The 114,954-nt window shown below is 70.7% G+C and carries 95 protein-coding genes, 1 tRNA gene and 2 pseudogenes (2 of these 98 cut by a window edge); 58 read left to right on the forward strand and 40 right to left on the reverse strand.

Annotation, left to right across the window (positions count from 1 at the left end):
• Together C8E87_RS30185 and C8E87_RS30190 are read right to left on the reverse strand one after the other, a co-directional pair.
• A protein-coding gene (locus tag C8E87_RS30185) for a thymidylate synthase (protein WP_133876222.1) crosses the window boundary here: on the reverse strand, positions 1–24 show its start. It extends 981 nt beyond the left edge of the window; 24 of the gene's 1,005 nt are visible here — the first part of the coding sequence; the start codon lies at positions 22–24; its stop codon lies beyond the left edge, outside the window.
• The gene (locus tag C8E87_RS30190; RefSeq protein ID WP_133876223.1) at positions 21–1,118 is read right to left on the reverse strand and encodes a hypothetical protein; all 1,098 of its coding nucleotides are present in this window, start codon (positions 1,116–1,118) and stop codon (positions 21–23) included. Before C8E87_RS30190 ends, C8E87_RS30185 begins: the two co-directional genes overlap by 4 nt.
• 184 nt (positions 1,119–1,302) lie before the next feature.
• On the opposite strand from C8E87_RS30190, the gene C8E87_RS30195 reads away from it, so the two are divergent.
• Entirely contained in the window at positions 1,303–1,794 is a 492-nt protein-coding gene (locus C8E87_RS30195) for a hypothetical protein (protein ID WP_239080292.1), read from the forward strand.
• Here the strand turns inward: C8E87_RS30195 and C8E87_RS30200 are convergent.
• Entirely contained in the window at positions 1,730–2,263 is a 534-nt protein-coding gene (locus C8E87_RS30200) for an HAD domain-containing protein (RefSeq protein WP_133876224.1), read from the reverse strand. The genes C8E87_RS30195 and C8E87_RS30200 overlap by 65 nt on opposite strands.
• A gap of 111 nt (positions 2,264–2,374) precedes the next feature.
• Here C8E87_RS30200 and C8E87_RS30205 point away from each other — a divergent pair, with 111 nt between their 5' ends.
• A complete protein-coding gene (locus C8E87_RS30205) occupies positions 2,375–2,761 on the forward strand; it encodes an immunity protein TriTu family protein (RefSeq protein ID WP_133876225.1) in 387 nt (128 codons plus the stop codon).
• Between the two features lie 90 nt (positions 2,762–2,851).
• Positions 2,852–3,598: a hypothetical protein gene (locus C8E87_RS30210; protein ID WP_133876226.1), complete on the forward strand. Its 747-nt coding sequence runs from the start codon at positions 2,852–2,854 to the stop codon at positions 3,596–3,598.
• 326 nt (positions 3,599–3,924) lie between these two features.
• On the opposite strand, the gene C8E87_RS30215 is transcribed toward C8E87_RS30210, so the two are convergent.
• Complete coding sequence (locus tag C8E87_RS30215) at positions 3,925–4,977, reverse strand: hypothetical protein (protein ID WP_133876227.1); 1,053 nt, start codon at positions 4,975–4,977, stop codon at positions 3,925–3,927.
• Between the two features lie 528 nt (positions 4,978–5,505).
• Between C8E87_RS30215 and C8E87_RS30220 the strand changes: the two genes are divergently transcribed.
• From C8E87_RS30220 to C8E87_RS30230, 3 genes are all read left to right on the forward strand, one after another.
• Positions 5,506–6,162: a DUF2637 domain-containing protein gene (locus C8E87_RS30220; protein WP_239080294.1), complete on the forward strand. Its 657-nt coding sequence runs from the start codon at positions 5,506–5,508 to the stop codon at positions 6,160–6,162.
• 530 nt (positions 6,163–6,692) lie between these two features.
• Positions 6,693–7,574 carry a replication-relaxation family protein gene (locus C8E87_RS30225; protein WP_133876228.1) on the forward strand — a complete coding sequence of 294 codons (882 nt, stop codon included), beginning with the start codon at positions 6,693–6,695 and terminating at the stop codon, positions 7,572–7,574.
• A gap of 77 nt (positions 7,575–7,651) precedes the next feature.
• Positions 7,652–8,980 carry a TIGR04013 family B12-binding domain/radical SAM domain-containing protein gene (locus C8E87_RS30230; RefSeq protein ID WP_133876229.1) on the forward strand — a complete coding sequence of 443 codons (1,329 nt, stop codon included), beginning with the start codon at positions 7,652–7,654 and terminating at the stop codon, positions 8,978–8,980.
• A 305-nt stretch (positions 8,981–9,285) separates the two neighbouring features.
• Here C8E87_RS30230 and C8E87_RS30235 read toward each other — a convergent pair whose 3' ends face one another.
• On the reverse strand, positions 9,286–10,704 hold the full coding sequence (locus tag C8E87_RS30235; RefSeq protein ID WP_133876230.1) for a recombinase family protein: 1,419 nt from the start codon (positions 10,702–10,704) through the stop codon (positions 9,286–9,288).
• Between the two features lie 7 nt (positions 10,705–10,711).
• Between C8E87_RS30235 and C8E87_RS30240 the strand changes: the two genes are divergently transcribed.
• A complete protein-coding gene (locus tag C8E87_RS30240; RefSeq protein WP_275409084.1) occupies positions 10,712–11,494 on the forward strand; it encodes a TIGR04013 family B12-binding domain/radical SAM domain-containing protein in 783 nt (260 codons plus the stop codon).
• A gap of 227 nt (positions 11,495–11,721) precedes the next feature.
• Here the strand turns inward: C8E87_RS30240 and C8E87_RS30245 are convergent, their stop codons facing one another.
• Both C8E87_RS30245 and C8E87_RS30250 read right to left on the reverse strand, forming a co-directional pair.
• Complete coding sequence (locus C8E87_RS30245; protein ID WP_239080296.1) at positions 11,722–11,973, reverse strand: hypothetical protein; 252 nt, start codon at positions 11,971–11,973, stop codon at positions 11,722–11,724.
• Positions 11,974–12,363: 390 nt separating this feature from the next.
• Positions 12,364–13,896 carry a hypothetical protein gene (locus tag C8E87_RS30250; RefSeq protein ID WP_133876231.1) on the reverse strand — a complete coding sequence of 511 codons (1,533 nt, stop codon included), beginning with the start codon at positions 13,894–13,896 and terminating at the stop codon, positions 12,364–12,366.
• Between the two features lie 170 nt (positions 13,897–14,066).
• On the opposite strand from C8E87_RS30250, the gene fdh reads away from it, so the two are divergent.
• From fdh to nrfD, 3 genes are read left to right on the forward strand one after another with little or no spacing between them, the layout of a single operon-like run.
• Positions 14,067–17,330, forward strand: a complete 3,264-nt coding sequence (gene fdh, locus C8E87_RS30260; protein WP_275409083.1) for a formate dehydrogenase — start codon at positions 14,067–14,069, stop codon at positions 17,328–17,330.
• On the forward strand, positions 17,317–18,369 hold the full coding sequence (locus tag C8E87_RS30265) for a 4Fe-4S dicluster domain-containing protein (protein ID WP_133876234.1): 1,053 nt from the start codon (positions 17,317–17,319) through the stop codon (positions 18,367–18,369). The genes fdh and C8E87_RS30265 overlap by 14 nt, the downstream gene beginning before the upstream one ends.
• Positions 18,366–19,334, forward strand: coding sequence for an NrfD/PsrC family molybdoenzyme membrane anchor subunit (nrfD, locus tag C8E87_RS30270; RefSeq protein WP_239080297.1), 969 nt, complete (start codon positions 18,366–18,368; stop codon positions 19,332–19,334). The genes C8E87_RS30265 and nrfD overlap by 4 nt, the downstream gene beginning before the upstream one ends.
• Here the strand turns inward: nrfD and C8E87_RS30275 are convergent.
• Together C8E87_RS30275 and selD are read right to left on the reverse strand one after the other, a co-directional pair.
• Complete coding sequence (locus C8E87_RS30275) at positions 19,279–19,665, reverse strand: MerR family transcriptional regulator (RefSeq protein WP_203720705.1); 387 nt, start codon at positions 19,663–19,665, stop codon at positions 19,279–19,281. The genes nrfD and C8E87_RS30275 overlap by 56 nt on opposite strands.
• 166 nt (positions 19,666–19,831) lie before the next feature.
• Positions 19,832–20,842, reverse strand: coding sequence for a selenide, water dikinase SelD (selD, locus tag C8E87_RS30280; RefSeq protein WP_133876237.1), 1,011 nt, complete (start codon positions 20,840–20,842; stop codon positions 19,832–19,834).
• A gap of 58 nt (positions 20,843–20,900) precedes the next feature.
• On the opposite strand from selD, the gene C8E87_RS30285 reads away from it, so the two are divergent.
• Positions 20,901–20,996: transfer RNA gene (locus tag C8E87_RS30285), tRNA-Sec, on the forward strand.
• A 400-nt stretch (positions 20,997–21,396) separates the two neighbouring features.
• Entirely contained in the window at positions 21,397–21,846 is a 450-nt protein-coding gene (locus C8E87_RS30290; RefSeq protein ID WP_166661289.1) for a hypothetical protein, read from the forward strand.
• Between the two features lie 7 nt (positions 21,847–21,853).
• Here the strand turns inward: C8E87_RS30290 and C8E87_RS30295 are convergent, their stop codons facing one another.
• On the reverse strand, positions 21,854–22,756 hold the full coding sequence (locus tag C8E87_RS30295) for a LysR family transcriptional regulator (protein ID WP_133876239.1): 903 nt from the start codon (positions 22,754–22,756) through the stop codon (positions 21,854–21,856).
• A 72-nt stretch (positions 22,757–22,828) separates the two neighbouring features.
• Between C8E87_RS30295 and C8E87_RS30300 the strand changes: the two genes are divergently transcribed.
• Positions 22,829–23,248, forward strand: coding sequence for a RidA family protein (locus tag C8E87_RS30300; protein WP_133876240.1), 420 nt, complete (start codon positions 22,829–22,831; stop codon positions 23,246–23,248).
• 249 nt (positions 23,249–23,497) lie between these two features.
• Here the strand turns inward: C8E87_RS30300 and selB are convergent, their stop codons facing one another.
• Positions 23,498–25,375 (reverse strand): selenocysteine-specific translation elongation factor, encoded by a 1,878-nt coding sequence (gene selB, locus C8E87_RS30305; protein WP_133876241.1) that lies wholly within the window; start codon positions 25,373–25,375, stop codon positions 23,498–23,500.
• 289 nt (positions 25,376–25,664) lie between these two features.
• A pseudogene (gene selA, locus C8E87_RS30310) lies at positions 25,665–26,942 on the reverse strand (L-seryl-tRNA(Sec) selenium transferase); the annotation flags it as partial.
• Positions 26,943–27,118: 176 nt separating this feature from the next.
• Between selA and C8E87_RS30315 the strand changes: the two are divergent.
• Both C8E87_RS30315 and C8E87_RS30320 read left to right on the forward strand, forming a co-directional pair.
• Positions 27,119–27,757, forward strand: coding sequence for a phosphoribosyltransferase (locus tag C8E87_RS30315; protein WP_239080300.1), 639 nt, complete (start codon positions 27,119–27,121; stop codon positions 27,755–27,757).
• 45 nt (positions 27,758–27,802) lie between these two features.
• Positions 27,803–29,002, forward strand: a complete 1,200-nt coding sequence (locus tag C8E87_RS30320) for an MFS transporter (RefSeq protein WP_133876243.1) — start codon at positions 27,803–27,805, stop codon at positions 29,000–29,002.
• Between the two features lie 181 nt (positions 29,003–29,183).
• Here the strand turns inward: C8E87_RS30320 and C8E87_RS30325 are convergent, their stop codons facing one another.
• From C8E87_RS30325 to C8E87_RS45825, 4 genes are all read right to left on the reverse strand, one after another.
• On the reverse strand, positions 29,184–30,266 hold the full coding sequence (locus C8E87_RS30325) for a sensor histidine kinase (protein ID WP_275409085.1): 1,083 nt from the start codon (positions 30,264–30,266) through the stop codon (positions 29,184–29,186).
• Complete coding sequence (locus C8E87_RS30330; RefSeq protein ID WP_133876244.1) at positions 30,263–30,934, reverse strand: response regulator transcription factor; 672 nt, start codon at positions 30,932–30,934, stop codon at positions 30,263–30,265. Before C8E87_RS30330 ends, C8E87_RS30325 begins: the two co-directional genes overlap by 4 nt.
• Positions 30,934–31,791: a VanZ family protein gene (locus tag C8E87_RS30335; RefSeq protein ID WP_133876245.1), complete on the reverse strand. Its 858-nt coding sequence runs from the start codon at positions 31,789–31,791 to the stop codon at positions 30,934–30,936. Before C8E87_RS30335 ends, C8E87_RS30330 begins: the two co-directional genes overlap by 1 nt.
• 68 nt (positions 31,792–31,859) lie before the next feature.
• A complete protein-coding gene (locus tag C8E87_RS45825; protein WP_166661290.1) occupies positions 31,860–34,262 on the reverse strand; it encodes a D-alanyl-D-alanine carboxypeptidase family protein in 2,403 nt (800 codons plus the stop codon).
• Positions 34,263–35,404: 1,142 nt separating this feature from the next.
• On the opposite strand from C8E87_RS45825, the gene C8E87_RS30345 reads away from it, so the two are divergent.
• The 4 genes from C8E87_RS30345 to C8E87_RS30360 all read left to right on the forward strand — a co-directional run bounded on the left by C8E87_RS30345 (position 35,405) and on the right by C8E87_RS30360 (position 40,904).
• Entirely contained in the window at positions 35,405–36,748 is a 1,344-nt protein-coding gene (locus tag C8E87_RS30345) for a ferredoxin reductase family protein (RefSeq protein ID WP_133876246.1), read from the forward strand.
• A 1,493-nt stretch (positions 36,749–38,241) separates the two neighbouring features.
• On the forward strand, positions 38,242–39,696 hold the full coding sequence (locus C8E87_RS30350; protein WP_239080301.1) for an ArnT family glycosyltransferase: 1,455 nt from the start codon (positions 38,242–38,244) through the stop codon (positions 39,694–39,696).
• Positions 39,697–39,702: 6 nt separating this feature from the next.
• Entirely contained in the window at positions 39,703–40,119 is a 417-nt protein-coding gene (locus C8E87_RS30355) for an SRPBCC family protein (RefSeq protein WP_239080302.1), read from the forward strand.
• A gap of 467 nt (positions 40,120–40,586) precedes the next feature.
• The gene (locus C8E87_RS30360; RefSeq protein WP_133876247.1) at positions 40,587–40,904 is read left to right on the forward strand and encodes a hypothetical protein; all 318 of its coding nucleotides are present in this window, start codon (positions 40,587–40,589) and stop codon (positions 40,902–40,904) included.
• On the opposite strand, the gene C8E87_RS30365 is transcribed toward C8E87_RS30360, so the two are convergent.
• Entirely contained in the window at positions 40,905–42,962 is a 2,058-nt protein-coding gene (locus tag C8E87_RS30365) for a glycoside hydrolase family 15 protein (RefSeq protein WP_133876248.1), read from the reverse strand.
• A 417-nt stretch (positions 42,963–43,379) separates the two neighbouring features.
• Complete coding sequence (locus C8E87_RS30370) at positions 43,380–44,780, reverse strand: IS701 family transposase (protein ID WP_438866167.1); 1,401 nt, start codon at positions 44,778–44,780, stop codon at positions 43,380–43,382.
• A 29-nt stretch (positions 44,781–44,809) separates the two neighbouring features.
• Between C8E87_RS30370 and C8E87_RS30375 the strand changes: the two genes are divergently transcribed.
• Complete coding sequence (locus tag C8E87_RS30375; RefSeq protein ID WP_133876250.1) at positions 44,810–45,613, forward strand: DUF6082 family protein; 804 nt, start codon at positions 44,810–44,812, stop codon at positions 45,611–45,613.
• Here C8E87_RS30375 and C8E87_RS30380 read toward each other — a convergent pair whose 3' ends face one another.
• Positions 45,614–46,234 (reverse strand): DUF6082 family protein, encoded by a 621-nt coding sequence (locus tag C8E87_RS30380; RefSeq protein ID WP_133876251.1) that lies wholly within the window; start codon positions 46,232–46,234, stop codon positions 45,614–45,616. It lies immediately after the preceding gene.
• Between the two features lie 152 nt (positions 46,235–46,386).
• Between C8E87_RS30380 and C8E87_RS30385 the strand changes: the two genes are divergently transcribed.
• The gene (locus tag C8E87_RS30385) at positions 46,387–47,442 is read left to right on the forward strand and encodes an aldo/keto reductase (RefSeq protein WP_239080303.1); all 1,056 of its coding nucleotides are present in this window, start codon (positions 46,387–46,389) and stop codon (positions 47,440–47,442) included.
• Positions 47,443–47,617: 175 nt separating this feature from the next.
• Here the strand turns inward: C8E87_RS30385 and ald are convergent, their stop codons facing one another.
• Positions 47,618–48,730, reverse strand: a complete 1,113-nt coding sequence (ald, locus tag C8E87_RS30390; protein ID WP_133876252.1) for an alanine dehydrogenase — start codon at positions 48,728–48,730, stop codon at positions 47,618–47,620.
• 120 nt (positions 48,731–48,850) lie between these two features.
• Here ald and C8E87_RS30395 point away from each other — a divergent pair, with 120 nt between their 5' ends.
• From C8E87_RS30395 to C8E87_RS30415, 5 genes are all read left to right on the forward strand, one after another.
• A complete protein-coding gene (locus C8E87_RS30395) occupies positions 48,851–49,327 on the forward strand; it encodes an Lrp/AsnC family transcriptional regulator (RefSeq protein WP_133876253.1) in 477 nt (158 codons plus the stop codon).
• A gap of 32 nt (positions 49,328–49,359) precedes the next feature.
• On the forward strand, positions 49,360–49,824 hold the full coding sequence (locus C8E87_RS30400; RefSeq protein WP_239080304.1) for a MarR family transcriptional regulator: 465 nt from the start codon (positions 49,360–49,362) through the stop codon (positions 49,822–49,824).
• Positions 49,812–51,038 carry an MFS transporter gene (locus tag C8E87_RS30405; RefSeq protein WP_133876254.1) on the forward strand — a complete coding sequence of 409 codons (1,227 nt, stop codon included), beginning with the start codon at positions 49,812–49,814 and terminating at the stop codon, positions 51,036–51,038. Before C8E87_RS30400 ends, C8E87_RS30405 begins: the two co-directional genes overlap by 13 nt.
• 68 nt (positions 51,039–51,106) lie before the next feature.
• Positions 51,107–51,565, forward strand: a complete 459-nt coding sequence (locus C8E87_RS30410; protein ID WP_133876255.1) for a hypothetical protein — start codon at positions 51,107–51,109, stop codon at positions 51,563–51,565.
• Between the two features lie 116 nt (positions 51,566–51,681).
• Positions 51,682–52,692, forward strand: a complete 1,011-nt coding sequence (locus C8E87_RS30415) for a LacI family DNA-binding transcriptional regulator (protein ID WP_133876256.1) — start codon at positions 51,682–51,684, stop codon at positions 52,690–52,692.
• Between the two features lie 10 nt (positions 52,693–52,702).
• On the opposite strand, the gene C8E87_RS30420 is transcribed toward C8E87_RS30415, so the two are convergent.
• Together C8E87_RS30420 and C8E87_RS30425 are read right to left on the reverse strand one after the other, a co-directional pair.
• On the reverse strand, positions 52,703–54,238 hold the full coding sequence (locus tag C8E87_RS30420; protein WP_166661291.1) for a serine/threonine-protein kinase: 1,536 nt from the start codon (positions 54,236–54,238) through the stop codon (positions 52,703–52,705).
• A 52-nt stretch (positions 54,239–54,290) separates the two neighbouring features.
• The gene (locus C8E87_RS30425; protein ID WP_133876258.1) at positions 54,291–55,010 is read right to left on the reverse strand and encodes a laminin G domain-containing protein; all 720 of its coding nucleotides are present in this window, start codon (positions 55,008–55,010) and stop codon (positions 54,291–54,293) included.
• Between the two features lie 137 nt (positions 55,011–55,147).
• On the opposite strand from C8E87_RS30425, the gene C8E87_RS30430 reads away from it, so the two are divergent.
• Positions 55,148–55,525, forward strand: a complete 378-nt coding sequence (locus C8E87_RS30430) for an STAS domain-containing protein (RefSeq protein WP_239080305.1) — start codon at positions 55,148–55,150, stop codon at positions 55,523–55,525.
• The gene (locus C8E87_RS30435; RefSeq protein ID WP_133876259.1) at positions 55,522–55,905 is read left to right on the forward strand and encodes an ATP-binding protein; all 384 of its coding nucleotides are present in this window, start codon (positions 55,522–55,524) and stop codon (positions 55,903–55,905) included. Before C8E87_RS30430 ends, C8E87_RS30435 begins: the two co-directional genes overlap by 4 nt.
• A gap of 101 nt (positions 55,906–56,006) precedes the next feature.
• On the opposite strand, the gene C8E87_RS30440 is transcribed toward C8E87_RS30435, so the two are convergent.
• On the reverse strand, positions 56,007–57,503 hold the full coding sequence (locus C8E87_RS30440; RefSeq protein WP_133876260.1) for a PP2C family protein-serine/threonine phosphatase: 1,497 nt from the start codon (positions 57,501–57,503) through the stop codon (positions 56,007–56,009).
• A 150-nt stretch (positions 57,504–57,653) separates the two neighbouring features.
• Between C8E87_RS30440 and C8E87_RS30445 the strand changes: the two genes are divergently transcribed.
• Both C8E87_RS30445 and C8E87_RS30450 read left to right on the forward strand, forming a co-directional pair.
• Entirely contained in the window at positions 57,654–58,466 is an 813-nt protein-coding gene (locus C8E87_RS30445) for a hypothetical protein (protein WP_239080306.1), read from the forward strand.
• Positions 58,467–58,571: 105 nt separating this feature from the next.
• Positions 58,572–59,825, forward strand: coding sequence for an AAA family ATPase (locus C8E87_RS30450; protein WP_133876261.1), 1,254 nt, complete (start codon positions 58,572–58,574; stop codon positions 59,823–59,825).
• A gap of 6 nt (positions 59,826–59,831) precedes the next feature.
• Here the strand turns inward: C8E87_RS30450 and C8E87_RS30455 are convergent, their stop codons facing one another.
• Complete coding sequence (locus tag C8E87_RS30455; protein WP_133876262.1) at positions 59,832–61,757, reverse strand: PAS domain-containing hybrid sensor histidine kinase/response regulator; 1,926 nt, start codon at positions 61,755–61,757, stop codon at positions 59,832–59,834.
• A gap of 60 nt (positions 61,758–61,817) precedes the next feature.
• Between C8E87_RS30455 and C8E87_RS30460 the strand changes: the two genes are divergently transcribed.
• The 6 genes from C8E87_RS30460 to C8E87_RS30485 all read left to right on the forward strand — a co-directional run bounded on the left by C8E87_RS30460 (position 61,818) and on the right by C8E87_RS30485 (position 69,030).
• Positions 61,818–62,633, forward strand: coding sequence for an SAM-dependent methyltransferase (locus C8E87_RS30460; protein WP_133876263.1), 816 nt, complete (start codon positions 61,818–61,820; stop codon positions 62,631–62,633).
• Positions 62,634–62,705: 72 nt separating this feature from the next.
• A complete protein-coding gene (locus tag C8E87_RS30465; protein ID WP_133876264.1) occupies positions 62,706–63,128 on the forward strand; it encodes a response regulator in 423 nt (140 codons plus the stop codon).
• A gap of 87 nt (positions 63,129–63,215) precedes the next feature.
• Positions 63,216–65,246, forward strand: a complete 2,031-nt coding sequence (locus C8E87_RS30470) for a PAS domain-containing sensor histidine kinase (protein WP_133876265.1) — start codon at positions 63,216–63,218, stop codon at positions 65,244–65,246.
• Positions 65,247–65,402: 156 nt separating this feature from the next.
• Positions 65,403–67,688, forward strand: coding sequence for a putative bifunctional diguanylate cyclase/phosphodiesterase (locus tag C8E87_RS30475; RefSeq protein WP_133876266.1), 2,286 nt, complete (start codon positions 65,403–65,405; stop codon positions 67,686–67,688).
• An 18-nt stretch (positions 67,689–67,706) separates the two neighbouring features.
• Positions 67,707–68,222 carry a hypothetical protein gene (locus C8E87_RS30480; RefSeq protein WP_133876267.1) on the forward strand — a complete coding sequence of 172 codons (516 nt, stop codon included), beginning with the start codon at positions 67,707–67,709 and terminating at the stop codon, positions 68,220–68,222.
• Positions 68,223–68,241: 19 nt separating this feature from the next.
• Positions 68,242–69,030 carry a hypothetical protein gene (locus C8E87_RS30485; protein WP_133876268.1) on the forward strand — a complete coding sequence of 263 codons (789 nt, stop codon included), beginning with the start codon at positions 68,242–68,244 and terminating at the stop codon, positions 69,028–69,030.
• 37 nt (positions 69,031–69,067) lie between these two features.
• Here the strand turns inward: C8E87_RS30485 and C8E87_RS30490 are convergent, their stop codons facing one another.
• The 7 genes from C8E87_RS30490 to C8E87_RS30520 all read right to left on the reverse strand — a co-directional run bounded on the left by C8E87_RS30490 (position 69,068) and on the right by C8E87_RS30520 (position 76,056).
• Positions 69,068–70,213, reverse strand: coding sequence for an ABC transporter substrate-binding protein (locus tag C8E87_RS30490; RefSeq protein WP_133876269.1), 1,146 nt, complete (start codon positions 70,211–70,213; stop codon positions 69,068–69,070).
• A gap of 183 nt (positions 70,214–70,396) precedes the next feature.
• Positions 70,397–71,161 carry an ABC transporter permease gene (locus C8E87_RS30495; RefSeq protein WP_133876270.1) on the reverse strand — a complete coding sequence of 255 codons (765 nt, stop codon included), beginning with the start codon at positions 71,159–71,161 and terminating at the stop codon, positions 70,397–70,399.
• Positions 71,158–71,982, reverse strand: a complete 825-nt coding sequence (locus C8E87_RS30500; RefSeq protein ID WP_133876271.1) for an ABC transporter ATP-binding protein — start codon at positions 71,980–71,982, stop codon at positions 71,158–71,160. The genes C8E87_RS30495 and C8E87_RS30500 overlap by 4 nt, the downstream gene beginning before the upstream one ends.
• A complete protein-coding gene (locus C8E87_RS30505; protein ID WP_133876272.1) occupies positions 71,979–72,818 on the reverse strand; it encodes an ABC transporter permease in 840 nt (279 codons plus the stop codon). Before C8E87_RS30505 ends, C8E87_RS30500 begins: the two co-directional genes overlap by 4 nt.
• A complete protein-coding gene (locus tag C8E87_RS30510; RefSeq protein WP_133876273.1) occupies positions 72,815–73,810 on the reverse strand; it encodes a TIGR03842 family LLM class F420-dependent oxidoreductase in 996 nt (331 codons plus the stop codon). The genes C8E87_RS30505 and C8E87_RS30510 overlap by 4 nt, the downstream gene beginning before the upstream one ends.
• 9 nt (positions 73,811–73,819) lie before the next feature.
• The gene (hydA, locus tag C8E87_RS30515) at positions 73,820–75,220 is read right to left on the reverse strand and encodes a dihydropyrimidinase (RefSeq protein ID WP_133876274.1); all 1,401 of its coding nucleotides are present in this window, start codon (positions 75,218–75,220) and stop codon (positions 73,820–73,822) included.
• Entirely contained in the window at positions 75,217–76,056 is an 840-nt protein-coding gene (locus C8E87_RS30520) for a nitrilase-related carbon-nitrogen hydrolase (RefSeq protein ID WP_133876275.1), read from the reverse strand. The genes hydA and C8E87_RS30520 overlap by 4 nt, the downstream gene beginning before the upstream one ends.
• Positions 76,057–76,248: 192 nt before the next feature.
• Here C8E87_RS30520 and C8E87_RS30525 point away from each other — a divergent pair, with 192 nt between their 5' ends.
• Positions 76,249–77,643: an aminotransferase-like domain-containing protein gene (locus C8E87_RS30525; protein ID WP_239080307.1), complete on the forward strand. Its 1,395-nt coding sequence runs from the start codon at positions 76,249–76,251 to the stop codon at positions 77,641–77,643.
• Positions 77,644–77,660: 17 nt separating this feature from the next.
• Positions 77,661–78,962: an aspartate aminotransferase family protein gene (locus tag C8E87_RS30530; RefSeq protein ID WP_133876276.1), complete on the forward strand. Its 1,302-nt coding sequence runs from the start codon at positions 77,661–77,663 to the stop codon at positions 78,960–78,962.
• Positions 78,963–79,046: 84 nt separating this feature from the next.
• On the opposite strand, the gene C8E87_RS30535 is transcribed toward C8E87_RS30530, so the two are convergent.
• Positions 79,047–79,925, reverse strand: a complete 879-nt coding sequence (locus C8E87_RS30535; RefSeq protein WP_133876277.1) for a phytanoyl-CoA dioxygenase family protein — start codon at positions 79,923–79,925, stop codon at positions 79,047–79,049.
• Positions 79,926–80,175: 250 nt separating this feature from the next.
• Between C8E87_RS30535 and C8E87_RS30540 the strand changes: the two genes are divergently transcribed.
• The 5 genes from C8E87_RS30540 to C8E87_RS30560 all read left to right on the forward strand — a co-directional run bounded on the left by C8E87_RS30540 (position 80,176) and on the right by C8E87_RS30560 (position 85,289).
• Positions 80,176–81,084, forward strand: a complete 909-nt coding sequence (locus C8E87_RS30540) for a sugar phosphate isomerase/epimerase family protein (RefSeq protein ID WP_133876278.1) — start codon at positions 80,176–80,178, stop codon at positions 81,082–81,084.
• Positions 81,084–83,162, forward strand: a complete 2,079-nt coding sequence (locus C8E87_RS30545; protein ID WP_133876279.1) for a PQQ-dependent sugar dehydrogenase — start codon at positions 81,084–81,086, stop codon at positions 83,160–83,162. Before C8E87_RS30540 ends, C8E87_RS30545 begins: the two co-directional genes overlap by 1 nt.
• Positions 83,163–83,249: 87 nt before the next feature.
• Positions 83,250–83,567, forward strand: a complete 318-nt coding sequence (locus tag C8E87_RS30550; RefSeq protein WP_133876280.1) for a DUF3349 domain-containing protein — start codon at positions 83,250–83,252, stop codon at positions 83,565–83,567.
• Between the two features lie 202 nt (positions 83,568–83,769).
• Complete coding sequence (locus tag C8E87_RS30555; RefSeq protein WP_133876281.1) at positions 83,770–85,017, forward strand: inorganic phosphate transporter; 1,248 nt, start codon at positions 83,770–83,772, stop codon at positions 85,015–85,017.
• Positions 85,014–85,289 carry a hypothetical protein gene (locus tag C8E87_RS30560; protein WP_133876282.1) on the forward strand — a complete coding sequence of 92 codons (276 nt, stop codon included), beginning with the start codon at positions 85,014–85,016 and terminating at the stop codon, positions 85,287–85,289. Before C8E87_RS30555 ends, C8E87_RS30560 begins: the two co-directional genes overlap by 4 nt.
• A gap of 157 nt (positions 85,290–85,446) precedes the next feature.
• Here the strand turns inward: C8E87_RS30560 and C8E87_RS30565 are convergent, their stop codons facing one another.
• From C8E87_RS30565 to C8E87_RS46485, 3 genes and pseudogenes are all read right to left on the reverse strand, one after another.
• Positions 85,447–86,055 (reverse strand): TRP family putative cation channel, encoded by a 609-nt coding sequence (locus C8E87_RS30565; protein ID WP_243755164.1) that lies wholly within the window; start codon positions 86,053–86,055, stop codon positions 85,447–85,449.
• Between the two features lie 171 nt (positions 86,056–86,226).
• Complete coding sequence (locus tag C8E87_RS46480; RefSeq protein ID WP_279536899.1) at positions 86,227–86,679, reverse strand: glycerophosphodiester phosphodiesterase family protein; 453 nt, start codon at positions 86,677–86,679, stop codon at positions 86,227–86,229.
• A pseudogene (locus tag C8E87_RS46485) lies at positions 86,643–87,281 on the reverse strand (glycerophosphodiester phosphodiesterase family protein); the annotation flags it as partial. The pseudogene C8E87_RS46485 and the gene C8E87_RS46480, both read right to left, overlap by 37 nt.
• A 242-nt stretch (positions 87,282–87,523) precedes the next feature.
• On the opposite strand from C8E87_RS46485, the gene C8E87_RS30575 reads away from it, so the two are divergent.
• A complete protein-coding gene (locus C8E87_RS30575) occupies positions 87,524–88,219 on the forward strand; it encodes a DUF2306 domain-containing protein (RefSeq protein WP_133876284.1) in 696 nt (231 codons plus the stop codon).
• Between the two features lie 116 nt (positions 88,220–88,335).
• Positions 88,336–91,566, forward strand: a complete 3,231-nt coding sequence (locus tag C8E87_RS46710) for an nSTAND1 domain-containing NTPase (RefSeq protein ID WP_341771762.1) — start codon at positions 88,336–88,338, stop codon at positions 91,564–91,566.
• On the opposite strand, the gene C8E87_RS30580 is transcribed toward C8E87_RS46710, so the two are convergent.
• Positions 91,511–94,450 carry a glycine--tRNA ligase gene (locus C8E87_RS30580; RefSeq protein WP_133876285.1) on the reverse strand — a complete coding sequence of 980 codons (2,940 nt, stop codon included), beginning with the start codon at positions 94,448–94,450 and terminating at the stop codon, positions 91,511–91,513. The genes C8E87_RS46710 and C8E87_RS30580 overlap by 56 nt on opposite strands.
• Before the next feature lie 124 nt (positions 94,451–94,574).
• Here C8E87_RS30580 and C8E87_RS30585 point away from each other — a divergent pair, with 124 nt between their 5' ends.
• Entirely contained in the window at positions 94,575–96,710 is a 2,136-nt protein-coding gene (locus tag C8E87_RS30585; RefSeq protein WP_133876286.1) for an FUSC family protein, read from the forward strand.
• 185 nt (positions 96,711–96,895) lie between these two features.
• Positions 96,896–97,501, forward strand: coding sequence for a hypothetical protein (locus C8E87_RS30590; RefSeq protein ID WP_133876287.1), 606 nt, complete (start codon positions 96,896–96,898; stop codon positions 97,499–97,501).
• On the opposite strand, the gene C8E87_RS30595 is transcribed toward C8E87_RS30590, so the two are convergent.
• Positions 97,448–98,995 carry a sensor domain-containing diguanylate cyclase gene (locus tag C8E87_RS30595; RefSeq protein ID WP_133876288.1) on the reverse strand — a complete coding sequence of 516 codons (1,548 nt, stop codon included), beginning with the start codon at positions 98,993–98,995 and terminating at the stop codon, positions 97,448–97,450. The two genes, C8E87_RS30590 and C8E87_RS30595, sit on opposite strands and share 54 nt — an antisense overlap.
• Positions 98,996–99,172: 177 nt before the next feature.
• Here C8E87_RS30595 and C8E87_RS46490 point away from each other — a divergent pair, with 177 nt between their 5' ends.
• Both C8E87_RS46490 and C8E87_RS30600 read left to right on the forward strand, forming a co-directional pair.
• Positions 99,173–99,715 (forward strand): sugar-binding domain-containing protein, encoded by a 543-nt coding sequence (locus C8E87_RS46490; protein ID WP_275409088.1) that lies wholly within the window; start codon positions 99,173–99,175, stop codon positions 99,713–99,715.
• 62 nt (positions 99,716–99,777) lie between these two features.
• Positions 99,778–101,346, forward strand: coding sequence for a LamG domain-containing protein (locus C8E87_RS30600; protein WP_239080324.1), 1,569 nt, complete (start codon positions 99,778–99,780; stop codon positions 101,344–101,346).
• Positions 101,347–101,620: 274 nt separating this feature from the next.
• On the opposite strand, the gene C8E87_RS30605 is transcribed toward C8E87_RS30600, so the two are convergent.
• Entirely contained in the window at positions 101,621–102,262 is a 642-nt protein-coding gene (locus tag C8E87_RS30605; RefSeq protein WP_239080309.1) for a hypothetical protein, read from the reverse strand.
• A gap of 157 nt (positions 102,263–102,419) precedes the next feature.
• Here C8E87_RS30605 and C8E87_RS30610 point away from each other — a divergent pair, with 157 nt between their 5' ends.
• Positions 102,420–104,189 (forward strand): glycoside hydrolase family 6 protein, encoded by a 1,770-nt coding sequence (locus tag C8E87_RS30610; RefSeq protein WP_133876289.1) that lies wholly within the window; start codon positions 102,420–102,422, stop codon positions 104,187–104,189.
• A 52-nt stretch (positions 104,190–104,241) separates the two neighbouring features.
• Entirely contained in the window at positions 104,242–105,006 is a 765-nt protein-coding gene (locus tag C8E87_RS30615) for a PP2C family protein-serine/threonine phosphatase (RefSeq protein ID WP_239080310.1), read from the forward strand.
• Between the two features lie 212 nt (positions 105,007–105,218).
• On the opposite strand, the gene C8E87_RS30620 is transcribed toward C8E87_RS30615, so the two are convergent.
• On the reverse strand, positions 105,219–106,046 hold the full coding sequence (locus C8E87_RS30620; protein ID WP_133876290.1) for a hypothetical protein: 828 nt from the start codon (positions 106,044–106,046) through the stop codon (positions 105,219–105,221).
• A gap of 355 nt (positions 106,047–106,401) precedes the next feature.
• Here C8E87_RS30620 and C8E87_RS30625 point away from each other — a divergent pair, with 355 nt between their 5' ends.
• Genes C8E87_RS30625 through C8E87_RS30640 form a run of 4 tightly spaced genes read left to right on the forward strand, consistent with a single transcriptional unit; the run spans position 106,402 to position 111,239 of the window.
• Positions 106,402–108,297 carry a translation initiation factor III gene (locus C8E87_RS30625; RefSeq protein WP_133876291.1) on the forward strand — a complete coding sequence of 632 codons (1,896 nt, stop codon included), beginning with the start codon at positions 106,402–106,404 and terminating at the stop codon, positions 108,295–108,297.
• Complete coding sequence (locus C8E87_RS30630) at positions 108,294–109,766, forward strand: NADH-quinone oxidoreductase subunit NuoF family protein (RefSeq protein ID WP_133876292.1); 1,473 nt, start codon at positions 108,294–108,296, stop codon at positions 109,764–109,766. Before C8E87_RS30625 ends, C8E87_RS30630 begins: the two co-directional genes overlap by 4 nt.
• Entirely contained in the window at positions 109,763–110,365 is a 603-nt protein-coding gene (locus C8E87_RS30635; RefSeq protein WP_239080311.1) for a TlpA family protein disulfide reductase, read from the forward strand. Before C8E87_RS30630 ends, C8E87_RS30635 begins: the two co-directional genes overlap by 4 nt.
• 1 nt (position 110,366) lies before the next feature.
• Positions 110,367–111,239 (forward strand): cytochrome c biogenesis CcdA family protein, encoded by an 873-nt coding sequence (locus C8E87_RS30640; protein WP_239080312.1) that lies wholly within the window; start codon positions 110,367–110,369, stop codon positions 111,237–111,239.
• Here the strand turns inward: C8E87_RS30640 and C8E87_RS30645 are convergent.
• Positions 111,214–111,459 carry a PspC domain-containing protein gene (locus C8E87_RS30645; protein WP_133876293.1) on the reverse strand — a complete coding sequence of 82 codons (246 nt, stop codon included), beginning with the start codon at positions 111,457–111,459 and terminating at the stop codon, positions 111,214–111,216. The genes C8E87_RS30640 and C8E87_RS30645 overlap by 26 nt on opposite strands.
• Positions 111,460–111,616: 157 nt before the next feature.
• On the opposite strand from C8E87_RS30645, the gene C8E87_RS30650 reads away from it, so the two are divergent.
• The 3 genes from C8E87_RS30650 to C8E87_RS30660 form a co-directional block, all read left to right on the forward strand.
• Positions 111,617–112,186: a winged helix-turn-helix domain-containing protein gene (locus C8E87_RS30650; RefSeq protein WP_133876294.1), complete on the forward strand. Its 570-nt coding sequence runs from the start codon at positions 111,617–111,619 to the stop codon at positions 112,184–112,186.
• Entirely contained in the window at positions 112,183–113,460 is a 1,278-nt protein-coding gene (locus C8E87_RS30655; protein ID WP_133876295.1) for an MFS transporter, read from the forward strand. The genes C8E87_RS30650 and C8E87_RS30655 overlap by 4 nt, the downstream gene beginning before the upstream one ends.
• Positions 113,461–114,271: 811 nt before the next feature.
• Positions 114,272–114,954, forward strand: the 5' end (the start) of a protein-coding gene (locus C8E87_RS30660) for a DNA polymerase IV (protein ID WP_275409090.1). The gene runs 757 nt beyond the window's last position; only the first 683 of its 1,440 coding nucleotides appear in the window; its start codon is at positions 114,272–114,274; its stop codon lies beyond the right edge, outside the window.

Consider the following 114,954-nt stretch of genomic DNA (forward strand, 5'->3'; position numbering starts at 1 on the left):
GAACGTCGCCGGGGTGAGCGTCATCGTGATCTCCTTACCGGCGCGCCGAGTGCGTGCAAGGTGTCGAGCAGGACCGCGATCTGGGTGCTGAGCCGGTACGGCTCCAACAGGCGCAGGCACGCGCGGATCAGATCCTGGTGAGCCGGCGTCCCGGCGATCGACTGCAGCCAGTGCAGCTTCTCGACGACCTCGCCGCCGTCGCGGACGTGCAGCTCCGGTGGTGTGAACCGGTCGGCGGCCACCGTGTCGGCCGGGGTCAACGGCAGGCAACCCTGGGTCACGGCCTCGAACAGCCGTGACGTCTGATGCCCGACCGTGCGATAGCGCTCCGGCAGCAGCAACACCGTCGCCAGCGCGCCGCGGTGGATGTCAGCGACCTCGTTGAAACGGCAGCGGCCGGTGAAGTTCACGTGCGGCCACGGCCCGGTGTCGGTCCACTTCCCGGCCACTCGGTGGGTCACCTGTGCGGCAGCAGGCGCGAAGAACCGGTCGAACGCGTCGTCGCGGCCGTACTGGTTCCCGACGTACACCAGTGGGATCGGCCGCTGCGCTGCGGCGAGCCGATACGGGTCGGCATGATCGAGCAGCGTGTCCGGAACAGGGCAGGCCAGCGTGATCGCACCCGGCGTCGGGCGCAACGCGTATTCCCCGACGCGCACGTTTGCCCGCGCCCGCAGCGGGTCATCGGCTGGCAGCCGCCGGTCCATGTCCCAGATCACCGTCGGCGTGGCCAGGCCCGTCGTGTAGTGCTCGATCAGCTCTTGCTGCCGGTGCAGGTCGCAGGTGTGACCTGGAGTTCCGCAGTCGATGGTGTTGCGGCCCGGCAGCGGCCACCGCCACTCGAACACCACCGCATCCAGCTCCGGCAACCCGGCGGCGAATCGGTATCGGTCGTCCAGGTCGACGTCTGCCTCCCACCGGTCCCGGTCGGCCTGCAGCAGCACGATCTCGTTCCCGGCGTCTTGGAGAGCGTCGATCACCGCACGGCGATAGGCGCGCGCCCCGTCCGGAGTGTCCAGGACTCCAGCGGTCAGAAAACCCCATGCGCTGTAGCCGATCTGCCTTCTGACGGAAGGCGACGCCGTTCGTCGGTGGATCGTGGAAGAGGAGATGGTCATCGGCGCCTCCTGCCGGCACGAGTACGTAGCCCGACAATCACGCGCTGCTCACCTCGGCCGAAAGAACCCCGCTGAGACCTCAGCTCGTACCTCACCGTGGGTGCGTCCAGCCGATCACCGCCTCCAGCAGCGAGTTTCGAGCTGCCGGGAGAAACTGTCATAGCCAGCCCCTGCCCTGCGAGGCATGATCATGAGACCCACCGTGGGCTGGAAGAGCAAGGTCGCCGAGCAGGAGGCAGCCGTCACCGCCGGCACCTTGGCACCGGCCGACGCGTATGCGATTCACCTGTGGCCCCCGGCGTTCACCGCCGCGGTCGACACCGTCCTGGCCGCCTACGAGCGGGACGTCGCCGCCCTCGACACGGCCTCGGACGAGGCGATCTGGACCGCGGTCGAGACGGTCGTGGTCGGGCTCAACACCGCTGACGAGCCGTTCGGCGCGATCGAGACCGGCGAACGCGAGCAACTCGCCGAGTACGTCGACGCGGTCCTGACGGACGCCGGCGTGGACGTGGCGGCGCTGACCGCCCGCCGCGACCGTCACCGCAGCGAGCTCACCCGATGCGTGGCGCGACTGGTGACCGGTCGCGGGCGACGGCGTGCGGACTACCTCACGACGCGGCGACCGCTGCTGACGTCTCGGCCAGCCATCGGCGGATCACCTCGAAGTCGTTAGGAGTGACGCCGACGGCCGGATCAGCCCGGTGCAACAGCGCTCGCCCCTCATAGTGGGCATGAACCCATCGCCGGTCAGTGTCGGTGATCTCGTCGTCGAGCCAGACGAATGTTCGCCCGGCCGCCCACCGTATGAGGAACGGCGTCTTCCAGTGCAGTCCGTGTTCGGGCTCGTCGTCATCATCGGGGAAGTCGACGACGGGTAGTTCCGGCAGCCCGAGCCGCGGCGCGACCTGTTCGTTCGCGTCCGACATCCAGGTGGTCGCCCACACCAGCCGGCACCCCAGCGACCGAAGCCGGTGCCCGTCCTCCGGGTCGAGCCGCCCCAGCAGCGGATTGCCTTCGTCATCGTCGGCTGGCGGGGCTGCGTATCGCTCAGCCGAGGTGGGCTCGGTCGGCCGGGCGCGGAACGGGATCAGCACGCCGTCGACGTCCAGGAACATGATCGGACAGTCTGCGGTAGCGGCCATGATCGACGGAAACTATCAGAGCGGTGATGTCCCTGTTCGTGAAGTGCTACTCGGGCCAGTGATGGCATGTAGCTGGCACCGTCGCACGGCGAGTATGCGACAGTCGCCGTCGTGACCCTTCCCTTGCAGATGCTCGCATCAGCCTTGGACGAGCGCGCCGAGATCTGGTCCGGGCTGGCCATGTCCTGGCGAGCGTTCCCCGCCCAGCCGAATCACGGCAAGCCCGTCGTCCGCGCCGAGCTGGAGTCCGCTGGGTGGCTGGTTCAGATCATGATCTGGAGCACCGGTGAGGCGGAGCTGGAAACCGTGCGCCTACGCGACGACAGGATCGTCAACAAGCACTTCGACCTGACCAGCCGAAGCGAACTCGACGATCTCCTCGATCAACTCGTCCGGCTCCTCGTCCACAACGAGGTGCCCGAGGAGGCCATAGTCCAGCCCGAGCAGCAGCATGCAGACGGGCCGCCCGGCGCACATCGCGGATCGACGGCAGGCTGACCCGGAGCGTGAGCCTCGGGACAGCCCCGTACCCGCTGGCTGTGCGATTGGTGTGGACAGTCCGGAAATGGTGATGCCGTCCAGCACAGGGTGATCCACGATGAGGGGGTGCAACGCGATACCGCTCTCGTCCGGATGCAGGAGGCCGTCGCGCTGTGGAGCGTCGGCCAGGCCACCGCAGCCGAACTCGTCAGCCTCGGCTGCGAACTGCTGGTCGCCGGCTTCGACGGGATGAACCTTGCCATGCTCGCCGGTGTGCACGCGCGCAACGCGGACGAAGACGTTCCCGACCTGCTGGAGGCCGCTCTGGACGACGTGGGGCTCAGGCACTATCCGGCGGGCAGCGATGCCGGGCTTGAGGCCACCGTCAGCATCATGGCCTCACGTGTGCTGGCCGGCCGGATGTCACCGATGGACCTCGCCACCTGGGCGCACTCCACCATCGGCCACGACCGGCTACCCATCGCCGAACGCCTCGTGGACCTCGATGACATGTACGACACTCTCGAGTACATCGACATGACTGAACAGGACCTCGACAACGAGATCCTCGCAGAGGCCCGACGGATCACTGCAATTTGCCGGAGACAGCGGCAGCTCCACCCACCCGTTCCCGACTTCCTGATGCCGCCACGAGCCAGCCGTCTATGCATTCTCGTCGATCTCGTCATCCTGCTGCGGGATCTGATCGGCGCTGTGCCCAACCGTTCCTGCCAAGCCTTTTCGGGAGGCACGCCACGGGCGAATCGCCGGCCGACCAGCAACATCACAGGTGGTGGCCCTTTTCGGGCCGGAGTCCGACCGCTATCCACTTCGGGCGAATGCTGGCAGGCTTGACCAGGTGAGCACCATGCCTACCAACTCCGGCACCGGGCCCCGCGATGCCCGCGGTACTGCACCGCTCGCCGCTACGGGCACGGCGAACGACCGCGAGGGTACGGCGGCAGCGTTGGCCGCGGAGCTGCGGGATCTCCCGGCATCGGTGTGGCCGGTTCGGTCGCGGGGTGCGGCATCGTCGTATGTGGTGTTCATGGAGGACGAGGTCGCACTCGCGGATCTTGTGGTGGTGTTGTGGGACATCGCGCGGTCGGGTCCGTTTCCGCCTGGGGTGACGGTCCAATCCGGTGTCGCGGGTGTGGTGGTGCTGGTAAACGGCCCGGATTTCAGTGTGGCGGGTCGTTCGGGTGGTCCGGTGCTGGTGGTTTCGGATCGGATCCGTGGGGTGTTGCGGATCGATCGTGATCCGAGCTGGCATCAGGAACTGTCGACCCTGATCGGCGAGTTGATCGCGGTGGGTCAGGGTGCGGAGCCGTTCGACGAGTCGGTGGTGCCGCCTCCTCCGCGGATGCCGTGGCACCGGGACCGGTAACCGACTTCTCGCGGACGTCATCGGCAGGTTTCTCGTCGGGTTCCCGTTCGCGGGCGACGAGGTACTTCACGAAACGGGCCTTGGCGCGCTGGCGTTGCTTGTAGGCGGTTTCCAGGCTCATGCCCAACTGGTCGGCGGCATCCTTCATGTTGACGTGGTCGAAGCCGGTGATGGTGAGCAGCTTGACGTCTCGTTCGGCCATCGGCCGTCCATCGGCGGCGAGCGCGGCCAGAAATTCGTGGAAGATGCCGCTGAGGTCCTCGTCGAGCGTGCCGTCAGCCACCGGTTCGGCTATGGCTGCTGGCGGCCGGCGTTTCCGGGAGGTCCGGGCTCGTTTAGGTGGCCGGGCCTGTTGGCCCTTGGCGTGGGTGATGCCGCTCTCGATCAGTTTCATGCCGTGGTTCGTGGCGCGGATGTCGATGGTCTTCAGTCGTTTCAGGAAGCCATGGATGAGGTCGTGGTCGATGTCGTCGGTGTCGTCACGGTGGGCCAGGATGACGCGCTTGCGGGAGCGGCGCAGGCCGCGGGCTGCGAGGCTGATCGCGAGGAGCCGGTAGGGCTCGGCAGTCTCGGGCCGGCGGGAGCCTGTGATGACGGCGGCCCAGATCTTGTCGCGCTGGGGGGTAGTCGGCGTCTTCGAGCAGGAATCGTAGGAGCGTGCGGGGTCGCATGTCCTTGGGCGGCAGGCCGGGAGCGAGATGATCGGCCGGGATGGTCCAGTTGAGCATCGCGAAGCGGTCCTCGAACCAGTCGAACAGCGGCCCGTGCCGAGCTTCTGTGCCGTGCCGGTTGCCCGGCAGCACGAGCGGAGTGAGATCGCGTAGGCCCAGCTCAGCGCCGCGTGCAAGTGGTGTTGTTCTGTTCGGCTGCACCACCAACCCCCGTCGCCGGTGTGATCGCTCGAAAAAATCTTGTCGGTCTGGTGTCCAGAACGGCGTCGAGCCGCCCCTTTCTCCTGTAGCAAGCCCGCGCTCTCTGCTCGGCTTGCCTGCCGCCGTCGCCGCCCTCGGGCTGCGGCGGCTGCTTCGTTCGTTCCTGCTCCGCTGCCGCGGGACAGGTTCGTCGTCTCCTGTGGAGAGTGAAGCCATGATTATCGATCACTGTCACGCTGTTTGGGGAGAGCAGGATACGCGCCGGATCTGTCACCAGCGCCGACCTGCGCCCGTTCGCGACCTGTCATGGTCTGTCACCGCGAACGGAATCTCTCGCACCGCCCGGCACGGCCGGGCATCACCACCCGTGTGGGGCCGCCGGTGAGCGAACCCCGTACACCACTCCCGACACGGGCGGACCGTGCCGCCCGGGTCGAGGGTGTCGTCCAGGTCGTCATCATGCTGGCGATCGGGCAGCCGCGGCGGCGGCCTCGTTCACGCACGTGCACGACGTCGCCGAGGCGCACGGCCAGCCAGGGTGGCTGGCGTGGGCCGACGCGATAGTGCTGGAGTTGATGTCCGTGGCCGGCGGCCTGGAACTCCGGCGCCGTAAACGCCTCGGTGCTCACCTCTGGTTCCCGGCCGTGGTTCTGATCGTCGCTGTGGTGCTGTCGCTGGGCGCGCAGGTCGTGGAGGCCGAGCCGTCGGTCATCGGCTGGCTCGCAGCGGCGCTACCCGCGGTCGGGTTCCTGGCCATGGTGAAGATCGCACTCGGCCGCGCCGACCACGGTCCGGTCGCCACGGTCCCGGCCTCAGCGGCCGTCCCGGACGGTCCCGGACGTCCGCAACAACCCCCAACCGTCGCGGACGACGGTCCGTCACCCACGACGGTCGACGACGAGATGGGTGAACTACTCCCCGTCGCCCGCAAAGCCGCGGGCGACCTGGCCCGCGAGGGTCGTCCGCTGTCCCGCGAAGCCCTGGCCGAGGTGCTCCGCAGGCAGGGCCACGCGATGTCGAATGCACGGGCGTCCGCACTGGTCAAGCTGATCCGCGACCAACCCACCCGCCCGAAGCACCCAACCGGAGATGGCGACGCACCCCTGGCGACGGCGAAACCCAACCCGGCGGCTACCGCTGTCACCGGCTCGCCGTCGTGATGGCGGGGCGTCGGCGGTGCTGCGGCAAGCGGTCTGTAGTCCTACCAAAGAGAAGGAGTTTCCATGAACCGCCCGTTCTCCCACCTACCCCAACGGCAGGACCGCGGAAAGTACCTCCGCACTCCTGCCGAAGTCCATACCCACAGCCCGCGGTCGAGCTGTCAGAACCTGTCGCGCTCGTGGCCACGGACCTGCCGCGGTCGCTGTTCGCCTTGCCGTGCACCCAACTGGCGCCCAACACCGATGACAGGCCCGGACTGCCGATCACAGCGCCACCAGGTCAACCGGCCGAACGCATCTCGTCCTCGGACCGGGGCCGCCGCGCTTCTCGGCGCAGATTGGCTGGCTGGGTGTGGTCGGGGTGTCGGTGCCAGGGTGCGTCCGGGCGTCGGTGTGGGGGTCGGTCTTGACACCGACCCCCACACCGACCCCGTCGTCTGGCTGTCAGTGCAGGTCAGCCGCTATCTGGCGGTGGTCGTCGTGTGCTGCGACAGACCCTCGTCTGGGGTCTCCCCTGGGGGTGATGCGTAATCCGTACCAGCACTGAACAGCGCCTGCTGCGGGCGCAATCGGCTCTCACCGGCCGTGATCTGCGGCTACTCGGCTGGCTCTACGACCACGGCGTCCTGACCACCGACCAGATCAACACCGCCTTGTTCGGCTCGCTGACGTTCTGTCAGCGGCGGCTGCTCAAGCTCCTCGCGTTGGGCGTGGTGGCCCGGTTCCGGCCGCAACGCTGGGAGGGCGGCTCGTATCCGTACCACTACCTGCTCGACCAACTCGGCACCGAGATCGTCGCCGCCCAACGCCGCGACCCACTCCCACGTCGCGACCAGGCGAGGCAGCGCCGCCAGCACCTCACCTCCCGGGCGAACCTGCCGCACCTGCTGGCCACCAACCAGTTCTTCGTCGACCTGGCCGGCCACGAACGCACCCACCCCGGCAGCCGCCTCATCCAATGGCGGTCCGCCTCCGCACTGCAAGAGAGAGGAGCCTTCTTCCGCACCGGCGACGACCCCAGCCTGATGCTGCTCAAGAACCTGCCCCGCCCGGACGCCCACGGCGTCTGGGCCGAACACGACCTTCAGGTGCCGTTCCTGCTCGAGATGGATCTCGGCACCGAAAGCCTGACCATCCTCGCCAACAAGATCATCAACTACGTACGGCTCGCGGACATGACCCGCTGGCGGTGGCCGGTGCTGTTCTGGCTGCCCTCGACCCGCCGCGAACTCAACCTCCACCAAATCCTGACCGACACCGACGTCCCCGACCTGGTGGCAACCGCCTCCGGCGACCATGCCACCACCACCGGGCAGTCGCCCGCCGAGAACGTGTGGTGGCTGCACGGCCGCCAAAGTCCCCGGCTACGCCTGTCCGAACTTCCTCATCACGATCCTGCCGAACCCATCTGACGAGTGGAACCGTCCGCGAAGGTCGATCCCCGGCTGCCGCAGTCGGGGGTCGGTCCACGAACTGGCAAAATCGCCGCATGGGTGGTCCTGAACTGGTCCTGGTGCTGCGTTACCGCAAAGCGGTGACGTACGGCTTCCACGTGCTGCTCGGTGCCTTGGGGCAGCACGAGACGGCCACTCGATACGAGGTGCGCTTCGGCGACACCCCCGAATCAACCGCCGAACACATCCGGGCGGCGCTCGCGACCGGCGCCAAGGTGCTCGTCCTCTGGTCGTTCTACTCACCCGACGCCGCGGCACTCGCGGAGGAGTTGAAAAAGATCCGGGAGCTGGCCGACGGCCCGACCGTCACGCACCTGGCCGGGGGAGTGCACGCCACCGCCGAGCCGGCGCAGACTCTCGACGCCGGCTGGGACATGGCCGCGATCGGCGAGGGCGAGTCGACCCTGCTCAGCCTGGTCGACGCCAAGGGCGACCCGACCGGCATCACCGGCCTGGCCTACCGCGACGCCACCGGCGCCGTAAAGAAGACCGGCAAGGCGAAGCAGCGCGACCTCAACGACTTCCCCGGCTTCGCCCTCAAGTGGGACAAGTTCAACGCCCTCGAAATCACGAGGGGATGTGTTTTTTCATGCAGATTTTGCCAAACACCCTTTATGTTCTCCGCGCGTTTCCGGCACCGGAGTATCGAGAACGTGCGTTGGCACGTCGACCAGATGCGCGCCCGCGGGCTGCGTGACGTCCGCTTCATCACGCCGACCGCGTTGAGCTACGGCAGCCAAACGGAGGAACCGAACCTCGACGCCGTCGAAGAGTTGCTCGCCAGCTGCCGCGAGGGCATCGGGCCGAACGGTCGGGTCTTCTTCGGCAGCTTCCCCAGCGAGATCCGCCCGGAGCACGTGTCCCGGGAGGCTCTCCGCCTGGTCAAGAAGTACTGCGACAACAACAACATCATCGTGGGCGCCCAGTCCGGCTCCGACCGCGTCCTCGATGCCGCCAAGCGGGGCCACGGCGTCGAGGAGGTCAAGCGAGCGGCGCGGCTCGGCATCGAGGAGGGCTTCCGGATCAACGTCGACATGATCTTCGGGATGCCCGGCGAGGACCAGCAGGACGTCACCGACTCCCTCGACCTGGCTCGCGAGCTGGCCGATCTCGGTGCCCGGATCCACGCGCACACGTTCATGCCGCTGCCCGGCACCCCGTGGCGGGACGCCCCGCCGGGTGACGTCGATCCGGAGACGATCCGGGAGGTGGACCGCCTGTCCCGGCGCGGCGCCCTCTACGGCCACTGGCAGAAGCAGCGGGATCACGCCGCCCGCTTGGCCGCTGCCGCCGAGGCGTATCCCCGTCCGGGACGAAGCCGGACGATCCTGCCGCAGGTATCCAGGACCGAGCCCGCGAAATAGCATTCCCGTTCCGCGCCCGAGGCGATCGCCTCGGGCGCTTCTGTTTGCCCACCCAGCCGAAAACCGGAAGGAGCGATCGCGCCCATGAACACGACCCGCCGACATGTTCGACCGCGCAGCCTCATAGGAGGAAAGTGGTACGACGCCGTGATGACACGGACCTGAGGTCGGGAGACGCCCTCGCGGAGAAGATCGCCGAGTACGCCCGCCGGGTAGCCGACGAAGCCCCGCCGCTCACCGAGGAACAACGTGCCGTTCTGCGCGAGCTCCTGCGCCCGAGCAAGCGCCAGAACGCTGCATGATCCTTACCGCTTCCGATGCCACCCGAAGCCGACGGTCTCCGGATCGAACGTCCGTCGTCCGACCGGTGGTGGCAGGAGGCGGACCACGCCGAGGGCCTTGATGATCGCTTGCTCGCGATCGATGATGCCCTCCAACTTCCGCCACTCCGCGGGAGGATCCTCAGCGCCGACGATCGGCACGAGTACGTTCTCCCGCCCGGCATCGGCAAGCTTCACCTGAATCTCGGCGAGTTGGTCCGCGATCTCCTGTTTGACGGTCTCCAGCTCCTGATCGTCGAGCACCCCGCGGGCCCACATCTTCACGGCCGACGCTCGCCGCTGGCGCAGGGCCAAGGCCTCGTCCTGCAACCCCTCGACATCTTCGGCCTGGTCACCGGCGTCGACCGTCAGCAGATCGGCGACGTCGTCCCGGCCGAGTCTCTCCTCCACGATCCGGCGCACCGTCATGTCCACTGGATCGGCCAACCGTGACAGATAGCAGGCCGGGCACCGATAGACCCGCCGCGGCCTGCCGTCCGCGTACTTCGCGCGGTACGTGCACACCATCAACCCGTCGCAGCCAGGCCGCCCGCACCGGTACAGCCGGGTACCAAGCCACTTGCGGGCGGCCCCGACGTTGTTGGTCCGCCGTGACGACTCCGAAAGCTTCACGACGGCGGCGCGGAACGTCGTCTCCGGCACGATCGCCGGCCACAGCCCCTTGCCGATCTCCTTGCCGTTGTGCGTCCGGATGCCGGCGTTCCGTGGGTTGATCAGCAATACGCGGACGGAGTTGTGCAGCCACGGGCCATCCGCCGTCGTCCGGAAGCCACCCGCGTTCAGGTCGGCGGCAATGCCGGACAGGGTCCTTCCGGCGAGAAATGACGTGTACGCCTGGCGGACGGCGTCCGCCTCCGGGGACGAGCCGTCCTCGTCCGTCCGCAACGCCGTCCCGTCGGCCGAATAGCCGAAGGCCCGCCGTCCGCCGTTCGGCCGTCCGCTCTGGGCGCGCTGGAGCGCCTTCCGTCGCTGCCGTTCAGACTTGACCTCGACCTCCATCGTGTCGAACTCGCCGATCATCCCGGCCATGCCGCGGCCGTACGCGGTGGTCATGTCCAGCTCCGGCCCCTTGACCGGAACGACGCTGACCCGCGCCTCTTTCAGGATCTCGATGCCCTCGGCACGCTCCCGGCGGTTGCGCCAGAGCCGCGAGGTGTGGAACACGATGATGCAGTCGATCTCCCCGGCCTTGGCCGCTGCCATGAGCGCGGCATAGCCCGGCCGGAACTTGCCGTGCGTCGCGGAGATGTCGTTGTCCGAGAACTCCCGCGTCGCCCAGCCGCGCCGCGCGGCGAGCGCCAGACCGTCCTCACGTTGGCGCTCGATGCCCAGACCCTCACCGGCCCGATCGAGCGAGATGCGGAAATAGACGCCAGCAACCATAGGTAGTATTCTATGTCAAAACTGGTGCCGGTTCTGTCAGACGCCGTTCATGTTCTCCGCCAGGTTCCGGCATCGCAGTGTCGAGAACGTGCGGTGGCATGTGGACCAGATGCGGGCTCGGGGACTGCGGGACGTTCGCTTCATCACGCCGACCGCCTTGTCGTACGGGAGTCAGGACGAGTCGCCGAACCTGGCGGCTGTCGAGGAGCTGCTGGCGTCGTGCAAGGAGGGGATCGGGCCGGACGGGCGCGTGTTCTTCGGGTCGTTCCCGAGCGAGATCCGGCCCGAGCACGTGACGCGGGAGACGCTGCGGCTGGTACGCCGGTTCTGCGCCAACAAGAACATCATCGTGGGCGCGCAGTCGGGGTCGGACAGGGTGCTGGGCGCGGCCAAGCGCGGCCACGGCGTCGAGGAGGTCCGGCGGGCGGTGCGTCTCGGCGTCGAGGAGGGTTTCCAGATCAACGTCGACATGATCTTCGGGATGCCCGGGGAGGACCGTGCCGATGTGGACGCCTCGCTGGGGCTGGCCCGGGAGCTGGCCGACCTGGGGGCGCGGATCCACGCGCACACGTTCATGCCGCTGCCCGGCACGCCGTGGCGTGACGCCCCACCCGGCGACGTCGACCCGGCCACGATCAGCGAGGTCGACCGGCTGTCACAGCGCGGCGCCCTCTACGGCCACTGGCAGAAGCAGCGAGCCCACGCCCAACGCCTGGCCGCGGCGGCGGAGGCGTACCCGCGTCCGGGTCGCAGCCGGACGATCCTGCCCACGTTGGGCGACAGCTGCTGACCCGGACGACGCGGGCCGGGGGTCAGTCGCGGCGAGTGGTCATGCGCAGCGGTGTGGCGAGACGGTACTCCTGGCCCGGGGCCAGTTCGGTTCCGGACCGGCAGGCGAACCGGGCGCGGCCTGAGCGGCGGCCCCGGGGGAGAGCTCGGGAGGAAGCCGTGGACCTGCGCATCGTGGTCTCTTTCTCCGGCCGGTCGAGTCAGGCGGATGCAGGAAAAATGAACCGTTCAGAACTTGTTCGGCGGGTATATCCGGGTATCGCCTGGCCTGTCCCCACCGTCACATTCGTCCTCTGGTTCCACGTCGGCCAGCAGGTCGAGAAGGTCGGGGCCCTCATGCCCGACGTCGACCGCCCGCCCGGTGAGCCCGAGCTGGGCGGCGCAGTCGCGGCCGAAGCCCTTGACCATGCGATCGGCCCGCGTGAGGTGGCCGCAGCGGGGGCACCGCCGCATCTCCGCATGACCTCCCGGGTTGGTCATCAGGCCCAGTATCGCGGCCGTACGCCCGTCCGTCAGGCCCTGTGGACAGACTCACGGCACTTCCGCGGCGCCCGGCTCCACATGTGGACAAGTCGGCCGATCCGCTTGACAGGGTCGTAGGGTGACACCCCGTCCCACCGTGGGCGGGGGAGGGGGTGGCCGAACGCAAGGACGCGCGCGACGGGGAGCCACAGGGCTGAGCGTGCAGCGTCGGCCTGAAACTCGGCCACGGGCGGCATCACAGCCTGAGGGCTCCGCATGATCGTGGCGTGGACCCCCGGCAGTGCCCTGGGTGCCCTCGCCGCGGGCCGAGCTCTGGGCCTGCAGGCGGAGGAGCGCCGAGCTCGAGGGGCCTTTCAGCCGGGTACGGGGGACCGCAGTCCCGCAGGCTCAGCGACGGCGGGCGGCGAGGCGGGTGGCGGCGCCGACGACGAGTAGGGCCAAGCCGATCAGGGCCACCGCGGCGGTGTTGCCCCCGGTGATGGGGAGGCCGCCGCCACCACCCTGAGCCGGGGCTGTCGGGGATGGGGCGGGGGCTCCGGCGGCGTTCACCAGGATGGGCTGTTGCTGGATGACGGAGGGCGCCCCGATCGGCACGAGCTCAGTGCGGATCAGCCCGCGGAGGGTGCCGGGCTTGTTGATGCGCAGCGTGAAGTCGAAGGTGACCGTCTCGCCGGGGAAGTAGGGGAGGCCCTGGAACATGCCTGTCCAGCAGTAGTAGTTGCCGTCGTTGAAGTCGGCTCCGTCGGGCCATGGCAGGCCGGGGGTGGGGGCATTGACGTTGAACGGCTGGCACAGCTCGGAGTGGGCCACGACGGTGGTGCCGGCGGGCGGGGTCACGGTGACCGTCAGGTAGGGCGCGCTGGCGTTGCCCCAGCTCTCGAGGCGCGCTGGGCCGTTGTTGCGCACGCTGGTGCGTACGGTGACCGTCTTGCCGACCTGACCGGTGACCTTGTCACCCCGTACGGTGAAGGTTGAATGGTTGCGGCCGGTGACCGTGAGCTCCCACTCGTCGATGTTGTTGTCGGGGTTGCTGTTGGGGTCGATCTCGATCTGGGGCACCGTCTCGGTCACCTCGCCCGGCGCGGGGGTGAGTGCGAGCTCGGTGCCGCTGCCGCCGCCGGGGAGGGCGAAGCCCTGGTCGATCCAGTTCTGGGCGGTGTACCAGGTGAACGACGACCACCACTGGGACGGGGCCCACACGGCATCCGTCGCGGTGAGCGGCCACGGCGTGGCCAGGCGGTATTCCTGGCCGGGCGCCAGCGAACCCTCGAACAAGCAGGCGGCTCCGGAGGTCGGCAGGACGGCGCCTCGGCCCTGGATGGGGGTGCAGTTGCTGAAGGCGGGGGTGCGCATGCCGACAGCCGTCTGCAGTCGCAGCACGACGCCGGTGACGGGGCGTTCGCCGGAGTTGCGCAGGCCGGCGGCCAGGTTCGCCGTCGTGCCGGTCGGGATCGAGACGTCGTCCTGCGCCTGCACGGGCGTCAGCGAGACCTCCTCGGCCACCGTGACTGTGCCGGACGCGGCGGCCACGGTCTTGCCGCCGGCGACGATACGGGTCGGCAGGGCCACTGTCGCGCCGATCGGTGCGTCCGGCTCGGCGGTCACCCGCAGCGCCCCCGAGAAGCCGCGGTCGTTCTGTGCGCAGGTGACCGTCGTGGCCGTGGTGGTGCAGGCCGGCGAGAAGGGGAACTGCAGGGTGAGCAACCCCTGGGCGGCCGTGATGTCGAAGATCAGCTCGTACGGGGTGAGGGCCGAGGCGGGTGGGTCGACGCTCAGCCGCAGAGCGGAAGTGGTGGTGCCGGGCACGACGCCGGTGCGGCCGATCGTCAGCTTCCACGGGGTGGCCGCGGCGCGGGCCGGCATGGGGACGATGAGCACAGCCAGGAGGGCGATCAGGGCGGTGCTGGCGAGCTTGCGCATGCGCGATTCCCTCGTCCGGTCCAGCGGAAGAGCAGCAGGATATCGCCGGTCGAGAATGCATTCTGCCCCCTTGTGTGCACCATGAGCACGGTGGTGAGGGGCAGCGCGCGGCGGTGGAACAGGCTCGGCGTGGCGTGCGGGCGCCCCGCCGAGGGGTTAGGGTCCAGATCATGGGCGTGAAGACGTGGATCGAAGGCTGGCCGGTTTATCGGCAGCTGACGGGCACGGATCCGCTCGGGCGCGGCGCCGCCGCCCAGTCCAAGAAGTCGAAGCAGCTCCAGCCCCGCACCGAGACCGCCGACCGGGTCGCCAAGTCGGTGTGCCCGTACTGCGCGGTCGGCTGCGGGCAGCGGATCTTCGTGAAGGACGAGAAGGTCGTCCAGATCGAGGGCGACCCGGACAGCCCGATCTCGCGGGGGCGGCTGTGTCCCAAGGGCTCGGCCAGCCTCAGCCTCGTCACCAGCGATCGCCGGCAGCAGAAGGTTCTCTACCGTCGCCCGTACGGCAAGGACTGGGAGGAACTCGATCTCTCCACGGCGATGGAGATGATCGCCGATCGGGTGCTCGCCGCGCGGGACGCCACCTGGGAGGACACCGACGCCGACGGCAAGCCCCTGAACCGTACGCTGGGAATTTCCAGCCTGGGCGGGGCGACGCTCGACAACGAAGAGAACTACCTGATCAAGAAGCTCTTCACCGCGATGGGCGCCATCCAGATCGAGAATCAGGCGCGGATTTGACACTCCGCCACGGTTCCCGGTCTGGGAACCTCCTTCGGCCGTGGCGGGGCCACCGGATTCCTCCAGGATCTGGCTAACGCCGACTGCATCGTCATCCAGGGCTCGAACATGGCCGAGGCGCATCCGGTGGGCTTCCAGTGGGTGGTCGAGGCCAAGAACCGGGGCGCGAAGGTCATCCACGTCGACCCCCGGTTCACCCGTACGAGCGCGCTCGCGCACACCTATCTGCCGGTGCGCGCCGGCGCCGACATCGCGTTCCTGGGCGGCGTGGTCAACTACATCCTGAGCAACGAGAAGGACTTCCGGGAGTACGTGCTGGCGTACACCAATGCCTCCATGCTCGTCAGCGAGGACTTCCAGGACACCGAGGACCTCGACGGCCTGTTCTCCGGCTACGACCCCGAGACCAACACGTACGACCAGACCAGCTGGCAGTACGCGGGGCAGCGGGACGAGGGCCAGGAGGAGGACGAGACGCACGTCGACCGCGAGACCGCCTCGGGGCTGGAACAGGAGTCGCACGGACCGCCGATCCCGGCCGACGTGCCCCGCGACCCGACCCTGCAGGATCCGCGCTGCGTGTATCAGGTGCTCAAGCGGCACTACGCGCGCTACACGCCCGAGGTTGTCGAGCGGCTGTGCGGCGTGCCGCAGGAAAAGTTTCTCGAGGTCTGCGAGGCCTGGACGGCGAACTCGGGCCGGGAGCGCACGACCGCGCTGGTCTACTCGGTGGGCTGGACGCAGCACAGCGTGGGCGTGCAGTACATCCGTACCGGCGCGATCATCCAGCTGCTGCTGGGCAACATGGGCCGCCCCGGCGGTGGCGTGATGGCGCTGCGCGGGCACGCCAGCATCCAGGGCTCGACCGACATCCCGACCCTGTTCAACCTGCTGCCGGGTTACCTGCCGATGCCGCATTTCCAGCAGCACGAGACGTTCGACCAGTGGATCGACGCGATCCGCCATCCCGAGCAGAAGGGTTTCTGGGCCAACGCCAAGTCGTACGCGGTGAGCATGCTCAAGTCGTACTGGGGTGACGCGGCGACCGAGGAGAACGACTACGGGTACGGCTGGATGCCCCGGCTCACCGGCGACCACGGCACCTACCAGCAGGTGCTCAACATGATCGACGGCAAGGTCAAGGGCTACTTCCTGCTCGGGCAGAACCCGGCCGTCGGCTCCGCGCACGGGCGCGCGCAACGGCTGGGCATGGCCAACCTCGACTGGCTGGTGGTCCGCGACCTCTACATGATCGAGAGCGCGACGTTCTGGAAGAACAGCCCCGAGGTGGCCACCGGCGAGATCGTGCCCGAGGAGTGCAGGACCGAGGTGTTCTTCATGCCGGCCGCCTCGCACGCCGAGAAGGAGGGCACGTTCACGCAGACCCAGCGCATGCTGCAGTGGCGCGAGAAGGCCGTCGAGCCGCCGGGCGACGCGCGCAGCGAGCTGTGGTTCTTCTACCACCTCGGCAAGATCATCCGGGAACGGCTCGCGGGCTCCACCCGTACGCGGGACCAGGGTCTTCTGAATTTGACCTGGGAATACGGTGACGACGAGCCGGACGGGGAGGCGGTCCTCAAAGAGATCAACGGGTACGACCTGACGACCGGCAAGCTGCTCAGCAGTTTCACCGAGATGAAGCCGGACGGTACGACGTCGGGTGGCTGCTGGATCTACACCGGCGTGTTCTCCGACGGGGTGAACCAGGCCAACCGCCGCAAACCCGGCAGTGAGCAGAGCTACGTCGCGCCCGAGTGGGGCTGGGTGTGGCCGGCCAACCGCCGGACGCTCTACAACCGCGCCTCGGCCGACCCCGACGGCAACCCGTGGTCGGAACGCAAGAAGTACGTGTGGTGGGACGCCGAGAAGGGCGAGTGGACCGGCGACGACGTGCCCGACTTCGAGAGGACGAAGCCGCCGTCCTACCGTCCGCCCGAGGGCGCGACCGGTGTCGAGGCGATCGCGGGCGACGACCCGTTCATCATGCAGGGCGACGGGAAGGGCTGGCTGTACGCGCCGAGCGGGCTGATCGACGGCCCGATGCCGACGCACTACGAGCCGGCCGAGTCGATGGTGCGCAACCCGCTCTACGGCCAGCAGGCCAACCCGACCCGCAAGGTGTACCAGCGCTCCGACAACCCGACCAATCCGAGCCCGCCCGAGAGGCACTCCGAGGTTTTCCCGTACGTGTTCAGCACGAGCCGCTTGACCGAGCACCACACGGCCGGCGGGATGAGCCGGCAGCTGGCCTACCTGTCGGAGCTGCAGCCGGAGATGTTCGTCGAGGTGTCGCCCGAACTGGCAGCCGAGCGCGGCCTGGAGCACATGGGCTGGGCGCACATCGTCACCGCGCGCGCCGCCATCGAGGCCAAGGTCATGGTCACCGACCGGCTGGCCCCGCTGCGCATCGAGGGCCGGGTGGTGCACCAGCTCTGGATGCCGTACCACTGGGGCAGCGAGGGGTTGGTCACCGGCGACTCGGCCAACGACCTGATCGGCATCACGCTCGACCCGAACGTGCTCATCCAGGAGAGCAAGGTCGGCACCTGCGACATTCAACCGGGGCGCCGCCCCACCGGGCCCGAGCTGCTGCGGTTCGTGCAGGATTATCGGGACCGGGCCGGCCTGACCGCCGGCCACCACACCCCGATCATGACGGTGGGGGAGGAGAACGCCGACGATGGGCAGCAATAGCCTGTACGGCCCGGTCGACCCGGCCGAGGACGCGGGATACACCGAGCCGCCACCACGGATGGGGTTCTTCACCGACACGTCGGTCTGCATCGGGTGCAAGGCGTGCGAGGTGGCCTGCAAGACCTGGAACGACGTGCCGGACGACGGCTTCAACCTGCTCGGGCACTCGTACGACAACACGGGCGGGCTGACGGCGAACTCCTGGCGGCACGTGGCGTTCATCGAGCAGCCCGCTCGCGGGTCGAGCGCCTTCCTCGGGTTGCCGACGGGGCCGTCCTCGATTCCGGCCACCAATGTGGTCGCGGCTCAGCGCGGGGCGCCGACCGGCACCGAACCGGGGATCGAGCCGGCCGTCGACGCGCTGGCGGCGGCCGCGACCGCCGGGACCGCCGGGACCGCCGGGACCGGCGCCCAGTTCCTCGGCATGCCGACGTCTGATCTGCCGGGTAAGTCGGCTCCGGCGCCACGCAGCGACTTCCGCTGGCTGATGATGTCGGACGTCTGCAAGCACTGCACCCACGCCGGCTGCCTCGACGTCTGCCCGACCGGCGCGCTGTTCCGCACCGAGTTCGGCACGGTCGTCGTGCAGGACGACATCTGCAACGGTTGCGGATACTGCATCTCCGGATGCCCGTACGGGGTCATCGACCGCCGGGAGGACGACGGCCGCGCCTGGAAGTGCACGCTCTGCTACGACCGCCTCGGCGACGGCCAGACCCCCGCCTGCGCCAAGGCCTGCCCGACCGAGTCGATCCAGTTCGGCGAGCTCGACGAGCTGCGCGAAAGGGCGGCGAAACGGGTCGAGCAGCTGCACGAGGCCGGCGTGCCCGAGGCCCGGCTCTACGGCGAGAGCCCCGGCGACGGCGTGGGCGGCGACGGCGCGTTCTTCCTGCTGCTCGACGAGCCCGAGGTGTACGGCCTGCCGCCCGACCCGCACGTGCCGACCCGGGACCTGCCCGCGATGTGGAAGAGGGCCGGATGGGCCGCGCTGACCATGGCCGCGACCGCCGTCGTGGCGTTCGCCGGGAGGAAACGATGAGCCGGGACCGTTCCCTGGTGCCCCGCGCGGAGTTCCAGTCCTATTACGGGCGCCCGATCGTGCGGCCGCCGGTGTGGACCCACGACATCGCGATCTACCTGTTCACCGGCGGTCTCGCCGCGGGTTCGGCGCTGCTCGCGGCGGGCGCCCAGGCCACCGGCGACGTGACGCTGCGCCGCGTCGGCCGGGCCGCCACCATGGGCGCGCTCGGGGCCAGCGCGTTCTTCCTGATCAAGGACCTGGGGCGGCCGGAACGCTTCCACCACATGCTGCGGGTGGCCAAGCCGACGTCGCCGATGTCGATGGGCACATGGCTGCTGAGCTTGTTCGGCGGCGCGGCCGGAGTGGCGGCGGCGGCCGAACTGGCGCCCCTGCTGCCGGATCGTGGCGTGTTCAAGCTCGTCCCGCCGGTGGGTTCGGCGGCCGGGTACGGCGCTGCCGCGCTCGCGCCGGGTCTGGCCACATACACGGCTGTGCTCCTCGCCGACACCGCGGTGCCCAGCTGGAACGCCGTGCACCCCGACCTGCCGTTCATGTTCGCCGGGAGCGCCCTGGCGAGCGGGGCCGGAGTGGGCCTGATCGCGTCACCCGGCCGTCCCGCGCGGCGGATGGCGGTGGCCGGGGCGGCGCTCGAGCTGGCCGCCGGGCATCGGGTCGAGACGGCGTACGGGCTGCTCAGCGAGCCCTACCGTACGGGCCGGCCCGGCAAGCTGCTGCGGGTGGCGCGGGCGCTGACGGTGGCCGGTGCTGTCGCGGCTGTGGCCGGGCGCCGCAGCCGGGTGGTGTCCGCGCTGGCCGGGGCGTCGCTGCTCGCGGGCTCGGTGCTGACCCGTTTCGGGGTGTTCGAGGCCGGGGTCGAGTCGGCAAGGGACCCGCGTTACACGGTGGTGCCGCAGCGGGAGAGGCTGGCTAGACAGCAGCTTGCTGATGAGCGCGAGCCATCTCCCCGTACACCGAAATCTTGAGGTCGAGCATCGTGAGGTCCTGCTGCAACTCCGCGATGCGCGCCAGGACGCGCTCGCGATGCTCGAGGAAAAGCTGCAGGCGATCGTTCAGCGACGAGTCCCCGGCCCGCACCATCTCGGCATAACGGCGCATTTCCCGTACGGGCATGCCGGTGGTCCGCAGCCGGATGAGCAGCCGCAACCAGCCGATGTCGTCGTCGCAGTACCGGCGGCGCCCGGCCGAGTCACGTTCGACCGGCTCGACCAGGCCCTCCTGCTCGTACCAGCGCAACGTGTGCGCGGTGAGCCCGACCATCTCGGCCGCCTCCCCGACGGTGTATCCCTTCACCACCGTGCCAGCCCCCCCACCTCTCCGTTGGCGCCGGCTTCTCATCTCTTCGCCGGCCTCGCACCTCTTCGTTGGGGCCGGCTTCTCATCTCTTCGCCGGCCTCGCACCTCTTCGTTGGGGCCGGCTTCTCATCTCTTCGCCAGCCTCCCACTTCGAGTGCGCTCGAGGTCAAGCCCGTACTTCCAGCGTGACCCCGTCCGCGCGTCCCGGGATGAGCTCGCCGATCACCGGGTAGCCCGGCACCTCGCCGGCCACGAGCAGCCCGCCCGACGTCTGCGCGTCGGCCAGCAGCAACAGCTCGTCCTCGCCGACGCCGGCCTCGAGGTGCGGCCGGACCCAGTCCAGGTTGCGCCGCGTGCCGCCGCTCACGTACCCGCCTTGGAGGGCTTGCCGGGCTCCGCCGAGGTAGGGGACCCTGCTCGCCTCGACCCGCGCCGTGACGCCGCTCGCCCGGGCCAGTTTGTGCAGGTGGCCGAGCAACCCGAACCCGGTCACGTCGGTCGCGCAGACCGCCCCGGCCTTGAGCGCCGCGATCGAAGCTCCGAGGTTGAGCGTGGTCATGGCCGCGACCGCCTCGTCGAACACCTCGCCGGTGCCCTTGTGCCGGCTGTTCAGCACCCCGATGCCCAGCGGTTTCGTCAACGTCAGCGGCACCCCGGCCACGCCCGCGTCGTTCCGCATCAGCCGATCCGGGTCGGCGATGCCGGTGACCGCCATGCCGTACTTGGGCTCCGGGTCGTCCACGCTGTGCCCGCCCGCGAGGTGGCACCCGGCCTCCCGCGCGACCGCCAGCCCACCCGCGAGCACCTCACCGGCCAGCTCCATCGGCAGCAGATCCCGCGGCCAGGCCAGCAGGTTCACCGCCACCACCGGCGTGCCGCCCATCGCATAGACATCCGACAGCGCGTTGGCCGCGGCGATCCGCCCCCAGTCGTACGCGTCGTCGACCACCGGCGTGAAAAAGTCGGCCGTGGCCACCACCGCTGTGCCGTTGGCCAAACTGACCACGGCGGCGTCGTCCCCGTCGTCGAGCCCCACCAGCAGCTCACCCGGCCCCTTGGGCGCACCGGTGCCGACCAGGCCCGCCACCACCGACTCGAGTTCCCCCGGCGGAATCTTGCAGGCGCAGCCGCCGCCGTGCGCGTACTGGGTCAACCTGGGTGCATCGGTAGTGGTCACCGCCCCACTGTGGCACGCCCGTGATCCCGCCGCCCAGCGGCCCGCTATGGTTTCCCACGGAGGCGTTCAGGTGGCTGGTGCCCCTCCCGGTCTTCAAAACCGGTGCAACTCGGCACCCGAGTTGGGCGGGTTCGATTCCCGTCCGCCTCCGCCAAAGTCTTTCTCAGCTTGCTCTCGCTGCTCTCGGCCGCCTTGCCCTCTGAGCCTGCTCGGCGCTGCTCTGCCCTCTGCGCCTGCTCGGGGCCGCTCCGCCCTCTCCACCTGTTCCAGGCCGCGCCGTCCTCTCCGTCTGCTCCAGGCCGTCCCGCCCCTTCCCGGCCGCTCGCATTCTTCCGCCGTGCGGGGAGGCTGGCGGCGCGTCGCTTCTCTCGCCGTGCGGGGAGGCCGGCCGCGCGTCGCTTCTCTCGCCGTGCGGGGAGGCTGGCGGCGCGTCGCTTCTCTCGCCGTGCGGGGAAGCCGGCCGCGCGTCGTCTCTTCCGCCGTGCGGGGAAACCGGGCGTTGTGGAGCGCCGGTAGGCTCGGGGTGTTGCGAGCCGGCGAGCCGGGGAGGCGCGGTGCGGACGGTGGGGCCTCGGCTGATCGCGGTCTTGAGCGTGCTGTGTTCCGTGGCCGTGGGCATCCTGACGAACGTGATCACCGAGCGTTGGAGCGTGACCGTCGCCGTCGCGCTGGGGGTCGTCGTACTGGTGGCGGCCGGGCTGGCCTGGTGGGACCGGAGAGTGGTCAACAGCAGCGGGCGGGCCACTGTGGAAGTGACGGCCCGGCGCGGGTCGACGATCGCGGACAGCGCGGTGGTGGCCGTCGGGGACTCCACGGTGAGGGCAGAAGCCGACCGGGGGCGCATCGAGCGTGCGCGGCTCGATGCCGAGCGCGGCGATATCCACGTACGGGCTGATCGGTCGACGGTGAACAACGTGGACCTGCGGTCATCGGGCACACGCGCGGTCGACGCCGAATCCGAGGACCGGCCACCGGGTCCGGGTGGGGCCGGTGGCGGAGGCTGAGGGGTGGTCATCGGGTCCAGGAGGGGTCGACGGCGGATTTGAGGATCGGTAGGAAACGGTCGACCGCGGCGGGTCTGGCTCGGCCGGCTGCTGTTGCGGCGTAGATCCGGCGGGTCGGCTCGTCGTCGCGGTGCAGGCGTAGCAGGGCCACGTCGGCTGGTTTGCCGCGCATGGCCAGGGCCGGTACCAGCGCCACGCCCAGGCCGGCGGCCACGCAGCCCAGCTTGCCGGTCCACTCGGCGGCCACGATGTCGATGCGTGGGCTGAAACCGGTGGGCAGGGCCGCGCGCAGCAGGGTCGGCTCGGCTTCGGCGGAACCGGCGATGAACGGGTCGTCGGCCAGTTCGGCGAGATTCACCGTGCGACGCCGGGCCAGGCGGTGGTCGCGGGCCACGGCCACCAGCAGCCGTTCGTCGAGCACATGGTGCAGGTCGAAACGCGTGGTGTCGATCGGGCCGGCCGGCGATTCGCTCACGATGGCGATGTCGGCCTCGCCCGCGGCCAGCCGTTCCAGCAGCGCCGGGGTCAGGCCCTCGACAAGACTCAAGGCGATTTCCCCGTACGCGTCCCGAAAGCGCGACAGCGCCCGGGGAACAAGCGCCGCGACGGCCGTCGGGAAGGCGCCCACTCGCAGCCGGCCGGTGCCAACCGTACGCACGTCGTCCACCGCGCGCCGGGCGGCGCCGAGCCGGTCGAGGATCGCGTCGGCGTGCGGGAGAAGCGCACGACCCTCCTCGGTCAGCGTGACCCCGCGGGGCAGACGGTCGAAGACAGCCGCCCCGATCTCGGACTCCAGCGCCGCGATCTGCCGGGACACGGCCGACTGCGTGTACCGCAATCGCCGCGCGGCCGCCGTGATCGAGCCCGAGTGGGCAACGGTGCGGAACACGTCCAGCAGCGCGGTATCCATGACGCGGCAGCATCGCACACATGCGCGACATTCGCTGGTGGCATGGCAGCCGACGGCCTTAACGTCATCCGCATGAAAGTGACGCTCGACAATCCCGCCGGGGTGGCCGCTCCGTTCGGCGACCGCTTCGCCCATGTCGCCCGCGTCGACCTGCCCACCGGCGCGCTGCTGATGCTGGCCGGCCAGGTCGCGGTCGACGACAACGGCGACGTGGTGGCCCCCGGAGACGCGGGCAAGCAAGCCGAACGCATCTTCGAGATCGTCGAGGGGTTGCTGACGGCCCACGGCGCTTCGCCGGCCGACGTGCTCCACATCCGCACGTTCATGACCAGTCTGGACGATCTGGCCGCGTACGGAGCCGTACGTCGTCGGCTGTTCCCGAAGCCGCCCGCGAGCACCACTGTCGAGGTGAGCCGACTGTTCCTGCCCGGCGCGGTGCTCGAAGTGGAGCTGACCGCAGTCGCCCAGCCCAACATCACCCGGCCCGCATAGCCCGCCTGCACGCACCGCCCGCCTGCACGCACCGCCCGCCCGCACGCACCGCCCGCCCGCACGCACAGCCCGCCCTCCCTGGGGGCCACCGCCACCTGCGATTTTACCGGGATCCGCCGCCGTCCGCGGGGTGGCCTGTGGACAACCCTGGAATGTGGATAACTCAAACGATCACCCGAACGGGCCGATAATGGCGTTGCTCGGCTGCACGAGGCGCCGGCGGAATCAGGAAGGGCAGACCAATGAAGGTCAGCGGAGACGACGGCGGTCGTCGGGGAGGCGTTCCGTCAGGTTGCGGCGGTCCAGGAGTTCGAGGAGCGGCACGGCCACCCGGCGGGTGGTATCGAGGGCGCGCCGGGCCTCGCTCAGGGTGAACGGCTGCGGCAGGGCGGCCAGGGCTTCGCCGGCGGCCTCGACCGAGCCGGCGGCCAGCACGACCTGGGGCGCCAGCTGGATGACGAGTCCGTTGCGGGCGGCGGCGGCCAGCTGGCGCGGGCCTAGGCCGAGGGCGGTCAGGTTGTTGGCCTCGGGGGCGGCGAAGGGACCCAGGCCGTCGAAAGCCTTGGCTACCAACGCGACCAACTCCTCGGGCGGCCCGGACGGGCCCGCGGCGACCCGGCCGGCGAGGATGGTGAGCGGGGGCCGGACGAGGGCGGTCACGAGGGCGCGGTCGGGCAGGCCGAGGCGGTGCCTGAGGGCCTCGATCGGCATTCCTGGTTCCAGGGGATGCTCGCGTTGATAGGTGGCGACCTCGTCGGGCAGACGGTCACCGAGTGACGCCCAGTGGGCGGGGTTGGCATACCAGTCGCCGGCCACCGGAGTGGCGGGCGCCTCGCCGGTGATCGGAGCGGTGGGTGCTTCGTCGGTGATCGGAGCGGTGGACGCTTCGTCGGCCATCGGGACGGTGGGCGCTTCGCCGGGCATCGGGACGGTGGGCGCTTCGCCGGGCACGGGAGCAGTGGGCGCGGGGAGGGGGACGCCCATGGCGGCCAGGTCGGGGGCTCGGATCAGGAGGCGGCGGGTCAGTTCACTGTCGAGGGAAGGACGGCCGTCGAGTGTGGTCAGCACGACGGCTCGGGCGGCGGCCGCGCCGCGGCGTTTGAGGCCGGGTGGGGCCACGTCGAGGACGGTCACACCGCCGGCCACGTGGTGGCGGCCGGGATCGCGAAGCAGCAGGCGGTCGCCGATGCGCAGGGGGAGGGGGCGGGGCAGGCGGAGCCGGGCGGTGTCGGGGCCGAGCGGGCGGACCCGTACGGGAACGGCGGCCGAGCCGGCGTGCAGCGTCACCGTGGCCGGCAAGGCGGCCACCGGGTCGCCGTGCAGGCGGACGTCGATCAGGTCGGTGGGGCGGAAACGGCCGGGGGTGAGCAGGGCGTCGCCGCGGCCCACTTCGTCGCGGGCCGTGCCGCGCAGGTTGACGGCGACGCGCGCGACGGCGTTGACCGAGTCGACGGTCTTTCCCAGGGACTGCAGACCCCGTACGCGGACCATGCCGTCGCCGAGGGTCAGCTCGTCGCCGGTGCGCAGCGTTCCCGCGCCCAGCGTGCCGGTCACCACCGTGCCCGCGCCCTTGACCGTGAAGGCGCGGTCGATCCACAAACGCACCGGCGCCGAAACGTCCGGCGCGGGTAGCGAGGCGATCAAAGAGGCGAGCGCGGCCCGCAGATCGTCGAGGCCCGCACCGGTCACGCCGCTGACGGCCACGGTGGGTACGGCTCCGAGCGGCGACGAAGCGATTTCGGCTCGGGCGGCTTCCAGGGCGGGACCGGGGTCGGCCAGGTCGCTTCGGGTCACGACGAGCAGGCCGTGCCGGACGTCGAGGGCCGTCAGCGCCGCCAGGTGCTCGGCCGATTGGGGCATCCAGCCCTCGTCGGCGGCCACCACGATCATCGCCGCGGGGACGGGGCCGATGCCGGCCAGCATGTTGGGGACGAAACGCTCGTGGCCGGGGACGTCGACGAAAGCCACGGTCTCGCCCGAGCCGAGTGTCGTCCACGCGAAGCCGAGGTCGATGGTCATGCCGCGGCGGCGTTCCTCGGCCCAGCGGTCGGGTTCCATGCCGGTGAGCGCCCGCACCAGCGTCGACTTGCCGTGGTCGACGTGCCCGGCGGTGGCGACGACGTGCACGTCAGGCCCCCTGGCCGGCGGCAAGGACAGGCCCGGTGGGGGCAGGGCCAGTGGGAGCGGCAGGGCCGGTGGGGGCAGGGCTGGTGGCGGCGGGGTTTGCGGGAGCGGCGGGGCCTATGGCGGCGGGGCCAATGGGAGCGGCGGGGCCGATGGCGGCGGGGCCAATGGGAGCGGCAGGGCCTATGGCGGCGGGGCCAATGGGAGCGGCAGGGCTGGTGGGGGCGGGGTCTGCGGGAGCGGCAGGGCCTGCGGGAAGGGCAGGGCCGGTGTATGGGGCTGCCTGGCCGGCGACGGCGATCACCATGTCGGCGAGTACCGGGTCGGACTCCGGTGGGACGCAGCGCAGGTCGAGGAGGAGACGGCCACGGTCGATGCGGCCGAGTACTGGTGTGGGGGCGGTGCGCAGCGGGGCCGCGTACGGGGAAGGCAGGGAGAGCGACCACGACGGGAGGGTGACCTCGGGGGCGCCGCCGCCACCCACTACCGCGGACGATTCGACCAGCTCGACCGGGACGTGGGCGGCGGTCAGGAGGGCCACGACGCGGGCGGTGCGTTGGCGCAGAGCCGTGGGGGAGATCCGCAGCGCGTCCCAAGTCGGGGTGGAGGGGGCGGTCAGGGTGGCCTGCAGGGCGGCGAGGGTCAGCTTGTCGACGCGCAGGGCGCGGGCCAGGGGGTGGCGGCGCAACTGGTTGACCAGCGGCGCCGAGCCGAGCAGCAGGCCGGCTTGCGGCCCGCCGAGCAGCTTGTCGCCGCTGGCGATCACCAGGGCGGCGCCGGAGGTGAGGGTGGTGGCGGCGTCGGGTTCGCCGGGCAGCAGCGGGTCGGGGGCGAGCAGGCCCGAGCCGATGTCGGCGATGACCGGTGTGCCCAGAGCGGCCAGCTCGGGAACGGACGCGGCGCTGGTGAAGCCCCGTACGACGAAATTGGAGGGATGCACCTTGAGGATGAACCCGGTCGACGGGCCGATCGCACGCTCGTAATCCTGGGCGGAGGTGCGGTTGGTCGTGCCCACCTCGCGCAGGCGGGCGCCGGTCGACTCGAGCAGGTCGGGCAGCCGGAAACCGTCGCCGATCTCCACCATCTCGCCGCGGCTGACGATGATCTCGCGTCCGCCGCCGGCCAGCGCTGTGGCGGCGAGGACCAGGGCGGCGGCGCCGTTGTTGACGACGTGCACGTCCTCGGCGGCGGGCACGGCGCGTTGCAGGGCGGCCAGTGCCGTACGTCCCCGTTTGGCGCGGCGGCCGGTGGCGAGGTCGAGTTCCACGTCGGTGTGCCCGGCCGCTTCGACCACGGCGGCGCGCGCGGCGGGGGAGAGCGCGGCGCGGCCCAGGTTGGTGTGCAGGACGACCCCGGTCGCGTTCAGCACCGGGCGCAGACCGCCGGGCAGGGCGGCCAGGACGGCGCCGACCACCTCGTCCGGTTTCAGGGAACCATCCCGTACGCGTTGAAGCGTCGCCACCACCGCGGCCTTGACCGCGGCCCGGCCCTCGGTCTCCGTCGCGGCCACGAGCCGGGGATCGGCCAGCACCGCGTCGGTCCGCGGAACGTGCCGCCGGGGATCCACCATGCAGCAGAAGTTACTCGCCCCGGCCGCGCGTACGGGTTGGGGACGCAGGGCGGGCCGGCCGAGGCCGGGTTCCGCGACCCGGTCGTGGCCGCCGACACCGGGCTCAACCTGGTGCTTGCCGCCGGCAAATGATGGTCGGACGTATAGGGCGTGCCCTTCGGGGTACGCCCTCCGCCATGCCGATGATGTTCGCGAACCGGGACGAGGCCGGGCGCCTGCTGGCCGAGGCGGTCGCCGACCAGGTGCGCAAACACCCCGGGCCCGCCCCGTTGGTGCTCGCGCTGCCGCGTGGCGGCGTGCCGGTCGCCGTCCGGGTCGCAGCCCGGGTCGGCGGCGAGCTCGACATGGTGATCGCCCGCAAGATCGCCGCGCCGCACCGGCCCGAGTTCGGGGTGGGCGCGATCGCCGAGGACGGGCCGCCGGTCTTCGATGATTGCGTGGACCCGGACGCCCTCGCCGGGGTGGTCGCCGCGGAGCGCGTCGAGCTGGCCCGCCGCGTCCGTGCCTACCGTGGTGATCGGCCGCCGCCCGACCCGACCGGCCGTGAGGTGGTCGTGGTCGACGACGGGCTCGCTACCGGCGTCACCGCGCGCGCAGCCCTGCAGTGGCTCGGCGAGTCGCACCCGAGCCGGCTGATCTTCGCCGCGCCGGTGTGCTCACCGCAGGCCCGGGACAAGCTGGCCGCCGAGGCGGACGCGGTGATCTGCCTGAGCGCTCCGCCTGAGTTCCGCGCGGTCGGGCAGTGGTACGTGGACTTCGACCAGCTCACCGACGCCGACGTCGAGCAGGCGATGCGAGGCTTCGCTCACACCTGACCGGCGCTATGTACGGTCGTACACATCGTATGTACGCTCGTACGCATGAGAAAGGCGCGCGCCGCTGTTGCGGCCCTGTTCCTCACCAACGGCGCGGTGTTCTTCAACATCGTGCCGCGCTTCCCGCAGATCAAAGCCGACCTCGGAGTCAGCAACGTCGTCTTCGGCACGGCCCTGGCCGCCATGCCCGTCGGCGCCCTGCTCGCGGGCCTGCTGGCCGGCGCCGCCATCCGGTGGCTCGGCTCGGCCAAGGTCGCCTCGTTCGGCATCGTCCTGCTCACCGCGGCCACGCTCGCGATCCCGTTCGCGCCGCACTGGCTCGTCTTCGCCGCCGCGATGTTCCTGATCGGCGCGCTCGACTCCATCGTCGACGTCGCGCAGAACGCCCACGGCCTGCGGGTCCAGCGCCTCTACGGCCGCTCGATCCTCAACTCGCTGCACGGCGTCTGGAGCATCGGCGCCGTGCTCGGCGGCCTCATGGGCTCCGCCGCCGCCGGGCTCAAGCTGCCCCTCAGCGTGCACCTCACCATCTCGGCCGTCCTGTTCAGCGCCGTCGCCCTGATCGCGTTCCGCTACCTGCTGCCCGGCCCCGAGGACGCCGAACGCTCGGAGACGCCGGCGAGCTCGCCCGGGGCTCGCTTCACCGGCACCGCCATCCGCATGCTGGCCGCCCTCGGCGTGCTGGCCGCCGCCGGCGCGCTGGTCGAGGACGCCGGCTCGTCATGGGGTGCGTTGTTCTTCACCGAGGACCTGCGCACCGGGGCCGCCACCGCCGGCCTGGCCGTCGTCGCCCTGCAGACCGCCATGACCGTCGGCCGCCTCCTGGGCGACCGCGTGGTCGACCGCTTCGGCCAGCGCACAGTCGTCCGCGCCGGTGGAGCCGTCGCCGCCGTCGGGATGGGCCTGGCGCTCGCGTTCCCGTCCGTGCCGTCCGCGCTCGCCGGTTTCGCCCTGGCCGGCCTCGGCGTCGCCACCCTCGTGCCCGCGGCCATGCACACCGCCGACGAACTGCCCGGCCTGCCACCCGGCACCGGTTTGACCATCGTCAGCTGGCTGCTGCGCGGTGGGTTCCTGCTCTCCCCGCCGTTGGTGGGTTACGTGGCCGACCTGTCCAGCCTGCGTGTGGGTCTGCTCAGCGTCGTCGCGGCCGGGCTGATCACGCTGACGCTGGGCCGGGTGCTGGTCAACCGCCCAACCACAACCACACCCCAGCCGTACGCCGAGTCGACCCTCCAACCGCACTAGGCCGAACCCGCTGTGCCTCGCGAGCGCCGTGCGGGGCCGGGGCCGTAGCGCGTGACCGGGATGTTCCCGGTGGCCCGCGAGCGTCGTGCGGGGCCGGGGCCGTAGCGCGTGACCGGGATGTTCCCGGTGGCCCGCGAGCGTCGTGCGGGGCCAGGGCGGTAGCGCGTGACCGGAATGGCGGTCATCCGGAAGGCAGCCGGACCGTCACGGTCAACCCTCCCGCGGGCCTGGCGGTGAGGTCGAGCGTTCCCTCGTGGGCCCGTACGATGCTGTGCACGATGGCCAGGCCCAGGCCGGCCCCGGCGTGCTCGTCGGTGCGGACCCGTTCGGCCCCCCGGCGGAACGGCTCTGTCAGCCCCGGGATCTGCTCCTGCGGCAGCCTCGGGCCGGTGTTCGAGACCCGCAGCACGCTCGTTTCGTCGCCGGCCTCGGTGTGGATGGTCACCGTGCCGTCGGCCGGCAGGTTGTGGACGATCGCGTTCTGGACGAGGTTGGTCACCATCCGCGTCAGCAGTTCGGCCGAACCGGCGACAGGAGCCACGCCGCCGGTGACCTCCAGGGTGGTTCGGCGCTGCTCGGCCAGCGGCAGGAGCGTCTCGGTGACCTCCTCGGCCACCAGCGACAGGTCGACGGCCTCGCGGGCGAAGCTGCCCCGCTCGCCCCGGCCGAGCACCAGCAGCGCCTCGGTCAGCTGGATCGCCCGAGTGTTGGCGGCGTGCAGGCGTTCGAGGAGTTCGTCCCGGTCGCGTGTGGGGTCCTTGAGGGCGACGTCGAGCAGGGTCCGCGAGATCGCCAGTGGTGTGCGCAGCTCGTGTGAGGCGTTCGCGGAGAACCGTTTCTGCTCGGCGACGTGGGCTTCGAGCCGATCGAGCATCGAGTCGAACGCGTCGGCCAGCTCCCGGAACTCGTCCCGCCGGCCCCGCAGGCGGATCCGGTGGGACAGCGAACCCGTCCCGGCCTGACGGGCAGCGCCGGTGATGCGGGTCAGGGGCGCGAGCATCCGGCCCGCCAGGAACCAGCCGCCGACCAGCCCGAACGCGAGCAGGAAGGCGATCGCCGCGGCGGCCTTGGGGGCGAACGCGCGCAGCAGCTCGGACCGTACCGGGAAGACCCCGCCGACCGGGACGTGCGGGCCGGCCGGACGCAGAAGCGCCTGGTCGGGGACGTAACGCAGCAGGAACACCCAGACGGTCGCCAGCAGCAGGCCGCCGGCCAGCATGAGGAAACCGGCGTAGCTGAGAGTGAGCCGGAACCGTGTGCTCAACCCGGGTTCCCCTCCTCGATGCGGTAGCCGACGCCCGGCACGGTGGCGATGATCCACGGTTCGCCGAGCCGTTTGCGCAGCGCCGACACGGTGATGCGGACGGCGTTGGTCAGCGGGTCGGCGTTCTCGTCCCAGGCCCGCTCGAGCAGGGTCTCGGCGCTCACCACCCCACCCTCGGCCGCCACCAGCACCTCCAGTACGGCGAACTGCTTGCGGGTCAGCGCCACGTAACGCCCGTCCCGGAACACCTCCCGCCGGAACGGGTCGACCCGCAAACCCCCGATTTCCCGTACGGGGGGACGGGCGTACGCACGACGACGGTCGAGCGCCCGCAGCCGCAGCACCAGTTCACGCAGCTCGAACGGCTTGGTCAGGTAGTCGTCGGCGCCCAGCTCGAACCCGGACGCCTTGTCGTCGATCCGGTCGGCCGCGGTCAGCATGAGGATCGGCATGCCGCTGCCCGAGGCCACGATGCGGCGCGCGACCTCGTCACCGGACGGGCCGGGGATGTCCCGGTCGAGCACGGCCAGGTCGTACGAGTTGACGGCGAGCAGTTCGAGCGCGGTGTCACCGTCCCCGGCGACGTCGGCCGCGATCGCCTCCAGGCGCAACCCGTCCCGTACGGCCTCGGCCAGGTGGGGTTCGTCCTCCACGATCAGCACGCGCACTACGGCAGCCTATGTGCCGAAGTCGACCCGCCACCCGTAGCGGCCCCGCCATCCGCAGCGGCCCCGCCACCCACAGTGATCCCGCCGCGCGCAGCCGCGCTACCCGCGAGTGACCCGCCGTCCGCGACCGTCCCGCCCCGCGGCTTCCACCAGCGGCGGGACGCCAGTCCGAACAACGTCGCCCCGACCGCGTTGACCAGCACGTCGTCGACCGACGAGACACGGTCGAGGCGCAACACGTACTGGCTGGTCTCGATCAGGACCGAGGCGGCGGCCCCGAGGGCGAGCAACCGCGGCGCCGACGCCACCGCGGCGAACCGGATCGGGGCGAAGAACCCCAGCGCCGCCAGCACGACGAGGTTCCCCGCGACGCCGAGCGGCCCCATCGTCACCAGGTCAGCCAGCGGTATCAGGCTCACCCGCCCGGGAACGACACCGGCACCCGGCCCCGGCATCATGGTCAGCCACAGCATCGGCACCGTCCCGTAAACCAGCCCCACCTCGGCGAACGCGTCCCGCCGGCACCCGCGTACGGCCGCCAGGGCGCACGCCACCAGGACGGCCGGCGGCAATCCGGCCAGCGTCATCAGCACGACCCCGTTGTCGGTGTCGTAACAGCCGTGCCAGTGCCCCGCGAAGCAGCTCGGCGCCGCCATCAGCAGCATCCGCCGCCCGGCACAGAGCACGCCGACCAGGCCCAGAACCGCCAAACCGGCAGCCCACCACGGCTTGGCGCGCGCCCGCGTGCCCGGCCCGCTCCCGGCCGCCTCAGCAGTTGCGGTGGTCAGCAGCGGGCCGGCGCCGGCGGCCGGCCCCGTCCAGGCGAGCAGCCGCCTCCGACCGGTGCGTCGAGTCATGCCGGCAGTCAAGTCCGGCGGCCGTTGCGGGGGCGTATCCGCTTTTCGATACACCCGCGATACACCCCTCAGCCCGTACGGGTGAGCCTCCACCACACCGAGGGGCCGGTGGTCGCCTCGTCGGCTCGCAGGTCGACCCGTACGCCGGAAGCCTCCACCGACCCGACCGCCTGACCGGCCGTGACCGTCGCGCCCGGCGCCGTCGTGTCGGCCTTGAGCGGAACCGTCATGCCGGGCCACCCGACCACCCGCAGCGGCGTGGACGGCCGGACTGTGCTGGTGGAACCCCACGCCGTACGGACCTCACCGACCGGCTCGGCGGGCAGCAACGTGTGCTGCTTGACCGTCTGCCGCACGGCCTTCAGGAGCGCGCGGACCTCCCGGTTGACGTTGGCCAGCTGCTCCGGCGTGTGCAGGCCGGGCTGGTTGAAGACCGCGCCGACAATCGTGAGTTTGCGCCCGCCCACGGTCAGGCCGGCCGAGAAGAGCAGGTTGCCGCCGGCCTCGTCGGTCGACCCGGTCTTGATGCCCGACACACCCTCGACGCCGAGCAGGTCGTTGTAGTTCCGGATCTTGCCGGTGACCGGGATGCGGGCGCTCTCGAGCGCGACGATCTCGGCGAAGACCTCCATCCTGAGCGCCGCCCGGCCCAGTTTGACCTGGTCGGAGGCGGTGCTGACGGTGGTCGGCAGGTAGCCGCTGGGATCGGTGTACGTGGTGTCGGCCATGCCCAGCTCGGCCGCCGCGGCGTTCATCTTGCCGACGAACGCGGCCTCCGACCCGGCATCCCAGATCGCCAGCTGATGCGCGATGTTGTTGGCCGAGGGCAGCATGAGCGCCTCGATCGCGTCCCGCTCGGTCAGTTTCTGACCCACCCGTACGGGCACCAGCGACTGATTGCTGGCGATCCGGGCCTTGTAGTCGGCCACGTCGGCCGCGGTCACGGTGAGCGACGGCCCTTCCTCGTCCCCTTGCAGCGGGTGATTCTTGAGGATCACGTACGCGGTCATCACCTTGGCCACGCTGCCGATCGGCGCCACTGTGTCGCTGCTGGAACCACCGAGCCGGCCCAGCCCTTCGATCATGAGCTCGGCCGAGCCGCTGTCGGGCCAGGGCAGTCGCGGCGCCGCCCCGGGGATCTTCATGGTCGCGGCCACAGTGGTGGCGAGGGTGGCCGCGGGCAGGTCGCGGGTGAGCTGAACCGCCGATCCCCCGCCCAGAAGCACCACGAGCAGCGCCACAGCGACCAGAACGGCGACGAGCCGCCCCCGCCCCCGGCCCGGCGTCTTCCCGTACGTGTCGGGCACGGCGCCCGGTGACCGGCTCCCGTACGTCGCGGCCGTGGCCTTGGCCGGGTTGGGCGGTGCGGTGGTTCCGTACGTTGCCGGCGCCGGCGTGGAAGTGCCGTATGTCGCCGGGTCGGCGGTTCCGTAACCCGCCGGCGCGGGCTTGCGGGGCGCGGCCGTCCCGTATGTCGACGACGCCGGCTTGGTGGGTGCCTCGGCTGGTGGGCTGCCGTACGTTCGTGCTGGTGCTGACGGTGTGGCGGTTCCTGCCGTGGCCGAAGCCGGCTTGGTGGGTGCCTCGGCTGGTGGACTGCCGTACGTTCGTGCCGGTGCTGACGGTGTGGCGGTTCCCGCCGTGGCCGAAGCCGGAGTCCCGCCCGAGGACGGCTTCCCGTAGGTGCCGGGCTGTGAACGTGGCACCGAGGTGCCGGGCGTGGTCGCGGGAGCTGAGGTTTGGGCTGCCCCGCCGTAGACCTTTCCGGCCCCGGGCCGGGTCTCGGCCGCACCTGGGACGGCCCCGGGCCGGGTGTCGGCCGTGCTTGGGGTGGGTCTGGGTGGGGTGTCGGCCGTACTGGGGGTGGGCCTGGGCGCGGGAACCGGTACGCGTCCGGGAACGCTCGCGCTGGCACCGGTCTCAGGCTTGGGGCGCGCGGCGGGCACGGCGGCCCCCGGCGTGGCCTCGCCGCGAGGTGCCTGCTCGGGCTTGTTCTGCCCGGCCACCACAGGCACGGAGGACGGTCCTGTGCCGCCGTGCTGTGCTGTGTTGCTGAGCCGTTGCGGGTTGTTCTGCTGGGCCGCTGTGGGTCGTTCCGCATCATTCTGCCGAACGGTGCTGGGCTGTTGAGCCGTGCTGGGCCGCTCCGGGTCGGGCTGCCGGGCCGTGCTTGTGGGCCGTGCCGGGTCGCTCTGCCCGGCCTTGGTCGGCCGTCGCACGTCGCTCTGTTCCGCCGGGCCGGGCTGCGAGGAAGCGGGGCCTGAAACGCGGCTGGGCACCGGTCCTGCAACGGCGGGACGAGCGTCGGCCGTCGTGGGGGAGGGCCCGTTCGCCGAGCCGCTGTTCGTCGAGCCCTGGTCGGCGGCGCTCTTGTTCGCCGTGTTCTTGTTCGCTGCGTCCTTGTTCGTCGCGTCCTTGTTCGCCGAGATCGGAGTGAGCGGCGCCGTGGCATCGGGATCGTTCGACGGCATGGGTCCGGCCGTAGCGGGCGACGTGGACGACGTGAGAGCGGGCTCGGCCGGGGTAGCCGGTGTGCTTCCGGCCGCCCGGGACTCACCAGGCGGCGTGGCGGCCGACTTGGCCGTGGCGGATCGGCTGGCTTCGGCGGACGACGTGGCGTTCCCGGTCGACTGCGGGGATGAAGGCGGTGCCGGGTGCGGCCGTGTGGTCGTGGCATCCCAAGGTGGTGTGGTGTGTCCGCGTGGTGTGGCATTCCCAGGCGGTGCGGCATCCCCAGGTGGTGTGGTGTTCCCGCGTGGTGTGGCATCCCCAGGTGGTGTGGTGTTCCCACGGGGTGTGGCATTGCCATGTGGTGTGGCTTTCCCAGGCGGAGTGGTCTCAGCCGGCGGCGTGGCACTGGCCTGGACGGCTTTGGCGGGCAGCGCGCCCGCATCAGGCCGCGAACCGACGGGCCCAGCAGACCCGGGCGTGGGAGCTGACGGCTCGCGGGACGCTTGGCGTTTGGCCGCGGCCCGCATCCTGATCGTCGCGTCGGCTTCTTCCAGCGTCTGCGGTTTCCGCGGCCCTGTCGACGGCTTCCCAGGGCTGTCGGACGACGCAGGCGTCGCTGACCCGCCGGCCGCTGACCCGCCGGCCGCTGATCTGTCGGCCGTTGATCCGCCGGTGGCTGACTTGTCGGCCGCTGACCCGCCCGCTGGTGACGTGCTGGCGGCGGCTGGAGACGACGCTGGAGCCGCCGACCCGTGGGTAGCCGAGCTGCCGGCCACGGCTGCGCCGGAATTCCCCGTACGGCTGTCAGTGGTTTTTGACACAACCGGCAGCATCGCTGTCCGATCGGCATCGTCCGGCGACGGTGATCGCTGGGCGGGCACCGCCACCGAGGAGGCAGCCCCGGGCGCCGCCGGGACACCGATGGCCTCCGTGCGTTCATCGGCCTGCGAGGCGGGGATCGGCTGGGTCTCGTCGGTCGGCTTGGCCGGCTGCGTCACTACTCGCTCCTTACAGCCCGTCGGCCCGGGCACAGGGGGCAAGTATCTCCGGGCCGCGCCACCCGGTCACGGCGGGCTGAACCACTCCGGTCCGCCTGTCGTGTGGGTGATTGCGCGATCACGCGGTCGCCCGCTAAAAAGGTTCACACCCCCGGGAGGGCCGGATGATCACCGCAACCCCACAGCGCGTCAGCCGCACCGGTCAGGCCGGGGCCGCGTACGTGATGCTCTGGGCCTTTCTGGTTCTCAACCTGGCCATCGTCGAGCTGATGCTGGCCAATCCGAGCAGGCCCGCCTACAACACGCTGGTCCAGATCGGGCGCGTCTTCGGCATGCATCTCGCCTTCGCGCTCGCGCTGCAGTTGCTGCTCATCGCCCGGCTGCCGTTCCTCGACCGCCGCATCGGCATGGACAAGCTCACCACCTGGCACCGCTGGACAGGTTTCACCATCTTCTGGCTCGTGCTGCTGCATCCGACATTCGTGATGCTCGGGTACGCACGCCTCGAGAACGCCTCGTTCCTGAGCCGGATCCCCGCCCTGGGCAAGCAGATGCCCGTGCTCCTCGGCATGATCGCCGCCGGGCTGATCGGCGTCATCGCGGTGACCTCGATCCGGGCGGCGCGCAGGCGATTTTCGTACGAGGTCTGGCACACGATCCACCTGCTGGTCTACACCGTGATCGTCCTCGGTGTGATCCACCAGGTCTACGAGGGCAGCGCCTTCAAGACCAACAACTTCACCCAGGCGTACTGGTGGGGCTTGTGGATTTTCGCCATCGGCGCCCTGATCACGGGTCGTCTGCTGCTCCCGCTCGTCCGTAATCTACGCCACCGCCTGCGGGTTGCCGCCGTGGTCTCCGAGGCCGACGACGTGGTCTCCGTGCACGTCACCGGGCGTAACCTGCACAAGCTGCACGCGCGGGCCGGGCAGTTCTTCCTGTGGCGCTTCCCCGGCCACAACCGCTGGTGGCAGGTCAACCCGTGGTCCCTGTCGGCCGCCCCCGACGGTCACTCGCTGCGACTCACGGCGAAGGCCATCGGCCGTACGAGCGCGGGCCTGCGACAGTTGCCGGTCGGCACACGCGTCTTTGCCGAGGGCCCGTACGGGGCTTTCACCGCCGCCGCCCGCACCCGCCAGGACACAGTGCTGATCGCCGGCGGCATCGGCATCACGCCGATCCGGGCGCTCTTCGAAGACGAAACCCTCTCCGGCGACATCGTGGTGCTCTACCGCGTGCGCACCCCCGCCGACGCCGTCCTGCTGGGCGAGTTGCGCAACCTGGCCGCGCTGCGCCACGCCCGCCTGCACGTGCTGACCGGTCGCACAGGCCCGGACAACCAGCCGTTCAGCCCTGCGGGCCTGCTCGCCCTGGTCCCCGACATCACCGAACGCGACGTCTTCGTCTGCGGCCCCGGGCCCATGACGAACGAGGTGTTGCGCAGCCTCAAAGCCCTGAAGGTCCCCGCCCGCCAACGCCACGCCGAACAGTTCCGCCTGGCCGCCTGACCTCCTTGTGGACGCCGGGCTCGATCGACCCCCGGATCGAGGTGCCCGGATGTCCTGGGGTGCGCGGCCGCCGCATATGGACGGGATGCTTCTACGAGTTTGCGGTGGCCGTTCACGACCGGGACGCCTCCGCCGGCTGTGGTGTGGTTGGTTGCTTGTGGCTGTGACGCTTCTGCCGTCCGTGGGTGGGGGTGGTTGCTTGCGGCCGTAACGCTTCTGCTAGCCGTGGTTGCCGGGTGGTTGTTCGCGGCGTGACGTTTCCGCTGGTTGTGGTTGGGCGGTCGCCGTTTGCGGCGGGAGGCTTGCACCTGCTGTGCACGCGTGATCGTCGCCAACCGTCAGGATGCTTCCCTCGGGAGTGGGCGTGATCGTCGCCTTACCGTCGGGATGCTTCCCTCGGGAGTGGGCGTGATCGTCGCCTTACGGTCAGGATGCTTCCCTCGGGAGTGGGCGTGATCGTCGCCTTACGGTCAGGATGCTTCCCTCGGGAGTGGGCGTGGCCACCGCCTGTGGTCGGGACGCCTCCGTTGGCCGCGGGCGCGCGGTTACTCGTACAGCCGTAACGGCTCCGCCGGCGGTGGGTGTTACGGGGCACGCCGCCGCCGTTGGCCGTGGGCGTGCGGTCACGGTGTACGGCCGCAACGCCTGCACAGATGGCAGACGTTGCCCGGCTCGCCGCCGTCGGGCGATGTTCCGCCGGCCACGGTGTCTCGCACTTCCCCACGGGCGCTTCGGCTGAGCGCGGGCGTTCGCTCCCCGTCGAAGTGCTTCTCTCACCCCGGCAGGAGTGCTCCAGCTGTTCCGGCCCCTTCCACCATTCTATCGGTTTCGCAACCAATCGATCGTGAGTTATCCACAGGCCCCCACCGAGCATCGCCGATTGTGGACAATGCTTCTCGGCAGGGCACAGGGCTGTAGCGTCGGGCCACGCCCCGGGTGGGTGGGGGTATGTGGCGGCTGCTCCGGTGATCAACTGCGGTGGTGATCAACTACCCATGGCCGACGTGCGAGCATCGACCGTTCCGCCGATCAACGGGTTGGGTGATCATCCTCGGCGGGGCAGCGGGGCAGCGGGGCAGCGGGGCAGCGGGGCAGCGGGGCAGCAGCGGGCAGCGGGGCAGCGGGGCAGCGGGGCAGCGGGGCAGCGGGGCAGCGGGGCAGCGGGGCAGCGGGGCAGCGGGGCAGCGGGGCAGCGGGGCAGCGGGGCAGCGGGGCAGCGGGGCAGCGGGGCAGCGGGGCAGCGGGGCAGCGGGGCAGCGGGGCAGCGGGGCAGCGGGGCAGCGGGGCAGCGGGGCAGCGGGGCAGCGGGGCAGCGGGGCAGCGGGGCAGCGGGGCAGCGGGGCAGCGGGGCAGCGGGGCAGCGGGGCAGCGGGGCAGCGGGGCAGCGGGGCAGCGGGGCAGCGGGGCAGCGGGGCAGCGGGGCAGCGGGGCAGCGGGGCAGCGGGGCAGCGGGGCAGCGGAGCAGCGGAGCAGCGGAGCAGCGGGGAGGCAGGATGGTCGGGACGAACGGGACGAACGGGCGGCCCGCGATGGCTTGGCTGCCGGTCGGGCTGGTGGCCGGCGGCGTGGTCGCGTTGCTGCTGGCGACGTCGGGGCGCTACGACTACCACCGCGACGAGCTCTATTTCCGGCTTCTGGCGGAGCATCCGCGGTGGGGGTATGTCGATCAGCCGCCGTTCACGCCGATGCTGGTGAGGCTGAGCATCGAGTTGTTCGGCGACAGCGTCTGGGCCATCCGAATATTTCCGGCGCTGCTCGCGGGCGTTGCGGCCCTGCTGGCGGCGGCCATCGCGCGGGAGGCCGGTGGGCGGAAGGCGGCGCAGACGCTGGCGGCGGTGGGTGCGGCGGGGACACTGCCGTTGGCCTCGGCGCACGTCGGGTCGACCGCCGCGACGGATACGGTGGTCTGGCTGGGCGTGATCCTCTGCGTGATCAAGGCGATCGTTCACGGGCAGAAACGGGCCTGGCTGGTGGCCGGCGTGATCGCGGGGCTGGGGCTCTACAACAAGCACCTCGTGGTTCTGCTTCTGATCTGCCTGGCCGGCGGGCTGCTGATCGCGGGACCCCGCCGTGAGTTCGCGAACAAGTGGCTCTGGATCGGGGCGGGGCTGGCGCTGCTCATCGGGCTGCCCAACCTCATCTACCAGATCGCGAACGGCTTCCCGCAGGCGGAAATGGCCGCTGCCATCGCGGAGGACAAGGGCGGCGAATCGCGGGTCATGCTGCTGCCACTTCAGCTCGTGATTGTCGGGCTGCCGCTGTTGCCGGTGCTCGTGGCCGGCATCGTCACCGCTTACCGGGACACGTTGTTGCGGGCGCTCGTGGTGGCGTACGGGCTCATGCTGGTTTTGACTTTTGCGACCGGTGGGCAGCCCTATTACACGACGGGACTCGTCCTGGCTCTGTTCGCCGTCGGGGCCGTTTCCGCCGCGCGATGGCGGCACCGCAAGCTGCTTGTCGGGGCAGTGGCGCTGAACGTGCTGCTCGCCGCCGTGTTCGCGTTGCCGGTGCTGCCCGCGAACAGGCTCGGGCCGATCGCGGACATCAACGTCGCGGCGGCCGATCAGGTCGGCTGGCCCGAATACGTCGACCAGGTCAAACAGGCCTTCGCCACGCTCAGGCCGGACGAGCAACGGCGTGCGGTCATTTTCACCGGCAATTACGGGGAGGCGGGCGCCCTTGACCGGTACGGGGTGGCGAATGTCTACAGCGGCCACAACGAGCTCGCCGATTTCGGTCCGCCGCCGGACGACAAGACGATCGCTGTGGTGTTGTCCCAGGCGCCGAGCCACCAGGTCAATGCCCGGTTCAGCGGCTGTGACCTGCTCGGGAACCTCGACAACGAGGCCGACGTCAGCAATGAGGAGACCGAAGCCCGCCTGTACGTGTGTCGCCGGCTTCCCGCCCCGTGGAGTCAGATGTGGCCGGGGCTGCGGCATTTCAGCTGAGAAGCCATGATCGGGGGCATGACGACTGATACGGCACACCTGGCCGAGCGCATCGACCGCCCGGCCAACGACGTTTACGCGTACGTCTCCGACCCGGCGAACGTGACGACCTGGGCGCCCGGGCTGGGCAGTTCGGTCGAACAGGTCGACGGCTCCTGGTATGTCATGTCGGAGGGCATGGGCCGGGTGCGTGTCGAGTTCGCGCCGAAGAACGGGTTCGGCGTGCTCGACCACGTCGTCACGCTGGAATCGGGGGAGCGGTTCCTCAATCCGTTGCGCGTGGTCCCGTACGGGGAAGGGTCGGAAATCGTTTTTTCGGTACGTCGGCTGCCGGGCACCTCGGACGAGGAATTCGCGCGCGATACCGGGCTTGTGGCGGCGGATCTGGCGCGGCTCAAAGGAATTCTCGAGAGCGGGAACTGACCGCGCTTCCGTGGTGTCATTCCGGCATGAGGGTGTTAGCGGCGGCGGTTGCTTGCGCGGTGCTGATGACAGGCTGCAGTGAACCACTAAATGGCGATAAATCAGGCGCAAAAGGGTTGGATGGCGAGTCGTCGAACGTCCGCGGCCCAGCGAGTGGCAGCGCGGGCGAGGGCGGCCTACCAGGCAGCGGCTCAGAGGAGAGCGCCACAACGGGCAGCCCAACTGGTAGCGGCTCGGGGAAGGACGCCGCAACGGGCGGCCCAGCGGGAAGCGGCTCGGGGAAGAGCACTACAGCAGGCGGCCCAGCGGGAAGCGGCTCGGGGAAGGGTGCCACTGCGGGCGCGACAGCGGGTAGCGGCTCGGAGGAGAGCGCCGCGGCGGGCGGCCCAGCGGCCACCGTTGACTGTGGGCATGACATCGGCGGGCACCCACCCGACGCCCGCGCCCGGCTGGTTCTCGACGCTGTCGTGCTCCCCACCGCCCGGCTCCAGGTCGCCGAATCCGGTGAACCGGGCCGCCTGTTCGCCAAGGCGGGCCTGCTCGTCCGGGCCGGCACACCGGTAGAGCTCACGGTCGACCCGTCCGCGAGGGGCGTCACGATCGGCTGGGGCAGCCCCGGCCCCGAGGTCACCACGATCAGCGTCCCCGCCTGCCCGGACGCCAAGGGCTGGCTGGCCTTCGCGGGCGGATACCACGTGCCCGAGCCGATGTGCGTCCCGCTGATCGTCCGGGCGAACGGCCGGGAAGCACGGGCCCGGGTGCGGGTCGGCGCCGACTGCGGGTGATCAGCCGAGGTAACGCTCGGCGACGACGGCCGGCTGCTCTGTCACCCTCCGTTCGTCGAGGTTGCGGGCCAGCCGCAGGTACTGAGCGTGTGACCAGGTCAGCGGGGTTGCCGAGAACGTCGGGGTGCCCGGCCGCCCCGGGCCGGCGAGGTCCCACACCTGCTCGGGCAGCATGCCTCCGGGGCCGGCCGACCGGGTCATCGCGTCCAGCCGGGTCGCCGCCGCCCGCAGGTCACCGGCCGCGATCTCGTACTCGCCGCGCTCGCCGCTCAGCAACGGCCACGCCCGGCCGCGGGACAGCAGCGAGCCGTCGGGCTGGTCGTACTCCCACTGGCTGCCGTCGAGCCGCTCGCCGAAACCGTCGAACGACGCGCGATGCCAGAAGAACCCGTTGGGCGTCCGCACGCCGAGCTGCTTGTCGACGACCCGCAACGAGTTCCGCACGTCCGGGTCGGAGGCCTTGAACACCCCCAGCCGTACGAGGTCCAGGAACCCCGGATCGACCACGCGCCGCTGATCCACGTCGACCGGACCGCTGTCACCTATGTCGTACGTCGTACCGGCGTCGGGTTTTCCGTCCTTGGTCAGCCGCAGGAAGTAGGGATTGCTCGAGTACGGCCCCGTCTTCGTCACCGTCCACGCTTTGACCTTCGCGCGCCACTGGTCCGCCGTGGCCAGGTAGCGCCCGGCCGAGGCGGCGTCCCCGTTCTCCGACGCGATCGACGCCGCGCACACCAGGCCGGCGATGGCCGTGGCGATCGTGTTGGGGGAGTACCCGGACTGGTTCTCCCAGCGTTCCTGCGGTGTGAACGGAGCATCCGGGTACGCGAGCAGGAAGTCGGCCGCCTTCTTGACGCCGGCCCAGTGCCCGCCGCCGAGCTGGTACGCGAGCACGATCGGCAGCGCCACCTCGTCGAGTTGCAGCCCGCCCCACACCGGCGTCCCGTCGAGCTGCGAGTTCTGCGGGAACGACCCGTCCGGCTTCTGCTGCGTGCCGAACAGGAACCCGAGCGCCCGTTCCGCCCCCGCGCGATCGCCGGCGGCCAGCAACCCGGTCGCGATCTGATAGAGGTCACGCGACCACACCAGGTGGTACGGCCCCGACGGGTCGTCCGAGCCGAACGCCCACGGCGAGGCAGGCGCGGCCACGTACGCGCCGGGGTGGGTCTTGTCCTCGGCCGCCGCCAGCACCAGCGCCGACGACGTCCAGAGCCGCCGCTGCTCCCGGTTCTTCAAGACCCGCGGCGGCTCGCTGAGCCCGGCCAGATAACCCTTCCACCCGTACGCGTAATCGCGCGCGACCTTCCCGAAACCGGCCCTCAGCGACGCCCGTCCCGCGGTCAGCGCCTCCTCAGCCGACCCGCCGAACGCCAGCGCCAGGGTGCTGTGCCCGCCCCGCAGTTGCGCGGTCTGCACCAGGCTCCCGGCCGCCGCCGACGTGTACCGCCAGTCCATCCGCCCGTCGCGCAGGTCGGTGTGCCCGTCGCTGACCCCCGCGAACCCGCTCGACGTGGCCGTGAAGTCCCCGACCAGCGCGCTGGACACCCCGCCGTCGGTGGCCACGAGCCCGCCGTCCACGCTGCGCCCCGCGTCACCTCCCCGCGAGTTGCCCAGCGCGGGGTCGTACACCGCGTAGAGCCCGTGCTTGCGTCCCCCGGAGAACCGCAGGTCGACCAGCACCGACGAGCGCGCCGGGTCGGTCGTGTAATCGGCCGTCAGCCGCCACCCCCACCCGTCGAACGTCTGCCGGAACCTGAGCCCGTCGAGCTGTGTCGTGCGTACGCGGGAACTCTCCACCCGTCCCGGCGACGTCACCACGAAAGCGAGCGCCCGCGCGCTGGGTCCGCCGATCGTGGGGTAGAAAACCTCGCCGAGCCCACCCTGCCGCTGCACGGTCGCCCACACCTTGCTGGCCGCCGTCCGCGACGTGAGCAGCCCCGACTTCGACGCCGGCAGATACTGCTGATCCACCCCGGGCGCCCCCGGCGCGGCCCCGCCCGACGGCAGAGGAGTCAATCCCAGCGCGGCCACGAGCACAACAGGCAGAACGGCAGTCACATCGACCTCCTCGACGACGACCCCACTGGTCTACCGCCCCGCCGTCTTGATCGCATCCGGCGTCGGCGAGCCGGACGATGACATGCTGAAGCGTTTCGCTGTTGGCCGATTGCCGACTGACATCACTGTTGTCATTTAGCTGAATGCCATGTGGCGGAATGAAAACTGCCGGACGTGGAGCGGTATTCATTCATCCCGCGACCCTTGACGGGTCGTCGTTCCGGTCCGTCACAATCCTCTTACAGCCGTGAATATGGTATCGCCTTGTCCGTGATCATAGCGGTGGGGAGAATGACGCGGCCCGGTTCTGCCAGGGGAGGGGTCCGGACATGAGGGGCGGCGATAAGTCCTCAGGTGAGAGATCACCTACATTTATGCGGTCGACGCTTTGGATTCTAGTACGGCAGCAGCCATTTGCTAGCTGGCCAGGGAATACTCTCGGCTGAGCCGGGTGCGTTGGTGGAGCCAGCGTGCTCGGGCTTGGTGGCGGCGTCGCCAGTTGCGCCAGTGGGTGTCGTGGTCGGCGGGTTTCGGCTGGTGCCGGATGGTGGCGAGCAGGCGTGCGGTTTCGGGGATGGTCAGCGGGATCATGCCGGGTTCGGTCGGTGGCCGCTGGTCGGGTGTGTGCGGTGGTGGGGCTTGGGTGTCGGTGCGGGTTTTGAGGCGGGCGGCGGCGATGGCGCAGACCGCGAGGGCGGTCATGACCAGCACGGTGTGCCGGGTGATCGCGGTGTGGAGCCGGGCTTGGCATTGGTCGAGGCCGAAGGTGTCCTTGCTGAATTCGAATGTTTCCTCGACTGGCCAGCGCAGCCCGGCGGCCCGCACGAGCCTGGCCAGGGTCAAGGGCTGGCCCGGCGGCACGTAGCAGTAGTGAAAGGCCAGCTCATCACTTTTGAGGTGGCGGCGGATCAGCACGTAGTGCCGGGGTGAGGTGGTCGCGATCCACGCCCACGCGTACCAGCGTTGTCCCTTCGAACCGGTACCGGCCGAACGAACCTGCCACCGGCGTTTGTCGGTGGCGAGCAAGGCGACGGCCTGCGCGCAGGTCATCCGGGTCTGCGGGTTGAGGGTGAGCATGAAGTTCGAGGCGACGCGCAGCACGTAGGCCTGCTCATGCTGTTCGAGGAACTCCCGCAGCGGGGTGCAGTTGCCGTAGACCTCGTCACCGCAGACGAAGTCGAAGGCGACGCCGTCGGCGTAGGCGTCGGTGCACAGGTCGATGGCCAGCTGCCCTTTGGTCCGGAACACGTGTCCGTCCGCGATACCCATCCGAGCCGCGGTGTCCGGGTCGGTGAGGTGCTCGGCCGGGATCCATTGCCGGGCGGCGATCAGCGCGTGCCCGACACGTTCGCGCACGTAGGCCAGGTGCACCGTGTTGATCCCGTTCGCGAGCCGGCCGGCGCAGCCCATGTACTGGCGTTTCACCCCGCACGTCGCCGTGCCGGCCTTCTGCTGGCCGGTCTCGTCCAAAGCGGCGATCCGTAACCCTCGCCGCGTGCGGCGCCCGGCCACGGCGTCCAGGCCGCCAACGACGAACCGGCGCACCTGACTGACCGCTGCCAGCCCGTCCCACACCGCCCGATTCAACAGCCTTTGGGTGCGATCCGGCGTGCGATCACCGGCCTGCTGCGCGATCGTCCACCCGTTGCGCTTCGGGATCTCACTGACCAGCGCCGACACGTACCGGCCCGCGTGCTGCCACGTCTGCGTGCGCACGAAACACGACCGCAGCCGCTCCAGCAACTCACCCGCCGTCGAGGCCGTCCGCGCAGCCTCTATCCTGGCAGCAGCAGCCGCCTTCGATCTTGTAGTTCTCACAAACACATGATCAACAGGCGGCTGCGTCCATGTTGGACACCGCCCCCACCGCATCCCAGCAGGTCAGACCGCTAATGGCGGCTGCCGTACTAGGCCTTGTTCTCGTGCTGGCGTCTGTTGTGGTGGTTGGTGGATTCGCGCTCGTTGTCGTGCTTGGTCGTCGCGGCGACGACCTCACGTGGAGCCGTTGGAGCAGCGCCGGCGAGGCGTTCGGCGTGGTCAACTCGCTGATCTCGGTTCTCGCCGTCGTGGCGGTCCTCGTCACCTGGTCGACCCAATATCGCCTGCTACGCGAGCAGAGGGCCGAGCTTGCCCAGCAGCGAGAGATTCAAGAGGACCGTGCGGACCTGGATCTGCGCAAGATGCATGTGGACTTGATCCGTCTGGCCCTCGAGAATCCTCATCTGGCCGCCGTGTGGCCCCGCATTGCCGGGGCGGATCCGGTGATCGAATCGCAGCACATGTACGCAAATTTGATCCTGCAACACATATGGACCGATTATTCCGCGGGCCGGTCGAGCCGGGAGCAAATGATCAACACACTGCGGTATCTGTTCGCGAGTCCAGCCGTACGGGATTTCTGGCGAGCGACGGAGAGCAGTCGGCGCAGCATCTATGTCGATCAATCCGAGCAGTTGAATTTCGTCTCGGTCGTGGACGAGATCTGGCAACAATGCGAGACGATACTGGCCTGTTCCAACGAGCCGGTCGAGAAGGCCGGTGGTGTCAACCGGCGCTGGGCTGGCGGCGACCTGGACGGTACCGGTCGAACGCGTCAGGTTGACGTGCATGAAGGCCGAACAGGGCGGCCTGCTGGGCCCGCGATCCATTAGCTAATTGGTCTCGCTGGCTTCCCCGGGGGCGGGTGAGGCGCTTTCGTGGCAGTCCCACGCGATGTGCATGAACCGTTGATGCCGTCGGGTGTCTCGTGCTCCCCAGGTGCTTCCCCGCTCAAGCCACCACTCGCGAGCGACCTCATCGTGGAACAGCTCGGTGAAGGCGCTCCGCAAAAAACTCTCGTCCGCGTCGCCGATGTCCCAGAGAAGCAGCCAGTGAGCCACCCACAGATTGATGATGACTTTCTTCTTGTAGAGCTCCGGCGGATCGTCGTGGATCTGATAGCTCAGGCCGGGATATTCCAGGCCGAGCTTCACCAGCTCGAAGTGCCGTTCTCGCGCGCTGATGGCTTGAGCGAGCCTGGTCTGTTTCGCTTGGAGGGCGAGTGATGCCGCGATGCCGCAGAAGCCCAGCCCGGCGACGATCGCGGACACCCCGCCGTAGGCTTGGCCGACATCCGACAGCGCTTTCCAGTCGTGGTCGCTGCCGAACACGCCCTGCGTCGCTATGGGGAAGGCGACGATCGCGCCAAGGAAAAGCGCGCAGAGGGCGCCGATGGCAAGCCAGCTCGCCGACCAGGGCGGCACGGGCCGACGACGGGAGCGGGAGTCGGTCATGTAGTCGACGGTGACATCAAGTGGCAACCCTGTTTCGTAGAGTCAACTGCTGTCTCGGCTGTAGATCACAGTCAGCCGGGGCTGTTCCGGTGGACAGGGGCCGTCGGGAGGGTAAGGCTGGGCGGAGCGCAACCGTTGAGGTGAAAGAGGGAATGACGATGCAGTACCGGCAGCTCGGCCGCACCGGCCTGAGGGTTTCGACGTTCACCCTGGGCACGATGGGGTTCGGGGGCACCGGGTGGGCCTCCCCGGTCGGCAAGATCGATGTGGCGGGGGCGAAGGAGCAGATCGCGATCGCGCGGGATGCCGGGGTCAACCTGATCGACACCGCCGATGTGTACTCGGCCGGCCTCAGTGAGGAGATCCTGGGTGAGGCGCTGGGCGACAAGCGTGAGGACGTGCTGATCGCGACGAAGGTGCGGATGCCGATGGGCGACGGGCCGAACGACGCGGGGCTGTCGCGGCACCACATCATCCGCGGCGCCGAGGCGAGCCTGCGCCGGCTGAACACCGACTACATCGACCTGTTCCAGGTGCACGAGTGGGACGGGCAGACCCCGCTCGAAGAGACCCTGACCGCGCTGGACGACCTCGTGCGCAGCGGCAAGGTGCGCTACATCGGTTGCTCGAACTACGCGGCCTGGCAGATGGTCAAGGCGCTGGGCATCTCGGACGCCCGCGGGTTGGAGCGGTTCGCCAGCACGCAGGTCTTCTATTCGCTGGTGAGCCGCGACATCGAGACCGAGATCGTGCCGGCCGCGGTCGACCAGGGCGTCGGCATCCTGGTCTGGAGCCCCCTGGCGGGCGGTCTGACCTCGGGCAAGTACCGCCGCGGCGTGCAGGCCCCGGAGGGCAGCCGGCACCTTTCGGAGTGGAGCGAGCCGCCGATCCACGACGAGGACAAGCTGTACGACACCATCGAGGTCGCCGTGAAGATCGGGGAGTCGCACGGGGTGTCGGCGGCTCAGGTGTCGCTGGCCTATATCGCGCAGAAGCCGGGGGTGACCTCGCTGATCGTCGGCGCGCGCACCCCCGAGCAGCTGCGCGACAACCTGGCCGCGGCCGGCTTGGAGCTGACCGCTGACGAGATCAAGGCCCTGGACGACGTGAGCGGCGAGCCGCTGCGTTACCCGTTCTGGCACCAGCGCAACACCAGCTCCGACCGCCTCAGCGCGGCCGACCTGACCCAGATCCAGCGGCACCTGTAGGGCTCAGCGGGCCGCCCCCACAGAAGGGGTGGCCCGCTGAATCAGGCAAAGATCTGAGAAATCAGAAAAGTCCGTAAATTGTGGTGGGTAGAGGCTGCGTGTCCAAGAAGTCGTTGCGGCGCAGGGCACCCGTCCGGAAGCCCTGACGGGGGTGGGGCGACCTGTCCGTAAACCCCTACAGGACCGAAGCGACCTCGATCGACGGCAGTCCCAGCGCTGCGCCGACGGAAGCGTTCGTCAGCACACCGTCGTGCACGTTGAGGCCCAGCGCCAGCGCCGGGTCAGCGCGCAGCGCGTCCTTCCAGCCCAGGTCGGCCAGCTTCAACGCGTACGGAAGTGTCGCGTTGGTCAGGGCGTACGTGGAGGTGTTGGGAACGGCCCCGGGCATGTTGGCGACGCAGTAGAACACCGACTCGTGCACCTTGTAGACCGGGTTCTCGTGCGTGGTGGGCCGCGAGTCGGAGAAGCAGCCGCCCTGGTCGATCGCGATGTCGACCAGCACCGAGCCGGGCTTCATCCGCTTGACGAGGTCGTTGCTGACCAGCTTCGGCGCCTTGGCCCCGGGCACGAGCACCGCGCCGATCACCATGTCGGCCTCGATCACCGACTGCTCGAGCGTGTACGCCGACGACACCAGCGTCTTGACCCGGCCGCCGAACTGCGCGTCGATCTGGCGCAGCCGCGAGATGTTCAGGTCGAGCACGGTCACGTCAGCGCCCATGCCGAGCGCGATGGTCGCCGCGTTCACGCCGGAGACGCCGCCGCCGATGACGGTTACCTTGGCCGGGCTGACCCCGGGGACGCCGCCGGGGAGCACGCCCCGTCCACCCGAGTTCCGCATCAGGCTGTACGCGCCCACCTGCGGGGCGAGCCGCCCGGCGACCTCGCTCATCGGGGCCAGCAGCGGCAGCGACCCGTCGGCGAGCTGCACCGTCTCGTACGCGATGGCCGTGGTGCCGCTGGACAGCAGCGCCTTGGTGCCCTCGCCGTCCGCCGCGAGGTGCAGGTACGTGAACACGACCTGACCCGCGCGCAGGCGGTGGTACTCGGCGGCGATGGGCTCCTTGACCTTGAGCAGCAGGTCGGCGCGACGCCACACGGTGTCGGGGTCCGGCACGATCTCGGCGCCGGCGGTGACGAAGTCCTGATCGGTGATGGCCGAGCCCGTCCCGGCGCCCGCCTCGATGAGCACCTGATGCCCCCGGCGGACGAATTCGGCGACCCCGGCGGGGGTGATCGCGACGCGGTACTCGTGGTTCTTGATCTCGGCAGGCACCCCGATGTGCATGGCTTCATCCTCTCCTCTTTTCCGAGAGCGTGAAACCATGTGCTGTTTCGCCGCAACACAGCCGCATAATATTCTGCTCAGGCCGTACGATATGAAGATGATGCACCGGGTTCGGGCAAAATGACCGACGTACCGAAGGATCTTCGAGGCCTCGACGACATCGATCGTGACCTGCTGGCGTTGCTGCAGGTCGACGGGCGCATGCCCAACAACGCCCTGGCCGAGCGGGTCGGCATCGCCCCGAGCACCTGCCTGACCCGCATCCGGCGGCTGCGTGAGATCGGCGCTGTCCGGGGCTTCCACGCCGACGTCGACCCGGCGTGGATCGGGCGGCCGATCCAGGCCATGATCGCCGTACGGATCCGGTCGGAGTCGCGCGACGCCATCGGCCGGTTCGCCGAGTCGCTGGCCGGCATTCCCGCCGTACGCGACGTCTACTTCATCTCCGGCTCGCACGACTTCCTGCTGCACGTCGCGGCGGCCGACGTCGACGACCTGCGCGAGGTGATCACCGAGCGGCTCAGCGGCACCCGGCTGATCGCCGGCACGGAGACGTACCTGATCTTCGAGCATCGGCGGGGCGCCGGAAATATCTAGGCGAAGTATGTAAGCGCTGTTACATTGCCGCGGTGGACCTTCTCGACAGCAACCACTGGAGCGACCTGCACGCACTGCTGGCCGAGCTCGACCAGACCATCGCCGCGCTCTACACCGACACCGGGATCGAGGGCATGCGCACCCGGTTCGTCGGGCCGCTGATCACCCTGCACCGGTTCGGGCCGATGACCATCCGGCAGCTCGCCGAACGCCGTGGGGTGTCGCACTCGGCCATGAGCCAGACCGCCGCCGCCATGGCCAAGGCCGGGTTCACCGCGAGCGTCGTCGGCGCCGACGCGCGTACGAGGGAAATCGGGTTGTCGCCCCGGGCCCGCGAGATCATGCCGTTCCTGGTCGCCGAGTGGAGGGCGACCGAGACGGCGGTGCGGCAGCTCGACGCGGAACTGCCCTACTCGCTCACCCGGGTGACCGCCGACCTGCGCGCGCTGCTGGAAGCCCGCCCGTTCGCCGAGCGGCTGCGCGCATGCCTGTCCTGACCGACCTGCGCCCGCTCCGCGAGAACCGTACGTTCCGCCGCCTCTGGCTCGGCACGACCGCGTCCGGCTTCGGCGGCCAGTTCGGGGCGTTCGCCGTCGTCTTCTACGTCTGGGACCGTACGCACAGCGCCGCCGCCGTCGGCCTGGTCGGGCTCGCCATCGGTGTGCCGCTGATCCTGCTCGCGCTGGCCGGGAGCGCCTTCACCGACCACGTCGACCGGCGGCGGCTCGCCCTGCGCTGCACCTGCGCCCAGATCGTGATCACCGCCGCGATGACGGTTGTGGCGTTCACCGACCTCGGCGGCGTCCCGGCCATGCTCGCGCTCACGGCGGTGCAGTCCGCGCTCGGCGGGCTGGTCGGCCCGGCCCGGCAGACGTTCGTGCCCGCGCTGCTCACCGGCGAACGCCTGGCCGCGGGGCTGGCCCTCAACCACCTGTCGTTCCAGCTCGCGATGCTGCTCGGCCCGGCCGCCGCGGGCGGGCTCACCGCCGTGGCGGGCGTCGGCTGGTGCCTGGCGTTCGACACCTTCACCTTCACGGCGGCGCTGGTCGGCCTGGCCGGTCTGCCCTCCGGCGTCCCACCGTCCACCGGCGCTCCCGGTTTCGCGGCGGTCAAGGCCGGTTTCTCGTACGCGGTCAGGACGCCCCCGGTCCGCGGCGCGCTGATGGCCGACCTGGCCGCCACCCTGTTCGCCATGCCGGTGGCCCTGTTCCCGGTGATCAACGAGGAGCGGTTCGGCGGCCGCCCCGAGATCCTGGGCCTGTTCACCACGGCGGTCGCGGTCGGCGGGGTGGCCGCCTCGATCCTCTCCGGCCTGGCCACCCACCAGCCCCGCCCCGGCCGCCTCCTGCTGATCTGCGGGGCTGTCTGGGCCGCCGCCCTGGGCCTCACCGGCGTCGCCACGAGCCTGCCGCTGACTCTGTCGTTGCTGGCGCTGGCCGGCGCGGCCGACACCTGGGCGGTGGTCTCGCGCGGCACAGTCATCCAGACCGAGACCCCGCCCGCCTACCGGGGCCGCATCTCCTCCCTCGAACACATCGCCGGAGCGGCCGGCCCCCAACTCGGCAACCTGCGCGCGGGCCTGGTCGCCGCGGCCACCTCGGGCGGCACCGCCCTCCTGCTGGGCGGCGCGACGGCTCTCGCCGCCACGGGCCTGATCGCTCTGTCCACTCCGGCGCTGCGGGCCTTTCGGACAGTTCCGTCCGCGGATTGACCCCGCCAACTACCCGCATGAGATGGCGAATCCCGATCGGGAGCTCTCTGACCGTCCTCATCGGCGCCGTGGTGACTCTGCTGGAGGCTGCCCATGAGGATGGCAACCAACGGCGGGTCCTGCTCGGCGTTCATCCGTCAGCGAGGACCTGTCTCGAGCAGTTCCCGACGATCGGTCAGGTACGCCTTCGATTGCAGCGGGTGCAGCGGGAGCGGCGCATTCTCAACACTTCCGTGGACGACAACATCAAGGCAATGCTGAATCACATCTTGCTGGTCGCCGAGGAATACCGCGACAACAACCGCCTGAGCCTGCGGGACGCCGCGCGGGAGGAGGCGGCCCTCGACAAGGTGCGGGCGGGCGTCGCCGAGGACCTCGAGCTGAGCGAACTGGACCCGGGGCAGTTCCCGAGGCTTATGCCTTCCTCGACGACAAGTCCTGTGCGGCGGGCGACTTCCAGCGGTCGTACAGCGCGGCCAAGAGACAGTTGCAGCAGTGGCTGCTCGACTCGTCGTCGCGCAGGGTAATGCCCGAAAGGGCGGCTGCGCGGGCAACGGTGTCGGCCTGATCATGTCCTGAAGTGCGCCGGACAGGTACCTTGTGTCGGGCGCGAGTTCGGATCGCGCCCGGGAGGTGGCATGCGATGACGACGGAGCGGAACCGGGCCAGTGGCCGTCCGACCCTGGAAGAGGTCGCGGTGCGCGCCGGCGTCGGCCGCGGCACCGTGTCCCGGGTGGTCAACGGGTCGGCGCAGGTCAGCCCACGGGCGCGGCAGGCCGTCGAGGACGCCATCCAGGAGCTGGGCTATGTGCCCAACCGGGCCGCCCGCACCCTGGTCACGCAGCGGACCGACTCGATCGCGCTGGTGATCTTCGAGTCGGGGGAGCGGTTCTTCGCCGAGCCGTTCTTCGGGCGGATCGTGCAGTCGATCTCGTCGGTGCTGGTGGCGCGCAACCTGCAGATGGTCCTCATGATCGCGCAGGCGCCCGAGGAGCGCCGCCGGTTGGAGGGCTACCTGACCCGCCAGCACGTCGACGGCGCGCTGCTGCTCTCGCTGCACGGCGACGATCCGTTGCCCGCGGTGCTCGAGGAGCGAGGCGTCGCCACCGTCCGGGCCGGGCGTCCCACGTACGCGGAAAGGGGCACCTACGTCGACGCGGACAACCGGGTCGGCGCGCGCGAGGCTGTCTCTTACCTGTGGTCGCGGGGCCGGCGCCGGATCGCCGCGATCACCGGGCCGCTCGACATGGCCGCCGGTATAGCCCGTCTCGAGGGCTACCGTGACGTGGTGGGCGACGGTCCGGTGGCGTTCGGCGACTTCAGTGAGGAGTCCGGCGCGGCCGCCATGTGGCGCCTGCTCGAGCAGCACCCCGACCTCGACGCGGTTTTCGCCGCCTCCGACATGATGGCCGCCGGGGCGATGCAGGTGCTGCGGCAGCACGGGCGGCGAGTGCCCGACGACGTGGCGGTCGTCGGCTTCGACGACTCGGTGATCGCACGGCACACCGATCCGCCGCTGACCAGCGTCGACCAGCCGATCGCCGAGATGGGCCGCGAGATGGTGCGCCTGCTGCTCGCCAAGATCGACGGCGACGAGGTGGGCGAGACCGAGATCGTCCTCCCGACCAACCTGGTGATCCGCGGCTCGGCCTGAGCCCGTGAAGTCACATCCCGGCGGCGCGGTTCAGGTCGGCCAGGCGGGAACGCAGCAGTGACGCCTGCGCCGGCGACAGGGTCCCCTCCGCGGCCCGGTCGTTGACCTTGCGGCGCAGCGCGTCGATCCGCCCGTCGAGGTTGTCGTCGTCGGCGTCGGCCAGCGGCTGCAGCAGGTTGAACAGGTCGAGCTGCACGTCGGACCGGATGTCCGCGTCCTCGACCGCGCTGCGGAAGCGGCTCACCGCGTCCTCGAAACTCAGCGTCGGTTTCGGTTTCACGGTGGGGGAGGACGGCGGCGTGCTCGCCCGGATGCTCGCCGGGGTGCGCAGCGGCGCCGCCGAAGTCGTGGCCACCGCGGGCGGCGTCGGCACGGGTGCGGCGGCCTCCTGGTTCTTCCGCGGCCAGTTGATCGCGACCACGGCGCCGCCGGCCGCGGCGAGCAGGGCCACCACCGTGACGCCGAGCACCCAGCGGCGGGTCGGCGACGGGGTCAGCGCCACGGTGGCGGGGGCGGCCCGGCCGGGCCGGTAGGACTGTTCGCCACCGCGGAGTGGCAGATCGGCTGCGGTGGCGCGGGGGACGGCCCCGCCGCGAGCGCCGACGTTGGCCTCGACGCGGACGGGAGGCGTACGGGAACGACTGCCCGGACCGTGAGTGCCGCGCCCGCCGGCGGCCGGTCGTGCGCCGCCGGGGCCGCTGGAGGGGCGACCGGCGGCGGCCACGTGCCCCGGCGACTCGGGCTTGAGCCAGAGCGCGGTCAGGTCGAACCGGATCTCGTCGGCGCCGGGCCTGTCCCCGGGCAGCTCCGCCAGGCAGCGCCCGACGATGTCGCGGAACGCGGCGGGCAGGTCGGCGGGCAGTTCGCGTGGTCCCTCGGCTCGGGCGGCGGCCAGTTCCTCCCAGGTGTCCACGGGATAGGGCGGGTCGCCGGTCACCATCTCGAACAGCAGCACACCCAGCCCGTAGACGTCCGTCGCGGGCTCGGCCGGCATGCCGTCGAGACGCTCGGGCGCCACGTACGCCGGGGTGCCGAACGTCGAGCCGGTGTCGTCGTCGTCGGGCTCGCCCGTGGTCGCGCTGATGCCGAAGTCGAGGATCTTGATGCCGTTGGGGGTGAGCATGACGTTGCCGGGCTTGATGTCGCGGTGCACGACGCCGTTGGCGTGGGCCGCCGCGAGGGCGTCGGCCACCGCGGCCCCGATCCGCGCGGCCTCGGGCAGCTCGATCGGCTCCCGTTCGAGCCGGGCGGCGACACTCTCGCCGGCCAGCAGCTCCATCACCACGAACGGCACGATTGTCCCGTCGGGACGGACCGCCTCGCGATAGTCGTGGACCGCCGCGATGTTGGGGTGCTGCAGCTTGGCCGCCATCCGCGCCTCGCGCCAGACGACCTGAGCGCCCAGCGGCAGCTTGACCGCGACCGGGCGGGCCAGCAACTCGTCGTCGGCGCGCCAGATCGTCGACATCCCGCCGGTCTCGAGCAGGGTGACCAGGCGGTAACGCGCCGCCAGCAGGGTTCCCGCAATCGGCCACTCATCGCTCACCCGCAGAACATTCGCCCGGATCGGGACGGGTGTCAACACCTGAGGTGCGCTGTTACCAGCGGGACCGGGCCACATCGACGGCGACGTAGTCGATGTCGCCGGCGAAGTAGTCGCAGCCCACGTCGATCTGGTCGCAGGTGGTCTTCCCGCCGATCGCGAGCGGCCAGGAGTTGGCGATCCTGCCGGTCCAGCCGGGGCGCGAGGCGACCGGACGCCGGTCGATGAACAGCGTCACGCCCTCGCGGGTCCGTTCACACCGTACGGTGTGCCACTGCCCGTCGTTGATCGGCTTGGGCGCCGTGACCAGCAGCGATGTGCGGGAACCGCGGAACCAGCACTGCACCCGTCCGTTGGGGATCTGCAGCTTGAAGCTTCCGCCGGGCACCGTCGCCTGTCCCTTCTGGACGATGTTGCCGAAGTGGTCGCGGGTGCGCAGCCGCATGCCGATCGCGTAGTCACGGTCGCCCGGGTCGAGCCGGTCGTCGTCGGGCACGGTCACCACATGGCCCGGCCGGGCCGGCGGGGTGTCGGGCTCCAGTCTCTCGAAGCCGTACGCGATGTGGTCGCCGGACCGCAGGCCCACCGCGACCTCGCGTCCGATGGCGCCGTCGAAGCCGTGCCCGGTGGCGTCGCGCATCGTGCGGGCGCCCGGGGCCTCGTTCATGGGCCAGTACGCCAGCTCGTAGTCGGTTGCGGCACTCGCGGTGCCGCCGCTGAGGAGGAGCAGGCCCGTGGTGGCGGCAGAGACAATCCACAACCGTCGGTTCTTCATGGCTCATCCCCTATGACGCCGTATAGTCGGATTTGGCGGTTTGATCCTACGCAGGCCGAATCGTGCGTGTACAGGGATGGCCGGGATTAGCCCGCACGCCGGACCCCGTTGGGAACCGTTGCCGTTGATGTCATGATGTGACCGACCATGCGGGCGAAAGGGCCGGGCAGACGGTGGGCTTCGAGGCACGAACGGATGAGCAGGCGGGGTGCGTGCGGGTGACCCTGGCCGGCGAGTGCGATCTTGCCGTTCGCGACCAGCTGCGCACGATCCTGGAGGGCGCGGTCCACGCGTCGCCGCTCGTGATCGTCGATCTGGCGGCGGTCGACTTCCTCGACTCGAGCGGCGTGCACGGCCTGATCGTCGCCCACCACGAGGCCCGCGCCCGCGGCGGCCGCGTCACCGTGGTCAACCCGACCGGCGCCGTCGCCTCGGTTCTGGACATCACGGGCGTCGCCGAGCTGCTCGGCCCTCAGGTGGCCGCATCCGGCGACCAGGCGCGGGCCGACGGATGAGCGGGGACGCCCTCGAGATCTCGTACGCGCAACCGGGCGACCTGGCGAAGGTGCGCGAGTTCGTGCGCAGCAACGCGACCGGGCTGGGCCTGACCGAGGAACGCGCCGAGCTGCTGACGCTGGCCGTGAGCGAGCTGGCCACCAACACGCTGCAGCACACCGCGGGCGGTGGCTCGGTGCGCCTGTGGTCGGTGAACGGGCGGGTGTTCTGCGACGTGGTCGACGGCGGCCCGATCCGGAGGCTGGGTCGTGCCATGCCGGCCGCCAACGCGACGCGAGGCCGGGGCCTGGCCATCGTCGAGCGCGTCTGCGATGAGGTCGGCGTCGAGACCGCGGGCGACAGCACCCGGGTCCGGCTGGCCCTCGACCTGCGGCCGTGACCTGACCGGGTTCGTTCATCCGGCCCCGCCTGAGCGGGTTCGTTCATCCGGCCGTGACCTGACCGGGCTGGTCAGCGGGCCGCTGCCTGATCCGGGTCTGGTCAGCCGACCGTGACCAGCAGGGTGCAGGTGTCGTCGTCGGGGCTCGGGGTGGTGAGGCCGGCGAGCAGGGCGGGGTGCGCCTCGGGCGTCGCCGACGCGGCGGCCAGCAGGTCGAGGACGCGCGGCCGCAACGACGGGCCGCCCCGGCGCTCGACGAGGCCGTCGGTGAACAGCAGCAGCAGGTCGCCGGGGGACAGCCGCGGGCACAGCGTCTCGTACGTGGCTTCCGGGTCGGCGCCCAGCAGCATGCCGTGCGGCAGCGGCAGCGGCTCGGCCTTTCCCTCGCGGGCCAGCAGCGGCGCCGCGTGACCGGCCCGGCCCCAGGACAGCGTGCGTGACCCCGGGTCGAAGACACACAGCACCGCCGAGCCGGTCAGGCGCAGCCGGGCGCTCAGCTGGTTGAGGTGGCCGAGCAGGGCCGCCGGGTCGTGGATGCCGATCGACAGCCAGGCGATCAGCGCGAACCGCAGATGGGCCATGCCGCTGGCCGCCCCCAGCCCGTGCCCGGCCACGTCGCCCACGGCCAGCACCACCCTGCCGTCGTCGAGCCGCTCGGCGTGATACCAGTCGCCGCCGACCTGGATCGAGCTGCCCGCCGGCAGGTAGTTGACCAGCACGCTCAGGCCGGGCAGGGGCAGCGGCTCGCGCGGAACGGGCTGGATCATGTGCTGGAGCTGGGCGGCCAGGCGGTGCTCGGCCAGGGCGGTCATCTCGCGCCGGCGCAACTGGTCACGCAGACGGTCGATGGCCGTACGGGAGTCCTCCCTGGCCGTCACGTCCTGCACCACGCCGTTGATCTTCAGTGGCCGGCCGGTGGCGTCGGTGACCAGGTCGGAGAGGATGCGCAGGTGCTTGACGGCCGGGCCGACGTGGAACCGGACCGTCACGTCGGAGGGCGCGCCGCTGTCCAGGGTCTGCCAGGCGGCCTCGGCCAGGCCGCGGTCGTCCTCGAGCATCCTCGCCGCCAGCTGGGTGCGCGACAGCGGGCCCAGGGCCGGGTCGCGGTCGAAGAGCCGGTACACGCCCGCCGACCACGACGTCTCGCCGGTGATCAGGTCGTACTCCGACCAGCCGAGGCTGCCGAGCAGCTCGGTCTGCTGCATGCGGCGGCGGTCCTCGTCGAGCCGCTGCCACCAGACCAGCAGCCCGTCGAGCACCCGGTGGACGGTCACGTCGAAGAGTGAAAGCGCGACGACGCGGGCCTGGTTCTCGGCGTACCGGAAATCGTTCAGCTCGGCCGGCTCACCGGTGCGCAGGACGTCGAGATAGAGCTGCCAGAGCTCGCCGCCCACGATGACCGGATAGAGCTCGCTGAGAAGACGGCCGATCCGGCTCGTGCCGCGGTGGTAGATGTCGTTGCCCCGGCCGCTGGCTGCCGCGACGCGGAAGTCGCGCACTGTCCCGTCGTCGCCGGTCACGGGCACGAGCCAGGAACAGCCCGCCGGGATGACGGACAACATCTCCCGTACGACGCGGGCGACGTCCTCGTCGGCCATCCGCTCAGCGTAGTGGTCGTCGATGCGGCGTTGTGGTGACGCACCGCAGCCCCTCGCTAATCCGCTGTTGAGCTTGATAGCATCCCGCGGATCACGCCACCCCGTGCGAGTGGGCGTATCCGCGGGCTCGCAACAACGGAGGTCTATCAAGTGTCCGACAACCGTATGAAGGATCGTGTCAAAGTGCTGCTCAATGGGACGTCAGCGGACAGCCAGACCTCGGAACACGCCCTCGTCGCGCCGCAGCCCGGCCAGCAGGCCCAGCCGCAGAACGGCGGTCAGCAGGCCGGGGCCGCACCAGCTCAGCCCGGTCAGCCCGGCCAGAACCAGGCGTTGCAGGTTCTGACCTTGGCCCAGCGCACGGCCGAGGAACACGTCGCGCGGGCCCACCACCAGGCCGACAAGATCCGGACGGACGCGCTGGCCGCCGCCGAGCAGGTCGCCCGGGACGCGCAGGTGCACGCCCACAACGTGCGCCGCGAGGCCGAGAAGACCCTGGCCGACGCCCGCGCCGCCGCAGAGCAGATCGCGCGCGACTCGCACGCCCGCACCGAGGAAGCACGCCGCACCGCCGAGAAGATCGTCAACGACGCCCGCGCGCAGGCCGAGACCATCGCCGACGACGCCCAGGCCAACGCCGACCACCTCAACCTGCAGGCCCGGCAGCGCTACGACGACGTCGTGGGCAGCCTCGGGGCCAAGCGGGAAGCGCTGCAGCAGCAGATCGAGGCGCTCGAGCAGTTCGACCGGGAGTACCGCGCCCGCCTGACCAACTTCATGCAGGGCCAGCTGCGCGCCCTCTGGGTCGACCAGCCGCAGGTGCAGGGCGACGTCGAGGAGGACGGCGGCGACAAGCCGGCTCCTCGCCACGGCGCCGGCGAGGCCGAGGACGCCGTTCCCGCGCAGCGCCACAGCGAGGAAGACTCCGTGGAATCCGAGGACGAGGAGCACGCCGAGCGCTGATTCCGTGGAAAAGTTGCACGCTGGGTTATGGACTCACGTGCATCGGGGTCTTACCGTCGGTTGAGTGCGCGGTTCGCCCGGGCCGCGCTCCGACGGGAGGCCGTCGTGACCGAGTTCGTGGGACGCCTGGCCGAGCTGCGTGAGCTGCTCGGCAGCGCCTGCCGTCCCGGGTTCGTGGTGCACGGGGCGTCCGGCGCGGGCAAGAGCCGCCTGGTCGCCGAGCTGCTGCGCCGCCTCGACGAACAGGCCCCGGGTGGCCTCACCGTCCGAGTGCCGGGCGCGGCCACCGTCGACGACGTGGTGATCGCCCTCGGCGAGCCCCGCGTGATCACGGAAGCGGTGACCCTGGTCATCGACGACCTCGCGACGGTGCCCCGGGCCGGCGGGAGCGGGCGGGCCGAGCCGGTCGACGCCGCGCTGGCCGGTTTCCTGACCGCCTGGGTTCGTGAGCCCCGGCCGCGCCGCCTGGTCATCACCAGCCGCTATCCGATCGCCCTGCCCGGCGGCGGCCACCGTCGCCTCGCCGAGCTCCGGCTCGGGCCGCTCACCAGCGACGAAGCCTGCCAGCTGATGGCCCGGCTGCCCGCTCTGGCGGCCCTGGAACCCGGCTCGCGGGTCCGGGCCTGGGCGGTCTGCGGCGGTCACCCCCGCGCGCTGGAATACCTGGACACGCTGCTGTGTCACGGGCCGGGCGACTTCACCGAGGTCGCCGAGCGCCTCGAGAGCGTGCTGGCCGACAACGGCGTCGGCGACCCGGCCGAGTGGATCGGGCGGGGCGGCTCGCTGGCCGAGGCGCTGACCACCACCGTCGAGGACGTGTTGGTGCAGGATCTGCTTGAGGTGCGTTATCAGGCGTATCGGGCGGGTGACATGGCTCACCGCCTGGGCGACGCCGACGAGGCCTCCGGGCATCACCGCCGGGCGCTGGCCATCGACGAACGGCTCGGGCAACGGGCCGGGCTGGCCGGCTGGCAGCGCCTCGGACTCCCGGCCGGCGAAGGCGCCGGCGCCGACCCGGCCGAACTCGAGCGACAGCTCCGGCACGCCCTCGCCGTCGACGCCCAGCTCGGCAACCGGGCCGGGATGGCGTCCGGCCTGCACCGGCTGGGCCTGGTCTGCACGCTGACCGGGCGGCTGCCGGCTGCCGTCGCGCTGCACTGCAGAGCCTTCGCCACCGAGCTGGCACTGGGCTCGCCGGGCGTGCCGATCGAGCTGGCCGAGCTGAGCCGGCTGCGGGCGGCCCTGGGCGACGCGGCGTTCCGGCGCGCGGCTGCCGAGGTGCTGCCCGAGACCTCGATGAACGGGCTGGCCCGCATGCTCGACGACTTCGTGACCGCGAGCGAGCACCGCTGGAACTGAGCGGCCTCAGGCCTCGAGGACCTGTTGGATGGCGGTGAGCAGCTGGGCCTTGCTGAACGGCTTCTCGACGAGGGTGACGCCGGGCGCGAGCGTGCCCTGCGAGGCGAGCACCGGGCGGGCGTAACCGGACATGAACAGCACCTTGCTCGCGGGCCGCACCGCGGCGAAGCGCTCGGCCAGGTCACGACCGAGCATGTGCGGCATGACGACGTCGGTGAGCAGCAGGTCGATCGTGCCGTCGTGCGCCTCGGCCAAGGCGAGCGCGGCCTGGCCGTCCTCGGCGATCAGCACCTCGTGGCCGGCGCCGAGCAGGATGCGGTTGAGCACGCCCCGCAGGGCAGGCTCGTCCTCGACTGCCAGAATGGTGGCCTTGCGGCCATCGACGGCTTCGCTCTCCTGCCCGTCGCGGGTGAGGGCAGCCGGCTCGGCGTCGGTGGTCGGGAGCAGGATGGTGAACGTCGTGCCGATGCCCGGCTCGGAGTAGACGTTGAGGTCGCCCCCGGCCGCGGTCACGATTCCGTACACCGTGGCGAGACCCAGTCCGGTGCCCTGCCCGGCCGGTTTGGTCGTGTAGAAGGGCTCGAACGCCCGCTCGATCACCTCGGCCGGCATGCCGGTGCCGGTGTCGCTGACCCGCAGGCGGACGTAGCGGCCGGGGCCGAGGTGCGGCCGGCCCGCGGCGTAATCGCGGTCGACCTGCAGCTCCTCGGTCTCGATGGTCAGTTCGCCCCCGCGTGGCATGGCGTCCCGCGCGTTGACCGCCAGGTTGACCAGCACCTGATCGATCTGTCCGGGATCGGCGGTCACGGCGGGCAGTTCGGGCGACAGCCGTACGGTGAGAGTGATGTGCTCGCCGATCGAGCGGCGCAGCATCTGCTCGATGTCGTTGACGACGTCGTTGATGTCGAGTGGCCGCGGGCGCACGACCTCGCGCCGGGCGAAGGCGAGCAGCTGGTGGGTGAGGTCGGCGCCGCGCTGGGCGGCCCGGGAGATCTGAGCCGCGTCTCCCGCGATCTCGTCGAGCCCGGCTTCCGTGGCCGACTCGGCGATGAACGTCGCGTAGTTGGAGATCACCGCGATCAGGTTGTTGAAGTCGTGCGCCACCCCGCCGGCCAGCTGGCCCAGGCCCTCCAGCCGCTGGGTGCGCTGCAGCTGTGCCTCCACGCGGGCCCGCTCGGCCTCGGCCTGCAACTGCCGCAGACCCTCCTGGGCCCGGACGCGCTCGGTGATGTCCCTGATCACCGCGCAGCGCAACCGGCCCTCGTCGGTCGGCAGCAGGCTGGTCGACACCTCGACCGGGACCGTGGCGCCGTCCATCCGGTGGGCCAGGGTCGGTGCCGCCTCGGGGCCGGGCAGGGGCAGGGGCGTGTCCGGCAGCGAGGGGGTGAGCAGCTCGTCGATCGGGCGGTTGAGCAGCCCCTCCCGGGTCAGTCCGAACAGCTGCTCGGCCTGGGTGTTGGCCAGCACGATCCGGCCGTCGTCGCCGATCCCGACGAACGCGTCCGGTGCCGCCTCGAGCAGCGCCTGCAGGCTGGACTCGAGGCGTTCGCGGTGGCCGACGGCACGGGCGATCACGGTGAAGCCGAGGAACCGGTCGTCGTCGATCAGCGGCGACATCGCCAGCGTGACCAGGATCCACCGGCCGTCGCGGTGGCGCCGCTGGGACCGGAAACGCTCGATCCGGGCGCCCGCGGCCAGCAGCGTCAGCATCTCGCGCTGGTCGCCGCGCCGGTCGGGCGGCACGAGCAGGTCGGCGCTGCGCCCGACGATCTCGCCGGCCGGCCACCCGAGCAGCTGTTCGCTCGCCGGGTTCCACGAGAGCACCGAGAAGTCGGGGCCGACTGTCCAGATCGCGTCGTGGGCCGAGCGCACGACCGCGTCCAGCAGCTGTGCCGGCTCGGCCTGCCGCGTCGACCCGTACGTTTCGCCCATATCAGGATCACGTTAGCGATTTCGGGGGGCCGGTTGGACCGATTTGCCTAGGCTGACCCCGTGAACGTGCTGGGGGAGCAGGCCGCGAGCCTGCCGGAGGTCGATCCTCAGCGTCCGAGCATGTCCCGCATCTACAACTTCCTGCTCGGCGACCGCCACAACTTCGCCGTCGACCGGCAGGCCGCCGCGGCCGCGCTATCGGTGATGCCCGAGCTTCCCGAGATCCTCCGGCTCAACCGTCAGTTCCTGCGCGAGGCGGTGCGCCGCGCCGACGAGGCGGGCATCGACCAGTACCTCGACCTGGGGTGCGGCATCTCGTCGTCCGGCGACGCCTACAACCTCGTCCGCGAGTTGCGGTCCGGCAGCCGGGTGATCGGCGTGGACCTCGAGCCGGTCGCCTTCGTGCACGGGCGTCTTCAGCTCGCCACCGATCCGGCGGCCGACGTCCTCTACGCCGACCTGCTCGACGCTCGCGAGGTGCTGAGCTCCCCGCCCGTACGGCATCTGCTGGATCTTGATCGTCCGGTCTGTCTGCTGCTGGTGTCCGTCGCCCATTTCATCCCCGACACCGACCGCCTGATCGAGGCGCTCGCGATCTATCGTGACGCCGTGCCGCGGGGCAGCCTGCTCGCGCTCACCCATGCCTGCCGCAAAAGGATCTCGCCGGCGGTCGAACAGGTGCGCCGGATCCACAACAACACCACGGCTCCGCAGGCGCCCCGCGACGCCGCCGAGACGGCCGTGCTCTTCGGCGACTGGCCGCTGCTCGAACCGGGCCTGTGCACGTTCGGCGAGTGGTGTTCGGCGCCCGGCCGGCAGTGTGTGGGCAACGAGGCCGAAGCGGCGTTCCTGGTGGGTGTTGCTCGTAAGCCATAACGCGAAATCGGCACATCCCGGACAGGTTTGCGCGCATGCTGAGGGGAGGTGCCCCCGACCAGCGGAGCGAAGATGCCGGTAGTTCTGATCGCCGAGGACGACGAAGACATCGCCCTGATCCTCACCCGGCTCCTCAAACGGGCCGGATACACGGTCCTGCACGCGCCGGACGGGCAGCGGGCTTTCGAGCTGGCGGTGGCCAACCGGCCCGACGTGCTGCTGACCGATCTGGGAATGCCGCGGATGGACGGCCTCGAGCTGACCCGGGCCATCCGGGAACACGCCGAGCTGGGGGACATGCCGATCGTCATGCTCAGCGGGCACCTGCATCCGGGCGACGGCGAGCCGACCTCGGCCGGCGTCTGCGTGGTGCTGCTCAAACCCTGCCCGAACGACAAGCTCCGCGAGGTCGTCAACGAGCTGACCGAGCTGGGCCCGCACGGGCATCAGGGTGCGGACAGCGCCTGCCCGGCGCGGTGGCCGGTGTCGGCATGATTGTCACGCGGCATCTAAATGCGGACCTAGGGTATAAATAGCCCAAGCCCGCGGCCGCGGGCGGGTCGCGCGGGGGATGGGCAACCCATGGTCATCGACGACGCTGTCCTGGCCGACCCGGACCGACTGGGGGCGGTCCGCACGGCCAAGCACGCGCTCGCGGCGTTGCCGCTCGCTCCCGATGCCTTGGCCGCCCTGGCCGCCCGTCTGCTGCAGACGCCCCGGGCCCAGCTCACCCTGGTCGAGCGGGAAGCCGTTCTGCTGGCCGGCGGTCATGGGCCGCCCGATGCCGACGTCGCCCGTTGGACGGTCTCGGCCGGCCGGTCCGTGCACTGCGAGACGCCCTGCGCGTTCCTGTCCGTGCCTGTGCGCGACGCGGCCGGGCGGCCGGTGGGTGCGCTCGCCGTCCTCGACGCCACCGAGCGCCGCTGGAGCGACGACGACGCGCGCATCCTGATGGAGCTCACCGCGCTGGCCCGCCCCGGCGTGAACTCCTCGTACCTGTCCTGCCTGGTCGACAGCCTGCCGGTGGGGGTCATCGCCTGCGACGCCGACGGCGACGTGGTCGTGGTCAACCGGCCCGTCCGCGAACTGATCGGCCTGCCCTCCGACAGCGCACCCCGGCTGTATTCCATGCGGGCGTCCGGCGCCCTGTTCGACGCCGAGGGCCGGGCCGTGCCGTGGCGCGACTCGCCGATCCAGCGAGCCGCGCGGGGCGAGCGGGTCGACACCGACCTGCTCATGCGCGTGGCCGGACGGCGGGAACGGATCCTGGCCGCGACCGCTCAGCCGATCGTCGACGAGGACGGCCGCCACCTCGGGGCCGTCGCCGTCGCCCGCGAGGTCACCGCCCTGCGCCGGGCCGAGCGGTTCCGCGACTGCCACCGGGCCGTCGAGGAGGCCCTGAGAGTGGCCGAGTCCCCGGCCGAGGCCGCGCCCGGCGTGCTGGCCGCGCTCGCCACCACGCTGGGCTGGCCCGCGGCCGAGCTGTGGCTGGCCGACGAGGACTCGGGTGACCTGACCGTCGGCGGCCGCTGGTGCGCGCCGGGCCGTGGCCTCGAGGAGGTGCTGACGTTCGCCCCCGTCAAGGGGGTCGGCGTCACCGGCCGGGTCTGGGCCACCGGCACCTCGCTCTGGGTGCCCGACATCGCCGACTCGTCGGTGCTGCGCACCCCGCTGGAACGTCAGCGCGCGGCGGCGTGCCTGCGTGGGGGCCTGCGGACCGTACTGGCGGTCCCGGTGCGCGACGCCGACACCGTGCTCGGCGTGCTCACCTGTTACGGCGACGCCCCCGAGCCGCATGAGGACCTGCTCGCCCTGCTGCTCGACGGGGTCGCGGCCCGGATCGGCGTGTACGTCGCGCTGCGCCGGGCCGAGGCGCTGGCCCGGCAGCTCTCGCGGGCCAAGGACGACTTCATCGCGCTGGTCAGCCACGAGATGCGGACGCCGCTCACCTCGATCGTGGCCAGCGCGTCGATGCTCGGCGACGAGAAGTCCGGGCTCGACGAGGACAGCCGGGCCATGGTCGATGCCGTGCACCGCAACGCCAGCAGCCTGAGCGCGGTGGTCGACACGTTGCTCGACCTGGCCGGCCTCGACTCGGGGCACGTCGCGCTGCGTGCCGAGCCGGTCGACCTGGCCGCCGTCGTACGGGACGCGCTGGCCGCCGCCGGACCGCTCGCCGAGCTCAACGATGTGCACCTGCGGTACGAGCGGGACGTGCCGCTGCCGATGCGGGGCGACGCGCACCGGCTGCGCCAGGTCGTCGACGACCTGCTGGCCAATGCGATCAAGTACAGCCCGTACGGCGGCGACGTCGACGTGGTGCTGGTCGAGCGGGCCGGCACGGCCGAGCTGACCGTGACCGACCACGGCATCGGCACCCCGGCCGAGGAACGCGACCGCGTCTTCGACCGCTTCTTCCGCGCCAGCAACGTCCGTCACCAGGGCATCGTCGGCAAGGGGCTGGGCCTCAGCCTCGCCCGCACCATCGTCAACCTGCACGGCGGCACCATCCGCCTCGGCGGCCACCCGCCGCACGGCACGACGGTTCTCATCCGCCTGCCGACCTCTCCCGACGGGCGAAACGCTCAGCGGTCTTCGCCGGACGGCCGATGAGACCGATACGGGGGACGACCGTCTGAGGGTTCGGTGACGGGTCCAGGCGTCCCCTCGGCCGGGGTACGAACACCCGAACGGAGACTCTCTGTGAGCGTGGCGTGGCTCTCGGTTAATTGTCCTACGTCGCCGCGCGGTGCTGCCGATTCATCCTGGGTGGCCATCAAGCAGCACGCACCCCTGCGGTACGTCCTGGCCGTCACCGCCGTACTGGTGACAGGCGCGCTGTGGTTCCTGACCCGGATCGGGCCGGACGCCGTCGCGTACCTGTTCATGCCGATCGGCGGTGCGGCCGGTGTCTGGTCGGTCGTCGCGCTGCTGCGCCGCGCCCGGCTCGATCCGGCGGCGCGCCGGTTCTGGCGCCTGCTGTTGATCGCGCTGGCCTTGTTCTCCGCCGGATACGCCTGGCTGGCCGTCGACGCGTTCCGCATCTCCCCGGTGCTGCCCTCCGTCGCGCTGGGCACCCTCGTACCGGCCGGGTTGGGTCTGCTCCTCGCCATGTGGGCCGTGGGCCGGGTGCCGCTGGGCATCACCGGTCAGGCCGACCGCCGCAAGCAGCTGATCGACCGGGCCATCGCGTTCGTGGGCGGCGGCGCGCTGATGTGGAGCTTCGGCCTGGCGCCGTTGATCACCACCCAGCACAGCTTCGGCGACCAGGCGCTCGTGCTGATCGGCCTGACGTTCCTGCTCGGCCTGGGCGGGATCGTCAAGGTCTCCTACATCAACGGCGGCCCGGTCGACCGGGTGGCGCTGCGGCTGATCGCCGGGGCCGCAAGCGTCGCCGCAGGCGTGTCAGTGCTCGCCTTCTACGGCGACGAGGGCGCTCTGCTTGCCCAGTCGGTGGTCATGCCCGCCGCCTTCGTGTTCTCCACCGGCGCCGTGTACATGCAGTGGAAGTCGGCCGGCTCCCGCCCGCGTCGCGCCAACGTGTGGCTGCCCTACCTCTCGGTGCTCGCCATCGACCTGGCCATGCTGAGCGTGCTCCGCGGCGACATGTCGTGGCCCGACCAGATCGTCATCGTCGCCGTCGTGGTGCTCACCGCCCTGATCGCGGTGCGTCAGCTGATGGCCACCCGCGAGAACCGCATGCTCATGCGTGACAAGCGCATCACCGAGGACCGCCTGCGCCACGAGGTCACCCACGACGGCCTCACCGGCCTGGCCAACCGCGGCCTGTTCCGCGAGCGGCTGGCCGAGGCGATCGCGTCCGGCCAGGCCACTGTGCTGCTGGTCGACCTCGACGACTTCAAGACCGTGAACGATTCGCTCGGCCACGACGTCGGCGACGAACTGCTGATCGCCGTGGCCGGGGTGCTCAACGCCGCGGCCCGGCCGGACGGTCTGGTGGCCCGGCTCGGCGGCGACGAGTTCGCCGTCCTGCTGACCGGCGACGAGGTCACCGGCGAGACGGTCGCCGACCGCCTGATCGACGCGCTGTCCGAGCCCGTCGGCCCGCACCGCCTGCTCACCCACTGCAGCGTCGGCATCGCCGGGCACGCCCCCGGCGTCGGGCTCGACGAGCTGCTGCGCCACGCCGACATCGCGATGTACGCGGCCAAGCAGCGCGGCAAGGCGAACCGGGTGCGCTACCACGACGGCATGGAACAGCCCGTGCTGGCCCACGCCCGCCTCGGCGGCGAGTTGCGCCAGGCCTTGGACGACGGCGAGTTCCGCCTGTACTACCAGCCCATCGTCGAGCTCTGCTCGGGCCGCATCGTCGGCGTCGAGCCGCTCATCCGCTGGGAGCACCCCACCCGCGGGCTGGTCACGCCGGGCGAGTTCCTCCCGGCAGCCGAGGCGACCGGCCTGATCGTGCCGATGGGCCGGTTCGTGCTGCGCGAGGCCTGCCGGCAGGCAGCCCGGTGGCTGGCCGAGTTCGGTCCGGAATCGATGCAGAAGATCGGGCCCAACGTGTCGGTGCGGCAGCTGCACGACCCGGACTTCATCGACGACGTGCGCACGATCCTGGCCGAGACCAGCCTGCCCGCCGACCGGCTGGTGCTCGAGCTGACCGAGTCGACGTCGCTGCGCGGCACGCAGGTGTCACGCACCCTGCACCAGTTGCACGCGATGGGCGTACGGCTGGCCCTGGACGACTTCGGGACGGGGGAGTCCTCGCTGAGCCTGCTGCGGTCGTTCCCCGCCTCGATCATCAAGCTCGACCGGTCGTTCGTCGAGGGCATCGAGCTCGACGAACCCGGCACCTCGGCCGCCGACGCCCGCCAAGCGGTGGCCCACGCCGTCGTCCAGCTGGCCGGCGCGCTCGGCCTCGTGACCGTGGCCGAGGGCATCGAGAGCCAGGAGCAAGCCGACCTGCTGCTGCGTCTCGGGTACAGCCTGGGCCAGGGATACCACATGGCCCGGCCGATGCCGTCCGAGCGGATGACCGAGTTGTTCGCCGCGAACCAGGCGCTGGTCGCGGTCGGCGGTGATGCCCGATGAAGGGCATAGGGTTTGGCGATGGAAACCGCGGACGACGGCACCCGGACGGCGCATTCCCTGGCCGGCGCGCTGGCGGCGGTGCACTTCGCCGAGCTGAGCAACGACCGGGCGACCGCGCGGATCATCGACGCCATCGTGGCCTGGGCCGAGGGCCAGGGCTGGCGGGTCTATCGCCGGGCCCCGAGCGTCTTCCCGTTACCACCGCCACTTCGGGGGCACTCAGTGCTCGACGTTGCGTGTGCCCGGCCGGACGGCCCGCCGATCGCGATCGAGGTCGACCGGCTCGACCGGCCCCGCACGGTCGACAAGCTGCTGGCCGAGGCCGCAGCCGGTCGCCTGGCGATCTGGGTCCGCTGGGGCGCGGGCCCGTTCACTGCGCCGCCGCTGCCCGTGCACATGGTCACCCGCCCCGCCGCCCGCAAGGCTGGCGCCTGGCACACGGTGGCCGACCGTCCGCCGCCACGGCACTCGGACGCTCCGATCGAAACCGCCTCCCCGCAGGAACTGCCCTGGGGGCCGGCACGAAACGACTGACGAAAGGCTGGACCAGCACATGAGCACCGGTGTGGTGAACGCCCAAGCCGGGCACTCGGCATCCTGGTGGGGCAAGTTCCTCGACGTGTCCGACCGGTTCGACGCGGCCTCGGTTGCCGAGCACCTCGGCGACGAGATCATCATGAAGATCCCGTCGCGGCTGCTGCGCCGCGAGGCCGAAATCGCCGCCGAGGTCGTCGTGCGGCACCTCAACAAGCCGGCGAGCAGCGAGCTCGCCGAGCGGGCGAACCGGGCGATCGAGCGCCTGGAGGCGACCGTCCAGCGCCTCGACGAGCGGGCCGCCGGCAGCTCCGGCCTGGCCGAGACGTTCGCGCTGTGCCACGTCCTGCGGGGCCGCTTCGCCGAGGGCGCCGCCGAGGCCGAGCGGTTCGTGGGCACGGCGCCGATCCTGGAGGCGTTCATGGAGGCGCTGCGTCTGGAACGGTTCGACAGCCGGCTGGCGCTGCGCCTGATGCGGGCCGGTCAGAGCCCGGAGGTCGCGGTGCGGTCGGGGCTGGCCGTCGGCAAGTACGCCTGGTGGCCGGACTGGCTGCTCACGATCGTGACCGAGAAGGCCGTGGCGGGCACCCTCGACGAGGAGACGATCCAGGCGCTCGACCAGTGCGCGTACGCCGACCTGACCCCGACCCAGGCCCGCGTGGCCCGGCAGCTCCTGCGCGGCGACGAGCAACTGCTGGAGGCGACGGCGCAACGGCTGGAGAGCCTGGGCGCGTACGGGGCGGCGGGCAAACTGCGCGACGGCGACCTGATGGCGGTCGCCCTGGCCGCGCGGATGGTCCCCCTGTGACCGGGGGGGCCATCCGCCGGATCTCAGGCCCCTTGTCTCAGGCGCCGCCCTCGTTCAGGGTGACCTCGGTCGGCTGGAACGACGTGCCGTTGACGTCGATTCCGGCGGCCTTGGCGGCCGTGATCGCCTGGTTGATGTAGTCGTTGGTGAAGGCCAGGCCCTCCGGGGCCTTGGTCAGCACGGTGTCGCCGGTCTGGTTCTTGGTCGTCATCGAGATGTCCACGGTCTGCTTCCAGGCCGCCTCGTCGATCACGCCGATGCCGCCGGGGGCCGGCCAGATCAGCTTGTTGGTCTCGTTGGTCTGCCACAGCTGGTGGCTCTTGCCGAGCTTGGAGCCCTTGGCCACCACCAGGTCGCGGCACTTCTCGGCGTTGTCGCGGCAGAACGCCCAGCCCTTGATCGTGGCGGTCAGGAACTTGACGGTCTGCTGCTGGTACGCGGGGTCGTTGAGCTTCTCGGTGTTGGCCCAGACCGCGTCCTGCAGCATCGAGGAGCCCTCGGTCTTCCAATCGATGATCGAGAAGTCGTCGGGGGTGTAGAGCTTGCCGGTGGCCGGGTTCTTGGCCTCGAGCAGCTGGGCGTACTCGTTGTAGCTCATCGCCTGGGCGGCGTCGATCTCCTTCTTCAGCAGCGCCTGCATGTCGAACTGCTGCTGCACGAGGGTGACGTCCTTGCCGGGGTCGAGGCCCGCCTTGGTCATGCCGGCGAACAGCTCGTACTCGTTGCCGAAGCCCCAGTTGCCCACCTTCTTGCCCTTGAGGTCGGCGGCCTTGGTGATGCCGCTGTCCTTCCAGGCCACCTGGTAGGTGCCGGAACGGCCGAAGATCTGCGCGACGTCGGTGATGCCCGCGCCCTGCTCACGGGAGGCGAGCGCCTTGGGCACCCAGGCGACGGCGTAGTCGGCCTTGCCCTGCGCCAGGACGGTCTGCGGGACGATGTCGACGCCGCCCTCGAGCAGCTGCACGTCGAGGCCCTGCTCTTTGTAGTACCCCTCGTCGACGGCGGCGATGTAGCCGGCGAACTGGGACTGGAAGAACCACTGGAGCTGGAGTTTGACCGGGGTGAGGGCGCCGCCGCTGCCCCCTGGCGCCGGGGTGGCCGAGTCCTGGTCGGCGGTGCCGCAGCCCGCCACGAGCAGCGCGGCCGCCGCTGCCGCAGCAGCAAATATCCGGATTTGTCGCATGTGTTGTCCTCTCGAATTCAGTTGATCATGCAAAGAGGGCGGAGAGGATGCGGGAGTGGTGAATGTGACCGGCGAGGGCCGAGGGCCGAGGGGCGAGGGGCGAGGGGCAGGGGCGAGGGGCAGCGGTGAGGGCTGACGGGCGAGAGGTGTCGGGCAAGCGGCGAGAGCCGAGAGCGGAAGGGGTCAGGTGATGAGGCGGGTGCGCCACGGCATGGCAAGGCGTTCGAGCAGGAGGGTGGTGAGGTAGAAGAGGAGTCCGAGCAGGCAGGCGCCCACCACGAAGGCCCATGCCCGGGGGTAGGCGGTGAACGCGGCGGCCGAGGTGATTCGGGAGCCGAGGCCGGTTTGGAGGCCGCCGAAGTACTCGGCGACGACCGCGGCGATCACGGCCAGCGACGATGCCTGCCGCAGGCCGGTGAAGACGTGGGGGAGCGAGCCGGGCAGCCGCACCTTGCGGGCGAAGGTCCAGCCACTGGCCGCGTACGTGTGCATCAGTTCCTGATGGATCGGGTCGACCTCGCGCAGGCCGCGCAGGGTGTTGATGAAGACCGGGAAGAACACGATGATGGCCGCGACCAGGCGGCGGGGGATGCTGCTGGTCGACTCGAACATGTTGTTGAGGATCGGGGCCAGCGCGATGATCGGCAGCGCGTTGAGCACGGCCGCGAACGGCAGTGACACCTCGGCCAGCGGGCGGAACCGGGCCGACGCCATCGCCGCCAGCACGCCGGCGAGCGTGCCCGCGATCAGGCCGACCAGCGCGTTCGTGCCGCTGGCGAGCGCGGCCTCCCAGATGTTGTCGCGCTGCAGCAGGAACTCGCGCCAGATCGCCGAGGGCGCGGGCAGGATGAACGGCGCTATCCGCCCGGCCGTGACGACGACTTCCCACAACGCGATCGCCCCGGCCCCGACGACCAGCGGCGGCAGCACGCTCCGGACCCACCTCATCGCGTCTCCGCCGGGAGGTCGTCCTGCGCGGAAAGGGAGGGAACGGGCGCCGCGGCGACCGGCGTGCCGCGCAGCGCCTGGCGCACCGTGGTGACGCACTCGAAGTACCGGTCGGACTGCCGGCCCGCCTCGTCCCGGCTCTCCAGCGAGATCGGGATCGACGCCGTGATCCGCCCCGGCCGCGCCGACATCACGACGACGCGGTCCGAGAGGAACACCGCCTCCGAGATCGAGTGGGTGACGAAGACCGTGCTGGTGCCCGTACGGGCGCAGATGCCCAGCAGCTCGGACTGCAGCCGCTCGCGGGTCATCTCGTCGAGCGCGCCGAACGGCTCGTCCATCAGCAGCAGCGGCGGCCGCACGGCAAGGGCCCGGGCGATCGCCACCCGCTGCTGCATGCCGCCGGACAGCTGGGCCGGGTAGTGCCCGGCGAACTCCTCCAGACCGACCAGCGCGAGCATTTCCTCCGCCTTGGCCTTGCGTTCGGCCCGTGACAGCCCGCGCAGTTCGAGCGGCAGTTCCACGTTCTTGAGCACGGTCCGCCACTCGAACAGGCCGGCCTGCTGAAAGGCGATCCCGTACGCCTGTTCCTTGCGCGCGGCCGCGGCCGTCTTGCCCGCCACCGTGACCGTGCCGGCGCTGGGCGCGATCAGGTCGGCGATCAGCCGCAGCAGCGTGCTCTTGCCGCAGCCGGACGGCCCGATCAGCGACACGAACTCGCCCTGTCCCACGGTCAGGTCGACGTCGGACAGGGCCACGACCTCATCCGTACGCCCCTGGTTGAAGATTTTCGTGACGCCCTCGACCCGCACGGCCGTCATAACGTGACCACCTCCACGTGGCGGCGGTGCCGCATCAGCGGCAGTTCCAGCAGGCTGACGAGACCGGCGACGACCAGGCCGAGCAGGGCGGCGCCGAGCATCGCGGTGTAGACCTTGGCGGGGTCGGAGGTGGCCTCGCGGGAGTACTCGATGATGAGCCGGCCGATGCCGCCGCGGGTGCCGGTGGAGATCTCGCCGACCACCGCGCCGACCACCGCCGCCGCCCCGGCCAGCCGCAGCGCCGGGAAGAGGTAGGGCAGCGACGCGGGGAAGCGCAGTTTGACCAGCGTGCGCCACCACCCGGCGGCGTAGCTGCGCATCAGCTCGACCCCGGCCGTCGCGGGCGACTGGAGGCCGCGCAGCATGCCCACCGCGACCGGGAAGAACGCCAGGTAGGCGGCGATCAGCGCGACCGTCATCCATTCCGGCCAGAGCACGTTCCACCCGGCCACCAGCGGCGCCAGCGCGACCAGCGGCACCGTCTGGCTGAGGATCACGTACGGCAGCAGCCCGCGCTCGGCGATCCGGAAGCGCTGCATCGCGATCGCCAGCAGCAGTCCCACGAATGCGCCGATCACGAACCCGGCGGCCGTGATGCCCAGCGTGAACAGGGCGGCCTGGACGACCACGATCCAGACCGGCCGCCCGCCCGTCAGCTCGGGGCGGCCCAGCCGTTCCACCACCGTCCACAGGTGCGGCATCGACAGGTCGTCGGCGCGTGGCAGGACGCGTACGCCGAACACGACCGTGCCCTCCGGGTTGCCGACGAGCTTGTAGCCCTCCCAGAGCACGACGAGGACCGCGAGCCCGGCGAGGACGTACAGGGCCTTCCTCATGAAAGAACCGGGACGATGTGCTGCCCGTACGCGGAAAGGGTCTGCTCTTTGGCGTCGTGCTGCAGATAGACCGCGAACTGGTCGACGCCGAGCGCCTTGAGCTCCTCGAGCCGTTTGAGGTGGTTCTCGACCGGCCCGAGGATGCAGAACCGGTCGACGACCTCGTCCGGCACGAACGTGGCGTGCGTGTTGCCGGCCCGCCCGTGCTCGGCGTAGTCGTAGCCCTGCCGGCCCTTGATGTAGTCGGTCAGCACCTGCGGCACCGTGCCGCCGCTGCCGTACCGCGCGACGATGTCGGCCACGTGGTTGCCGACCATGCCCCCGAACCAGCGCGTCTGCTCCCGCTGATGTGCGAGATCGTTTCCCACGTACGCGGGTGCGGCCACACAGAACTTGATGGCCATCGGATCGCGGCCCGCCTGTTCGGCCGCGCGGCGCACCGCGCCGATCATCCAGGCGGCGATGTCGGGGTCGGCCAGCTGCAGGATGTAGCCGTCGCCCACCTCCCCGGTCAGGGCCAGAGCCTTCGGCCCGTACGCCGCCACCCATACCTCGAGCTTGCTGCCGGGCGCCCAGACGAGCTGCTGCTCGGTGCCCCGCAGCTCGACCTTCTCGCCGTTGGCCAGCCCGCGGATCACCCCGATGGACTCGCGCAGCTGGGCCAGGGTCTGCGGCTGCGCGCCGAGCACCCGCAGCGCCGAGTCGCCCCGGCCGATGCCGCAGATGGTGCGGTTGCCGTACATCTCGTTGAGGGTGGCGAACATCGAGGCCAGGACCGTCCAGTCCCGGGTGCCGGGGTTGGTCACCATCGGCCCGACGACCACCCGTTCGGTCTCGTCGAGGATCTTGGAGTAGATGACGAACGGCTCCTGCCAGAGCACGTGCGAGTCGAACGTCCAGACGTGGCTGAACCCGGCCGCCTCGGCCTGTTTGGCCAGCTCGACCACCTCGGACGCGGGCGGGTTGTTCTGCAGAACGACACCGATGTCCATGCGCGCCCCCTAGAGCAGGTAGTCCGACAGGCCGCGCGGAACGTACTTGCCGCGGCCGGCCCGCCCGGTGTATTCGCCGCCGGACGCGATGACCTCGCCGCGGGACAGGACCGTGTCGACCTTGCCGTCGATCTCCCAGCCCTCCCAGGCCGAGTGGTCCATGTTCATGTGGTGGGTCTCGACGCTGATCCGGGTGCGCCCGTGCGGGTCGTAGAGCACGATGTCGGCGTCCGAGCCGGGCGCGATGATGCCCTTCTTGGGATACATGCCGAACATGCGCGCGGGCGTGGTCGCGATCGTCTCGACCCAGCGGGCCAGCGACAGCTTGCCGTCGACCACGCCCTGATAGAGCAGGTCGACGCGGTGCTCGACGCTGCCGATGCCGTTCGGGATCTTCGAGAAGTCGCCCAGCCCGAGCTCCTTCTGGTCCTTCATGCAGAACGGGCAGTGGTCGGTCGACACCACTGACAGGTCGTTGGTGCGCAGGCCCTGCCACAGGTCGGCCCGGTGGCTCTCGTGCTTGCTGCGCAGGGGAGTGGAGCAGACCCACTTGGCGCCCTCGAAGCCGGGCGCGCCGAGCTGGTCCTCCAGCGTCAGGTAGAGGTACTGCGGGCAGGTCTCGGCGAACACGTTGCGGCCCAGGTCGCGGGCGGCCTTCACCTGTTCCAGGGCTTTGGAGGCGCTGAGGTGCACGATGTAGAGCGGGCAGTCGGCGGCCACACTGGCCAGCCAGATCGCCCGGCTCGTGGCCTCGGCCTCCAGTGCCTGCGGGCGGGTCAGGCCGTGGTGGATCGGGTCGGTCTCGCCGCGTTCGAGGGCCTGCTTGACCAGCACGTCGATGGCCGGCCCGTTCTCCGCGTGCATCATGATCATGGCGCCGTTGTCGCGCGCCTTCTGCATCGCCCGCAGGATCTGCCCGTCGTCGGAGTAGAAGACGCCCGGGTACGCCATGAACAGCTTGAAGCTGGTGATGCCCTCGGAGCCGACGAGCTGGTCCATGGCCTTGAGCGCGTCGTCGTCGACCCCGCCCAGGATCATGTGGAACCCGTAGTCGATGTGGCAGTTGCCGCCGGCCTTGGCGTGCCACGCGGCGAGCCCGTCCTGCACCACCTCGCCGTACCGCTGGACCGCGAAGTCGATGATCGTGGTGGTCCCGCCGATCGCCGCCGCCTTGGTGCCGGTGTCGAACGTGTCGCTGGCCGCCGTGCCGCCGAAGGGCAGCTGCATGTGGGTGTGCGCGTCGACCCCGCCCGGAATCACGTACTTGCCGGTGGCGTCGATGACCTCGGGGCCGTCCGGTGCCCGGCCGGGCGCGTAGATCGCCGCGATGGTCTCGCCGTCGATCAGCACGTCGGCGGCGTAGGGGCCGGTCGGGCCGATCACCGTCCCGTTCTTGATCAGTGTGCTCACAGGTTCACCGTCCGGGTGTAGGTCTCCGGCCGGCGGTCGCGGTAGAACTGCCAGCGTTCGCGAACCGTTTTGATCAGGCCCAGGTCGAGGTCCCGTACGATCAATTCGGGCTCGTGGGTGTCGCCCACCTCGCCGACGAACTTGCCCTCGGGGTCGACGAAGTAGCTCTGGCCGTAGAAGTCGTCGTCGCCCAGCGGCTCGATGCCGACCCGGTTGATCGCGCCGATGTAGTACTCGTTGGCGACCGCGCTGGCCGGCTGCTCGAGCTGCCACAGATAGCTGCTGAGGCCGCGGCTGGTGGCCGACGGGTTGAAGACGATCTGGGCGCCGCCCAGGCCCAGCTCGCGCCAGCCCTCGGGGAAGTGCCTGTCGTAACAGATGTAGACGCCGACCTTGCCGACCGCGGTGTCGAAGACGGGGTAGCCGAGGTTGCCGGGACGGAAGTAGAACTTCTCCCAGAAGCCCTTCACCTGCGGGATGTGGTGCTTACGGTACTTGCCGAGGTAGGAGCCGTCGGCGTCGACCACCGCGGCGGTGTTGTACAGGACGCCCTCCTGCTCCTTCTCGTACATCGGCAGCACCATCACCAAACCCAGCTCGGCCGCCAGGGCCTGGAAGCGCTCGGTGGTCGGGCCGGGGATCGACTCGGCGTACTCGTAGTAGGCGGCGTCCTGCACCTGGCAGAAGTACGGCCCGTAGAACAGCTCCTGGAAGCAGATCACCCTCGCCCCCGCGGAGGCGGCCTCACGGGCGTAATCCTCGTGCGCTTTGATCATCGATTCCTTGTCGCCCGTCCAGGTCGTCTGGACGAGGGCGGCACGAACGATCTCGCTCATCAAAGCCCCTCTCTTCGATGCTCCGGCGCGGTGGCACGCCTGTGATCGTGTGTCTACTCCCCGTTATAGCGGCTGCGCTAGTCCCTGTTGACCCCGCTTGCTCGCGGCGATCGCGCTCTTGCTTGTTGGCTTCGGATGCCGTAGGACACTAACGACACACATTCGGGCGGACAATTGCCTGAACGTAACCAAATGTTTCGGAGAGGTAATTTGCTCGCGCTGATCACGGGTGCTGTCGAGGATCGCAGCGCACGGGGAATTGCCGCGGCCGTGAGCCGCCTGGTGACCGCCGGGCAGCTGACGGCGGGCACCCGCCTGCCGACGGTCCGCGACGTCGCCCGCGAGCTCGGCGTCAGCCCGACCACGGTCAGCGAGGCCTGGCGCAGCCTCACCCGGGCCGGCGCCATCCAGACCCGGGGGCGTTCGGGCACCTTCGTCGCGGCCCCGGTGCTGCCCCGCCAGCGCTGGCGCTATTCACAACTCGGCGGCTCGGCCACCGCGGGGAGCCGGGACCTGTCGACCGGCGTACCCGACCATGATCTTTTGCCGGATCTGACCGACGCGCTCAAGCGGATCGGGGACGGGCGCCTGACCTCGAGTTACCTGGACGAGCCGGTGCTGCCGGCGCTCGAATCGCTGCTGCGCGAGCGGTGGCCCTTCCCGCCCGAGCGGCTCACCGTGGTGGACGGCGCCCTGGACGCGCTCGACCGCGTGATCGGCGAAGTGGTGCGTTTCGGCGACCACGTGGTGGTGGAGAACCCCGCCTTCCCGCCGCTGCTCGACCTGCTGCAGGCGGTCGGCGCCACCGTGGTCGGGGTGCCGATGGACGCGTACGGGATGCGCCCGGACCTGCTGCACGGGGTGCTCGCCGACTATCCCGCGGTCGCCGTCTTCCTGCAGCCCCGCGCCCACAACCCGACCGGGGTCAGCATGGCCGCCACCCGTGCTTCCGAGCTCGCCACCGTGCTGGGCGGCTGCCCCGACGTGCTGGTCGTCGAGGACGATCACGCGGGCGACATCGCGTCCGCCGCGCCGGTCAGCCTCGGCGCCTTCCTGCCGGAGCGGACGGTGCACGTGGCCAGCTTCAGCAAGAGCCACGGCCCCGACCTGCGGCTCGCGGCGGCCGGCGGCCCGGCCCGGGTGATCGGCCCGGTGGCGGACAGGCGGCTGCTCGGTCCCGGCTGGTCCAGCCGGCTGCTGCAGGGCGTGCTGCTCGACCTGCTGACGGATCCCGCTGCCGTCGCGCAGATCGCCAAGGCCCGTTCCGCGTACGCCACCAGGCGCGCGACCCTGCTGGAAGAGCTGCGTGCCCGGGGCGTGACCGCGACCGCCGACGACGGCATCAACCTGTGGATGACCGTCGACGACCAGCAGATCGCCATGGTCACGCTGGCCGCCCACGGCATCGCCGTCTCACCGGGAGCGCCGTTCTGTGTCGCCCCGCTCGACACCGATCACGTCCGGGTGACCGTCGGGCTGGTGTCCGACGGCTTCGCCGACCTGGCCGACATCCTGGCCTCCGCGGCCCTGCTCGACACCCCCGGAAGCGGCACCCGAGTCCGTCCCCATCCCCGAGGCTGGCGATGAACATTTCAGGAGCGACCATGAGCGATGACCTGCTGGCCCGCCACCGGGCGGTGATGCCGGGCTGGATGCCGGTCTACTACGGCGACGACGCCCTCGAGATCGTCGAGGGGTCCGGGCGACGGGTGCGGGGCGCCGACGGCCGCACCTACCTGGACTTCTTCGGCGGCGTGCTGACCAACATGATCGGCTACGACATCCCGGAGATCAACGAGGCCGTACGCAAGCAGCTGGCGACCGGGGTCGTGCACACCTCGACGCTGTACCTGATCCGGCAGCAGGTCGAGCTGGCCGAGCGGATCGCCCGCGTCTCCGGGATCCCGGACGCCCGGGTGTTCTTCACCAATTCGGGCAGCGAGGCCAACGAGACGGCGCTGCTGATGGCGGCCAACGTGCGCCGGTCCAACCAGATCCTGGCGATCAAGAACAGCTACCACGGCCGGACCTTCGCCACCATGGCCGTCACGGGGCACCGCAGCTGGTCGTCGAGTTCGCTCAGCCCGCTCAACGTCTCGTGGCTGGCCTCGGGGGACAGGCTGCGCGGGCGGATGGCCGGGTTGTCCGACGGCGACATCCTCGACGCGGCCGTGGACGACCTGCGTGAGGTGCTGGCCACGGTGACCGCGGGCGATGTGGCAGCCATGATCGCCGAGCCGATCCAGGGTGTCGGCGGGTTCGTGGCCGGCCCGGACGGGCTGCTCGGGGCGTACCAGAAGGTCCTGGGGGAGCACGGGATCCTGCTGATCGCCGACGAGGTGCAGACCGGCTGGGGGCGTACGGGCGAGCATTTCTGGGGTTATCAGGCGCACGGCGTCGTTCCCGACCTGATCACGTTCGCCAAGGGCATCGGCAACGGGTTCGCGCTCGGCGGGGTCGCCGGCCGCGCGGACGTGATGAACGCGGTGCCGGCGATCAGCTTCTCCACGTTCGGTGGCAACCCGCTGTCGATGGCGGCCGGCACCGCCGTGCTCGACTACCTGCTCGACCACGATCTGCAGACCAACGCCGCCCGTACGGGGGCGATCCTGCTCGACGGCCTGCGTGAGCTCGACCTGCCCACGGTGGGCGAGGTGCGCGGCAAGGGCTTGATGATCGGCGTCGAGATCGTGCGCCCGGGCACCCGCGAGCCCGACCCCGCGGCGACGGTCCGCGTGTTCGACGAGTGCCGGGCCGGCGGGCTGCTGGTCGGCAAGGGCGGACTTTACGGCAACGTGCTGCGGATGGGGCCGCCGCTGACCCTCACCGAGGACGAGGCCCGCGAGGGTCTGGCGATCCTGACCGGCGCGTTGGCACGTGTGGACGCCGAGGCTCGGATCGGCTGATCCCGCGATGCGGGACCGTTGGCCCCTTCCCGGGGGCAGGGAGGGGCCAACGGAGATCACCCACGGTGACGCCGTACGGGGTGATCAGCGCAGCCACGGCACCGAACGGTCGAGCAGCCCACGCGTCGACAATTCGTGCCGCAGCGGAATTTTCTCGTCGATGTATCCGTCCCATCCGACGCCCCAGTGATTGGCCGTGTGCGGGGCCTCACCGAGCAATTGGCGTTGCACCGGCGTGCGATTGGCCCACCATTCGGAGTCCTTGTCGATCGGCATGTCGTCGAGCGGCCGGACCCACCGGTACGTGTACCCGATGAAGAGGATCTTGCGGGTGACGGCGCTGCGGTTGGGTGAGCGCGAGTGCCAGAGACGCCGGTCGAAGATGAAGCAGTCGCCCGGCTCGGCCGTGATCTCCATGGCGCCGCGGGGGTCCCCTCCGGCCGGGGGACGGTCCAGCGTGTTGTCGAGGTGGCTGCCCGGGATCACCTTTGTCGCACCCCGCCCGGTGCGCGACAGGTCCGAGAGCACGTACGCCACCTTGAGCGACAGCATCGGCCGGGGCTGATCTCCTCTCAGGGTCTCAGGGTCGCTGTTCTGCCGGTATCCGTCCTGGTGCCAGCCCCACGCCGGCTCCTGTTCGGACGGTTGCGGCGGTGTCACGTCCAGATGGTTGTGGTGGGTGTAGATGTTCCAGCCGGCCAGCCCCCAGACGTACGGGAAGGTCGCCGGGTGGGTGAGCAGCTCGCCGAACTCCTCGTCGCGCGGCAGGAAGCCGAGCAGGTGCAGACTGCCGTCGGGTTTGAGCCGCCCCGCCGCACGTTCCTGTGCGTACACCCGGTCGGCGGCGGCCTCGAGGCGGGCCCGGCGCTCCTCGTCGAGCGCGTTGCAGACCAGCAGGACCCCGTCGGTCAGGAATTGCTCCCGCTGAGCCTCGGTGATGGCCTCGAATCCTGTTTTCTGCATTTCTCTCCGGTCCCCTTCCGAGGTTTTGTTCCCTGGGAACTCGGCGCGCTTGATATCTAAGACGCGGCTGTGGCAGGTCCGCGTTGCAGGGGTCGAAACACTTCGAAGCCCGATCGGCGCTGACACGGAGAGTCACGAAAAGGTTTTGTCCGAGTGCGGGAAACTTTCGCTGGATCTGAAGAAACTTAGGTTCCCATCGATCGAAACATCTGCGTAATGTATCGAACGATGTCGTTCGAAGGAGACCGCAATGCCGCAGTCACTGAACCGTCGTCAACTACTCGGCGCCGCGGCCGCGGCCGGCGCCGTAGCCACCCTCGCAGCACCGGGCGCCGCACACGCGGGCGGCTCGCACTCGTCGTCCCGGCGGGTTCCTCGTGACCAGATCAGCGTGCAGCTCTACACGCTGCGCAACCAGCTCGCGATCGACCTGGAGGCGAGCCTCGCGGAGCTCGCCGAGATCGGTTACAAGCGGGTCGAGCACGCCGGCTTCGTCGGCCGCACGGCCGCGCAGTTCCGGGCCGCCCTCGACGCCGCGGGCCTGCGGGCCACCTCGGGGCACGTCGGCATCCCGCAGCCGTTCGACGCCGGCGCCTGGGAAAGGGCGTTGCAGGACGCCAACGTCGTCGGCAACAAGTTCATCGTCCATCCGTTCTTCGGCCAGGGCCCCAGCGGCCCGATCCGTGACGCCGCCGTCTACCGCGCCTTCGCGGCCGACCTCAACAAGGCGGGCAAGCTGGCCAGGCGGGCCGGGCTGTCGTTCGGTTACCACAACCACCACGCCGAGTTCTTCCGGCAGAACGGCACCGAGCTCACCGGCTTCGACATCCTGACCGGCGAGACCGACGACCGGTACGTGCACCTCGAGGTCGATCTCTACTGGGCGTTCCGCGGCGCCAGCGACCCGGTCGACCTGATCAAGAAGAACCGCGGCCGGATCAAGCAGGTCCACGTCAAGGACCTCGACGTCAACGCGAGCTTCGCCGACCCGGGTGACGGCCTGATCGACTTCGGTCGCATCTTCGAGCACTCCAAGGAGGCCGGGCTCATCGAGTACATCGTGGAACGCGACGACGCGGGATCGCCGCCGCGCACCCCCGCCGATGCTCTTGTGACCGCCGAGCGCGGTTACGACTTCCTCGAAAGGTTGCGCTTCTGATGCTGCGCCGAATCGGAATCCTCAGTGTCGCCGGCGTGGCGCTGCTGATCACCCCGGCGGTGGCCGCAGCGGGACCGGGCAAGCCGAGCCAGCCGTTGCCGCCGTCGTCCGACTTCCAGAAGGTCACGCTCAACGACTTCCCGGGCGAGCCGATCGCGATCGCGGTGCTGCCGGACAAGCGCGTGCTGCACACGGCCCGCGGCGGCGAGGTCCGCATCCACGAGCCCGCCACCGGCCGCAACGTGCTGGCCGCGACGATCCCGGTGTACCTGCACGACGAGGAGGGCGTGCAGGGCATTGCCGTCGACCCCGACTTCGACCGCAACAAGTGGGTCTACGTCTATTACTCGCCGCCGCTGGACACCCCCTCCGACGATCCGAACACCCCGCAGGTCAACGAGGGTGACGCGCCCGCCGAGGGCACGGCGGCCGACTTCGCCCCGTTCAAGGGCCACATGCAGCTCTCGCGGTACAAGCTGCAGGGCAGCACCCTGAACCTGAACACCGAGCAGAAGATCATGCAGGTCGCCACCGACCGCGGCCAGTGCTGCCACGTCGGCGGCAAGATCGACTTCGACAGCAAGGGCAACCTGTACCTGTCGACCGGCGACGACAGCAACCCGTTCTTCTCCGACGGCTACGCCCCGATCGACGAGCGCGCGAACCGCAACCCGGTCTTCGACGCGCAGCGCACCTCGGCCAACACCAACGACCTGCGCGGCAAGGTCCTGCGCATCAAGGTCGGCGGCAGCGGGAAGTACACGATCCCCAAGGGCAACCTCTTCAAGCCGGGCACACCCAAGACCCGGCCCGAGATCTACGCCATGGGCCTGCGCAACCCGTTCCGGTTCACCGTCGACCCGCGTACGGACGTCGTGTACGTCGCCGACTACTCGCCGGACGCTCGCACCGCCAACCCGGCGCGCGGCCCGGCCGGGCAGGGGCGCTGGGTGGCCATCGACAAGCCCGCCAACTACGGCTGGCCGTACTGCGTGGCGCCCGACCAGCCCTACGTGGACTACGACTTCGCCACCGGCGTCTCCGGCGCCCCGTTCAACTGCGCCAAGCCGGTCAACGACTCGCCGAACAACACCGGCCTGAAGAACCTGCCGCCGGTCGAGAAGCCCGAGGTCATCTACGGCTACGGCGTCAGCGCCCAGTTCCCGGAGCTGGGCACGGGGGGCATCGGCCCGATGGGCGGCCCGGCCTACGAGTACGACAAGCGGTCGCGCTCGCGGATCAAGTGGCCCGAGGCGTTCGACGGCAAGCCGCTGTTCGCCGAGTGGACCCGCGACTACGTCAAGGCGTTCACGCTCGACCGCCGCAACCAGGTGACGAAGGTGGAGGCGGTGCTGCCGGAGCTGGTCTTCGACAACCCGATGGACCTCGAGTTCGGCCCCGACGGCGCGCTCTACGTCCTGGAGTACGGCGACGGGTACTTCAACGAGAACCCGGACGCCCAGCTGGCCCGCTTCGACTTCGTACGGGGCAACCGCACCCCGATCCCGAAGGTGTCGGCCACCCCGGCCTCGGGTCAGGCGCCGCTGACGGTCCAGTTCTCCAGCGCCGGCACCACCGACCCGGACGGCGACGCGCTGAAGTACGCCTGGTACCTCGACAACGACAACAAGGTCGACTCGACCGCCCCCAACCCGACGTTCACCTTCACCGCGAACGCCGACTACCGCCCGACGCTGAAGGTCACCGACAGCACCGGCCGGTCCGCGTCGGCCGAGGTGATCCTGCCGGTCGGCACGGCGGCTCCGGTCGTCGAGTTCGTGACGCTGCAGGACGGGCAGCCGTTCGCCTTCGGTGACACGGTGAACTTCGAGGTGCGGGTGACCGACGACGCGCCGGTCGACTGCTCGCGGGTCACGGTGACCTACGTCCTCGGGCACGACCAGCACGGGCATCCGCTGAGCACGGCGTCGGGCTGCACCGGCTCGATCGTCACGTTCCTCGACCCCGGTCACGCGGGGTCCGACAACCTGACGGGCGTGTTCGTCGCCTCCTACACCGACACCGGTGTCCCGCCGCAGACGGGCCGCGACACGGTGGTTCTGCAGCCGTCGAACTGACGGGATGACGAGAGGAAGGCCGGGTCCGCGGGGCCCGGCCTTTTCCCTGCGTACGGGGTAGGTTCTCCCTGACACGCTGGGAGGATCGTGACCGACAACCGCTCCAACTTCCTGATCCGCGCGGTCGAGTGGCTGCGCGCGGGCTACCCGGCCGGGGTGCCCCGTCAGGACTACGTCGCGCTGCTCGGCGTGCTGCGCCGCAAGCTCACCGAGGACGAGATCCGCCGGGTCGCCGCGGACCTGGCCGAACACTCGCTGACCAGCGACGACCCGATCACCGGCGACGACATCGAGACGATGATCAGCGAGTCGATGCTGCAGGAGGCGACGCCGGCCGACGTGGCCCGGGTCTCGGCGCACCTCGCGGCCGGCGGATGGCCCCTGGCCGACCCGCCCGTCGAGTGACATCGCGTAGCCGCCGGATGCCCCTCGGTGGGTCGCCGTCGAGTGAGATTGTGCACGAGCGCTTGCGCCGGGGCGTAACTCCTACCCCGCAAGGTGAACAGAAGGTGAACGAGCCGTAATCGGCGGGGTAACGAGGCCGTAATATCCAATTCACAGTCGTTGAACTCTTCTGATCTGATCATCGACCAGCGACCCTGACGGTGTGACAGAAACATCGGTGATCCTGGCCCTGGTGGTGGTCACGGCCCTTGGCTTCGACTTCACCAACGGGTTCCACGACACGGCGAACGCGATGGCCACCTCCATCGCCACCCGCGCCCTGCGGCCCAAGACAGCCGTCGCGCTCTCCGGCATCCTCAACCTGATCGGTGCCTTCCTGTCGGTCGAGGTCGCGCTGACCGTCAGCAACGCGGTCGTCCGCATCCAGAATCCCGACGGCACCCCCAAGGCCTCCCTGCTGGCCGACGGCGGCACCGCCCTCCTGCTGATCGTGCTGGCCGGCCTGATCGGCGGCATCGTCTGGAACCTGTTCACGTGGCTGCTCGGGCTGCCCTCGAGTTCGTCGCACGCGCTGTTCGGCGGCCTGGTCGGCGCGACGATCGCCGGCCTCGGCTGGGCCGGGGTCAACTGGAACGGCAACGGCAGCAAGCTCGACGGCGTGGTCGGCAAGGTGATCCTGCCCGCGCTGATCTCACCGGTGATCGCCGGCGTGGTCGCCGCCGTGGGCACCTGGATCATCTACAAGATCACCGTCGGCGTCGCCCAGCGGTTCACCGAGAACGGTTTCCGGTGGGGCCAGATCGGCAGCGCCTCGCTGGTCTCGCTGGCCCACGGCACCAACGACGCGCAGAAGACCATGGGCGTGATCACGCTGGCGCTGATCGCGGCCGGCGACTGGACCGACACCGGCACCATCCCGTTCTGGGTGAAGGCGGCCTGCGCCGTGGCCATCGCGCTGGGCACCTACCTCGGCGGGTGGCGGATCATCCGTACGCTGGGCAAAGGTCTGGTGGAAATCGCCCCGCCCCAGGGCATGGCCGCGGAATCCTCCTCGGCGGCGGTCATCCTGGCCTCCAGCCACCTCGGGTTCGCGCTCTCGACAACCCACGTGGCCACGGGCTCGATCCTCGGCTCGGGGGTCGGCAAGCCGGGCGCCCAGGTGCGCTGGCGGGTGGCCGGCCGCATGGTCGCGGCCTGGCTGATCACCCTGCCCGCGGCGGCCGCGGTGGGCGCGCTCATGTGGTACCTCGGCGACTTCGTCGGCGGTGTCGCCGGGGCGATCGTCATCTTCGTCCTGCTGCTGCTGGCCGCGGCCGGCATGTGGCTGCGCTCCCGGGTCGTCCCGGTCGACCACACCAACGTCAACGACGAGTGGGACGGCGCCTCTCCCGCCGCCGTTCCCGCCGCGTCGCCCGAGCCGCGCGTGGCCGCGGGGACGGTGGTGTCATGAGCAACCTCGGATTCGCCCTCGAAGGCGCGTGGAAGGTGCTCGCGGCCGGCCTGATCCTCGGCGCGGGGCTGCCCGCCCTGTTCGCGCTCGGCATCCGCTCGCTCGCCTGGAGCGCCGCCGAGCCTCCCCGGCCGGCCGGCAAGCCCATCGCGTACGGGCTCTTCACCGTGGTCGTCCTGGGTGTGCTGCTGGGCATCACGTTCATCGTGGCGAGCGGCTTCGGCAAGACGATCAGTTTCGACCACGTCTATCCGACCGTCGTCGACAAGTAGCGCGCCGGGCGGGCTCCGCGCATCGCCGAGCCCGCCCGGATCGGCGCCGCGGGTCACCGGGACCGACGAGAGATCCCGGTCGTTGACGGTGAGCGGCTCGGGCGGTCGTGCCGCAAGCGCGGGGTGATCGAGGGCGTCCGGTCGAGGTTGCTGCCGTTCAGCCGGAGAGCAGGTCGTCGAGTTCGGCGGCGACCGCGGTGCGGTCGGTGACGTCGACGACGCGTACGAGGGGCGAAGCCGCGATGGCCGCCAGGCGCTCGTCGCGGCAGCGGGCGGGATCGGCGGCGGCGGTCGCGAGGGTGTCGGCGGCCCGGCCGGTGCCCGCCAGGATCAGCACGGGACGGCCCTGGGCCAGGCTGTGCTCGGCGTCGGTGAGGGCGATCTCGCCGCCGTTGGCCAGCACCGTGACGCTGGGGCGGCCGGCCGCCAGATGCGACACCACGGCGGCCAGGTAGGGCGCCTCGTCGCCCCAGGTGTCGCCGGGGGCCAGCACGAAGTGGGAATGGTGCCGGTCGAGCGGGGCGGCGTCCGGGTTGGCGCCGACGTGACCGGGAAAGGTGACCGTGCCCACGGCGGCCACACCGACCAGCGGGAACGGGAAACCGGCGGCGCGGGACCGGCCGAGCAGGCGCATCACACCGGCGTCGGTGCCGCCGTCGACAGCCACCGCCTGATGGGTGCGGATGGCGGGGGCGATCACGTCGGTGAACACGGCGCCGAGGATCCGGGTCACGTCGTCGGTCAGGCCGCCCGCACCGCCCACCATCGCCAGCACGGGACGGGAGGCGGGCAGGCCCAACGAGGCGATCGCGCCGGGCACGGCTTCGGGATCCGGGACCAGGGCCGCGACGGCGCCGGGCAACCGCACCACGGTCGACATGCCGGGAACCCTACCGTGGTGCGGCTGCCGCTTCCGCTCGCACCGTGCGGCTTCGGCTTACGCCAGCGTGCGGGCCAGGACGCCGATGTCGGGCTGGTCGGTGAAGAGGCCGTCGATGCCCGTACGGAGGAAAGTGACCTGCTCGTCGATGGCCCGGCCGTACGCGTTGGGGTCGGCGCCCACCCGCAGGCCCGCCGGCAGGAACTGGTTCTCGGCCCGGAACGTGTACGGGATGACCTTGAGCCCGGCGGCGTGGGCGTCCCGGACGAGTGAGGTCGGCGTGCCCAGGGTCGCGTCGGCGTTCCGCGGGATGACCTGGTTCTTCTCGGGCCCGATCCCGTCGGCATACGTCGAGAGCTGCTTGAGCCCGGCGGGGACAGATATTCCCCGTACGGCGTGGGGTCGTTGAACGGGCTGCCCGCGGCGCTCGTCAGGAACACCAGGCTGACCTGCACCCGATGACGCCGGCGCAGCGTCTCCAGGTTGGCCGCCTCGAACGACTGGATCCACACCCGGGCGCCGCGCCGGTCGAGCCGGTGCCGCCGCAAGGCCCGTACGAGCGGCGTCTCCAGGTCGAGGCCGAGCCGGCTGAAGTACGTGGGGTGCTTGGTCTCCGGGATGACGCCGATGTCACGGCCCAGCTCCTTCGACAGCCGGGCCCGCAGGCGCAGCACCTCGTCGAAGGTCGGCACCTCGAACAGGCCGTCGTAAAGCGTGTTCTCCTGGCGCACCGCGGGCAGCCGTTCGACGGCGCGCAGGCTCTTCAGCTCGGCCAGCGTGAAGTCCTCGGTGAACCAGCCGGTGACGCTCACCCCGTCGAGCAGGACGGTCTTGCGGCGGGCCGCGAACTCGGGCCGGCTCGCCACGTCGGTGGTGCCGCCGATCTCAGGCTCGTGCCGGCACACCAGCACGTGGTCCTTGGTGGCGACCAGGTCGGGCTCGATGTAGTCGGCCCCGATCCGCGCCGCCAGCTCGTACGACGCGAGGGTGTGCTCCGGCCGGTAACCGGAGGCGCCGCGGTGCCCGAAGATCTCGGGCCGGCGGCTGCCCGCCCGCGCCGGGCTCGCGATGGTTCCGGCCAGCGCGGGGGCCGCCGCTGCGACAGCGCCCATGCGCAGCACCTGACGTCGGTCTGCCACGAAATCCTCCACAGGACTCACCGCGGGCGTCCTTCGCCGCGGGTCCCGACCGCAGTCGACGGCACCTGATCAACGCCTCGGCGACCTCGACGTGGCGCGCGCGGGAACGGGGCGGGAAGCTCGTACTTGTGGCCAGACCTGCTCGTTCCGAGGTCTGGTCGAGGCGGAGCCCGTACGCCGATGGCGTCGCCCGCCGTTTCCGTGACGCTGAGCGCATGTCCAAGCTCGTGCCGGCCGGGCTGATCGCCCTGGCGCTCGTCCCCTCCGTCGCCGGGGCCGTCCGCATCGGCTCCCTCGCCAATGGCGACGCCCCCGCCCGTTTCGCCGACATGCCCGCCCCGGTCGTCGTGCACATCGTGGGCGCGCTGATCTACAGCCTGGTCGGCGCCTTCCAGTTCGACGCCGCGTTCCGCCGCAGACGCCGTGCCTGGCACCGGCGTACGGGCCGGGTGGTGGTCGTCGCCGGCCTGGCCGTCGCCCTGAGCGGCGCCTGGATGACCCTGCTCTCCGACCTGCCCGACCACGACGGCGTCATCGTCAACGCGACCCGTGTCGTCGTCTCGGCCGTGATGGCGTACGGGCTGGTGGCCGCCGTCGTGGCGATCCGCCGCAGGGACATCCGCCGCCATCGAGCCTGGATGATCCGCGCGTACGCCCTGGCTTTGGGCGCGGGCACGCAGGCTTTCGTCCTCGGGCCGGTGGCAGCCCTCGACGGCGGTCAGCCGGGCGTCACCGGCCGCACCATCGGCATGCTGCTCGGCTGGGCCATCAACGTGGCGGTCGCCGAATGGATCATCCGTCGCCCCGGCCGGTCCCGCCCAGCCGGTTCCGCGCATCCCGCACACGGTCGATTCCGTGGCTCGCGCCGATTGCCTACCGTGGACGGATCGAACGAGATCCCCGCGAACTGAGCACGCTCCTCGTCGGCCTGTTCTTCGGCTTCGCGATCAACATCCTGACGGCGGAGACCGACTGGCTCTGGCCGCCGCTGACGGCCTACCCGTGGATCTGGGTCCCGGCCTCGGTAATGGCCTGGTTTCTGTGGCGCTGGTGGCGGCGCCGCAAGTCGGCCATCACGTGGAAGACCGGCGACAACCCGTACCCCGGCCTGGCACCCTTCGAGGTCGACCGGGCCGAGGTGTTCTTCGGCCGGGCCCAGGAGACGTGGGCCGTTCTGCGTCGGTTGGACCGGTCGGGCATCGCACGGCAACAGCGGTTCATCCCGCTCGTCGGCCCGTCCGGCAGCGGCAAGTCGTCGCTGGTGCGGGCCGGCGTGCTGCCCCGGTTGTCGAAGCGCTGGCAGGTGATCGGCCCGATGCAACCCGGCCTCGAAGTGTTCCGTGATCTGAGGGCGGCCGCCGGGGGACAGGATCTGCTCGATCGCCTGACCGGGACGAGCGGCCGGGTAGTGCTGGTGATTGACCAGTTGGAGGACTTGTTCACCCTCTCCCGCCCGGACGAGCGGGGACCCTTCCTGGACGTTCTGCACGAGGCCCTGGCGGCCCGCCGCGAGCTGCATGTCGTCGTGACGATGCGCCCCGAGTTCCTGGCCGCGGCCGACGCCTTGAAACCGGGCCTGTTCGACCAGCCCATACCGATCGCGGCCCTGGACCCCCGGCACATGCGCGACGCCATCGAGAAGCCCGCGGCCGCAGCCGGGGTGACCTTTGAGCGGCGCCTGGTCGACCTGATGGTGGCCGAAGCCACGGTGGGGGACGCGTTGCCATTGCTTGGTCACTTGCTGCAGCGGCTTTATGCGGAGTCGGCTCACGGCACGATCACCATCGCTCAGTACGACGCAGCGGGCCGCGTAGGCGGCGCGATCGCCGAGCACGCCGACGCCGTGTACCGGGGTTTGCTGGCGACCTACCCGCAGAGCGTGGTGGACGGAACTCTGCTGCAATTGGTCGGCGTCGAGGGCGATGATCCGGTGCGGCGGACCGTCGATCGCAACTCGTTGGACGTCGCTGCGGGCGCGGTCGTCGCTGAATTGCGGCGGGCTCGACTGGTCACTGATCGTGCGGACGGTACTGCGGCAATGCTGGCCCACGATGCTTTGTTCCGGCGTTGGGAAACCCTCAAGGCACTGGTCGATACCCATCGCCGCGAGTTGGCCGAGGTCAGCCTGCTGGAGCGGCGCGCTGCGGCGTGGCGGGAGTCCGGCACGGACGACGATCTGCTGCGAGGCCAGGCGCTGGCGAGGGCGGATGCTGCGGTTGAGAAGCTCACTCCGTCACCGGCGTTGCGCGAGTTCCTTGCAGCCTCGGCCGCCGCACGTGATCACGAACTGGGCGGCTGGGCAACCGCCGTCGTCGATAAGGCGCAATCCGGAGCCACCGACGATCCCGAGTTACTCGTCGCGGTGGTGGCAGCAGCGATGCGGGAGATTGCGCCGACGCGAACCGGCGAGCTGGCCGTCTGGAGCCGGACGACGACGCCGACCCGTCACCGGTCCTTCATCGGGCATACCGCATCACTCGGTGGGCTGGCTTGGTTGGCCGACGGACGCCTGCGCACCTGCGCCTACTACGGCAAGATATGCACTTGGGGTCCGACCGGCGAACTGCTCGACGTCGTCCGCGTCGGCCGCGTGGTGGACGACAGCTGCTTTCTCAGCTCCGACGGCCTCTACGTCTTGCGCGAGAGCAGTATCTGGCGTGCAGAGGATGGGGCCTGGCTGGCCGATCTGCCGGGGCCTGCGCTGGGGTGGACGGCAGTTGACTGTTTCGTGGTGTCCGTCGGCGACGGTGGCTTCGAGCTTCACCGAATCGTCGGCACCGCGCCGCAGAGGATCCGACGCATCGTGGTAGACGGAGCCGACGTCGTCTCGTGGTCGCCCGACGGTGAAGCCGTGGCGGCAGTTGTCGACTCTCACGTGGAGGTCTGCGCCGACGGGCCGCCGCGTGACCGCCGTGTTTCCACCCGCGTCCCAGTAAACAGCGCCCCGGTCTGGTCACCCGATGGCCGGTTGTTCGCGGCCATGCAAGTACGGGTGGAAACGGTTGTTTGCATGGTATGTGATCGCGGCGGCACCCCGCGCGCCGAATGGGCAGTCGTCGATGCGGGTACATTGTGCTGGTCGCCCGATGGAGTTCTGCTGGCCACGCAGCATTACGCGAATCCGCGGGCAGTGGTGTTACGGCGGGCCGAGAACGGCCAGAAGATGCTCTCGTTCGAAGCTTCTGCCGTCCCGCGGCGCATCTTCTGGTCACCTGACGGGCGTACCGTGGTCGCCGAGACCGTGAACGGTCTTGAGCAGTGGTCGATTTCGGCTCAAGTCCCAGAATGGAAACTTGACGGCCCGCTCCCGCTTCTGTCGCTCCACACGTTGTCGGACGCCTCCCTCGGCAAGGATGGAGTCATCACCGCGATCGTCCGAAAGAGTCGTCCAGCCGTGATCTTCGAGTCGGAGCCCCCACGGTGGTTGCCAGGCGAGGCGGTGACGGTTTGCGCGTCTCCCGACGGTCAGCTGGTGGCAGGAACCGACGGGATGAACCTATCTATCTGGGATGTATCGAAGGGTGATCTTCGGGCGAGGTGGAAAGTGCCCCTAGCTCGACGTGCTGCGTGGTCGGCTGACCGCGAGTACCTTGTCTGCGGATGGGACGCCCTCGGCGCTGATGACCAGAGGCTATCCGTTTCGATCTTCGCCGTTGCCGACGGTCGGCTGATCCGCGAGATTCCCGGTTACGAATTGCTTCCCGGGTCTCCTTGGTCGCCTGCCGGTGACCTCCTGGCGTTGGCCAGTGCGGAGGGCATCGTTCTGCACAACGTCGGCGACGGCGGTATCCGGCAACGTCTGCCGTGGAAAGGCACCGGGCTCTCCTTCGCATGGGCGCCGGACGGCAAACGTTTCGCTCTGATCGTCGAAGAGAGGATTGGTGTCTGGACTGTCGGCCGGACCGAGCCCGACCTGCAACGCCGGTTGCCCACTGGCCTTCGTGGCCTGACATGGTCATCGGACGGGCAAATTGTTGTGATCTACGGGATGGGAATGTCTCTGATCGACACCGTTCATGGAGGATTAGTGAATTTGCCGGTGCACAGGCGATTTCTCGATGCCCGCTGGTCCGCAGACCTCGCGGCCGTGACGCCTGACGGCACCGTGTACCGGTGGGACGTTCCGTCGCAGGGATTCGTCGAAGACTGGACCAAGGCGGGACGGCTACTCACCGCAGAGGAGCGACGCGAGTTCGGACTCCCTACAGGCGTAGTTCCGGCCAGTCCAGCAAGCCCTCGCCCAGGTCTCGGACCGTAGCGAGCAGGCCCAGGCGGGCCGACCGGAGAGCCGAGTCGTCGGCCATGACGAAGACCTCGTCGAAGAAACGGGTCAAGGGCTCGACCAACGGTTCGACCGCCGTGGTGAAGGCGACCAGGTCTGTGCCGAAGCCGGCCTTCACGCCGGTCACGGCCTCGTGCAGGGCGAGCTCCGCGGGCTCGACCAGCGCCGACGGGTCGTAGCCTGAGGCCGTGCCGGCCGGCAGGATGCGTCGGGCCCGCTGGATGGCGGCGGCCACGGCGACGAAATCGGGGTTGCCGACGAGGGTGTTCAGCTGGGTCAGCATCGTGTCGACGACCGACGGGTGGGCGTAGTGGCCGATGACCGCGCGGACCCGGTCGACCGGGTGGCCCTCCTCGGTGAGGACCTGTTCGAGGCGGCGGGCCAGGAAGTCGCCGGCGGCGTCGATGACGGAGCCGGCAACGAGTACGGGCTGCTGGGCGGCAGCGGCGCGCAGGCCGTCGAGCAGGGACAGGCCGGACAGGGCGGGGTGGGCGCGGTGCACCGCCAGCAGGCCGAGCACGGCACGGCGTACGGCGAAGGGGTCGCTGCTGCCGGTGGGAAGGCCGACCGTCGCCGCCAGGCCCGTGACCAGGTCGAGGCGGTCGGCCAGGGAGAGCAGGGCGCCGGGCAGGGAGGCGGGCAGGGCGTCGCCGGTGTTGCGGGGCAGCTCGCACTCGTGGACGGCCTGGGCCACGTCGCGCGGTTCGCCGGCGTGCAGGGCGTAGTCGCGGGCCATCACGCCGGCCAGGCTGGTCATCTCGGTGACGAGCTGGGAGCCGAGGTCGAACTTGACCAGGCGGGCGGCGCGGCCCAGCGTGGCCGAGGACAGGCCCAGCGAGTCGGCCAGCGACAGGGCCAGGGCGGCGATCCGTGCGGCGCGGTCGGCCATCGAGCCCAGCTTGTCGGTGAAGGTGAGCCGGGACAGTCTTTCCCGCATCTGCGGCAGGGGCGTCTCGCGGTCGGCGCGGTAGAAGAACGCTGCGTCCTCGTAACGAGCACGCAGCACGGCCTCGTTGCCGGCGCGGACCAGTTCGATGTCGACCGGGCCGTTGGCGACGGTGACGAACATGGGAAGCAGCGAACCGTCAGCATCCCGTACGGGCAGATAGCGCTGGTGTTTGCGCATCACCGTGGTCAGCACCGCGTCGGGCAGCGACAGGTAGCTCTCGTCGAACGTGCCCAGCAGCGGGGTCGGCGCCTCGACCAGGTAGCTGATCTGCTCGATCAGCGCGGCCTCACCGGCGACGTCGACGCGGCCGGAGGGGTAGACCTCGTCCTGCGCGCCGGTGACGATCAGGTCGTGGCGGTCCTCCTGGTCGGCCACGATGCCCGCGAGCGCGAGCGTTTCCATGAAGGTCTCGGCCGACGCGACCGCGGCGATCGGCTCGGAGGCCGTACGGAGAAGCCTGGTCCTGCGGTCGGCCGACAGGGCGCCCACCGCCACGGGCACGACGTCGTCGCCCCACAACGCGGTCAGCCAGCGGATCGGGCGGCTGAACGAGAGCTGCGGGTCGTTCCAGCGCATGTTCTTGGCCGCCCGCAGCCCGGTGACGACCTTGGCCAGCACGGGCGCGAGCACCTCGGCCGCGTTCCCGCCGACCTCGTGCTTCTCGACCACGTGATGCTCGACGCCACCCACGGTGGAAACCGACAAGTCGCCAACTGTCACGCCTTGGCCGCGGGCGAACCCTTCAACGGCCTTGTCCGGCGCGCCGACGCGAGGGCCTTTCACCACCCGTACGTGGTCTGTCTCGCGCGCCGCGACCGAAGGCACCAGCGCGACCAGCCGCCGGGGCGTGGCGAACACGCGCACCTCGTCGTGTTCCAGGCGGGTGCCGGCCAGGCCCTCGGTCAGCGCCCGCTGCACGTGGTCGCGCGCGGCCCGGGCCTCGGACGGCGGCAGTTCCTCGGTGCCGATCTCGAAGATCAGCGCGCGGGCGTTCTCACGCGCGGCGGGCAGCGCCGTGGCCACGGCGGCCGGCAGTGGCGGCGCCAGTCCGAGCGGGTGGCCCATCCCGTCGCGGCGCGCCACCCACAGCTTGGCGACCTCACCGGCGAGGCGGCGCATCCGGCCGAACTCGGCGGCCCGGTCGGCGGTCGACACGGCGCCCCGCGAGTCGAGCACGTTGAACGCCTGCGAGCACTTCAGCACGTACGTGTGGGCGGGCACGGGCAGACCGGCGTCGATCAGCCGCTGCGCCTCGGCCGCGTAGATCTCGAGCAGCTGCCGGTTCGCGGCCACGTCGGCGTCGTCCAGGTAGTACCGCGACATCTCGTACTCGCTCTGGCCGAACACCTCCCCGTACGAGATGCCGTCGCCGTACTGGATCTCCTTGAAGTGCGTCTTTTCCTGCAGCGCCATGAGGATGCGCTCGATGCCGTACGTGATCTCGACGGACACCGGGTCGAGGTTGAGCCCGCCGGCCTGCTGGAAGTACGTGAACTGGGTGATCTCGAGCCCGTCGAGCCAGACCTCCCAGCCCAGACCCCAGGCGCCGAGCGCCGGCGAGGCCCAGTTGTCCTCGACGAAACGGACGTCATGCCGGGAGACGTCGATGCCCAAAGCCGAGAGGCTGCCCAGGTAGAGCTCCTGCGGGTTGCCCGGGTCGGGCTTGAGGATCACCTGCATCTGGGTGTGCGTCTGCAGGCGGTTCGGGTTCTCGCCGTAACGCGAGTCGTCCGGGCGTACGGACGGCTCGACGTAGACGACCCGCCACGGCTCCGGACCCAGCACCCGCAGGAAGGTCGCCGGGTTCAGCGTGCCCGCCCCGACCTCGGTGTTCATGGGCTGGACGGTCAGGCATCCCTGAGCCGTCCAGTACGCGGTCAACCGGGCCAGCGCATCCTGCATGGTGAGCATGGGTTCGAAGTCTAGGGCGGGCCGCTCCCGGGCAGGTACGCAATATGCTCGCACGAGTTCTTTCGTGGGCCGAGCCGTAACGGGCGAGAGCGCCTTCGTCTGACCTCGTGGGACACTGCGCTGCATGTGGGGGTGGGTGCGCCGGCGAGACCCGCAGCTTGTGGTGGTCCGGCGGGCTGTACGGGTCACGGTGGTGGCCTGTGTGGGGTTCTACTTCTGCCGCTATGTGCTCGGTGACGCGGCGATGGCGCCGTACGCCCTGTTCGGGGTGGTGGCGCTCGGGGCGCTGTCGCAGATTCCGGGGTCGCCGCGGCAGCGCAGCCGGACGCTGATCGCGGTTCTGCCCGTCGGGTGGGTGCTGGTCACGCTGGGCACGCTGCTGTCGTTCAGCACTGTCGCGGCGGCCGCGGGGATGTTCGTGCTCGGGTTCGCCGTGAGTTTCGCCGGCGTGGGCGGGCCCCGGCTCGTCGGGCTCGCGGCCGGCATGCAGCTTCTCTACATTCTTCCGTGCTTTCCCCCGTACGATCCGGGCTCGTTGCCGTCGCGGCTGGCCGGCCTGACCTTGGCCGTGGTGCTGCTGGCCGTGGCCGAGCGGGTGCTGTGGCCCGACCCGGCGCCGCCGCCGTACCGGCGCCGGCTCGCCGACGCGGTTTCGTTGCTGGCCGAGTGCCTGGGGGCGCTGGCCGACGACCGGTCCCGCCTGCCCGCGCTGCTGCCCGAGGCGACAGAGGCGGCCGACGCCCTGCGGCCGTCGCGGTTGCCGCCGACCGAACGTCCCGCCTCGGCCGGCCGTCGCGACCGGGCCCTGTCGTCGGCCGCGGGCACCGCCCGGCTGTTGCTGGGCCGCGCGGTCGACCTCTACTTCACCGACGACCGCGAGGCCGTCACCGGCGCCGCCGCGACCAAGCTGCTGCGAGTCACCGCGGGTTGTGTCGCCGCCACCGGGGACTGGCTGCGCGGCGACGGGCCGCTGCCCGACACCGACCTCGTCGCGGCCGCGATCAGCGACTTCCGGGCCGCCCGTTTGAACACCGACCCGAACGGGCTGCCGCCGGAGCGTCTTCGCCTGGGCGCGCTGGCGTTGTCGATGGGGGAGTGGACCAAGTCGCTCGTCGTCGCGGTGCGCGTGGCCGCGGGGGAGACGCCGAAACACCCCGATCCCACGCCGGCTTCGGCCCGGCCGGGGCAGTTCTGGTATGCGTACGAGCGAACGCCCTTTCTCTGGTGGCACCGGCTGCGGGAAAATCTGACGCCGCGCTCGGTCGCCTTCCAAGGCGCGCTGCGGTTGGCGGCGGCGCTCGCGGTCGCCCGGCTCATCGCCGGGGCGCTCGACCTGTCGCACGGCTTCTGGGTGCTGCTGACGATCCTGACCGTGCTGCGCGCCTCGGCCGCCGAGACCCGTTCGGCGTTGCGGCCGGCCCTGGTCGGCACGGTCGCCGGTTCGGTCGTGGCGGCGCTGCTCCTGCTGCTCGGCCTCGACCCGGTCGTCTACGTGATCGCGCTGCCGGTCGTCATGATCGCCGGGTTCGCGGCCGGCCCGCTGCTCGGCCTGGGCTGGTCGCAGGCCCTGTTCACGCTGGTCATCACGCTGGTGTTCGCCCAGTTCACGCCGGTCGACTGGCGGCTGGCCGAGCAGCGCGTGGCCGACGTGCTGGTGGGCGCGGCCATCGGCGTGCTGATCGGCCTGTTCGCGTGGCCGCGGGGCGGGGCGGGCGAGCTGCGGCGGGCGGTGGCGACGTTCCTGACGTCGGCGGCGGCGGTGGTGCGCGAGACGGTTGCCGTGATGGCCGAGGGGCAGCCACCCGGCGACGCGTTGCCCCGGGCGCGCGGCGCGGGACAGCTGGCCGAGGCGTCGTTCGCGCTCTACCAGAGCGAGCGGCATCCTCCGGCGCCGCTGGACTGGCAGGCCGCCCTGGTGGCGGGGCATCACGCCGTACGGGGGGCCGAGGCGCTGGTCCGGTCGTGTCCTTCGGGTGGCCTGCTGCCGTGCGTGGCCCAGCTGACTGAGCTGGCCGGCGAGGTGGCCGCCTCATACGAGCGGTCGGCCGGGAGCCTGACGCGCGGGAAGAGCCCACCGCGGCCCGCCGACGGGCCCGTGCAGCAGTGGCCGGACGACCTGGGGCAGGACCTCTACATCATCGCCGACCTGCGGGTGTGGCTGGACGGCCTGCGTGCGGACCTGACCAACGTGACCGGCCGCCCCGAGCCCGCCGACAACCTGCGCGACCGCGTATCCCGAGTGGCCGACGGCGCCACGTAACGTTGCGTGGCGCTTCCGTCCCAGCGGCGCCCGTGGAGGCGGATCGTGCGGTCCTCAGGAGGCGGATCGGGCCGACCCCTGGGGGAGTCGGACGGGCTTCGGATCGGGCGGGCGTTGCGGCCGGCTCTCGCGCCCAGTCGACGAATTCCGGACAAAAGCCCTCGGGATGCGGGACGCTGTGTCGGGTGAAGTCCGGGCGGGCCGAGGCGACCGAGGGCGTGGAACAGCGCCTCGCGACGACGCTGCATGCCTTTCCGGGCCTGAGCCTCATCACCGTCCCACCGTCGCAGCTCAAGTCGCCGCCGACCCGTGAGGGCGTCCGGGTCCTGCGCGGGGGCCGCCTGCCGCGGCTCGGCGAGCTGACCGACGAGGTGTACGGGGTCATCCGCGAGCTGTGGGAGCAGTCCGGCTGCCGGATCGAGGGCTACGGCCGCACGCTCGTCGTGCACGACCCCTCCGGCTACGTGATCACGCTGACGCAGCAGGAGGGCGACGACCCGATCCTCACCGTGGCCTCGCCCCCGATCCCGGCCCGACTGATCGACCCGCCCCTGCTCGCGGGGCTGCTCGGCGGGCTCGCGCTCGGCTGCATCGGCCCGTGCTCGGCGGTCGGCCCGATGACGCTGTTCCCGTCGCTGGCCGGCCTGGCGGCGCCGTTCTGGGGCTGGATCCCGCTCTACCTGCTGATCGGCGTGGGCTCGGTGTGGCGTCCGGAGACGCGGCGGTTCGGCGCCGGCCTACTGATCAGCGGCGCCCTGGTCGGCGTCACCGTGGCCTGGGTCTTCTCCTGAGAGCAGGCGGAACCCGCCGCCCAGGTGCTTGGTGTCGCGTTTGGCGGCGTACATGGCGGCGTCCGCGCCCTTCATCAGCTCCTCGTAGCCGGTCGCGTCGTCGGGGTAGAGCGCGATGCCCACGCTCCCGCCGAGCGTGTGCTCCTGGCCGTCGATCGTGAACGGCTGCCGCAGCCGCTCGCAGATCCGGGCGGCGACCGCACCCGCCACGGCCTCGTCCGGGTCGTGGGTGAGCAGGATCGCGAACTCGTCGCCGCCCAGCCGGGCCACCACGTCGTTGTCGCGCACCGCGCCCAGCACCCGCTTGGCCACCTGCTGCAGCAGCACGTCGCCGGCCTGGTGGCCCGCGGTGTCGTTGACCTCTTTGAAGCCGTTGAGGTCGAGCATCATCAGCGCCACCCGGCCCCGCGTCGCCGCTGCCTCGCGTACGGCCAGCCCGGCCTGCTCGATCAGGTGCGTACGGTTGGGCAGCCCGGTCAGCGAGTCGTGGAACGCCTGATGGCTGAGCTGCGCGACGTGGGCCTGCGCGGCCTGGCGCATGCCCGCGCTGTCCAGGATGAGCGCGCCCTCGACCAACAGCTGCTCGGCCAGGATACGGTCCTGGCTGCTCCAGGCGCGGGTCGTCGCCGAGTCCCCGACCACGATCATGCCGATCGGCCCGGCGGCCGACATCAACGGCAGAGCCACGTACGCCTCCAGCCTCATCAGCCGCACCAGGCCGTGGGCGGGCAGCGGCAGCGTGGCGGCGTTGCCGACGAGCGAGGCCTGCCCGCCCTCGACCGCCCGCCACACGGGTGACTCGGCGGCCGGCCGGCCCACCAGCGTGTGGAGCTGGTCGTCGCCACCCGGCAGGTTCACGGCGTGCACGTAGCGGATCATCCCCGCCGCATCGGTCAGGTACACCGCGCCGTGCTCCGTGCGGAAGCCGCCGGCGGCCGACGTGACCAGGATGCGAGCGGCGGCCTCGACGCTGGTGGCGGCCATGCCCGTTTCGAACAGCTGCCGGATGGTGGCCGACGAGTGGGCGAGGAACTGGCGCTGCCGCTCGGCCGCCAGGGCCTGCAGCGTGCTGGCGAAGTGCAGGGCCAGCGAGTCCAGCAGGTCGGGGCGCAGGGACTGCAGGTCACTGCCGGTGAGCAGCAGGACGCCGACGCTCTGCCCGCCGATCCGCAGCCGGACGGCCATCTGCTCGCCCGAGACCGTGGGCCGGGCCCCGGCCGCTTGCCGCAGCACCTTGCCGGCCGTGAACAGGTCGCGGTTGCCCGCCGGCCCGACCCGGGCGATCAGGTTCATGCCGGTCTCGGTGTCGAGCTCGAAGACGGTGGCGGCGGTCAGGCCGGCCGCAGCGCGCAGGTGCGGCTCGGCCAGTTCGAGCACGTGCTGGACGGACGGCGTGTCCCTGGTCATGAACGACACGAGGTCGGCGAGCAGCGCGTCCTGGGGGTCTGCCCCCAGGACCGTGCCGGCTCCGGCCGGGCTCGTGCTGACATTCATGCCGTAGTTGTCGGCACTCGTACGCCGGGGTTGACGGCACCTCGGGTGGCGGTTCGGGTGCAGTCGGCAGATATCGATCCTCATCAACCCTTGACGAGATGTGACAAAGATTGTTGAGATGTGTTTGCTCCTGAGTGATTCCGAGCGCAACCTTTGCCACCGAAGGGAACATCGCGCGTGAAAACACATCGCCGCGTGCTCGCCACCCTGTCAACCGCCGCTTTGCTCGTGGCCGGTGCGGCCGCCCCCGCCGCGGCCGCCCCCGAATGGCGTCCCGGGATCCCGCCCCTGGCCACCCCGTGGACCTCGAAGGTCGGCCCCAAGAACGCCCTCCCCGAATACCCCCGCCCCCAGTTGACCCGCGACAAGTGGCAGAACCTCAACGGCGTCTGGGAGTTCGCCAAGGCCACCGCCGGGCAGGCCGTTCCCACCGGCCAGAGCCTCGGCGAGCGCGTCCTGGTGCCGTACCCGATCGAATCGGCGCTCTCCGGCATCCAGCGACGCGAGGACCGCATGTGGTACCGCCGGACCTTCACCGTCCCGGCGAACTGGAAGGTCGGACAGGGCAACCGCCTGCACCTGAACTTCGGGGCGGTCGACTACGACGCCAAGGTCTACGTCAACGGCGTCGAGGTGGCGACCCACCGCGGCGGGTACGACGGCTTCCAGGTCGACGTGACCGGCGCGCTGAAGGGGACCGGGCCGCGGGCGCTGCGCTGACGCTGCCGATCAGCAAACCCAGACTCTGGTCGCCCGACAGCCCCTTCCTGTACGACCTCGAGGTGTCCCTGATCAGCGCGGGCCGCACGGTCGACACGGTCGGGTCGTACTTCGGGCTGCGGACGATCGGCTCGAAGAAGGGCGCCGACGGCAAGCTCCGGATGACGCTCAACGGCAAGATCTTGTTCCACATGATGAACCTCGATCAGGGGTTCTGGCCCGACGGCCTGCACACGGCCCCGACGGACGCGGCGCTCAAGTGGGACCTGCAGCAGGACAAGGCGATGGGCTTCAACGCGGTGCGCAAGCACATCAAGGTCGAGCCCGACCGCTGGTACTACTGGGCCGACAAACTGGGCCTGCTGGTCTGGCAGGACATGCCCAGCGGCAACACCGGCCCGCTGCCGGCCGAGTGGCGTGACCAGTTCGAGGCCGAACTGCACGAGATGGTCCGCGAGCACGACTCCTGGACGTCGATCGTCGCCTGGGTGCCGTTCAACGAGGGCTGGGGCGAATGGGACCGGGCCGCCACCGGGCGCATCGCCGACGCCGTCAAACAGCAGGACCCGTCCCGCCTGGTCAACGCGCACAGCGGCGTGAACTGCTGCAACTCCAAGGGCGACTCCGGCCGCGGCGACGTGATCGACTTCCACCAGTACCTGGGCCCGGCCGCGCCGTCGCCCTCGGAGACCCGGGTGGCGATCGACGGCGAGCACGGCGGGTACGGGCTCAAGGTGTCCAACCACATGTGGTTCGGCGACGGGCAGGCGTACGAGATGGTGCCCGACAAGGCCACGCTCACCGCCAAGTACGTGGCGAACCAGACCGACGTGCTCACCGCGGCCGAGCGCTGCGGCATCAGCGGGGCCATCTACACCCAGATCACCGACGTCGAGGGGGAGCTCAACGGGTTCTTCACCTACGACCGGCAGGTCACCAAGATGGATCTGCGCCAGGTCAAGGCGATCAACCAAAAGATCATCCGGGAGGCGGACGGTTCGGCGTCCTCTGTCCCGCAGCCGCCCGCGGGCACGCCGGGGCTCGAAGGAATCGCTTTCTGGCCGCTGGACGGGTCGTACGGGACGCTGACGCCGGTCGGCGGGCCGGAATTCGCCGAGGGGCACAACGGGCAGGGCGTCACGGTCAACGGCTCCTCGCAATTCCTGGACGCCGGAAAGCCTGTTCTGAACACGGCCACCGACTATTCGGCGGCCGCCTGGGTCAAACTCGACAAGGCCGACGGCGCATTTCAGACGATCGTTTCCCAGGACGGTCCCTCACACAGCGACTTCTTCCTGCAGTACTCCGGCGCGGATCAGCGGTTCGCGATGAGTTTCGCCGGAATCCGGGCGCTGTCGCCGGTCAAGCCCGAGGCGGGCAGGTGGTACCACCTGGTCGGCGTGCGGGACACCGTGAAGGGCGAGCTCCGCCTGTACGTGGACGGCGAGCTCGCGGGCGCCGCGAGCGCTTGCCTGCCGCAGGGCGCGCCGACCGGGAACACCGTGATCGGCCGCGGCAAATACAACGGGAACCCGGTCGACCACCTGGACGGAACGGTCGACCAGGTGCACCTGTACGACCGCGCTCTGACGGCGGCCGAAATCAAGCAGCTGTACGCCACGAACAACTGATCCAGCACAGTCCGAAAGCGCCGCGCCGGGGCATTACGGCGCGGCGCTTTCTTTAACTCGATCTTGGCCAACCCCAGGGGCCCGCCCTCCACGGGGGCCCCCTCCACCGACCATTTTAGTGGTATTCGCCGATCTTCGAGTCCCGCGAGGGCCGGCCCTGTGGACAGCGGCGGATCTGTGGATAACCGGGGTCGTCGCGGTTGTCCGTACTATGCGGCGGCGGGGTCGTGAGCGGTGAGCGGCGGCCGTGTTCGGGCGGGTTGTGCGCGGTGGGCTACCGGTGCACGGATGGCGACTGCGACGGGCTTGCTGTCTGGCGGCGGGCCTCGGCCACGTCGGCCATGAGGTCGTCCCAGTCGGGGTCGGAGCGCAGCGGGGCCAGGCCGGCCGGGCCGCCGACGCGGGCGTTCGCGTACTCCCACCAGGCGGCGACGCGTACGGGCCAGAGGCCGACCCGCATCGCGCCGGCCAGGAAGCAGCGGTGGGCGAGCAGGGTGGCCGCCAGGGTTTCGGGGTCGAGGTCGAGCGCCGGGTCGTCGATGGCCTTGCCCAGGGCGCGTACGTCGCGGTGCATCTCGGAGTACGAGATCAGGTTGGGCATGGCCGGGATGCGGCGGTATGCGCCCTTCTCGACGAGGTCGTCGGCGTAGGCGGGGGTGAACACCATGTCGTCGACGGTGACGATCAGCGGCAGGACCTCGCGCCCGCGTTTGAGGTCGAACTGAACGGCGGGCTCGCGGGTGGGTACGAAGACCGATTCGGCGGCCAGCACCTCGTCGGGCGCGAGCTGGGCGGTGTCGCCGATCGCGGGGATGTGTACCCAGAGCAGACCGCGCTTGATGGTGACCTCGACCCCGGGCACCTCGGACAACGCCTCGGTCAGCTCGTATACCTGCACGCGTCCGTTATACGGCATGGTTCCAAGCTGAGCCCGTTGTTAACAGGCGATTGCGGTGGGAGCGCTCCCATGTCATGCTGTCGAAACAGCCGGGGAGCGATGCCCCTCGATGTATCTCCGGTTGATCCCCCGGGCCCCTTACGGGGTGCCGCCGCATGTCTCGAGGAGCCACCACATGAGACCTGTCCTCATCCGCGGTCTGACCGCGGCCGCCGCCGCATCGCTCGTCACTGGGGTCGGCATCTTCGCCGCCACCAGTGCGAGCGCCGCGGCCGGCTGCCGGGTCGACTATTCCGCCAACAGCTGGAGCAACGGCTTCACCGGCACGGTCAACGTGACCAACCTGGGTGACCCGATCTCCGGCGGCTGGCGTCTGACCTGGTCGTTCGCGGGGAACCAGCAGATCACCCAGGGCTGGAGCGCGACGATCACCCAGTCCGGCCAGAACGTCACGGCGACCAACCCGTCCTGGTCGGCGTCACTCCCGACCAACGGCAGCGCGAACTTCGGCTTCAACGCCAGCTACTCGGGCACGAACGCCAACCCCACGACGTTCTCGCTGAACGGCGTGGCCTGCACCGGCACGACCGGCCCGACGACCCCGCCGACCTCGCCGCCTACCAGCCCGCCGACCTCGCCGCCGACGAGCCCGCCCACGAGCCCGCCGACCAGCCCGCCGCCGGCCGGCACCAAGGTCGACAACCCGTACGCGGGGGCGAAGGGCTACGTCAACCCGGAGTGGAAGGCCAAGGCCGAGGCCGAGCCCGGCGGCAACCGGGTCTCGAACAATCCGACCGCGGTGTGGCTCGACCGGATCGCCGCGATCGAGGGCACCGACGACAGCAGCTCCAACGGCTCGATGGGCGTACGGGATCACCTGGACGCGGCCCTCGCTCAGGGCGCCGGCTACATCCAGTTCGTGATCTACAACCTGCCCGGCCGGGACTGTTCCGCGCTGGCCTCCAACGGTGAGCTGGGCCCGGACGAGCTGCCCCGCTACAAGGCCGAGTACATCGACCCGATCGCGGCCATCCAGGCCGACGCGAAGTACCGCAGCCTGCGGATCATCAACATCGTCGAGATCGACTCCCTGCCCAACCTGGTCACCAACACCTCCGGTCAGGCCGGCGGCACGGCGACCTGCGACACGATGAAGGCCAACGGCGGGTACGTGCAGGGTGTCGGCTACGCGCTGAACAAGCTCGGCGCACTCGGCAACACCTACAACTACGTCGACGCCGCGCACCACGGCTGGATCGGCTGGGACACCAACATGCGTCCCTCCGCCGAGATCATGCTCGAGGCCGCCCGCGCCTCCGGCAGCGTCAACAACGTGCAGGGCTTCATCACCAACACGGCGAACTACTCCGCGCTGCGGGAGCCGTTCGTGCAGCCGACCACCCAGGTCGGTGGCCAGAGCGTCCGGCAGTCGAAGTGGATCGACTGGAACCAGTACACCGACGAGCTGACCTTCGCCCAGGCGTTCCGTCAGCAGCTGGTCTCGCTGGGCTTCAACTCCAACATCGGCATGCTGATCGACACCAGCCGCAACGGCTGGGGCGGCTCTGCCCGCCCGACCGCGGCCAGCAGCTCGACCGTCATCGACACCTTCGTCAACGAGTCGCGCATCGACCGCCGGATCCACGCCGGCAACTGGTGCAACCAGGCCGGAGCGGGTCTGGGCGAGCGCCCGACCGCGGCCCCGGCCAGCGGCATCGACGCGTACGTCTGGGTCAAGCCCCCGGGTGAGTCGGACGGCTCGTCCAAGCTGATCCCGAACGACGAGGGCAAGGGTTTCGACCGGATGTGCGACCCGACCTACACCGGTAACGCCCGCAACGGCAACAGCATGAGCGGGGCCCTGCCGGACGCGCCGATCTCCGGCGCCTGGTTCTCGGCCCAGTTCCGCGAGCTGATGGCCAACGCTTACCCGCCGCTCTCCTGACGGGTAAATAGGACCGCCGGGCCCCGCTCTAACCCACGAGGAGCGGGGCCCGGTGTATTACAAAGAACAGGTGGAGATCACCAAGGTCGCCTGGACCCATTCCGGCCGTCGCCTCACCGCGGCGGCCGGAAGTGTCGTGGGGGAGCGTTACGACAGCAACTACGACGTGGTGCACCTCGACCCGGGCGGACCGCTGGCGGTGGTGGCCGACGGCATGGGCGACGGGCCGGGCAGCACGATCGCGGGCAGCACGGCCGTCGAGGTCTTCGTGCGCGAGGCGGCGGTGGGTGACGCCGCCGCCGCGCTGCGGGCCGCGGTCTTCCAGGCCCAGGACGCCGTACGCCGGGCCGGCCGCACCCTGGACGACCTGACCGGCTGCACTCTGACCGCCCTGGTCGCCGCCGGGGACGCGTCGGCCTGGATCGTGCAGCTGGGCGACTCCCGGGCCTACCGGCTGCGCGAGGGAATGCTCGACCTGCTGACCGTCGACCACACCATTGCCTGGCTGGGCGTGCTGCACGGCTGGTTCGCGTACGACTCGGCCGACGCGCTGGCCGCCCGTTACCGCCTGACCCGCTACGCCGGTCACCCCGACGCGCCCGAGCCCGACCTGCTCAACGTCACGTTGCAGCCCGGCGACGTCTATCTGCTCTGCACCGACGGGGTCTCCGACCAGCTGACCTACGAGCGCCTGACCCGGGTGCTGGCCACCGACGACCCCGGCGCCGCGGTGCACACCCTGCTCGACGACACCCTGACCGCGGGAGGCCGCGACAACGCCACCGCCGTCGTGATCCGCGTGGAGCGCAGCGTCTGACGTCCTGTTCTGCGCGGTGGCGACCGGCTCGCGCCCCACGCGCTGAGCCGGTCGCCTTTTCGTGCCGCGGCCGGGGTGCCCGCCCCGGCCGGCCCGGAACCCGGTTGCGGCGATGTGCCGAACGTGACGAGTCGGAGGCGCTAGGTGAACAAACCTATCGTGAGCAGGCCGTGGGGACCTTAAAGGCAGTGGAACGCAATTACAGGATTCTCTTAAGTCCGCCGCCGGCGCGGCATGCTCTCGAACCCGGTGGGCAGGGCCTGGGTCTCGGTCTGCCAGGCCGGCTGCTGCCGGTTGCGCATGCGCAACCGCAGCAACATGCCGACGCCCAGGAACACCAGCAGGGCACCGACGGCCAGCCCCACGCCCAGCACGTTCGAGCTGCTCGCGGCCGGGTCGAAAGCGGCCGTGCCGGTGCCGGTGGGCTCCACACCGGCCGGCGCCGCCTCGTCGGCCGGCTCCTCGTCCTCGACCGGGGCGTCCTCGGTGGGAACGGCCGACGGGGTCGGCGACGGGCTCCTGGTCGGCTCGGCCGCGACCGGGCCGACCACCCGCGACTGGGCGCCGGCCGAGCTGAGCAGGCGGCCGGCGGCGTCGAAGGCCTGCGCCAGGAAGGTCACCTCGCCGTTGTCGGGCCCGGTGAACGCGATGTCCCAGCGACCGGTCACCGTACGCCCCTGGCAGAGCTGCCCCGGGTCGGGTTGCTCGTCGACCACGGTCGCCGTCTCGTCGCGCACGCCGGCGCGTACGTCGAAGGACCGCCCGTTCTCGACGCGGGTGACCCGCACCTGGTCGAGGCTGACGCCCTCGGTCTCGATGCTCAGGGCCCACCGCACCTTGAGGCAGCGGCGGCCGCGATCGGTGGAGGCGACGGCGGTGAGTGTCCGGGCGTCCTTGCCGGTCGTGAACGTCCCGGGCGACTGCCCGACCTCGACCTCGAACCCCGGCACGTCGGCCAGCGCCGGCGAGGCCCAGGCCAGCGTCGCCACCACGACCAGGACAGCGCCGATCCGAGTCCCCCCGCGGGCCCACCGTCGCATGCCGATCATCTCCTTCATGACTGGGGTCACGGGTGATGGTTCGCAGCGGAGGGCCGAAAGGTTCACCGGGTGCGCTGGGTCACTGTGTCGTGACGCCTTATTTTTTGCTCAAGTCCTCGTTTCTTCGGTGTGTCTGCCCAGGTCAGAGGCCATCTGGGTGGTCCGGCTGGAAAGTAGGCGACAAAAGAACCGTCCGGCGTTCATCCGAACCCGCTCGCCGCACGTAGTTGGGGGATGGGCAGGGACCGGCCGATGCCGATCGCTGCCCGGCACCAACGTGATGCAGGGGGCATTCCCCACGGATGCCTGCGTCCCACCGCCCACGGGACGTGACCGCTGCGGAGAACGAGGAGTTATGGCCCGGACGAAGAACAACGAGCGATCCACCAATCGTGTGGCCGTCGACGTCGGAGCTACCGGAACGCGCGAGCCCTCCAAAGGGGCGGTGGCGGTCCTTGCCGTAAGCGTGATCGCCGCCATCTGGGCGGTCGCCATGATGACCAAGCCCGGTCGCATCGGCTATGTGTATTTCTTCATGTACGCGGAGTTCTACATGGGCGTGCTGACGCTCGTGTCGCTCTCCATCACGATCATGATCGGCCTGGTCTCCACCGACCGGCTGGTGCTCTCGATCCGTCAACGCGTACTTCTGCAGTCCGCCCACCGCACGACCGGTGTCATCGCGGTCGCCTCGCTCTTCGTGCACGTCTGGACCAAGGTCACCGAGAATCACGCCTCGCTGATCGACGTGTTCATCCCGTTCCTCTACCCCGGTGACAACAAGGTCTACGTCGGCTTCGGCACGATGTCCGGCATGATCATGATCCTGGTGATGTGGACCGGTATCGCCCGCTCCCGGTTCATCGGCCGGGGCAGCCCCTGGATGTGGCGGGGCATCCACTCGATCTCCTACCTGATGTGGCCGATCGCCCTGATGCACGGTCTCGGCGCCGGCCGGCCCGCCGCCACCTGGGTCATCGTCAGCTACGTCGTCTGTGTGCTGGGCGTGCTGGTCGGCCTGGCCGTGCGCCTCTCGGTCTCGCTCAACCGCCGTAAGGACTTCGCCTCGACCGCCGCGTCGGGCGGCATGAAGCCGGTCGGCTCGCTGGTGCCCACCAGCTCGCCGGCGATGAAGCGTCCCGGCCGCCGGGAGCGGGCCGCCGCCGTCGAGCCCGAGCGTCTCGGCCCGGTCGCTGTGGTCGACACGTTCCAGCCGGCCGCGATCACGGCCCCGCCCGTCGCCCCGCCTCCCGCCGACGACCTGGTCGCCCCGCGTCAGCGCCGGGCCCGGCCCGAGGAGACGTTCGACGAGCCCACCGGCATGATGCCGGGCTACGACCAGGAGGCGCGCCGCGGGCGTGGCCGCCGGGTCGAGGACGAGATCGAGTTCGACGAGCCGCGCGGTCGTCGCTACCCGGGAGAGGACACGTCCACCCGGATGCGCCGCCCCGAGCTCGAGGACACGTCGGCCCGGATGCGCCGGGTCGAGATGGACGGCTTCGAGGACACGCAGACGCGGATGCGGCGGGTCGAGATGGACGACACCGGCGCCCGGATGCGCCGGCCGGAGCTCGAGGACACGTCGGCCCGGATGCGTCGTCCCGGCTTCGAGGACACGCAGACGCGGATGCGCCGGGTCGAGATGGACGGCATGGACGACACTCAGACCCGCATGCGGCGCGTCGAGATGGACGACACCAGCGCCCGTATGCGGCGTGTCGAGATGAACGGCTACCCGGAGCCCGCTTTCGAGGACGCGCCGGCCCCGCGGCGCCGCCGCTACGCCGACGAGGACGACGAGCCGCCGCGCTCGCGCCGCCGGGGTGACATGCCGCTCTACGAGGAGCCGCCGCGCTCCAGCCGCTATGCCGACGGCTACGACGAGGTGCCCCGCCAGCGCGGGCGCTACGACGACGACACACCGCCGCCACGCCGGTCGCGCTCGGAATCCCGTTACGACCGGGAGACCGAGGATGCGCCCCGGGCTCGGCGCGACCGGGGCGCAGACATCTTCGGCGCCGACTCAGGGCGGCACAGCCGCAGCGGTTTTGCCGACCTCGGCAACGCCGAGGACCTCGAGCCCGACGAGACGCCGACGTTGGTCGACATGGCGTCGCGGCGTGCTCTGCGCGAGCAGCAGGATTCCGGACGCGTCCCGGCGGGCAGGGCCGCCCGCCGTGCTGGACGCGGCAGGGTGGCGGACGAGGCTGACGACGGTTACTGGTCGCAGCTGCGAGGGGAAGCGAATTGAGCGCGTCGCAGGTTCCGCCGGTCACCGCGATCGGCACGCCGCGGATCACCGCGGGCTTCGACGAGTACGGCCGTCTCGACCTGATCGCGCACCAGGAGGTGCACGGCGGGTTCGCGGCCCTGTCCTCCGGCGAGCTGATCGGCCTGGCGGACCGCATCGAGCTGCGCGGGCGCGGCGGGGCGGGTTTCCCGTTCGCCCGCAAGGTTCGCGCCGTGCTCGACTCGTGCCGCCGGCAGGAGCTGCCGCCGGTGATCGTGGTCAACGCGACCGAGGGCGAGCCGCCGTCGTGGAAGGACAAGGCGGTGCTCACCCGGGGGCCGCACCTGATCCTCGACGGCGCCGCGCTGGCCGCGGCGGCGCTCGACGCGGAAGAGATCGTCATCGGCATCGCTGACGACGGCATCGGGCAGAGCTCGATCACCGCGGCCCTGGCCGAGCGGCGTATGCCCTGCCCGACCCGCATCGTCACCGTGCCGCACCGGTTCATCTCGGGTGAGGGCGGCGCGCTGGTGCGCGGCATCAACGGCGAGGCCCACATCCCGCCCGGCCGCAAGGTGCGCTCCAGCGACAACGGCGTGATGGGCCTGCCCACGCTGCTGTCCAACGCCGAGACGTACTCGCAGCTGGCGATCGCGGCCCGGCTCGGCCCGTGGGAGTACAACGCGGTCGGCATCCCCGAGGAGCCGGGCACGGTCATGCTGACAGTGGGCGGCTCGGCCACCAACCCGGCCGTGGTCGAGGCGCCGACCGGCACCCCGCTGATGGACGTGCTGAACATGTGCGGCGCCGACATCGGCCCGGGCCTGCTCGTCGGCGGCTACCACGGCAAGTGGATCACTGCCGAGGCCGCGCAGACCGTCACGATCTCGCGCAAGGGCTTCGCTGCCGTGGGCGGCACGCTCGGGGCCGGCATGTTGATCCCGATCGGCTCCAAGACCTGCCCGCTGGGCGAGGTCTCCCAGGTCGTGCAATACCTGGCGGGCGAGTCGGCCGGTCAGTGCGGCCCGTGCCGGTTGGGGCTGCCCGACCTGGCCCGCGCGGTCACACTGGTCTCGCTGGGCGGCAACGCCGTCGAGAACGTGCGCCAGGCGGCCGGTGTCGTCAAGGGCCGTGGCGCGTGCAGCCATCCCGACGGCACGGCCCGGTTCGCGCTCTCCGCGCTCGAGGTCTTCGCCAAGGACGTCGAGGCGCACACCAACGGCGAGGGCTGCGGCAAGAGCGTACGGGGGATTCTGCCTCTGCCTTACACGGCGGAGCAGGGCGCGCGCCGGCTCGCGGTCGACTGGTCGCGCTGCGACGGCCATGGGCTCTGCTCGGCCGTCGCCCCCGAGATCATCCGGCTGGACGCGAACGGCTTCCCGGCGTTCCCGCAGACGCCGCTGCCGCCGTGGCTCGAGAACGGCGCACGCAAGGCCGTCAACGTCTGCCCGGCCCTTGCCCTGCGACTCACGGAGGCGGCAACCAAGTGAGAAGGCGTGCTGTTCTGCTCTCGGCGGCAGGGGTGCTGCTCGCCGCCGGGTGCGGCGGCGAGCCCTCCGAGTCCTCGGCGTTCGTGGAGCCGGCCGGTGGATCCTCATCCGCGGGGATCCCATCGCCGGGCTCCTCCTCATCCGCCGGCTCCGCCTCCGGCGGCTCCTCTACGCCGGACAAATCGAAAATATCCGTTCCGGCCGCGCTGAAGTTCAGCGGGAAGACCCTCGACGGCAAGGCGTTCGACGCGACGACCCTGGCCGGCAAGCCCACCATCCTGTGGTTCTGGGCGCCCTGGTGCGCGACCTGCGCCAGTGAGGCCCAGAGCGTCCGTGACCTGCACGAGGAATACGGCGACCGCCTGTCGTTCCTCGGCATCGCGGGCATGGGCGGGAACCGGGAAATGCACCAGTTCGTCAAGGATCTCGAGGTCGGCGCCGTGACCCACCTCGACGACGGCGCCGGCAAGATCTGGAAGAAATTCAAGATCACCGAGCAGAGCCTGTACGTCGTCCTCGACCGGGCGGGTCAGGTCCGCCACACCGGGTACCTCGACGATCTGCAGCTCACCCGCCAGGTGAAGGCGCTGGTCGCCTGACGTGGGCGGGGAACTCCTGCTCGCGATGACCGCCGGCATGCTCGGCGCGGTCAACCCGTGCGGGTTCGCGCTCCTGCCCGCATACCTGTCCGTGCTCGTCGCCGCCGAATCACGGCGTCCGGCCCAAGCCGTCGGGCGCGCGCTCAAGGCCGGTGCGGCGCTGGCGCTCGGCTATGCGGTGGTGTTCGGTGCGTTCGGCATGCTGCTGACGCCGATCGCCGGGGCGCTGCAGCCGCGCCTGCCGTGGCTGACCGTGGTGCTGGGCCTGGGGCTGGCCGCGCTCGGGGTGTGGCTGCTGGCCGGGCGGTCACTGCCCGCGATCACCGTACGGGCTCCCGTGCTGACCGGGTCGACCGGCTCGACAGCGCTCTTCGGAATGGCATACGCGGTGGCCTCGCTGGGCTGCGCCGTCGGGCCCTTCCTGGCGCTCGTCGTGTCGAGTCTGCGGGCGGGTTCCACGGGTTCCGGCGTCCTGCTCTTTCTCGCGTACGCGGGAGGGATGGCTCTGGTGGTGAGCGCGACAGCGGTGGCCGTGGCGCTCGTACGGGTCTCGATGATCACCCGGATCCGGGGCCTTCTCGGGCTGGTCCCGCGGATCGGCGGCGCCGTGCTCGTGGTGTGCGGTCTCTACGTGGCCTACTACGGCTGGTACGAGCTGCGCCTGGCCGGAAATCTGCGGCTGGCCGGCACCGACCCGGTGATCAACGCGGCGGCCGTGGTGCAGCGGTGGCTCAGCTCGTCGGTCTCGTCGGCGGGCGCTTGGCCGTTTGTGATCGTCGTGCTGGTGGCCCTGGCGGCGGTGGTGCGGGCGAAGAAACGGCCCGCGCGAGGCGGGCCGTTCTCCAGGCTCAGGCGGCCGGCGGGTACGCGGTGACGAACTCGGTCTTCTCCGACGGCATCAGGATCCAGAGGATCGGATAGACCAGGAACTGGCTGCCCGGGATGGCCAGCAGGACCACGACGAAGAGCAGCCGGGCCAGCCACGGGTCGATCCCGAAGCGGCGGGCCAGTCCCGCGACGACACCGGCGAGGAGCCGGCCCTCGCGCGGCCGGATGAGGCCCTGGCGGGACATGCTGTCGTGCACGGTGTTCATGACGTTTGTTCCCCATCTCTACGGCGCGTTCGGCCTGATACGTCAAGGGTGCGTCGCGGGCGTGCCGAGCCGCATCGGGAACTGCCCTGGCTCCACCCTGAGCCGCGTACCCTGATATCCACTTGCTAGAGAACTCTTTCTAAAGCATGCTCTAGGAATGGCGGACGACTTCAAGGTCACCGATCCGCGCACGCTGCGGGCCTACGCCCACCCCTTGCGCGTACGGCTGATCGGGCTTCTGCGCTCCGAGGGCCCGATGACGGCGACCCGGGCCGCGGCCGCGCTCGACGACAACGTGCCCAACTGCTCGTTCCACCTGCGGCAGCTCGCCAAGTACGGGTTCGCCGAGCGGGTGCCCGGCGCCGACGCGCGGGAACGGCCGTGGCGGGCGACCGCCCGCACCACCTCGTGGGACGACGACTCCGACGACCCGGCCATGCGCGCCGCCACCGACCAGCTCAACAGCGTGCTGCTCGGGGTCTTCACCCAGCGCGCCCAGGACTATCTGGCGACCCGGGCCGACGAGCCGGCCGAGTGGCGGGCCGCCGCCGGGTTCGGCGACATGCTCGTACACGTCACGGCGGCCGAGTTGCGGGAGCTCACCGAGCAGATCGAGGCGCTCGCGTCCCGCTTCGACGACCGGGCCGCCGACCCCGCCGCCCGGCCCGCCGGTTCCCGCCCCATCCAGCTCATCCAGCTGGCCATCCCCCGAGGCCCGGTCTCGTGACGGCCACCGCTCCGCCCCGACCGGGCGGCCCGGTGCGGCTGCTGCGGGAGGCCGCGTTCCGGCGCTACTGGTCGGCGCAGACCGTCTCGCTCGTCGGCGAACAGATCACGCTGATCGCCGTACCGCTGCTGGCTGTCCTGGCAGTGGGGGCCGGACCGGCGCAGATGGGCTATCTGACCGCGGCCGCGCTGCTGCCCAACCTGTTCCTCTCGCTGCCCGCCGGGGCCTGGGCCGACCGCCGCCACGACAAGCGCCAGATCATGATCGTCGCCGATCTGGCCCGGGCCGTGCTGCTGCTCTGCGTGCCCCTGCTGTGGTGGGCCGGCCAGCTCACCCTGCCGGTGCTGTACACGGTGGCGTTCCTGACCGGCCTGTTCACGCTGCTGTTCGAGGTCGCGCACGCCAGTGTGTTCGCCTCGCTGGTGCGCCGCGAGGACTACGTGGACGCCAACACCCTGCTCAACGGCAGCCGTGCGGCATCGTTCGTGGCCGGTCCCAGCCTCGGCGGCCTGCTCGTGCAGACACTCACCGCACCGATCGCGCTGATCGCCGACGTGCTGACCTACCTGGCGTCGGCCCTCTTCCTGACCCGGGTCCGCGTCGACGACGACCCCGGCCCGTCCACGGCGTCCGGCTCCCAGATCAAAGGCATGCTTGCGGGCGTACGCTTCGTGGCCCGCTCCGCCGTGCTCCGCGCGCTGCTGCTCGGCGCCACCACGCTCAACCTGTTCAACTACATCTTCGCGGCCCTGTTCGTCCTGTACGTGACCACCGAGCTGCAGATCTCCCCGGGCACCCTCGGCGTGATCATCGGGCTGGGCTCCATCGGCGGGCTGCTCGGGGCCGTCGTCGCCGGTCCGCTGAGCCGGCGCATCGGGCTCGGACCGGCAGTGCTCCTCGGCTACGTGCTCTTCCCGGCCCCGCTGATCCTGGTGCCGGCGGCGGGCGGGCCGCGCTGGGTTGTCTTCGCGGCCCTGTTGTCAGCGGAGTTCTTCGGGGCGCTCGGCGTGATGATCCTCGACATCACCGGCGGCTCCGCGCAGACGGCCGCCACACCCCGCACCATGCTGGCCGTCGTGTCCGGCTTCAAGCGGACCGTCAACTACGGGATCCGCCCGATCGGCGCGCTCATCGGCGGTGGGCTGGGCGCCACCATCGGCGTACGGGAATCGCTCTGGATCGCCACGATCGGCGCGCTGCTCGGCGCGGTGTGGATCTTTTTCAGCCCCTTGCGGACGATGCACGACCTCCCTTCCGATCAACCGATCGGTTGACCGGCGCGTCAGTCACGGCTGGTCGCCGGCGCGACTACGCAGTCGATTCGGGGCGGGGGTGCTGACCGGCAACCTGTAGCTGCCCCGCGAGAACATGAACACACCCTGCCAACCATCAGCGGCCTCGCCCCACTCGGCGCCGGAGTGCAGGCCCTGCAGGACGCCACGGCGGATCGTGGCCGTCGCTGCTGCACCTCAGCGTGCTGGTCGCCTGGACCCTCGCCTCGGGGTGCCGGCCGCACGGTACTTCCGCTGGTCATGAGGCCGTAGCCCTTCGAACGGCCCACGCGGCGATCGCCGCGTGGGCCGTTCGGCTTCGCCGTCGTGCTGCGGGCGGCCGTGGACACCTCGGGTGGATCGCGCGTTGACCGATCACCTGCCCTACGCCAGGCCTCGGCAACAAGGGCTCGATCACCGCACATGCCTTGTAGGTCAGCTATCCGGCCCGCCACAGACGTATCGACCAAAGTAATCAACAGCAGACCCGCCGACTCACACCCCACTTCGGGGGGACACTGCTCGGCAGGACTCAGCCTAGCCTCCTAGGACGCCGGTCTCTCTGCCGGCTTCGCCTGGGCACATGCCCGGAGACAGGCCCGGGTCTCGATTGTCCGGAGCGATGTGGGCGATGGCGTCACGGGTCGTGCGGCGGACGAGAACGCGGCGTGCACGCTGAGTGTCACGGGACAGCGGCCGGCTTGAAGCTCGGGTGCGCGGTGGGTGGGGCATGGACGCCGGCGTGCGTGTGGGTGCTGTGGCGCGATCTTGTCGTACCCGTGTACGACACTGGAAGCGTGACCGGTGAACGTGCGTGGGGGCGGGGTTGAGGCGCGAGGCGAGCATTGCCCACGTTGACCTGGATGCCATGTTTGCGGCGGTGGAGCAGCGCGACAAGGTCTCCCTGCGGGGGCGGCCGGTCATCGTGGGCGGGGTGGCCGGGCGCGGGGTGGTGTCGACCGCGTCGTACGAGGCCAGGCGGTTCGGGGCCCGGTCGGCCATGCCGACTGCGGAGGCGCGGCGCCGGTGTCCGCCGGGGACGGCCTTCTTGGCGCCGCGGTTTGCGGCCTATCGGCGGACCAGCGAAGTTGTCATGGCGTTGCTGGGCGAGTTCTCGCCACTGGTGGAGCAGGTGTCGATCGACGAGGCCTACGTCGACCTGGCGGCGGCGGGGTGTCACGACCTGTCCGTCGAGGGTGTCACCATCCTGGCGGAGCGGATCAAGGACCTGATCGCGGAGGCCACGGGCGGGGTGACTGCCTCCATCGGGGTCGGGAGTTCCAAGCTGGTGGCCAAGATCGGGTCTGACCTGCACAAGCCGGACGGGTTGACGGTTGCCGCGCCGGGTGGGGAGCGGGCGTTGCTGCATCCGTTGCCGGTGACCAGGCTGCCCGGGGTCGGGCCGGCGACCATGGAGCGGCTTCGCCGGGCCGGCGTGCACACCATCGGTGACCTGGCCGGTGTTCCCCTGCCGGAACTGGTCGAGCGGCTCGGTCA

Source organism: Paractinoplanes brasiliensis (genome assembly GCF_004362215.1).
Lineage (GTDB): Bacteria > Actinomycetota > Actinomycetes > Mycobacteriales > Micromonosporaceae > Actinoplanes > Actinoplanes brasiliensis.

Excerpts from the sequence above, each read along its gene's own strand:
- C8E87_RS30525 (WP_239080307.1), top strand. The coding sequence starts at position 76,249 with ATGTTTCGGAGAGGTAATTTGCTCGCGCTGATCACGGGTGCTGTCGAG.
- C8E87_RS30425 (WP_133876258.1), bottom strand. The coding sequence starts at position 55,010 with ATGAAGAACCGACGGTTGTGGATTGTCTCTGCCGCCACCACGGGCCTG.
- C8E87_RS30465 (WP_133876264.1), top strand. The coding sequence starts at position 62,706 with ATGCCGGTAGTTCTGATCGCCGAGGACGACGAAGACATCGCCCTGATC.
- C8E87_RS30335 (WP_133876245.1), bottom strand. The coding sequence starts at position 31,791 with ATGACTCGACGCACCGGTCGGAGGCGGCTGCTCGCCTGGACGGGGCCG.
- C8E87_RS30230 (WP_133876229.1), top strand. The coding sequence starts at position 7,652 with ATGGGTGGTCCTGAACTGGTCCTGGTGCTGCGTTACCGCAAAGCGGTG.
- C8E87_RS30200 (WP_133876224.1), bottom strand. The coding sequence starts at position 2,263 with ATGGCCGCTACCGCAGACTGTCCGATCATGTTCCTGGACGTCGACGGC.
- C8E87_RS30300 (WP_133876240.1), top strand. The coding sequence starts at position 22,829 with ATGAAAGTGACGCTCGACAATCCCGCCGGGGTGGCCGCTCCGTTCGGC.
- C8E87_RS30480 (WP_133876267.1), top strand. The coding sequence starts at position 67,707 with ATGGAAACCGCGGACGACGGCACCCGGACGGCGCATTCCCTGGCCGGC.
- C8E87_RS30190 (WP_133876223.1), bottom strand. The coding sequence starts at position 1,118 with ATGACCATCTCCTCTTCCACGATCCACCGACGAACGGCGTCGCCTTCC.
- C8E87_RS30385 (WP_239080303.1), top strand. The coding sequence starts at position 46,387 with ATGACGATGCAGTACCGGCAGCTCGGCCGCACCGGCCTGAGGGTTTCG.
- C8E87_RS30350 (WP_239080301.1), top strand. The coding sequence starts at position 38,242 with ATGGTCGGGACGAACGGGACGAACGGGCGGCCCGCGATGGCTTGGCTG.
- C8E87_RS30620 (WP_133876290.1), bottom strand. The coding sequence starts at position 106,046 with ATGCGACGGTGGGCCCGCGGGGGGACTCGGATCGGCGCTGTCCTGGTC.
- C8E87_RS30395 (WP_133876253.1), top strand. The coding sequence starts at position 48,851 with ATGACCGACGTACCGAAGGATCTTCGAGGCCTCGACGACATCGATCGT.
- C8E87_RS30605 (WP_239080309.1), bottom strand. The coding sequence starts at position 102,262 with ATGCCGTATAACGGACGCGTGCAGGTATACGAGCTGACCGAGGCGTTG.
- C8E87_RS30315 (WP_239080300.1), top strand. The coding sequence starts at position 27,119 with ATGCCGATGATGTTCGCGAACCGGGACGAGGCCGGGCGCCTGCTGGCC.
- C8E87_RS30625 (WP_133876291.1), top strand. The coding sequence starts at position 106,402 with ATGGCCCGGACGAAGAACAACGAGCGATCCACCAATCGTGTGGCCGTC.
- C8E87_RS30530 (WP_133876276.1), top strand. The coding sequence starts at position 77,661 with ATGAGCGATGACCTGCTGGCCCGCCACCGGGCGGTGATGCCGGGCTGG.
- C8E87_RS30245 (WP_239080296.1), bottom strand. The coding sequence starts at position 11,973 with ATGACCAACCCGGGAGGTCATGCGGAGATGCGGCGGTGCCCCCGCTGC.
- nrfD (WP_239080297.1), top strand. The coding sequence starts at position 18,366 with ATGAGCCGGGACCGTTCCCTGGTGCCCCGCGCGGAGTTCCAGTCCTAT.
- C8E87_RS30520 (WP_133876275.1), bottom strand. The coding sequence starts at position 76,056 with ATGAGCGAGATCGTTCGTGCCGCCCTCGTCCAGACGACCTGGACGGGC.
- C8E87_RS30535 (WP_133876277.1), bottom strand. The coding sequence starts at position 79,925 with ATGCAGAAAACAGGATTCGAGGCCATCACCGAGGCTCAGCGGGAGCAA.
- C8E87_RS30195 (WP_239080292.1), top strand. The coding sequence starts at position 1,303 with ATGATCATGAGACCCACCGTGGGCTGGAAGAGCAAGGTCGCCGAGCAG.
- C8E87_RS30585 (WP_133876286.1), top strand. The coding sequence starts at position 94,575 with ATGTGGGGGTGGGTGCGCCGGCGAGACCCGCAGCTTGTGGTGGTCCGG.
- C8E87_RS30355 (WP_239080302.1), top strand. The coding sequence starts at position 39,703 with ATGATCGGGGGCATGACGACTGATACGGCACACCTGGCCGAGCGCATC.
- C8E87_RS30560 (WP_133876282.1), top strand. The coding sequence starts at position 85,014 with ATGAGCAACCTCGGATTCGCCCTCGAAGGCGCGTGGAAGGTGCTCGCG.
- C8E87_RS30500 (WP_133876271.1), bottom strand. The coding sequence starts at position 71,982 with ATGACGGCCGTGCGGGTCGAGGGCGTCACGAAAATCTTCAACCAGGGG.
- C8E87_RS30295 (WP_133876239.1), bottom strand. The coding sequence starts at position 22,756 with ATGGATACCGCGCTGCTGGACGTGTTCCGCACCGTTGCCCACTCGGGC.
- C8E87_RS30645 (WP_133876293.1), bottom strand. The coding sequence starts at position 111,459 with ATGAACACCGTGCACGACAGCATGTCCCGCCAGGGCCTCATCCGGCCG.
- C8E87_RS30415 (WP_133876256.1), top strand. The coding sequence starts at position 51,682 with ATGACGACGGAGCGGAACCGGGCCAGTGGCCGTCCGACCCTGGAAGAG.
- C8E87_RS30470 (WP_133876265.1), top strand. The coding sequence starts at position 63,216 with ATGGTCATCGACGACGCTGTCCTGGCCGACCCGGACCGACTGGGGGCG.
- ald (WP_133876252.1), bottom strand. The coding sequence starts at position 48,730 with ATGCACATCGGGGTGCCTGCCGAGATCAAGAACCACGAGTACCGCGTC.
- C8E87_RS30650 (WP_133876294.1), top strand. The coding sequence starts at position 111,617 with ATGGCGGACGACTTCAAGGTCACCGATCCGCGCACGCTGCGGGCCTAC.
- C8E87_RS30495 (WP_133876270.1), bottom strand. The coding sequence starts at position 71,161 with ATGAGGTGGGTCCGGAGCGTGCTGCCGCCGCTGGTCGTCGGGGCCGGG.
- C8E87_RS30575 (WP_133876284.1), top strand. The coding sequence starts at position 87,524 with ATGTCCAAGCTCGTGCCGGCCGGGCTGATCGCCCTGGCGCTCGTCCCC.
- C8E87_RS30505 (WP_133876272.1), bottom strand. The coding sequence starts at position 72,818 with ATGAGGAAGGCCCTGTACGTCCTCGCCGGGCTCGCGGTCCTCGTCGTG.
- C8E87_RS30565 (WP_243755164.1), bottom strand. The coding sequence starts at position 86,055 with ATGGTGGGCGGTGCGGGCGGCCTGACCGACGACGTGACCCGGATCCTC.
- C8E87_RS30265 (WP_133876234.1), top strand. The coding sequence starts at position 17,317 with ATGGGCAGCAATAGCCTGTACGGCCCGGTCGACCCGGCCGAGGACGCG.
- C8E87_RS30595 (WP_133876288.1), bottom strand. The coding sequence starts at position 98,995 with ATGAATGTCAGCACGAGCCCGGCCGGAGCCGGCACGGTCCTGGGGGCA.
- C8E87_RS30510 (WP_133876273.1), bottom strand. The coding sequence starts at position 73,810 with ATGGACATCGGTGTCGTTCTGCAGAACAACCCGCCCGCGTCCGAGGTG.
- C8E87_RS30235 (WP_133876230.1), bottom strand. The coding sequence starts at position 10,704 with ATGGTTGCTGGCGTCTATTTCCGCATCTCGCTCGATCGGGCCGGTGAG.
- C8E87_RS30485 (WP_133876268.1), top strand. The coding sequence starts at position 68,242 with ATGAGCACCGGTGTGGTGAACGCCCAAGCCGGGCACTCGGCATCCTGG.
- C8E87_RS30250 (WP_133876231.1), bottom strand. The coding sequence starts at position 13,896 with ATGCGCAAGCTCGCCAGCACCGCCCTGATCGCCCTCCTGGCTGTGCTC.
- C8E87_RS45825 (WP_166661290.1), bottom strand. The coding sequence starts at position 34,262 with ATGCCGTCGAACGATCCCGATGCCACGGCGCCGCTCACTCCGATCTCG.
- C8E87_RS30375 (WP_133876250.1), top strand. The coding sequence starts at position 44,810 with ATGTTGGACACCGCCCCCACCGCATCCCAGCAGGTCAGACCGCTAATG.
- C8E87_RS30345 (WP_133876246.1), top strand. The coding sequence starts at position 35,405 with ATGATCACCGCAACCCCACAGCGCGTCAGCCGCACCGGTCAGGCCGGG.
- C8E87_RS30440 (WP_133876260.1), bottom strand. The coding sequence starts at position 57,503 with ATGGCCGACGAGGACGTCGCCCGCGTCGTACGGGAGATGTTGTCCGTC.
- C8E87_RS30455 (WP_133876262.1), bottom strand. The coding sequence starts at position 61,757 with ATGGGCGAAACGTACGGGTCGACGCGGCAGGCCGAGCCGGCACAGCTG.
- C8E87_RS46710 (WP_341771762.1), top strand. The coding sequence starts at position 88,336 with ATGGCCTGGTTTCTGTGGCGCTGGTGGCGGCGCCGCAAGTCGGCCATC.
- C8E87_RS30320 (WP_133876243.1), top strand. The coding sequence starts at position 27,803 with ATGAGAAAGGCGCGCGCCGCTGTTGCGGCCCTGTTCCTCACCAACGGC.
- C8E87_RS30610 (WP_133876289.1), top strand. The coding sequence starts at position 102,420 with ATGAGACCTGTCCTCATCCGCGGTCTGACCGCGGCCGCCGCCGCATCG.
- C8E87_RS30540 (WP_133876278.1), top strand. The coding sequence starts at position 80,176 with ATGCCGCAGTCACTGAACCGTCGTCAACTACTCGGCGCCGCGGCCGCG.
- C8E87_RS30380 (WP_133876251.1), bottom strand. The coding sequence starts at position 46,234 with ATGACCGACTCCCGCTCCCGTCGTCGGCCCGTGCCGCCCTGGTCGGCG.
- C8E87_RS30490 (WP_133876269.1), bottom strand. The coding sequence starts at position 70,213 with ATGCGACAAATCCGGATATTTGCTGCTGCGGCAGCGGCGGCCGCGCTG.
- C8E87_RS30545 (WP_133876279.1), top strand. The coding sequence starts at position 81,084 with ATGCTGCGCCGAATCGGAATCCTCAGTGTCGCCGGCGTGGCGCTGCTG.
- C8E87_RS30435 (WP_133876259.1), top strand. The coding sequence starts at position 55,522 with ATGAGCGGGGACGCCCTCGAGATCTCGTACGCGCAACCGGGCGACCTG.
- C8E87_RS30405 (WP_133876254.1), top strand. The coding sequence starts at position 49,812 with ATGCCTGTCCTGACCGACCTGCGCCCGCTCCGCGAGAACCGTACGTTC.
- C8E87_RS30580 (WP_133876285.1), bottom strand. The coding sequence starts at position 94,450 with ATGCTCACCATGCAGGATGCGCTGGCCCGGTTGACCGCGTACTGGACG.